Annotated in this window: 84 protein-coding genes (2 of these 84 only partly in view); 43 read left to right on the top strand and 41 right to left on the bottom strand. The window is 70.8% G+C overall.

Translation table 11 applies throughout. The annotated features are described in order from the left end of the window. The 3 genes in view from ACIO52_RS24185 to ACIO52_RS24175 are tightly spaced (at most 18 nt apart) and all read left to right on the top strand, a layout consistent with a single transcriptional unit that may run on beyond the window. Window positions 1-313: the end of an FdhF/YdeP family oxidoreductase gene (locus ACIO52_RS24185; RefSeq protein ID WP_255587981.1), read on the top strand. It extends 2,009 nt beyond the left edge of the window; the window shows 313 of its 2,322 coding nt (coding positions 2,010-2,322); its start codon lies beyond the left edge, outside the window; it ends in the stop codon at window positions 311-313. A gap of 18 nt (window positions 314-331) precedes the next feature. Beyond that, window positions 332-997, top strand: coding sequence for a hypothetical protein (locus tag ACIO52_RS24180; protein ID WP_402646965.1), 666 nt, complete (start codon window positions 332-334; stop codon window positions 995-997). Window positions 998-1,007: 10 nt separating this feature from the next. Further along, window positions 1,008-1,517, top strand: a complete 510-nt coding sequence (locus ACIO52_RS24175; protein ID WP_402646963.1) for an NADPH-dependent FMN reductase — start codon at window positions 1,008-1,010, stop codon at window positions 1,515-1,517. A 48-nt stretch (window positions 1,518-1,565) separates the two neighbouring features. Here ACIO52_RS24175 and ACIO52_RS24170 read toward each other — a convergent pair whose 3' ends face one another. From ACIO52_RS24170 to ACIO52_RS24160, 3 genes are all read right to left on the bottom strand, one after another. Next, the gene (locus ACIO52_RS24170) at window positions 1,566-5,066 is read right to left on the bottom strand and encodes a protein kinase (RefSeq protein ID WP_402646960.1); all 3,501 of its coding nucleotides are present in this window, start codon (window positions 5,064-5,066) and stop codon (window positions 1,566-1,568) included. A 100-nt stretch (window positions 5,067-5,166) separates the two neighbouring features. After that, window positions 5,167-5,856, bottom strand: coding sequence for a response regulator transcription factor (locus ACIO52_RS24165; RefSeq protein WP_316575647.1), 690 nt, complete (start codon window positions 5,854-5,856; stop codon window positions 5,167-5,169). Next, window positions 5,853-7,175 carry a histidine kinase gene (locus ACIO52_RS24160; protein WP_316575648.1) on the bottom strand — a complete coding sequence of 441 codons (1,323 nt, stop codon included), beginning with the start codon at window positions 7,173-7,175 and terminating at the stop codon, window positions 5,853-5,855. The genes ACIO52_RS24165 and ACIO52_RS24160 overlap by 4 nt, the downstream gene beginning before the upstream one ends. 156 nt (window positions 7,176-7,331) lie before the next feature. On the opposite strand from ACIO52_RS24160, the gene ACIO52_RS24155 reads away from it, so the two are divergent. Genes ACIO52_RS24155 through ACIO52_RS24145 form a run of 3 tightly spaced genes read left to right on the top strand, consistent with a single transcriptional unit; the run spans window position 7,332 to window position 10,903 of the window. Continuing rightward, the gene (locus ACIO52_RS24155) at window positions 7,332-7,655 is read left to right on the top strand and encodes a hypothetical protein (RefSeq protein ID WP_316575649.1); all 324 of its coding nucleotides are present in this window, start codon (window positions 7,332-7,334) and stop codon (window positions 7,653-7,655) included. Window positions 7,656-7,691: 36 nt separating this feature from the next. Then, a complete protein-coding gene (locus tag ACIO52_RS24150; RefSeq protein ID WP_255586542.1) occupies window positions 7,692-8,414 on the top strand; it encodes an ABC transporter ATP-binding protein in 723 nt (240 codons plus the stop codon). Next, complete coding sequence (locus ACIO52_RS24145; RefSeq protein WP_316575650.1) at window positions 8,411-10,903, top strand: FtsX-like permease family protein; 2,493 nt, start codon at window positions 8,411-8,413, stop codon at window positions 10,901-10,903. Before ACIO52_RS24150 ends, ACIO52_RS24145 begins: the two co-directional genes overlap by 4 nt. A gap of 426 nt (window positions 10,904-11,329) precedes the next feature. Here ACIO52_RS24145 and ACIO52_RS24140 read toward each other — a convergent pair whose 3' ends face one another. Further along, entirely contained in the window at window positions 11,330-14,722 is a 3,393-nt protein-coding gene (locus ACIO52_RS24140) for a protein kinase (RefSeq protein ID WP_402646955.1), read from the bottom strand. 196 nt (window positions 14,723-14,918) lie between these two features. Here ACIO52_RS24140 and ACIO52_RS24135 point away from each other — a divergent pair, with 196 nt between their 5' ends. Then, the gene (locus ACIO52_RS24135; RefSeq protein ID WP_218721906.1) at window positions 14,919-15,815 is read left to right on the top strand and encodes a hypothetical protein; all 897 of its coding nucleotides are present in this window, start codon (window positions 14,919-14,921) and stop codon (window positions 15,813-15,815) included. 10 nt (window positions 15,816-15,825) lie between these two features. Here ACIO52_RS24135 and ACIO52_RS24130 read toward each other — a convergent pair whose 3' ends face one another. Together ACIO52_RS24130 and ACIO52_RS24125 are read right to left on the bottom strand one after the other, a co-directional pair. Next, window positions 15,826-16,491, bottom strand: coding sequence for a response regulator transcription factor (locus ACIO52_RS24130; RefSeq protein WP_218721908.1), 666 nt, complete (start codon window positions 16,489-16,491; stop codon window positions 15,826-15,828). Between the two features lie 39 nt (window positions 16,492-16,530). Further along, a complete protein-coding gene (locus tag ACIO52_RS24125; protein ID WP_316575653.1) occupies window positions 16,531-17,694 on the bottom strand; it encodes a histidine kinase in 1,164 nt (387 codons plus the stop codon). Window positions 17,695-17,859: 165 nt separating this feature from the next. Here ACIO52_RS24125 and ACIO52_RS24120 point away from each other — a divergent pair, with 165 nt between their 5' ends. Both ACIO52_RS24120 and ACIO52_RS24115 read left to right on the top strand, forming a co-directional pair. Beyond that, window positions 17,860-18,627: a hypothetical protein gene (locus tag ACIO52_RS24120; RefSeq protein ID WP_218721910.1), complete on the top strand. Its 768-nt coding sequence runs from the start codon at window positions 17,860-17,862 to the stop codon at window positions 18,625-18,627. A gap of 40 nt (window positions 18,628-18,667) precedes the next feature. Next, entirely contained in the window at window positions 18,668-19,102 is a 435-nt protein-coding gene (locus ACIO52_RS24115) for an SRPBCC domain-containing protein (protein WP_218721911.1), read from the top strand. Window positions 19,103-19,156: 54 nt separating this feature from the next. On the opposite strand, the gene gatA is transcribed toward ACIO52_RS24115, so the two are convergent. Both gatA and gatC read right to left on the bottom strand, forming a co-directional pair. Next, window positions 19,157-20,644 (bottom strand): Asp-tRNA(Asn)/Glu-tRNA(Gln) amidotransferase subunit GatA, encoded by a 1,488-nt coding sequence (gatA, locus tag ACIO52_RS24110; RefSeq protein ID WP_218721912.1) that lies wholly within the window; start codon window positions 20,642-20,644, stop codon window positions 19,157-19,159. Further along, window positions 20,641-20,937, bottom strand: coding sequence for an Asp-tRNA(Asn)/Glu-tRNA(Gln) amidotransferase subunit GatC (gatC, locus tag ACIO52_RS24105; protein WP_067493225.1), 297 nt, complete (start codon window positions 20,935-20,937; stop codon window positions 20,641-20,643). Before gatC ends, gatA begins: the two co-directional genes overlap by 4 nt. Before the next feature lie 215 nt (window positions 20,938-21,152). Here gatC and ACIO52_RS24100 point away from each other — a divergent pair, with 215 nt between their 5' ends. Then, complete coding sequence (locus tag ACIO52_RS24100) at window positions 21,153-21,803, top strand: amino acid-binding protein (RefSeq protein WP_218721913.1); 651 nt, start codon at window positions 21,153-21,155, stop codon at window positions 21,801-21,803. On the opposite strand, the gene ACIO52_RS24095 is transcribed toward ACIO52_RS24100, so the two are convergent. The 3 genes from ACIO52_RS24095 to ACIO52_RS24085 form a co-directional block, all read right to left on the bottom strand. Next, window positions 21,796-22,317 (bottom strand): GNAT family N-acetyltransferase, encoded by a 522-nt coding sequence (locus ACIO52_RS24095; RefSeq protein WP_218721914.1) that lies wholly within the window; start codon window positions 22,315-22,317, stop codon window positions 21,796-21,798. The genes ACIO52_RS24100 and ACIO52_RS24095 overlap by 8 nt on opposite strands. A gap of 66 nt (window positions 22,318-22,383) precedes the next feature. Next, window positions 22,384-22,731: a hypothetical protein gene (locus ACIO52_RS24090; RefSeq protein WP_308248693.1), complete on the bottom strand. Its 348-nt coding sequence runs from the start codon at window positions 22,729-22,731 to the stop codon at window positions 22,384-22,386. Between the two features lie 28 nt (window positions 22,732-22,759). After that, the gene (locus ACIO52_RS24085) at window positions 22,760-23,944 is read right to left on the bottom strand and encodes an ATP-binding protein (protein WP_342801861.1); all 1,185 of its coding nucleotides are present in this window, start codon (window positions 23,942-23,944) and stop codon (window positions 22,760-22,762) included. Window positions 23,945-24,161: 217 nt separating this feature from the next. Here ACIO52_RS24085 and ACIO52_RS24080 point away from each other — a divergent pair, with 217 nt between their 5' ends. Further along, a complete protein-coding gene (locus ACIO52_RS24080; RefSeq protein ID WP_218721917.1) occupies window positions 24,162-24,512 on the top strand; it encodes a hypothetical protein in 351 nt (116 codons plus the stop codon). A gap of 51 nt (window positions 24,513-24,563) precedes the next feature. On the opposite strand, the gene ligA is transcribed toward ACIO52_RS24080, so the two are convergent. The 7 genes from ligA to ACIO52_RS24045 all read right to left on the bottom strand — a co-directional run bounded on the left by ligA (window position 24,564) and on the right by ACIO52_RS24045 (window position 35,282). Next, entirely contained in the window at window positions 24,564-26,660 is a 2,097-nt protein-coding gene (gene ligA, locus ACIO52_RS24075) for an NAD-dependent DNA ligase LigA (protein ID WP_402647003.1), read from the bottom strand. Between the two features lie 147 nt (window positions 26,661-26,807). After that, entirely contained in the window at window positions 26,808-27,824 is a 1,017-nt protein-coding gene (locus tag ACIO52_RS24070; RefSeq protein ID WP_316576343.1) for a methionine synthase, read from the bottom strand. 261 nt (window positions 27,825-28,085) lie between these two features. Then, entirely contained in the window at window positions 28,086-29,201 is a 1,116-nt protein-coding gene (gene mnmA, locus ACIO52_RS24065; RefSeq protein WP_218721919.1) for a tRNA 2-thiouridine(34) synthase MnmA, read from the bottom strand. Further along, complete coding sequence (locus tag ACIO52_RS24060) at window positions 29,201-30,427, bottom strand: cysteine desulfurase family protein (RefSeq protein WP_218721920.1); 1,227 nt, start codon at window positions 30,425-30,427, stop codon at window positions 29,201-29,203. The genes mnmA and ACIO52_RS24060 overlap by 1 nt, the downstream gene beginning before the upstream one ends. Before the next feature lie 210 nt (window positions 30,428-30,637). Further along, the gene (locus ACIO52_RS24055; RefSeq protein WP_218719336.1) at window positions 30,638-31,072 is read right to left on the bottom strand and encodes an ester cyclase; all 435 of its coding nucleotides are present in this window, start codon (window positions 31,070-31,072) and stop codon (window positions 30,638-30,640) included. Between the two features lie 289 nt (window positions 31,073-31,361). Beyond that, the gene (asnB, locus tag ACIO52_RS24050) at window positions 31,362-33,206 is read right to left on the bottom strand and encodes an asparagine synthase (glutamine-hydrolyzing) (protein ID WP_342800834.1); all 1,845 of its coding nucleotides are present in this window, start codon (window positions 33,204-33,206) and stop codon (window positions 31,362-31,364) included. A 420-nt stretch (window positions 33,207-33,626) separates the two neighbouring features. Then, window positions 33,627-35,282 carry an FAD-binding dehydrogenase gene (locus ACIO52_RS24045; RefSeq protein WP_402646944.1) on the bottom strand — a complete coding sequence of 552 codons (1,656 nt, stop codon included), beginning with the start codon at window positions 35,280-35,282 and terminating at the stop codon, window positions 33,627-33,629. 63 nt (window positions 35,283-35,345) lie between these two features. Here ACIO52_RS24045 and ACIO52_RS24040 point away from each other — a divergent pair, with 63 nt between their 5' ends. The 6 genes from ACIO52_RS24040 (at window position 35,346) to ACIO52_RS24015 (ending at window position 44,702) form a co-directional block, all read left to right on the top strand. Beyond that, window positions 35,346-35,831, top strand: coding sequence for an Lrp/AsnC family transcriptional regulator (locus ACIO52_RS24040; RefSeq protein ID WP_218719333.1), 486 nt, complete (start codon window positions 35,346-35,348; stop codon window positions 35,829-35,831). A gap of 155 nt (window positions 35,832-35,986) precedes the next feature. After that, window positions 35,987-37,276: a wax ester/triacylglycerol synthase domain-containing protein gene (locus tag ACIO52_RS24035; RefSeq protein ID WP_402646940.1), complete on the top strand. Its 1,290-nt coding sequence runs from the start codon at window positions 35,987-35,989 to the stop codon at window positions 37,274-37,276. 167 nt (window positions 37,277-37,443) lie between these two features. Further along, window positions 37,444-40,920 carry an indolepyruvate ferredoxin oxidoreductase family protein gene (locus tag ACIO52_RS24030; RefSeq protein WP_402646938.1) on the top strand — a complete coding sequence of 1,159 codons (3,477 nt, stop codon included), beginning with the start codon at window positions 37,444-37,446 and terminating at the stop codon, window positions 40,918-40,920. A gap of 191 nt (window positions 40,921-41,111) precedes the next feature. Beyond that, on the top strand, window positions 41,112-42,191 hold the full coding sequence (locus ACIO52_RS24025) for a Glu/Leu/Phe/Val dehydrogenase dimerization domain-containing protein (protein ID WP_218719331.1): 1,080 nt from the start codon (window positions 41,112-41,114) through the stop codon (window positions 42,189-42,191). Beyond that, a complete protein-coding gene (locus ACIO52_RS24020; protein WP_218719330.1) occupies window positions 42,191-43,684 on the top strand; it encodes an APC family permease in 1,494 nt (497 codons plus the stop codon). Before ACIO52_RS24025 ends, ACIO52_RS24020 begins: the two co-directional genes overlap by 1 nt. Before the next feature lie 166 nt (window positions 43,685-43,850). Further along, on the top strand, window positions 43,851-44,702 hold the full coding sequence (locus tag ACIO52_RS24015; RefSeq protein WP_218719329.1) for a 3-hydroxybutyryl-CoA dehydrogenase: 852 nt from the start codon (window positions 43,851-43,853) through the stop codon (window positions 44,700-44,702). A 47-nt stretch (window positions 44,703-44,749) separates the two neighbouring features. On the opposite strand, the gene ACIO52_RS24010 is transcribed toward ACIO52_RS24015, so the two are convergent. Next, a complete protein-coding gene (locus ACIO52_RS24010) occupies window positions 44,750-45,484 on the bottom strand; it encodes a helix-turn-helix domain-containing protein (RefSeq protein ID WP_316575677.1) in 735 nt (244 codons plus the stop codon). Beyond that, window positions 45,481-47,013, bottom strand: coding sequence for an APC family permease (locus ACIO52_RS24005; RefSeq protein ID WP_218719327.1), 1,533 nt, complete (start codon window positions 47,011-47,013; stop codon window positions 45,481-45,483). The genes ACIO52_RS24010 and ACIO52_RS24005 overlap by 4 nt, the downstream gene beginning before the upstream one ends. A 255-nt stretch (window positions 47,014-47,268) precedes the next feature. Between ACIO52_RS24005 and ACIO52_RS24000 the strand changes: the two genes are divergently transcribed. Next, window positions 47,269-48,834: an FAD-dependent oxidoreductase gene (locus ACIO52_RS24000; protein WP_218719382.1), complete on the top strand. Its 1,566-nt coding sequence runs from the start codon at window positions 47,269-47,271 to the stop codon at window positions 48,832-48,834. 28 nt (window positions 48,835-48,862) lie between these two features. Next, complete coding sequence (locus tag ACIO52_RS23995) at window positions 48,863-49,510, top strand: Rid family hydrolase (protein ID WP_402646932.1); 648 nt, start codon at window positions 48,863-48,865, stop codon at window positions 49,508-49,510. Here ACIO52_RS23995 and ACIO52_RS23990 read toward each other — a convergent pair. The 4 genes from ACIO52_RS23990 to ACIO52_RS23975 all read right to left on the bottom strand — a co-directional run bounded on the left by ACIO52_RS23990 (window position 49,507) and on the right by ACIO52_RS23975 (window position 59,229). Further along, a complete protein-coding gene (locus tag ACIO52_RS23990; RefSeq protein ID WP_402646929.1) occupies window positions 49,507-55,617 on the bottom strand; it encodes an amino acid adenylation domain-containing protein in 6,111 nt (2,036 codons plus the stop codon). The genes ACIO52_RS23995 and ACIO52_RS23990 overlap by 4 nt on opposite strands. 439 nt (window positions 55,618-56,056) lie before the next feature. Beyond that, window positions 56,057-57,007 (bottom strand): 1-acyl-sn-glycerol-3-phosphate acyltransferase, encoded by a 951-nt coding sequence (locus ACIO52_RS23985; RefSeq protein WP_218719324.1) that lies wholly within the window; start codon window positions 57,005-57,007, stop codon window positions 56,057-56,059. Window positions 57,008-57,012: 5 nt separating this feature from the next. Next, a complete protein-coding gene (locus ACIO52_RS23980) occupies window positions 57,013-57,831 on the bottom strand; it encodes a GNAT family N-acetyltransferase (RefSeq protein WP_218719323.1) in 819 nt (272 codons plus the stop codon). Between the two features lie 96 nt (window positions 57,832-57,927). Next, window positions 57,928-59,229, bottom strand: coding sequence for an amidohydrolase (locus ACIO52_RS23975; RefSeq protein WP_342800829.1), 1,302 nt, complete (start codon window positions 59,227-59,229; stop codon window positions 57,928-57,930). A gap of 99 nt (window positions 59,230-59,328) precedes the next feature. On the opposite strand from ACIO52_RS23975, the gene ACIO52_RS23970 reads away from it, so the two are divergent. The 5 genes from ACIO52_RS23970 (at window position 59,329) to ACIO52_RS23950 (ending at window position 65,674) form a co-directional block, all read left to right on the top strand. Continuing rightward, complete coding sequence (locus tag ACIO52_RS23970) at window positions 59,329-60,423, top strand: Lrp/AsnC family transcriptional regulator (protein WP_402646924.1); 1,095 nt, start codon at window positions 59,329-59,331, stop codon at window positions 60,421-60,423. 187 nt (window positions 60,424-60,610) lie between these two features. Then, window positions 60,611-62,146, top strand: a complete 1,536-nt coding sequence (locus ACIO52_RS23965; RefSeq protein WP_402646921.1) for an ABC transporter substrate-binding protein — start codon at window positions 60,611-60,613, stop codon at window positions 62,144-62,146. After that, entirely contained in the window at window positions 62,143-63,084 is a 942-nt protein-coding gene (locus ACIO52_RS23960; protein ID WP_402646918.1) for an ABC transporter permease, read from the top strand. Before ACIO52_RS23965 ends, ACIO52_RS23960 begins: the two co-directional genes overlap by 4 nt. Then, a complete protein-coding gene (locus ACIO52_RS23955) occupies window positions 63,081-64,907 on the top strand; it encodes a dipeptide/oligopeptide/nickel ABC transporter permease/ATP-binding protein (protein ID WP_402646915.1) in 1,827 nt (608 codons plus the stop codon). The genes ACIO52_RS23960 and ACIO52_RS23955 overlap by 4 nt, the downstream gene beginning before the upstream one ends. Continuing rightward, complete coding sequence (locus ACIO52_RS23950) at window positions 64,904-65,674, top strand: ATP-binding cassette domain-containing protein (protein ID WP_402646913.1); 771 nt, start codon at window positions 64,904-64,906, stop codon at window positions 65,672-65,674. Before ACIO52_RS23955 ends, ACIO52_RS23950 begins: the two co-directional genes overlap by 4 nt. A gap of 61 nt (window positions 65,675-65,735) precedes the next feature. Here the strand turns inward: ACIO52_RS23950 and ACIO52_RS23945 are convergent, their stop codons facing one another. Next, entirely contained in the window at window positions 65,736-67,028 is a 1,293-nt protein-coding gene (locus tag ACIO52_RS23945) for an NAD(P)/FAD-dependent oxidoreductase (protein ID WP_218719317.1), read from the bottom strand. A gap of 133 nt (window positions 67,029-67,161) precedes the next feature. Here ACIO52_RS23945 and ACIO52_RS23940 point away from each other — a divergent pair, with 133 nt between their 5' ends. Continuing rightward, window positions 67,162-68,016: a LysR family transcriptional regulator gene (locus ACIO52_RS23940; RefSeq protein ID WP_189027249.1), complete on the top strand. Its 855-nt coding sequence runs from the start codon at window positions 67,162-67,164 to the stop codon at window positions 68,014-68,016. 6 nt (window positions 68,017-68,022) lie between these two features. On the opposite strand, the gene ACIO52_RS23935 is transcribed toward ACIO52_RS23940, so the two are convergent. Continuing rightward, complete coding sequence (locus ACIO52_RS23935) at window positions 68,023-68,982, bottom strand: aminoglycoside phosphotransferase family protein (protein WP_402647000.1); 960 nt, start codon at window positions 68,980-68,982, stop codon at window positions 68,023-68,025. A gap of 114 nt (window positions 68,983-69,096) precedes the next feature. Between ACIO52_RS23935 and ACIO52_RS23930 the strand changes: the two genes are divergently transcribed. Beyond that, window positions 69,097-69,555: a GNAT family N-acetyltransferase gene (locus tag ACIO52_RS23930; protein WP_402646908.1), complete on the top strand. Its 459-nt coding sequence runs from the start codon at window positions 69,097-69,099 to the stop codon at window positions 69,553-69,555. Here ACIO52_RS23930 and ACIO52_RS23925 read toward each other — a convergent pair. The 3 genes from ACIO52_RS23925 to ACIO52_RS23915 form a co-directional block, all read right to left on the bottom strand. Continuing rightward, on the bottom strand, window positions 69,552-70,127 hold the full coding sequence (locus ACIO52_RS23925) for a hypothetical protein (RefSeq protein WP_402646905.1): 576 nt from the start codon (window positions 70,125-70,127) through the stop codon (window positions 69,552-69,554). The genes ACIO52_RS23930 and ACIO52_RS23925 overlap by 4 nt on opposite strands. A 774-nt stretch (window positions 70,128-70,901) precedes the next feature. Next, complete coding sequence (locus tag ACIO52_RS23920) at window positions 70,902-71,858, bottom strand: electron transfer flavoprotein subunit alpha/FixB family protein (protein ID WP_218719314.1); 957 nt, start codon at window positions 71,856-71,858, stop codon at window positions 70,902-70,904. A gap of 36 nt (window positions 71,859-71,894) precedes the next feature. Beyond that, entirely contained in the window at window positions 71,895-72,680 is a 786-nt protein-coding gene (locus ACIO52_RS23915) for an electron transfer flavoprotein subunit beta/FixA family protein (protein ID WP_218719313.1), read from the bottom strand. A gap of 191 nt (window positions 72,681-72,871) precedes the next feature. Here ACIO52_RS23915 and ACIO52_RS23910 point away from each other — a divergent pair, with 191 nt between their 5' ends. The 5 genes from ACIO52_RS23910 (at window position 72,872) to ACIO52_RS23890 (ending at window position 79,066) form a co-directional block, all read left to right on the top strand. After that, window positions 72,872-73,675 (top strand): methyltransferase domain-containing protein, encoded by an 804-nt coding sequence (locus tag ACIO52_RS23910; protein ID WP_218719312.1) that lies wholly within the window; start codon window positions 72,872-72,874, stop codon window positions 73,673-73,675. Beyond that, window positions 73,672-75,228, top strand: a complete 1,557-nt coding sequence (locus tag ACIO52_RS23905; protein WP_316575686.1) for a glycoside hydrolase family 57 protein — start codon at window positions 73,672-73,674, stop codon at window positions 75,226-75,228. The genes ACIO52_RS23910 and ACIO52_RS23905 overlap by 4 nt, the downstream gene beginning before the upstream one ends. Further along, entirely contained in the window at window positions 75,225-76,478 is a 1,254-nt protein-coding gene (locus ACIO52_RS23900) for a glycosyltransferase family 4 protein (RefSeq protein ID WP_218719310.1), read from the top strand. Before ACIO52_RS23905 ends, ACIO52_RS23900 begins: the two co-directional genes overlap by 4 nt. A gap of 91 nt (window positions 76,479-76,569) precedes the next feature. Then, window positions 76,570-76,932 (top strand): STAS/SEC14 domain-containing protein, encoded by a 363-nt coding sequence (locus tag ACIO52_RS23895; RefSeq protein ID WP_218719309.1) that lies wholly within the window; start codon window positions 76,570-76,572, stop codon window positions 76,930-76,932. Window positions 76,933-77,119: 187 nt separating this feature from the next. Then, window positions 77,120-79,066, top strand: coding sequence for a TerD family protein (locus tag ACIO52_RS23890; RefSeq protein ID WP_316575688.1), 1,947 nt, complete (start codon window positions 77,120-77,122; stop codon window positions 79,064-79,066). A gap of 40 nt (window positions 79,067-79,106) precedes the next feature. On the opposite strand, the gene ACIO52_RS23885 is transcribed toward ACIO52_RS23890, so the two are convergent. Beyond that, the gene (locus ACIO52_RS23885) at window positions 79,107-80,444 is read right to left on the bottom strand and encodes a putative glycoside hydrolase (RefSeq protein ID WP_255588010.1); all 1,338 of its coding nucleotides are present in this window, start codon (window positions 80,442-80,444) and stop codon (window positions 79,107-79,109) included. 116 nt (window positions 80,445-80,560) lie between these two features. On the opposite strand from ACIO52_RS23885, the gene ACIO52_RS23880 reads away from it, so the two are divergent. Then, complete coding sequence (locus ACIO52_RS23880) at window positions 80,561-81,565, top strand: polysaccharide deacetylase family protein (protein WP_402646898.1); 1,005 nt, start codon at window positions 80,561-80,563, stop codon at window positions 81,563-81,565. A gap of 7 nt (window positions 81,566-81,572) precedes the next feature. Here the strand turns inward: ACIO52_RS23880 and ACIO52_RS23875 are convergent, their stop codons facing one another. Next, window positions 81,573-82,865, bottom strand: a complete 1,293-nt coding sequence (locus ACIO52_RS23875) for a PQQ-binding-like beta-propeller repeat protein (RefSeq protein WP_402646896.1) — start codon at window positions 82,863-82,865, stop codon at window positions 81,573-81,575. Between the two features lie 134 nt (window positions 82,866-82,999). Between ACIO52_RS23875 and ACIO52_RS23870 the strand changes: the two genes are divergently transcribed. Beyond that, window positions 83,000-83,749, top strand: a complete 750-nt coding sequence (locus ACIO52_RS23870) for an acyltransferase (protein ID WP_218719306.1) — start codon at window positions 83,000-83,002, stop codon at window positions 83,747-83,749. Window positions 83,750-83,806: 57 nt separating this feature from the next. Beyond that, complete coding sequence (locus tag ACIO52_RS23865; RefSeq protein ID WP_218719305.1) at window positions 83,807-84,346, top strand: DUF1697 domain-containing protein; 540 nt, start codon at window positions 83,807-83,809, stop codon at window positions 84,344-84,346. On the opposite strand, the gene ACIO52_RS23860 is transcribed toward ACIO52_RS23865, so the two are convergent. The 10 genes from ACIO52_RS23860 to ctaD form a co-directional block, all read right to left on the bottom strand. Further along, the gene (locus ACIO52_RS23860) at window positions 84,343-85,605 is read right to left on the bottom strand and encodes a class I SAM-dependent methyltransferase (RefSeq protein ID WP_402646891.1); all 1,263 of its coding nucleotides are present in this window, start codon (window positions 85,603-85,605) and stop codon (window positions 84,343-84,345) included. The two genes, ACIO52_RS23865 and ACIO52_RS23860, sit on opposite strands and share 4 nt — an antisense overlap. Further along, window positions 85,606-86,583 carry a class I SAM-dependent methyltransferase gene (locus ACIO52_RS23855; RefSeq protein ID WP_218719303.1) on the bottom strand — a complete coding sequence of 326 codons (978 nt, stop codon included), beginning with the start codon at window positions 86,581-86,583 and terminating at the stop codon, window positions 85,606-85,608. 87 nt (window positions 86,584-86,670) lie between these two features. Beyond that, the gene (locus tag ACIO52_RS23850) at window positions 86,671-87,447 is read right to left on the bottom strand and encodes an enoyl-CoA hydratase-related protein (protein ID WP_402646888.1); all 777 of its coding nucleotides are present in this window, start codon (window positions 87,445-87,447) and stop codon (window positions 86,671-86,673) included. Window positions 87,448-87,456: 9 nt separating this feature from the next. Further along, entirely contained in the window at window positions 87,457-88,263 is an 807-nt protein-coding gene (locus ACIO52_RS23845) for an NUDIX domain-containing protein (RefSeq protein ID WP_218719301.1), read from the bottom strand. A gap of 190 nt (window positions 88,264-88,453) precedes the next feature. Beyond that, window positions 88,454-89,287 carry an ABC transporter ATP-binding protein gene (locus ACIO52_RS23840; RefSeq protein WP_402646885.1) on the bottom strand — a complete coding sequence of 278 codons (834 nt, stop codon included), beginning with the start codon at window positions 89,285-89,287 and terminating at the stop codon, window positions 88,454-88,456. A gap of 18 nt (window positions 89,288-89,305) precedes the next feature. Then, a complete protein-coding gene (locus ACIO52_RS23835; protein WP_218719299.1) occupies window positions 89,306-89,464 on the bottom strand; it encodes a hypothetical protein in 159 nt (52 codons plus the stop codon). Window positions 89,465-89,604: 140 nt separating this feature from the next. Continuing rightward, window positions 89,605-90,387 (bottom strand): peptidyl-tRNA hydrolase, encoded by a 783-nt coding sequence (locus ACIO52_RS23830; RefSeq protein WP_218719298.1) that lies wholly within the window; start codon window positions 90,385-90,387, stop codon window positions 89,605-89,607. A 74-nt stretch (window positions 90,388-90,461) separates the two neighbouring features. Next, a complete protein-coding gene (locus tag ACIO52_RS23825) occupies window positions 90,462-90,887 on the bottom strand; it encodes a protease inhibitor I42 family protein (protein ID WP_218719297.1) in 426 nt (141 codons plus the stop codon). 82 nt (window positions 90,888-90,969) lie between these two features. Further along, on the bottom strand, window positions 90,970-92,208 hold the full coding sequence (serB, locus tag ACIO52_RS23820) for a phosphoserine phosphatase SerB (RefSeq protein ID WP_394358737.1): 1,239 nt from the start codon (window positions 92,206-92,208) through the stop codon (window positions 90,970-90,972). A 105-nt stretch (window positions 92,209-92,313) separates the two neighbouring features. Next, window positions 92,314-94,056 (bottom strand): cytochrome c oxidase subunit I, encoded by a 1,743-nt coding sequence (gene ctaD / locus ACIO52_RS23815; RefSeq protein WP_218719296.1) that lies wholly within the window; start codon window positions 94,054-94,056, stop codon window positions 92,314-92,316. A 326-nt stretch (window positions 94,057-94,382) separates the two neighbouring features. Between ctaD and ACIO52_RS23810 the strand changes: the two genes are divergently transcribed. From ACIO52_RS23810 to ACIO52_RS23770, 9 genes are all read left to right on the top strand, one after another. Then, complete coding sequence (locus tag ACIO52_RS23810) at window positions 94,383-95,186, top strand: VOC family protein (protein ID WP_402646880.1); 804 nt, start codon at window positions 94,383-94,385, stop codon at window positions 95,184-95,186. 99 nt (window positions 95,187-95,285) lie between these two features. Continuing rightward, on the top strand, window positions 95,286-97,058 hold the full coding sequence (locus tag ACIO52_RS23805; RefSeq protein ID WP_402646877.1) for a PQQ-binding-like beta-propeller repeat protein: 1,773 nt from the start codon (window positions 95,286-95,288) through the stop codon (window positions 97,056-97,058). Window positions 97,059-97,208: 150 nt separating this feature from the next. Next, window positions 97,209-97,631, top strand: a complete 423-nt coding sequence (locus ACIO52_RS23800) for an AMP-binding protein (protein WP_316575698.1) — start codon at window positions 97,209-97,211, stop codon at window positions 97,629-97,631. A 144-nt stretch (window positions 97,632-97,775) separates the two neighbouring features. Then, a complete protein-coding gene (locus ACIO52_RS23795) occupies window positions 97,776-110,957 on the top strand; it encodes an amino acid adenylation domain-containing protein (protein WP_402646874.1) in 13,182 nt (4,393 codons plus the stop codon). Beyond that, window positions 110,954-111,958: an ATP-binding cassette domain-containing protein gene (locus ACIO52_RS23790; RefSeq protein WP_316575700.1), complete on the top strand. Its 1,005-nt coding sequence runs from the start codon at window positions 110,954-110,956 to the stop codon at window positions 111,956-111,958. The genes ACIO52_RS23795 and ACIO52_RS23790 overlap by 4 nt, the downstream gene beginning before the upstream one ends. Next, window positions 111,955-112,773: an ABC transporter permease gene (locus ACIO52_RS23785; RefSeq protein ID WP_316575701.1), complete on the top strand. Its 819-nt coding sequence runs from the start codon at window positions 111,955-111,957 to the stop codon at window positions 112,771-112,773. The genes ACIO52_RS23790 and ACIO52_RS23785 overlap by 4 nt, the downstream gene beginning before the upstream one ends. Next, a complete protein-coding gene (locus ACIO52_RS23780; RefSeq protein ID WP_316575702.1) occupies window positions 112,773-113,591 on the top strand; it encodes an ABC transporter permease in 819 nt (272 codons plus the stop codon). Before ACIO52_RS23785 ends, ACIO52_RS23780 begins: the two co-directional genes overlap by 1 nt. Before the next feature lie 56 nt (window positions 113,592-113,647). Then, complete coding sequence (locus ACIO52_RS23775; RefSeq protein ID WP_218715943.1) at window positions 113,648-114,742, top strand: ABC transporter substrate-binding protein; 1,095 nt, start codon at window positions 113,648-113,650, stop codon at window positions 114,740-114,742. 98 nt (window positions 114,743-114,840) lie between these two features. After that, window positions 114,841-115,343: the 5' portion of a dioxygenase gene (locus ACIO52_RS23770; RefSeq protein WP_402646869.1), read on the top strand. 409 nt of this gene lie beyond the right edge of the window; only the first 503 of its 912 coding nucleotides appear in the window; the start codon lies at window positions 114,841-114,843; its stop codon lies off the right edge, out of view.

The raw sequence follows: 115,343 nt of genomic DNA, 5'->3' as shown, positions 1-115,343 counted from the left end.
CACCAGTATCTACTCCGACAACGACCGCTATCGCGGCGTGAAGAACCTGCGCACGCTGATCTTCATGAACGAGCAGGACATGCGCGAGCGCGGGCTGACGGAGTTCGACGACGTCGACATCACCAGCACCGCCCGCGACGGGTCGACCCGCTCGCTGCACCGGTACAAGGTGGTCCCCTACGACATCCCGCCGGGCTGCGCGGCCGGGTACATGCCGGAGATGAACGTGCTGTGCGCGATCGGCGATTTCAGCACCGAGAGCGATCAACCCCTGATGAAGAGCGTGAAAGTCACTGTCACACCGTCGAGTTGACCGGCCGAGGAGAACACTGTGAACGCGCATACCCGCAAGACGCTGGCGGCGATCACCGGACATCCGGCGCCCCGCGACCTGGAATGGACCCGGTTCGTCTCGCTGTGGGAGGACCTCGCCGACGAGGTCGAGCAGGAATCCGGTGATCGGCTCGCGGTGCGGATGAACGGGCACCGCGAGGTCTTCCACCGGCCGCACGACGGCCGGGTCGCCATCGGCGACATCGAGCACGCGCGGCAGCTGCTGACCGACCATCCCGAAGTGAAGGGCACCGGGTCGCTGTTCGCCGTCGCGATGGACGCCGAGACCGCCCGGATCCTGCACTTCGACCTGGACACCACCGGCGTCAGCGACACCGAGCGCGACGTGCGCAACCACGACACCGTCGCCCGGCATCTGCGCACGGTCGAGCGGCACACCGGGCACGACGATCACCAGGTGTACCTGCGCTACTTCGACGATCTCGCCGTCGCGCTGCTCGCGGAGATCGGCACCGAGTCGTTCGTGCTGCTCGGGCACGGCACCGGGAAGTCCGATGTCGCCGAGGATTTCGCGCTGCGGCTGCAGGAGAAGAACCACGCGCTGGCCGACCGGATCACCGGGATCGGCGTCATCGATCTCAGCGCGGCCGACGACGCGGCGATCGAGGCCGCGGCGCAGCAGATCGCCCGGCAGGGCAGGTAGGGGGGCGACGGTGGCCTATCTGCTCGCGCTCGTCGCCGCACCCGGTGCGGATTCCCTCGCGGCGCAACTGGCGACCGAGGCCCAGCGGGTCGCGGTCCGCAACAATGTCGACGTGGTGACGCTGGCCGAACTCGACACCCTGCCCGGCTACACCCCCGACCTCGACACCGAGGACGCGCGGCCGCTGATCGCCAATCAGCTGCGGCGCTCGGCGCTGGAAGCCGACGGCGTGCTGCTGTTCGCCGACGAGGGCACGGAGGTGCCCGCGCAGGCCGAGAACGTGATCGCCTGGCTGGCGCACCCGGGTTCGAGCCCGGCGCCGGCGATCGAGGGCAAACCCGTCGCGGTGATCACGGCGGGCCCCGGTGAGGTGGTCAACCAGAACCTGGCGGATCGGTTGCGCCGGGCGGGCGCCGAGGTGGTCGCCGACGGTGTGTCGATCACCGGGTCGTGGAGTGATCCGGCCACGGTCACCCGGCTCGGGGACACCGTGGTGGCCGTCGCGTCGTCGGCGAGCTGACCCGGCGGAGGTCGCGGCCCGTGGTCCGGGCCGCGGCCGCGGCGTGGGTCAGTAGACGTAGACCACGGCGTTCTCGCCGCCGGTGCAGGTGACGAGCTTGCCCTCGGGCGTGCACGTCATCGTGTAGGTGCGGCCGGTCACCGGGCTGGCCGCCACCACCGGTCGCGGACCCGGTGCGGTGCCACCGCTGGCGTAGGCCGCCCGCACCGCTTCGGCGAAACCGCAACTGGTGACCGCGGTTCCGACTGCCGCCTTGCCGAACGCACCGCCGGCGCTATCGGATTCGCAGGGCTGGGCGCCCGCGGGCAAGGTCACCGGACCGGCCGAGGTGGTCGGCGCGGCGGTGGTCGCCCGCGGTGCGGTGGTCCCGGGAGCACCGCCGGTGCCGGCCGGCGCTGCCGAGCTCGGCGCCGCGCCGGTCGTCTCCGACGAGTCCGCCGACGACATCAGCCGCCAGCCGATCGCGCCGCCGATGGCGAGCACCACCACGGCGAGCACGCCGACGAGGATCGGCAGCAGCAGGGAGCGCCGGGGGCGCGAATCGCGCTGCTGCCAGGCCGGATCCGGCGCGTAGCCCGGGTCGGGGCCGTACGGATCGGCCGGGTCGCGGTAGGCGTGGTCGCCATAGGCGTCGTGCGGATCGTCGTACTGGGAGTAGGCGTCCGGCGCGGCCCCGGCATAGTGCTGGGTCGCGGCCGCGCGCGCCGGATCGTCGGGCGCCTGGTGCGCGGGGAACGGTGCCGCGCCACCCCGATATTGCCGGGTCGCCTGTGCGCGTTGCGGATCCGGCTCGTTCGCCGCACCGAATCCCTCGCCACCGCCCTGGTAGTGCTGGGTCGGCGCGGACCGCTGCGCGTCGATATCCGCGGGGTCGAACTGCTCGGTCGCGGGGAACCGGGCGTCGGGGGCGCCGCCGAAGTGCTGGGTCGCGGCGGATCGCTGCGGATCGTACTGCTCGGTGGCCGGGCCGAACCGGTCATCGGGGGCGCCACCGAAGTGCTGCGTCGCGGCCGACCGCAGCGGGTCGTACTGCTCGGTGGCCGGACCGAACGGATCCTCCGGCGCACCACCGAAAGGCCGGCCCGCGGGCGCCCGCTGCGGATCGTAGTGCTCGGTGGCCGGGCCGAAGTGATCGTCCGGGCCCGACGGGGCGGCAAGGGGTCGCAGGGGATCGTACTGCTCGGTGGCGGGACCGAACCGGTCGTCCGGAGCGCCGCCGAAGTGCTGCGTCGGCGCCGACCGCTGCGGGTCGGCGGGCTCGATCGGCGGTCCGAACCGGTCGTTCGGAGCACCACCGAAGGGCTGGTTCGCCGGGTCGTACTGCTCGGTCGGCGGGCCGAAACGGTCCGGGGCGCCGCCGAACTGTTCGGTCGGGGCAGCGAAGCGGGCGGGCGGATCGGTGTCGTCGGCCGGACCACCGAACCGGACGTCCGGGCCGAACTGATCGCCGTCGAACTTCTGCGTCGGCGCGGACCGAGGTGCCGAAGTGGGTCGCCTGTCGTCGAAAGGTCCTGCCGGAGCATCGAATCGAGCGTCCGGGCCGACGAAACCGGCGGGCGCGCGGCCGGGACCGGGCAGGGCGGGACCACCCGGTCGGGCACCGGGATTCGCGTGGCTGTCGTCGACAAGGTCTGCCGACCGGCCGAATCGATCGTCCGGGGCCGGGGCGAACCGGGAGTTCGGGTTCGACGGGCCGTGGTGTTCCGTCGCGGGGGCGTCGCCGACGAACCGCTGGGTCGGGGCGGCGCGTTGCGGGACCGGCCCCGAGGGCGCGTCGAGGCGAGGCGGCGGAGCCGGGCGGTCGGCGTCGGGCGGGACGAAACCGGTGGGTGCGGGGAACGGCGGGGCAGGCACCGGGCCGGAGGTACCGCCGGGCTGGGCATCGCCGTAGAGATGCGCGTCCGGGAACGGGCGCATCTTGGGCAGGCCCTGGTCCGGGGTGTAGGCGGGTGGGGGCTCGGGAGCGGCGGGCTCGTCCGCCGTCGGGAGCGGGGTGAAATGGGTGTCGGCCGGGCGGATCTCGGCGGGGCCGGTCGGCTGGATCACCGCGGGGATGGAGATCTCGCCGGAGCCCTCGACCGGGACGCGATGGAAGCCGGTGGTCTCGGGCTGCCCCGGCGCGGCCGCGGGCGGGCGGATGATCAGTGTCGGCTGCGCGCCGGTCGCGCTGGTCTGGCTGCGCGAAGTCTCGATGCCACCGGTCGCGGTCACCGCACCGACGACACGGAACTCACCGGTCGGCGTCGGTACGGGCTCCTGGGCGTCCTCCCCCGGTGCACCCGGGACCGCGCGTCCACCGGTCGTCGCGCCGGCGGGCACACTCCGGCTCCCGGTCGTGGCGCCGGCGGGCGTGCCTCCCGGTACCGGGTGCCCGCCCGTCGCGGCACCGGCCGGCGCACTTCGGCCACCGGCCGGCGTTGCACCGGGCACAACCCGTCCACCCGTGGTCGCAGGCGCACCGGGCACCGCGCGTCCACCAGGAGCCCCCGCGGGCGCACCGGGAAGAGCACGCCCGCCGGTCGTCGCGCCCGCGGGCGCACCGGGCACAGCGCGCGCACCGGTTGTCCCACCGGCGGGCGCGTTCTGGGCGGCCAGGCCACCGGGCACCTCGCGGCCGGGCAGCGCACCGGGCGGCACCGGACGGGCGCCGGTCGCGGCGGCCGCCGCACCGAAGGCCGCGCCCGCGGCACCGAAGGGCGCGGCGGGCCCGTGTCCACTGCCGACCGGACCGCGCGTGCCGGGCGCGCGCATCGGGGCACCGCCCTGGAGCATCGCGGCGGCGAGGGCATCCCGGGCCGCGACCGCGAGCGCGCCCGCGCTCGGGTAGCGATCGGCCGGGTCCTTGGCCATGCCGCGGGCGATGACCTCGTCGAGGGTGACGGGCAGGCCGGGCAGGATCTCGCTGGGGCGCGGCGGCGCCTCGGACAGGTGCGAGCGGATCAGCACGCTCATGCTCGCGGCGGGGAACGGCGAGGCGCCGGTGAGGCATTCGTGCAGCACACAGGCCAGCGAGTAGACGTCGGCGCGATGCGAGATCGGCCCGACGTCGAAGCGTTCCGGCGCCATATAGATGTAGGAGCCCATGGCCATCCCGGCCTGGGTCACCGCACTGTCGCCCTCGGTGTGGGCGATGCCGAAGTCGGCGAGGTAGGCGAAGTCGGCGGGGGTCACCAGGATGTTGGCCGGTTTCACATCGCGATGCACCAGGCCACCGGCGTGCGCGGCGTCGAGGGCGGCGGCGATCTGCTCGACCACCGCGACCGCGCGATCGGGACTCAGCGGCCCGCCCGTGTGCAGCACCGTCCGCAGATCGGTCCCGGGGACCAGGCGCATGTCGATGAACAGCACCCCGTCGATCACGCCCCAGTCGTGGATCGGGATGACGTGCGGTTCGGCCAGCTTGGCCGCCGCCTGGGACTCCCGGCGGAACCGGACCTGATAGGCGGGGTCCTGGGCGAGTTCCTCCGCCAGCAACTTCAGGGCGACTACCCGGTCCTTGCCGGTGTCGTAGGCCTCGTAGACCTCGCCCATCCCGCCTTTGCCCAGCATCGACCGCAACTCGTACGGACCGAACCTGCTCCCCGTCCGTGACCCAGGTGCCTGCACCAGCGTCCGCCTCCCACTTCTCGCATGCCCGAAGACCTGCTCGTCAGAAGGAGGATTCTCCCGGTGTCACCACGCCGTGGTCAAACGCGAACACGATCGCGGCGGCGCGATCACGCAGGTCGAGCTTGCCGAAAATGTGTCCGACGTGGCTTTTCACGGTGACTTCGGAGATGCCGAGCGCGGCGGCGATCTCGCTGTTGACCCGGCCTCGGCCGATCAGTTCGAACACTTCGTACTCGCGTGCGGTGAGTTCGCCGAGCCGGCGATCGGTGCGGGTCCCGGCCGGTTTGACGGTCCGGTAGGCGGTGAGCACCCGGCCGGTGACCGACGGATCGAGCCACGCGCCGCCCGCGGCCACCGTGCGCACCGCGCGGATCAGGTCCTCGGCGGGTGAGTCCTTGAGCAGGAACCCGGCCGCGCCCGCGCGCAGTGCGCCGGAGAGCAATTGGTCGTCGTCGAAGGTGGTGAGGACGAGGACCGGCGGCGCGTCCGGGCGGGCCCGCAGCAACCGTGTCGCATCGATGCCGCCGACCCGCTTCATCCGCAGGTCCATCAGCACCACGTCGGGACGGTCGGCGGCGACGGCGGCCACCACCTCGTCCCCGTCGGCGCACTCGCTGACGGTGAAGCCGTCGCGCCTGCGCAGGATCCGGCGCAACCCGCCGCGCACCAGTTCCTGGTCGTCGACGACCAGTACCGTCACCGGGTTGTCGATCGGCGCCGCGGCCGTCACATGTCCTCCTGGGGCTTGGGCTTGAGCAGACCGGGCAGCATGGCCGTGATCGTGGCGCACGCGCTGGATTTGAGCGGGAACCGCGCGCGCACCGTCCACCCGTCGTCGGCGGCGCCGGCGCTGATCGACCCGCCGAGCAGTTCGGTGCGCTTGCGCATGCCACGCAGACCCATGCCGACATCGCGACGCGGCGGCGGGCCGAGCGGCAACGCGTTGGTCACCACCAGGGTGGCCGCCTCGGCGGTGACGTCGAGGCACACCGTCGCCGGGGTGCCGGGCGCGTGTTTGGCGACATTGGCCAGCGATTCCTGCCCGATCCGGTACAGCGCGTGCCCGACGGCGCCCTCGATGACGGCCAGGTCGCCGCTGCGGTCGTAGTCGACGGCGAGCCCGGCGCGGCGGAAGTCGCCGACGAGTTCGTCGATGTCGGCGGCGCTGGGCTCGGGGGTGCGCAGCGCGGGGCCGGTGTCGAGCATGCCGACGGTGCGCCGGATGTCGGCCATGGCCTGTCGGCCGAGCCGTTCGGCGTCGACGAGGGCGTCCACCGCCTCGGTGACGTCGTCGTCGGTCTGCAGCGCGCGGCGGGCCGCGGTCAGGTGCAGCAGCGTGATCGAGAGCGAATGCGCGATCACGTCGTGCACCTCGCGCGCGATCCGGCGTCGCTCCTCGTCGGCGGCCTGACCGGCGCGGATCGCCTGGTTCTCACGTTCCTGATAGAGGAAGCGCCGCTGGTATTGCAGCAGTACCCCGACGAAGACACCGAGGATGACGCCGAGGACGTACATCGGCATCCCCTGTAACCGCTCCCCCGAGCCCCACTGCAGATTGCCCGCGAGGTCGAACGCGACCAGTTCGAGGATCGCGACCACGGTGAATCCGACGGTGATCCCGCGCGAGGCGACCGCGGCCACCTCTCCGGCGACGATCACCAGCACGAACGGCGCGAAATCGGCGTTGACCGGCTGCACCAGGAACAGCGCGGTCGACAGCAGCGCCGAGCCCTTCAGCAGCGCCGGGTGCGGCTTCACCCCGAAGATCGCGAACAGCGGGATCGGCAGGAAGGCGGTGGCCATCGCGATCAGGGGCAGCGGGCTCGGGAAGTAGGAGTGCCGCTGGATCACGGCCGCGCCGGTGACCACCAGCAGGGCCACATCGGCGCCGATGATCACGGCGGGCGGGTAGTCGTAGGGCAGCGACTCGATGCGTTCGCGCACCGTGTCGAGGAAGCGCCGCACCCCGTCCCGCGGCCGGTCCGCGAGCCGCCGCCAGCGGCTGCGCAGCCCCGCCGGGTTCGCGGGAAGGGCGTGACTCACCTCCATGGGGTAAGGCTAGCCGTCGCGTCCACGGCCCGTCATCGTCCCGTGAACGGGCCCGGTCTCCTACCGGGGTAGGAGAAGAAGTCGGGTCCCGGGCACGACGCTTCCGGGGCGGCGCGACCGTAGCGTTGGCGGTACCGCTCACGGAAGGTGAAGCCCATGACCTGGACCGATCAGCATCGACGCACCGAGATCGTGCACACCGTGCTCGCCAGGGCAGCGATCGACCCGAACGACCCCGCCCTGTTCACCGAGCTGCCCGAGGTGGATCGTCTCTTCGGCGGCACCGACGGACTCCTGCAGGCCCTGACCTACCGCTGGAACAATCACCTGCGCGCCAAGCTCGAACAGGCCGAGATCGAGGGACATTCCGCGGTCGAGGCCTATCTGGAACTGGCCGCCGAGCAACCCGCGCTCCGGGCAATTCTCGACGCGCACGCGGCGACCGTGCAGACTACCCGTACCCGCGCCTTCGCGCGCTGACTTTCCCGACAACCGAAAACCCCTGGGGGACACGACATGCCGGACAACGATTCGCCGCAACCGCCGATGCTGGAGCTGACGCGGGTGGTCAAGCAGTACCACGTCGGCGATCAGCGGGTGCGCGCGCTCGACGAGGTGAGCATGCGCATCGAGGCAGGCCAGTTCACCTCGATCATCGGGCCCTCCGGCTCGGGCAAGAGCACCCTGCTGCATCTGCTCGGGGCGCTCGATCGCCCCGACGAGGGCTCGATCCGCTTCCGCGGCACCGAGATCGGCGATCTCGACGAGGACGCGCAGGCCGCGTTCCGGCTGCAGCAGGTGGGTTTCGTCTTCCAGTTCTTCAACCTGCTGCCGACACTGTCGGCCTGGGAGAACGTGGCGGTACCGAAGCTGCTGGACGGCACCGGGTTACGCAAGGCCAAGCCGCGCGCACTGGAACTGCTCGAGCTCGTCGGTCTGGGTGATCGCGCCCAGCACCGGCCCGCGGAGCTGTCCGGCGGGCAGATGCAGCGGGTCGCGGTGGCGCGCGCGCTGATCATGGATCCGCCGCTGATCCTGGCCGACGAGCCCACCGGCAACCTGGACTCCAAGACCGGCGCGTCGATCCTGGATCTGCTGAGCGAGATCACCGCGCAGGGCAATTCGGTGGTGATGGTGACCCACGACATGGGCGCGGTCGCGCACTGCGACCGGGTGATCACCCTGCACGACGGCCGCATCGACGCCGACGACATCGTGCCCGCCCGGGTGGACGCATGATCGCCGCGTTCTGGGATCGCCTGCGGCTGTTCAACATCGGGGAGCTGGTCCGCCATCCCGGCCGCACCTTCATGTCGACGGCGGTGATGTCGGTGTCGGCGGCGCTGCTGGTCGCCGTGCTCAGCATCTCCGGCTCGGTCACCGGGTCGGTCGACAAGCTCACCCAGGGCCTGGCCGGCGACGGCGTCCTGGAGATCACCGGCATCACCGACGCCGGGTTCGAGCAGTCGCTGCTCACCCGGATCGCCGCGACGCCCGGCGTGACCACCGCGGTTCCGATGCTGCGCAGCACCCTCGGCGCCGGACCTGACCGGGCCCTGCTGATCGGTGCCGACGCCACTATCGCCGCCCTGGGCAGCGATCTGGCCGCACCGATGTCGAAGTACACGAACAAGCTGCTCACCACTCCCAAGGGCGTGCTGGTCGGCGCGGCGATGGGGCTGAAGGAAGGCGACAGCGTCCCGATCGGCTGGGGCAGCGCGACCGTCGCGGGCGTGCTCGACGACGAGGCGAGCAACCGGCTCAACGGCGGCCATCTGGTCGCCGCCCCGCTGCCGCTGGCCCAGCTGCTGCTCGATCGGGTCGACAAGCTGGACTCGGTGCAGATCATCGCCGCGCCCGGCACCGACATCGGGAAACTGCGCGCCGACCTCACCACGGTGGTCGACGGCCGCGCGGTGGTCGCCGAGCCGAGCCTGCGGACCGCGCAGGCGGGCGGCGCGATCCAGATCATGCGGTACTCCACGCTGATGTCCTCGGCGGCGGCGCTGATGGTCTCGGCGTTCCTGATCTACAACGCGATGAGCATGGCGGTGGCCCAGCGCAGGCCGACGCTGTCGCTGCTGCGCGCGATCGGCAGTCAGCGCGGGCCGATGGTGCGCGATCTGCTCGTCGAGGCGGCGCTGCTCGGACTCATCGGCGGGGCCATCGGCGCCGCGGTCGGTGCGGCGATGGGCCGGTTCGCGATCGGGCGTCTGCCCGCGGCGATCGTCCAGTCGGTGGAGGCCCGCACCGAGTTCATGGTGCCGAATTACGCGGTGCCCGTCGCCATCGCGGCCTGCGTCATCGCCACCGTGCTGGCGGCGGCGATCGCGGCGCGGCAGGTGTACAAGGTCGCGCCCGTCGAGGCGCTCGCCCCGGTGGAGGCCACCGTCGGCGCGTCGTCGAGCAAGCCGCTGCGCTGGGCGGCCCTGCTCGGCGGCCTCGGCTTCGCCGGCGCGGCGGTGACCCTGGCCGCGCTCGATCTCGGCCGGGTGTCGCTCGCCTCGATCTCGACCTCCTTCGCCGCGGCCGTGCTGCTGTGTTTCGCCGCGACCGGCCCGATCGTGCGCGCCGCGGCGGGCATCGCGCGCTGGTTCGGCGCGCCCGGCGCCCTCGGCGCGACCACCCTGGAGCGGGCCCCCCGCCGCGTCTGGGCGACCGCGATGACGGTGATGATCGGTGTCGCGGCCGTCGTCGCGCTCGGCGGCGCGTCGGGCAATATGGTCGACTCCGCCACCGACTCCTTCCAGAGCCTCGGCGACGCCGACCTCTATGTGAGTCCCACTCCGGTGGAACAGTTCCCGACCGGACCGGTGCTGCCGCCCGACATCGCCGAGCGCGTGGCCGCGGTACCGGGCGTCGAGCACGTGCGGCCCGCCCAGATGGCCTTCGCGACCGTCGGCAGCGGACGGGTCATGTTGCAGGGCTACCCGCCCAGCTACGACGATGCCCGCCTCGGCGCGGTCGACAAGGCGGTGATCGACCAGCTGGGTCGGGGCGAGGGCGTCGTCGTCACCCGTGACGTGGCCCGCTCGATGCAGCTGTCCGTCGGCGACCGGATCACCATGCCGACCCCCTCGGGCGAGCGCAACGTGCCGGTGCTGCAGGTGATTCCGTATTTCACCGCCGTGTCGGGCGTGGTGATGATGAACCTGGATCAGATGCGGGAGTGGTACCAGCGCCCCGGCGAGACGATCCTGGCGATCAAGTTCGCCCCCGGCGCCGACCCGGCCGCGGTGCGCGCCGGCGTCCGCGCGGCGGTGCCGCAGGAACTCCATGTCGAGAGCGGCGCGGACATGGTCGACGCCATCTCGTCGAGCGTGCAGCAGGGCGCGGCCATGAGCAACATGATCCTGTGGATCGTCGTCCTGGTGGCGACGGTGGCGCTGCTCAACACGCTGATGCTGTCGGTGCTGGAACGGCGCCGCGAACTCGGCGTCCTGCGCGCCATGGGCACCAACCGTAAATTCCTGTTGCGCTCGGTGCTGGCCGAGGCCGCGGGCATCGGTTTCATCGGCGCCGCTATCGGACTCGTCGTCGGCGCGGCCGTGCAGTACCTGGCGACCGTGGCGATCGGGCACGCGATGACGATCGACATCGTCTACCGGCCGAGCCCGCTGCTGGTGGTCTACGGCGCCGTCGCCCTCGGCCTGGCCCTGCTCGGGTCCATCCCGCCCGCCTTCCGGGCGGCCAGGATGCCGATCGTGGCGGCGCTGGCGGTCGACTGAGGTGTGCTGTCGCGGGGGGGGGGGGGGGGGGGGGCGGCGGCGCCGCCGCCCCCCCCCCCGGGGGGGGGGGGGCGGCCCCCCCGCGGAGCGGGGGGGGGGGGGGGGGGGGGTTGGGGGGGGGGTTGGGGGGGGGGGGGGGGGGGGGGGGGGGGGGGGGGGGGGGGGGGGGGGGGGGGGGGGGGGGGGGGGGGGGGGTGGGGGGGGGGGGGGGGGCGGGGGGCGCGGCCCCCCCCCCCCCCCCCCCCCCGACGCAGGGTCGTCCCTGGACGGCGATGCGTGCCCGGTTCGGGCGGGTCAGCTACGGATATCCGTCGGCCGTGACCACCCGCCGGTCAGCATTCCGGCTGCACTCGTGCCACCACGCTTCCGCCGCGCGGCACATCGAGTGACGCTGTGGCCGTGCGGCTTTCCCGCCGGCACTCGGCGTCACAGTGGCACTTCCTCCCACCAGGCGATCACCTCGTCCTGGGCGGTGGGGCGTGGGGCGCCCGCCACGCCGCTGCTGCCCCGGCGGCTCACCGCGATCAGGTAGTTCGCGCGGGTGGAGTCGTCGGGGAAACTCATGACCTGATGGGCGGTCTGGGTACGGACGCCGGCCTGGTCGGGCACCACCCACCGGCGCAACGAGAACGGCACCCCGTTTTTGGTGCCCGGATACCGCACCGCGGCGGGCATCGCCTCCACGACCGACCGCGCCTGGGCCGCCGTCGGATACTCCAGCACCAGGTAACTCACCGACCCGGCATTGTTGTCGGTCCGCTCGCACTGCCAGCCCGCGCTGATCGGATTCCATTGCAGCGCGGGTTCTTTCCATTCCAGCTCACTCACCGCGCGCACCGCGACACACCGCGCACCCCGATACCCCGGCCCCTCCGCCACCGACCCCTGCGGCACCAGTGTCGGAAACACCCGGCGGCTCGCCGCGAACGAATCCCCCACCGCCGCGACCGAACTCGACGGACCCTTCGCCGTCCCCCCGGCCGCGTCCGCCGCCTCGTCCCCGTCGGGCAACACCACCACAACCAGCGCCACCAACAACCCGACCAGCGCGAACACCAACGCCGCCAGCAACAACCACCCCAACCGGTGCACCCGCGACATCCGCCGCGGCACCGGCCGCCGCGGACCCACCCACGGCCCGCCCATTCCCGGCGCCCCCATCGCCGGCCCACCCGGCACCCCACCTTGCGGTGTTCCCGCCAGCGCACCCCCGGCCTGCGGCGAGCTCCCCGGCGGAGGCGAGTCCTGCGGCACACCACCGCCCTGCGCTCCGGCCTGTCCCGCGTGCGGGCCGATCACCGATCCCGGCTCGCCACCCGTGGCCAGGCCGTGCTGGGACGGCCCTCCCTGCACGAGGGCCGCCCCCACAGCCGCGTTCCGTTCGTCGGCGGCCGGGACCGGGTGGGCTGCCGGAGCCCGCGATGCGCTCTCGTCCGACGGCGCGCCTGGGCGGCGCGAATCCTGTTGCCCTGGTTCGGGTCCAGCCGTGGTTCCGAACCCGTCAGCAACGGACACCGAGCGTCCCGCCTCCGCCGACGGTGCGCCACCCGACGCAACGCCTTCGGCCGCCGAGGGCCCCCCGGCCGCTGCCGTCGCATCACTCGGCGCGACGCCTCGCTGCGGCGAATCGTCGCGCCCGGGGTTCGATCCGTATGCCGCACCTCGGTCACCGTCGGGCTCCGCCGGGACAGCGGCCGCGGCGTGCGGCGGCCCCTGCGCACCCTGAACCGGTTCAGCGGCCGCCACGCCTGAACCGACACCCCTTGCAGGGTGACCGGAATCGGCTGGAGCACCGGACGATTCCGCACTGCGGCCAGCCTCCTCCGCTGGTCGCGCAATCGGCGTCACCTCGGTCAGCGCACTCGCGTTGGCGGCATCCAGCTGATCCGTATCCGGCATCGGCACCACGTCGGTGACCACCGAATCGGCATCCGAACCACTCCCGCGGGACCCGGAACCCTCAGCCTTGCCGCCTTTTACGTCGGCCGAAGGCGCACCACCACCGGTTACCGAGCCTGCCACCGAATCGCCCGCCCACAGCCCTGCTGCCGGACCAGCGATGCCGCCGGGCACAGCGGAAACCGACGACCCGTCCGGGCCCTCCTCCCGCGGCCGAAGATCGCTCTCTGCGCCGGGCGTTATCCGAGCACCCTCGGATCCCACACCACCTGACGACCCTGCCGCCACAGGCGACTGCGCGCCGGTCGAGCCCCCCTGCGGGCGCGGGCCGGGCGCCGGTACGTCGGTCGGCGGGATCGCGGGTGCCTGCGGCACCGCAGGAATCGCCCCCGTCGGCGGCTGGGACGAGTGTGGCCGTTCGGCAACGGGATTCGCGATCGGAGCGGGCGAGCCCGGGGACCTCACCGCCTGCGGATCGACCGCCGGGAAGTCGGACCCAACGGCAGAACCGGGCTGCCCCACTGGCTCATGTGCGGCCTGCCGAACCTCCGGCACGGGGTAGGCCACAGGCGGCTCAGCAGCGGACGGCTGTGGCGCCACAGGCGGTTGCGGGGCCGGCTGAACCCCAGGCGCCGGGTACGCCACGGGCGGCTCGGCCGCAGGCGACCGCGCACCCTGCCGCACCACCGGTACCTGCGGTGCCACAGGCGACGGTGGCGCGCCAGGCGGCTGCGCACTCTGCTGTCGCGCCGGCGACTGCTGCGCCACCGGCGGTTGCGGTGCCGGCTGACCGCTGGGCACCGGGTACGCCACGGGCGGCTCGACAGCAGGCGGCTGGGCACCCTGCTGCGCCACCGGCGGCTGAGCGGCCGGGGCGGCGTATCCGGCGGGCGGTGGACCGGGGGCCCGGGGTGCGGCGGGGACCGGGGCCTGGTGGGGTGGGCGCCACGGGGACTGGGGCGCGGGAGGGATCGGCTGGGCCGGGTTGGGGCCGTAGCCGGGGGCGTGCGGGGGGTAGGGGCCCACGGGGGCGGGTGGGTAGAAGGCGGGCGTGTTGGCCGGGGGCCGGGGCAGGGCGGGCGGGGTGTTGGAGGTCAGGGCCTGGCGGGCGGCCTTGGCGAAGGCGGCGCACGAATCGAAGCGGGCCGCGGGGTGTTTGGCCATGGCGGCGGCGAGGACGGCGTCCAGGGCGGGTGGCAGGCCCTGGCGGCGCAGGGCCAGGGGCGGCGGGTTGAGGTAGAGGGTGCCGCGGATGATCTCGTTCGGGTCCGGCGAGTCGAACGGGGCGATGCCGGTGAACAGCCAGTAGAGGGCGCAGGCCAGGGAGTACTGGTCGGAGCGGTGGTCGAGTTCGGCGCCGGTCATCTGTTCGGGCGAGGCGTAGGCCAGGGTCGCGGTGAACATGCCCTGCTGGGTCAGGTGGGTGGAATCGGCGCGCAGGCGGGCGATACCGAAGTCGGTCAGGAACATCCGCTCGCCCTGACCGCCGCCGGAGCGGGCCAACAGGATGTTAGCCGGCTTCACGTCCCGGTGCAGCACTCCCCTGCTGTGCGCGTAATCCAGTGCGTCGGCAACCCCTTCGACGATCTGCACGGCCCGTTCCGGCGGCAGTGTCATGGGATCGACGGTCGCCGCGTCGATCCCGTCGACATACTGCATGCTGATCCACAGCTGCTCGCCCTCGGTGCCGCGGTCGAAGACGGTGACGATGCCGGGATGATCGAGCCCGGCCGCCAGATCCGCTTCCCGTTCGAAGCGGGCGCGCACCCGTTCGTCGGCGAACAGATCGCGGTTGAGCAGCTTGAGCGCGGTCAACCGGTCCAGCCGCGGATGCCGCGCCAGATACACCGTGCCCATGCCGCCCTGGCCGAGCATCCGCTCGATGGTGAACCCGGCGAACACCTCACCGATGTCGAGCACTGCGACCCCCTTCCGGCGCCTGTGGCGGACCAGCATGGCACCCGCGCAGCGGTGTGACCACGTTCATTCGAATTCTCGCCGAAAATCGGTGAAACTTGCTAACGGTCGTCCGGTATTGTCCGGGCGCGCTCGACGAGTAGTTTGCACCGCCGGAGCAGGGCGCCGACGCGCAGTGGGTGGTGGGGAGGATTCGGTGGTGAAGTCGACCGGAAAGGCGGCTGCCTGTCGCAGGCTGCTGCAGTGTGTGGTGCTGGCATCGGCCGCGCTGTCCGCCTCGTGTGCCCTGCCGGGTACCCCGACCGCCGTGAGCGCGCCCACGGTCACGGTGAACAGCGAAGACGCCTGGCACCCCGGCCTGTCCATCATGCTGCCCGATTCGCTGGCCGCGGAGTTCACCCAGCTGCAGGCGCAACTGCCGGGCCAGGTCGGCATGGCGCTGATGCCGGTCGGCGGCGGCCGGATGACGATCTACGGCGACTGGACCACCGGCATCGCCTGGTCGACGATCAAGGTCCCGTTGGCGGTGGCCGCGCTGCGCCACGATCAGGACCAGTCCATCTTCGAGATGGTGCAGGCCGCGATCACGGTGTCGGACAACGACGCCGCCGAGGGCCTGTGGCAATCCCTGGGCGACGGCGAGGAAGCCGCCGAGGCCGTGCAGGAGGTCCTCGACGAGGCGGGCGACATCTCCACCGGCAAGGAGAATCTGCGCACCGAACTCGACTACACGTCCTTCGGCGGCACCGAATGGTCGCTGGCCAATCAGGTCCGCTTCGCCTCGCGCCTGCCCTGCCTGCCGCACACCGAGCTGGTCCGGCAGCTGATGGGCGAGATCACCCCCGAGCAGGGCTGGGGGCTGGGTCAGCTCGACGGCACCGAGTTCAAGGGTGGCTGGGGCCCCGACGACGACACCGGCGTCTACACGGTGCGCCAGTTCGGGCTGGTGCCGGTCGGCAGCGGCCTGCTGGCGGTCGCTCTTGCCGCGCAAGCGGATTCGGGCACCTTCGACGACACCACCGCGCTGCTGGACCGGATGGCGCTGCTGCTGTCGCGGCACCTGCCGGAGCTGCGCGGCGGCGTCTGCCCGCGCTGAGCGCACCGGCTCAGCCGGGGACGACCAGGCCGGATTCATAGGCCAGCACCACCGCCTGCGCCCGGTCGCGCAGGCCGAGCTTCGAGAAGACCTTGGAGACATGGGTTTTCACGGTCTGCTCGGCGACGAACAGCGCCTCGGCGATCTCGGTGTTGGACAGGCCCTTGGCCACCAGCTCGAGCACTTCGCGTTCGCGCGGGGTCAGCGAGGTGAGCGCGGGGGCGGCGGGCGTGCGCACGGTGTTGCGCCTGCGGGTGACATCGGCGATCAGGCGACGGGTGATGGTCGGCGCGAGCAGCGCCTCACCGTCGGCGACGACGCGGACCGCGCGCACCAGTTCCTCGGCGGGCGCGTCCTTGAGCAGGAACCCGCTCGCGCCCAAGCTCAGCGCCTCGTAGACGTAGTCGTCGATGTCGAAGGTGGTCAGCATCAGCACCCGCACCGGCGGATCGAAGCCGGCGGCGAGGATGGCCCGGGCGGCGTCGAGACCGTTCATCTCCGGCATGCGCACATCCATGAGCACCACGTCGGGGCGCAACCGCTTGGCCTCGGCCACCGCGACCCGGCCATCCGGCGCGTCACCGATGACGCTGATGTCGGGCTGGGCGGCCAGCAGCGCGCCGAAACCCTGCCGCACCATCGCCTGGTCGTCGGCGATCAAAACGGTAATAGCCACTCGACCACCCTAATGGGCGCGCGGACGAGGCGAAGGGGCCTACGGTGTGGGCAGTTTCGCCGAGACCTCGAACCCGCCGTCCGGAGTGGGTCCGGCCGCCAGCTCGCCGCCGACCGCCTCGACCCTGGTCCGCATGCCGTCGATCCCGTGTCCGCCGCCCGCGCCGGGCCCGCCGACGGCCGCCGCGGCCGCGTTGCGCACGGTCACCATCACCATCCCGGGATCGACCGCGACGGCGACGTGCACCGGCGCGCCCGGCGCGTGCCTGGCCGAGTTCGCCATCGACTCCTGCACCACCCGGTAGACGGTCAGCCCGGTCGTCTCCGGCACCGCCGCCAGCTCACCGCGCACACTCCACTCGACCGGCAGACCCGCCCGCTGGGCCGAGGCGCACAGCTCGGGCACGTCGGCCGCACGCGGCTGCGGCGCGTGCTCGGGCAGCTGACCGTCGCTGCGCAGCACCCCGAGCAGCCCGCGGATCTCGTTGAGCGCGGTGCGCGCGGTGGCGCCGATGGACTCGAATTCCGCGCGCGCGGCCGCGTCGAGATCGTCGATCCGGTAGGGCGCGGTCTGCGCCTGCACCACCACCATGGACATGTGATGGGCGACCACGTCGTGCAGGTCACGGGCGATGCGCGCCTTCTCCTCGAGGATCGCCCTGCGCGCGCGTTCGAGCTCGGTGACCTCTTCCTGGCGCTCCAGCTTGCGGCGCGAGGCGACCACGGTGCGCAGCAGGTACCCGAACAGCGCGAGCGCGCCGAAGCCGACCACCCAGCCCCACAGCGGCCCGTCGGCGGATCCGGGCATGGTGGTGGCGAACAGCATCGACTGGGCCGCCCAGGCCACCACGATGATCGGTACCGCCGCCCGCAGCGCCACCGCGAACAGCAGCACGAACAGCACGATGACGTGCACGACCTGGAACGGCAGGTCGTTGTCGGGCAGCGGCGTCATGGCGATCGAGAACAGCAGCGCCGCGCCCGCCGAGATCGCCCAGCCCAGGGCCGGGTTGACCCGCACGAACAGGATCGGGAACACCGCCATCGCCGCCAGCAGCGGGGCCAGGCCCGCGGGCACGTCGTGGGTGACGAACAGGGTGGGCCAGGCCACGCTGTACAGGACCAGCGCGACCGCGACCGTCGCGAGGTCGAACCACGTGCGAGCGGTGATGCGGCGCGCGACGGGGCGCAGTTGTCCGGGCATGGCTCGAGCCTACGAACCGTCCGGTCAGCGGACCTCATACCCACGAACGATTTCGGACCCCCTACCCTGGTGTGACCCCGGCGCCGGGTCACCCGCCCGCGCGCCCCGAGAACCGGTCCACAGCGGGATGCCCGCCACCGGACCCGCTCCTTATCGTCGGAGGCCATGAACACCCCGCTTCGCCAGGTACCCGCCGCTCGCCGTGCCCGTACCGCCGTCTCCGCCGCCTCGTCGAACACCGGTACCCCGGCCGAAGCCGCGCATCGCCGCCGCAGCGGTGTCGCCCTGTGTACCGCGGGCCTGGCCATGGCCGCCGCCGTCGTCATGTCCGCGCCCGGCGCCATGGGCACCACGCCCGGTGGCGGCACCGAGAACGCGGCCGCGGCCGCGGTGGTGCGCGCGCTCACCGACGACGACCCCGACGCCACCGCGCTGATCCCGCGCGACTTCGGCTACAAGTTCGGCTACGACCCGGCCCAGCAGGACGGCCTGCTGGTCAACCCGAACGGTAGCTGCTCGTCCCCGGTGACGCTGCCCGCCGAGTTCGGCCCCGCCTGCAAGGCCCACGACCTGGGCTACGACATGCTGCGCTACGCCGAACGGGTCGACGAGCCGCTGGGCCCGTGGGCGCGGCGCGCGGTGGACGCGGCGCTGAACCGGCGCATCCACACGGCCTGCGAGTCGCGCGACGACGAGTTCTCCCGGGCCCGCTGCGGGGTGATGGCCGATATCGCCTTCACCGCGGTCGACGTGAACTCGCGCAGGCAGGAGTACGGCGCCCCGGTGGTGGAGAACGTCTTCGCCACGACCGACCCGGCCGACCGCCCGAACCTGTGGCCGCTGGCCCGGACCGTGCTCGGCCTGTTCGCGGTGACGGCGGCCTCGGCGGTGATCATCGACGCCCTGCGCAAGCGCAGGCGGCGGCTGGTCTGACCCGGTTGCCGAAAACTAGAACATGTCCTAGTTTTTCCGCATGGCCCTCACTATCGACGAAACGATCGAGATCGACGCCCCCGCCGAGACGGTGTGGCGGGTGCTCACCGATTTCGACCGCTACGGCGAATGGAACACCTTCTGCTACGAGGCGGCGACCACGCTGGAACCCGGCTCGCCCATCGACATGCGGGTGCAACTCGGCCCCAACCGGCGCCCACAGCGGGAGTGGATCCGCAGCCACACCCCGGGCACCGAGTTCAGCTACACGATGAAGCCGGTGCCGCTGGGCGCCCTGCACAGCCTGCGCTCGCACACCGTGGTCGCGCTCGGCCCCAACCGCACCCGCTACGAGTCGCGGTTCACCCTGGCCGGCTGGCTCAGCCCCGTCGTCGAACTCGCCCTCGGCAAGCATCTGCGCGCCGGTTTCGCCGCGATGACCGCCGGCGTCGGCAAGCGCGCGACCGAAATCTGAAAAACGGGGTGCGCCAGGCCGATTCGGCCCAGCGCACCCCGCTCGGTTCCGACGCTAGAGGCCCGCGGGCGCGGGCAGCGCGCCGCGCGCCGCCTCGTAGGCCGCGCCCACCCGGTACAGGCGATCGTCGGCCAGCGCGGGGGCCATGATCTGCAGGCCCACCGGCAGGTTGTCGTCGGCCGACAGGCCCGACGGCACCGACATGCCGCAGTGCCCGGCCAGGTTGGTCGGCAGCGTGCACAGGTCCGACAGGTACATGGCCAGCGGGTCGTCGACCTTCTCGCCCAGCTTCCACGGGGTGAACGGGCTGGTCGGCGAGACCAGCACGTCGACCTGCTCGTAGGCGGCGTCGAAGTCGCGCGCGATCATCGTGCGGACCTTGAGCGCCTGACCGTAGTAGGCGTCGTAGTAGCCGGCCGAGAGCGCGTAGGTGCCGATGATGATGCGGCGCTTCACCTCGGGACCGAAACCGGCCTCGCGGGTCAGCGACATCACCTGGTCGGCGCTGTGGCTGCCGTCGTCACCGACGCGCAGGCCGTAGCGCATGGCGTCGAAGCGCGCCAGGTTCGATGACACCTCCGACGGCATCACCAGGTAGTACGACGACAGCGCGTATTCGAAGTTCGGGCACGACACCTCGATCACCTCGGCGCCCAGTTCCTTCAGCACCGCGACCGCGGCGTCGAAGGAAGCGAGCACGCCGGGCTGGTAACTGTCGGAATGCAATTCGCGCACCACGCCGACGCGCACGCCGGTCAGGTCGCCGTTGGCGCCCTGCTCGGCCGCGGCGACCACCGGGGCCACCGGCACGTCACGGGAGGTGGAGTCACGCGGGTCGTAGCCAGCGATCACCTCGTGCAGCAGCGCGGTGTCGAGCACCGTGCGACCGCACGGACCGCCCTGGTCCAGCGACGACGCGCAGGCGACCAGGCCGTAGCGCGAGACGGTGCCGTAGGTGGGCTTCACGCCGACCGTCGCGGTGACCGCGGCGGGCTGACGGATGGAGCCGCCGGTGTCGGTGCCGATCGCCAGCGGCGCCTGGAACGAGGCCAGCGCCGCCGCCGAACCTCCGCCGGAACCACCCGGGATGCGGGTGGTGTCCCACGGGTTGCGGGTCGGGCCGTAGGCCGAGTTCTCGGTGGAGGAGCCCATCGCGAACTCGTCCATGTTGGTCTTGCCCAGGATCGGGATGCCCGCGGCGCGCAGCCGCGAGGTGACCGTCGCGTCGTAGGGCGACATCCACCCCTCCAGCACCTTCGAGGCGCAGGTGGTCGGCATGTCCGTGGTGGTGAAAACGTCCTTGAGCGCCAACGGAACTCCCGCCAGCGGCGAGGCGGGCGTCTCGCCGGCGGCCAGCGCGGCGTCGACCACGGCGGCCGCGGCCAGCGCCTCGTCCCCCGCGACGTGCAGGAACGCGTTGAGCTCACCGTCGACCGCGGCGATCCGATCCAGGTGCGCGCGGGTGACCTCGGTGGAGGACACCTCGCCGCCGTGGATCTTGGCCGCCAGCTCGGCGGCCGACAGCTGGGTCAACTCGCTCATTCGCCCTCTCCCAGGATCTGCGGGACCAGGAAACGCTGTTCTTCCACGGCGGGCGCCTGGTCCAGCGCCTGCTCGGGAGTCAGACCGGGCACGACCACATCGGGCCTGGTCACATTGGTCGTCGGGTTCGGCGACGCGGTGGCGGGGACGTCGGCGGCGACCTCGGAGATGGTCCGCACGTGGCTGAGGATCGAATCCAGCTGACCGGCGAACTGGTCGAGTTCGGCGTCGGTCAACGCCAGCCGGGACAGCCGGGCGAGGTGAGCGACCTCGTCACGGGAGATTGCGGGCACCGCGGGACCCCTTTCGGCTTAGGTATGGGAACTAGTTGCCCACAGCCTATCGAGGGCGGGTGACGGGGCCGGACGCACCCGCCTCGCGCGAAAGTTCGCGCATGTCGCGCCCAGGGGCGCATACTTCGACTCGATAGCCCGCGCTCGGGGGTGTAAGTATTGCGTCACCGGGTATTCGTGTCGAACAGCCCCGGCCGCCTAGGAAAGGAACGCACGTGTCATACCTGCTCCGCGTGCAACTTCCGGATCGACCGGGAAGCCTCGGCTCCCTGGCACTCGCCCTCGGCGGGGTCGGCGCGGACATCCTCTCGCTCGACGTCGTGGAGCGTGGCGCCGGTTTCGCCATCGACGATCTGGTGGTCGAGGTGCCCACCGGCGCGCTGCCCGACACCCTCATCACCGCCGCAGAGTCCGTGCACGACGTGAGCGTCGACTCGATCCGCCCCTACTCCGGCGTCCTGGACACCCATCGCGAGCTCGAGCTGATCGATCAGGTCGCCAGCGCGCGCGACGATCGCCTGCAGGTGCTCGTCGACGGCGTGCCGCGGGTCCTGCGGGTGGGCTGGTCCACGATCATCGGCATGAGCCCCGGCGGCGCCTACCGCGTGGTCGGCAGCCCGAGTGCCCCTGAGACGCAAGCGGGTTCGGCACCGTGGATGCCACTGGAGAAGCCGTCGTGGCTCGACGGCGAAGCCGACTGGGTACCGCAGATCTGGCGCGACATGGACACCAAGCTGGCCGCCGCCCCGCTGGGCAACACCGGCAAGTCGCTGCTGCTCGGTCGTCCGGGCGGCCCGGACTTCCGCCCGTCGGAAGTGGCGCGGCTGGGCTATCTGGCCGGCATCGTCGCGACCGTGCTCAGCTGAGCGCGAGCCGCATCACATACAGCTGCAGTCCGTCGTGGGTCGACCAATTGCGTTCCGGCACACCGACGAACCCCAACCGCTCGTAGATCCGGTGCGCGTCCACCATCGTGCCCATGGTGGTCAGCGCCACCGCCTCGTAGCCGCCGGCACGCGCCTGGTCGATCACGGTGCGCACCAACGCCGTGCCCACGCCGAGGCCACGCGCGTCCTTGGCCACCGCGAGCATCCGGAACTCCAGTTCGCCCGGTAACGCGATCTCCGCGTACGGCGTGCCCGGCTTCGCGACGGTGAGCGACCCGGCGACCTTGCCGTCGTACACGGCGACCAGCACCTCGGCCTCGGCGGCCCGGTGCGCGACGTCGCCCAGCTCCCGGACGTAGCCGTCGTCCTCGTCGACGTAGCCGTCGCCCACATACACCTGCACGGTCAGCGCGGAGATAGCGGCGAATTCCTCGGGGCGGGCGGTCCGGATCCGGAGGCCGCTCCCGGGGGTCTGATGGTCGTTACCCTGCATCCGGGCATGATCCCACCCGGCCCGCTGTGATCTGAAACTCACCCATGTCTCACCGGGATGGTGAGCTCAGGACCCCAGGTAGGACCGCAGACCGGGATGCTGGGCCACCCAGTTGTCGGGGTTGCGCGGCGAGTAGACGACCAGCAGCTGGTCGCCGATCGACGGCCACTGCGCGGCGTCCCAGGCGAAGCGCCGATACACCACCACGCCGGGCACCGACGGGCCGATGAGGGTGCCGGTGATGGTCACGTAGTGCTCGCCGGTCATCGCGGGCAGCGGGCTGACTCCGGTGATGTAGAGCGAGCCCTGTTCCTGGTTCGCGCCCCCGCCGCGGCCGATCCGGTGGGCGGCCACGGCGCCGATCGTCACGACCAGCATCGTCACCATGGCCGCGGCCATCACCACTTCGAGCATGCCGCCCATGGTAGGCCCCGCGGGAATGTCACAGCGGCGTGAGCTCGCTGAGGCCCTGTTCCCGGCGCAGCTGCCAGACCGCGGCCCTGGTGCGCTGCGAGCGGCCGTTGCCCCGGTCGATCAGCGCGCGCTGGGCGGTGGTGTAGATCAGTTGCGCGCCACGCGCGTTGGTCTCCGGGTTCTGGAACAGCTGCACGAGCCGGTCGGTCTCCTCCACCGGCAGGCCCGCGCCGAGATCGTCGACCGCGAGCACCTGGCCGGTGTCGAGCGCCTCGAGCATGGCGGGCAGCACCCGCAGCAGCGATCGGGTGGCGGTGGATTCGTCGGCGAGCTCGAACGGCACGTCGATGCCCTCGTGCACCAGGCTCAACCCGGCCCCGCGCCGGTCCACCATCCGCCGGTACAGCGCGTCGCGGGCGGCGCGCAGGGTGCTCAGTTCCCGTTCCAGCAGGATCGGCTCGGCGCCGCCGTGGTCGAGTCGGGCTGCCAGCGCGCCGATCTCGGCGTCGAGGTCGCGCAGATAGTCCGCGTACATCGGATCGTGTTCGGCGACGAGCAGATCCTCGATGCCCAGATCCGCCGTCCGCAACAGCATCAGCAGCCGCGCCGCGTTGTCGGGCGAGCGCGAGATGTGGCTGCCCAGATCGTGCGCGAGCTCCTCGACGCCCGCCTCGCCCTGCTGCACCCGCAGGTTCGCCGCGAACCAGCGATAGGCAGGCACCAGCGCCTCGGCGTACATCTGCCCCGCCAGGCTCAGCAGCAACGCGTTCGGCCGCACCAGCGGCACCAGCGCCGCCACGCCGTAGCGGGCCGCCTCGAACATCGGGCCGATCTTGACCTGGTCACCGTTGCGCTCGAACACGATCCGCTTGCGCGAGCGCGGATGCGTGTACAGCCACTCCGCGATCACATCGGCGTTGTCGAGCCGGAACCCGTAGGTATAGGGCACCCCCTCGGCCACGAACCCCGCCACGAATTCGGTGGGCCGGTCCGCGAATCCGAGATGCGGCCTGCGCACCGGCCCCGCGTAGGGGTCCCACCCGCTCACCGAATGCAACACCGCGTCCCGCATCTGTGCGAGCGCGTCGACCAGGCTCGTCTTTCCCGACGCCGCCACTCCGTACACCGCGGTCACCGGCACCGCGACCGGACTGCCGCCGCCTTTGCTCGACCGCAACTGCTGCGCCTCGGCCAGCGATCGGTGATTGGTCACCTGAAAACTACGCAGCAAGGGTCGTCCGCCTCTCCGAGATCCTTCGCAAGACTAGGCGACGGCGGACCCATGCACGCGGTAGGCGTCGACGACGGCGGTGTCGGGTCCGTGGGGGGATCGGCCGTGGCCGGGCGTGTCCCGCCTGGACGCATTAGCATGCTGGGCACCGCGGCCGCCCGGTCCGCGGGGCTGAGTCGGACGAGGATGGGTGCGCGGGATGGCTGTTCGGATGATGGTTCGCGGAGTTGTCGTCGCCGCGGTGACCGCGGGCGCCGTGGTGCCGGTGGTGCTGAGCGCGCCGAGCGCGGTGGCCGATCCGTGCCCGAACGGGACCGCGCGCGTGTTCCTCGGGAACGAGACGAATTCCTGTCAGGGCGCCGGGTCGGTGTCCTACACCGACGGCCCGGTGTCGAAGGTGTGCTCGATGTCGGGGACGCACGTGGCCGTCGACATCCAGACCAACATCAAGAAGCGGCCGACGCGCCATGTCGAGATCAGCAACGGGCAGTGCTCGAGCTTCGACATGAAGACCCAGATCGGCAACACCGTCACCGTCACGCCGCACTGAGCGCGGACACCGCGGTGATCCGCCGTACCGCGGCGGACCCCGAGCCGGCGGCTACTCGTCCTCGGTGAGCTCCGGCGCGGGGGTGACCGCGGCGGGTCCGAACTCGAGCAGGAGCCGGAAGCCGTCCTCGTCGAGGATGGGGACGCCGAGTTCCTCGGCCTTGGCCGCCTTCGAGCCGGGCGCCTCGCCGATCACCACGAACGCGGTCTTCTTCGAGACCGAGCCCGCCGCCTTACCGCCGCGCAGCAGGATCGCCTCCTTGGCGCCGTCGCGGGTGAAGGTTTGCAGTGAGCCGGTGACGACGATGGACAGGCCGTCGAGAGTGCGCTCGATGGAATCGTCGCGTTCGTCTTCCATCCGTACGCCGGCCGCACGCCACTTGTCGACGATGGCGCGGTGCCAGTCGACGGTGAACCATTCGACGACGGCGGCCGCGATGGTCGGGCCGACACCGTCGGTGGCCGCGAGTTCCTCCCCGGTCGCCGTTTCGATGCGGTCCAGGCTCCCGAATTCGGCGGCCAGCGCGCGGGCCGCGGTCGGGCCGACGTGCCGGATCGACAGTGCGACCAGTACTCGCCACAGCGGCGTGTCCTTGGCCCCGTTCAGATTCTCCAGCAGGCGCGCGCCGTTGGCGGACAGCGTCCCGTCCTGTTTGGTGAACAGCGGAACCCCGAGCAGGGCCTGCTCGTCGAGGGTGAACACATCGCCCTCGTCGGTGATGGCGCCCGAGGTGAGCAGCGCGTTGGCGGCCTCGTAGCCGAGGGCTTCGATGTCGAAGGCGCCGCGGCCGGCCAGGTGGAAGACGCGTTCGCGCAGCTGAGCCGGGCAGTGCCGCTGATTGGGGCAGCGGATGTCGGCGTCGCCCTCCTTGGCCGGAGCGAGTTCGGTGCCGCAGGCCGGGCAGTGGGTCGGCATCACGAACTCGCGTTCGTCGCCGGTGCGGGCGTCGACGACCGGGCCGAGGACCTCGGGGATCACATCGCCGGCCTTGCGGATGGTGACGGTGTCGCCGATCAGCACGCCCTTGCGCTTCACCTCGGAGGCGTTGTGCAGGGTGGCCATGGCGACGGTCGAGCCGGCGATGGAGACCGGGGCCATCACCGCGAACGGGGTGACCCGGCCGGTGCGCCCGACGTTGACCTCGATGTCGAGCAGCGTGGTCGTGGCCTCTTCGGGCGGGTACTTGTAGGCGATGGCCCAGCGCGGGGCGCGGGAGGTGGAGCCGAGGCGGCGCTGCAACGCCGTCTCGTCGATCTTGATCACCTGGCCGTCGATCTCGTGTTCGATGTCGTGGCGGTGCTCGCCCCAGTAGGCGACCCGCTCGATGACCGCGTCGATGCCCTCGACCAGGCGGGTGTGCTCGGAGACCGGCAGACCCCAGGCCGCCAGCGCCCGATAGGCCTCGTGCTGGGACGCGGGCCGGTAGCCCTCGATGCGGCCGAAGCCGTGACAGATCATCCGCAGCCTGCGCTGCGCGGTGATCGCCGGGTTCTTCTGGCGCAGTGAGCCGGCGGCGGTGTTGCGCGGGTTCGCGTACGGCGGTTTGCCTTCGGCGACGATCTGGGCGTTGAGGGTCTCGAAATCCGCGAGCCGGAAATAGACCTCGCCGCGCACCTCCAGCAGCTCCGGGATCGGGAAGTCCGCGCTGGGGGTGAGTTCGGCGGGGATGTCCTCGATGGTGCGCGCGTTGAGGGTGACGTCCTCGCCGGTGCGGCCGTCGCCGCGGGTCGCGCCGCGCACCAGTCTGCCGTTCTCGTACACCAGGTTCAGCGCGACGCCGTCGATCTTGACCTCGCACAGGTAGTGCAGGCCGGGCCCGGTCTCGGCTTCCACCCGGCTCGCCCAGGCGCGCAGTTCGTCGTAGTCGAAGACGTTGTCGAGCGAGAGCATCCGTTCGAGATGGTCGACCGCGGTGAACTCGGTGGCGAAACCGCCGCCCACGAGCTGGGTCGGCGAATCGGGCGTGCGCAGATCGGGATGCGCGTCCTCGAGTTCCTGCAACTGCCGCAGCAGGGTATCGAACTCACCGTCGGAGATGATCGGCGCGTCACGCACGTAGTAGCGGAACTGGTGCTCACGCACTTCGTCCGCCAGCCGCTGCCACTGCACCCGCTGCTCGGGGGTCGCGCCCACCGGCTCGGCGCCCACGGAAACCACGCTGTCGCTGTCACTCACCCGTCGAAGAGTAGTCGAGCCCACCGACACTTCCGGCCATCGTTCCCGCACGTCGCGGGCTCATTCCGGGGCGCTCACCGGCAGACGGACACGCGATCCCCGCGCGTGCCGGCCCGCGACTCAGTCGAGCGAGATCGACTCCGGTTCCTCGGCGAAGGCGCGGGCGACCTCACCGGTGAGGGTGAGGGCCGTGCGAGCCCAGGGCAGCGGTGCGCCGGCCAGGCCGCACGCGGGGGTGACCAGGATCTGCTCGGCCAGCACCCGCCGCGCGAAACCGAGCCGGTCGATCAAGCGGACGCCGGGTTCGGCGATAGTGCGCCAGGTGGGTGGCGCCGCCGGGGCCGTGGTCGGGGTCAGGCCCAGGGCGATCTTCTTGCCGGAGTCGAGGATCTCGCCGAGGGCGTCGAGATCGGTCGTGGTGATCGTGGCCGCGTCGAAGGAGATCGCGGCGGCGGCGGTGCGGCCCAGCGTGGTGAGAGCGGGCCGGGCGGCGCAGGTGTGCACCAGCACCGGCGCGGACTGCGCGGCGATCACCGTATCGAGGATGTGCAGCGCCTCGGGTTCGGGCAGGGCGCGGATGGTGTTGAGGATGCTGGGGCCCCGCAGGGAGCCGTCGAGCACCGTGGTGAGCCGGGGCTCGTCGAGCTGGACGACCACCTGGGCCCCGAGCCTGCGGGCGACCTCGGCGGCGTGCCGGGCCAGCCCTTCGGCAAGCGACTCCGATAGATCACGCACCGCACCGGAATCGGTGAGGATGCGGTGCCCGCCGGGCAGCTCGACCTCGGCGGCGAGGGTGAGCGGGCCCGCCGACTGGATCTTCACCACGCGGCCCGCGCCGACCAGACCCGCTGTCTCCCATGCCTCTTCGATGGCGTCGAGATCTTCGTGCAGCAGATCCCTGGCGCGGCGCGACACCGCGCCTGGACGGGCGGCCAGGCGATAGCCGCGGGTGGTGGAATCGAAGCGCAGGTCGACGAGCAGTGCCGAGACCCGGCCGATCATGTCGGCGCCGACCCCGCGATCGGGCAGCTCGACCAGGTGCGGGAGATCGGGGAGTTCGCCGATGATCGTCGCGGCCGCTTCGCGCGGATCGGTGCCGGGCCACGAGCCGATGGCTGTGGCGGTGCCGCCGGACAGCGGGACGACCGGCTCCGGTGCGGCGGTCTCCTGCGAGTTCTCGCTGCGCCACAATGTCACGCGCTCAACACCTTTCGATTCATCGAACGCCGTCGCCACCGAGCCGGTGCGAACATCACGCGCCACGGACCGCACCGCACCGATTCGTGCGACGCACGGACCGCCGGTCACCATCCTGCCCCGCGCCACCGCGACGACGGCTGTCGGCCCCGAGGACCCCTACTCACCGAGACGACCGCGTCCCGGCGCGGCACGCGGCGATCAGACCGAAGCGTCGGCCGCGTCCGCCGCGACACCGGCACGGTCGGTGCCGTTGATGGTGCCGCTGCCGACCACGGTGTCCCCGCCTTCGGCATCGGGCAGATACAGCACGATCGCCTGGCCCTTGGCGACACCGGTGAGCGGTTCACGCAGGCGGGCGACGAAACCGTCGCCCTCGGGGGTGACGACGGCGGGCGCGGTGCCACCGTGCGCACGCACCTGCACGACGCACTCGACCGGCGCGTCCGGCCGCACGCCGGAAGTCCAGACGGCGCGATCGGCGGTGACGACGTCCACCTGGAGGTCCGCCACCGACCCCACCCTGACCGTGCCGGAATCGGGATCGATGCCGGTGACGTAGCGGGGCTTGCCGTCGGCGGCGGTGTGGGTCAGGCCCAGGCCCTTGCGCTGGCCGACGGTGAAGCCGTGCACGCCTTCGTGCTCGCCCAGGACGGTGCCGTCGGAGTCGACGAGCGCGCCCGGCCGGATGCCGATCTTGGCGCCGAGGAAGGCGCGGGTGTCGCCGGAGGGGATGAAACAGATGTCGTGGCTGTCGGGCTTGTCGGCCACGGCCAGGCCGCGCTCGGCGGCTTCCTCGCGGATCCGCGGCTTCGGGGTGTCCCCGACCGGGAACATCGCGCGCGACAGCTGTTCGGCGGTGAGGACCGCGAGCACGTAGGACTGGTCCTTGTCGGCGTCGACCGCGCGGCGCAGCACGCCGTCGTCGAGCCGGGCGTAGTGCCCGGTGACCACGGCGTCGAAGCCCAGCGCCTGCGCGCGGTCGGCCAGGGCGGAGAACTTGATCTTCTCGTTGCAGCGCAGGCACGGGTTGGGGGTCTCGCCCGCGGCGTAGGCGGCGACGAAGTCGTCGATCACGTCCTCTTTGAAGCGGTCGGCGAAGTCCCAGACGTAGAACGGGATGCCGAGCACGTCGGCGGCGCGACGCGCGTCACCGGCGTCCTCCTTGGAGCAGCAACCGCGCGATCCGGTGCGCAGCGTGCCCGGCGTCGCGGACAACGCCAGGTGCACCCCGACCACCTCGTGGCCGGCGTCGACGGCCCGCGCCGCGGCCACCGCCGAATCGACGCCACCACTCATCGCGGCGAGTACTCGCATCAGGCACCTCCTCTAGCGCCGGCCAGGCCCGCGGCTCTGGCCCGTTCGATGACCTGCGGCAGAACGGTCAACAATGTCTCGATATCGGCCCCGGTCGAGGTGTGACCGAGCGAGAACCGCAGCGAACTGCGGGCCTGCCAGGGCTCGACGCCCATCGCGATCAGCACGTGACTGGGTGAGGCCACGCCCGCGTTGCAGGCCGACCCGGTGGAGCATTCGACGCCGGCGGCGTCGAGCAGCATGAGCAGCGAGTCGCCCTCGCAGCCGGGGAAGGTGAAGTGGGCGTTGCCGGGCAGGCGGCGCTCGCCGGCCGGTCCGTTGAGGACCGCCTCGGGCGCCACGTCCCGCACGCCCGCGATCAGCTGTTCGCGCAGCGCGCGCAGGTGCTCGGCGCGGGCGGGCAGCTCACCCACCGCGTCGCGCAGCGCCGCGGCCAAGCCGACCGCCGCGGCCACGTCGGAGGTGCCCGAGCGCAGGTCGCGTTCGTGGCCACCGCCGTGGACCAGTGGCACACAGGGCACCTGCCTGCCGAGCAGCAGCACGCCGATGCCGTGCGGGCCACCGACCTTGTGTCCGGCGACACTGAGCGCGGCCAGGCCGCTCGCGCCGAAATCGACGGGGATCTGGGCCACCGCCTGGATCGCGTCGCTGTGCATCGGGACGCCGAATTCCTCGGCGACAGCTGCCAATTCGGTGATCGGCTGGATCGTGCCGACCTCGTTGTTGGCCCACATGACGCTGACCAGCGCGACCTCGTCGGCGTACTCGGCGAGCACCTCGCGCAGCGCCTGCGGCGACACCACGCCCTCGGCGTCCACGGGCAGCCAGCTGACCCGCGCGCCCTCGTGCTTCTCCAGCCACTCGACCGCGTCGAGGACCGCGTGATGCTCGACGGAGCTGGTGACGATCCTGGTGCGCCGCGGATCGCCCGCCCTGCGCCCCCAGAAGATGCCCTTGAGGGCCAGATTGTCGCTCTCGGTCCCCCCGGAGGTGAAGATCACCTCGGACGGCCGGGCACCGAGCTCGGCCGCGATCGACTCGCGCGCCTCCTCCAGCGCCCGCCGCGCGGCCCGGCCCGATCCGTGCAGCGACGAGGCATTACCCACCGTCGTCAGCGCGGCCGTCATCGCCTCGACGGCGGCCGACAGCATCGGAGTGGTGGCCGCGTGGTCGAGGTAGACCGTCTTGGGCGCACCGTTGACCGGACCCGTGTAAGCCGACTTCATGACCGACAAAGCCTATACCACCGCTGACCTGGGCATCTTCGGGGTCCACCCCTGCTCTCTACGATTTTTCGACGATTTACCCAGGATCCTCAACGCGTGCGTCGCCTCTCGGTATTCCCGCATCGGCGACGAAGGGCCCGGTCAGCAGGGCTGCGAGTACGACGCGCGGAGGCAGTGGCGGCCTCCGCGCGAGCGGCGACGGTGGGGCGGTCAGGTTGTCGCGGAGTGGGCGGCCTGGACGACGCCGAGTTGCTGCAACATGCCGAGCGTGTCCCAGCAGGCCCAGCTCTCGATGATCTTGCCGTCCTGGAAGCGATTGACCGTGATGCCTTGCACGACCGCCGATTTCCCAGTGGCGTGCATGCCCATCATCTCGCCGTCGTTGGTTCCCGTCCCGGTCCATCGGGTGGTCACGAAGTCGCCCTCGGCGATCTGTTCGTTGACCAGGAAACGCTGATCCGAGAACGCGGCGAGATACATCTGCGCGAGTCGTTTCAGGCCGTCGGGTCCATGGAGTTCGGCGAAGGGGTTCTGTGGATCGTGGTTGATGCAGTCGGGCGCGATGACCTCGTCGAAAACGTCGAGGTCGCGCGAGTTCCACGCGTCGAAGATGCGCTTGGCGGCAGCCTTGTTCTGCTCTGACATGGCGTGTCCTATCCAGTAGTTACGCCGAACCGGCGAAGGCTCGCAGTCGCTACAGGCAGCGTTCGCCGCGCCCGGCGTTCAGTGGGGTGTGCGCGATGCCGACGGCGAAGCCAATCGTCACTACCCGATACGAAGACACTGCCGGCACGATGCCCGCCGGAGTCCAGCCCGGCAGAGATTCGGCTACCCGTCGGTCGCAACCTTGAAGCCGGTGTACGGAATCATTGTGCGCCCTTTTTCTCCGCGAGGTAAGGGGCGCCGGAGAGCGCGACTCCCCGGCGCACCGCCGTCAGGTCAGCGCACTCATATCGACGTCGTACTCCTTGATCCAGGCGTTGGCGCGCAGAATCGTCTCGGTCCGAAGGCGGGCCCACGAGCCGCTGCCCGCGGTGTCGGTGCCGTCGACGATCGCCGTGGCCGCGTCGACGTTCAGGAACTCCCGGATCGGCTCGTCGGCGCCGGTCAGCACCTCGTTCAGGCCCTTGCGCAGCATGTCGTCGTAGCCGGTGTCCAGGGTCGCCGGGAAGACCGACTTCGGGCGGTTGCGCACCGCGTCCGGCAGCAGATCACCGGCGGCGGCGCGCAGCAGCCATTTGCTCTCGCCCGGGCGCTGTTTCATCGACCACGGCACGTTGAACAGGTAGTCGATCAGGCGGTGGTCGCAGAACGGGACGCGGACCTCGAGCCCGACCGCCATGCTCATGCGGTCCTTGCGGTCGAGCAGCGGCCGCATGAATCGGGTGAGGTCGAGATAGTTGGCCGCCCGCATCCGCGCGTCCTGGGGTGATTCGCTGTCGAGGCGGGGCGCCTCGGCGATGCCCTGCGCGTACATCCCGCCGATGCGCTCGAACAGGCCGGTACGCGCCAGCACGCCGCCGTCGAACAGGCTGAACGTCGACGGGGTCCCCTGCAACAGCTGGAACGCCATCCACGGATAGATCGGCACGTCGAGGACCTTCTCGTCGTGCAGCCACGGGTACCCACCGAACACCTCGTCGGCGCCTTCCCCGGAGATCGCCACCGTGCAGCGCTCCCGCACCGCCTGGAACAGCAGGTACAGCGAGACGTCCATGTCGCCCAGGTGGTTGGGCAGATCCCAGGCCCGCAGCACCCGGCGCCGGACGTCGGGGTCACAGAGCGCGGCGGTCGCCACGTCGATGCCCTCGTGCTTGCAGCCGACGTAGTCGACCACCTCGCGGATGAAGGGCGCGTCCTCGGTCGCGCGCAGGATGTCGGCGGAGGTCTCGAAGAAGTCGGCGTGCCCGACGAAATCGATGGAGAACGACCGCACCACATCGGCCGCGGTGTTGGATCGAGTCGCCAGCGCGGTCAGCAGACTCGAGTCGATGCCGCCCGACAGCAGCGTGCCGATCGGCACGTCGGACACCAGCTGCCGCTCCACGATGTCGGCCAGCAACGCGCGCACCGTCTCCACGGTGGTGTCGAGATCGTCCTCGTGCGGGCGGGCCGTCAACCGGTAGTAGCGATGCCGCTCGATTCCCGCTCTGCCGACCCGCAGGTATTCGCCGGGCTGCAATTCCAGCAGACCGGCGAACGGCGTCTGGCCCGACATATTCGCCTGCAACACAAGGAAACTGGCGAAACCGTCGACATCGACCTTTCGCTCGGCCGCCGGGTTGGCCAGGATGGCCTTGGGCTCGGAGCCGAACAGGATCCCGTCGGGGGTCGGGTAGTAGTAGACGGGTTTGACGCCCACCCGGTCCCGCACGAGGAACAACTCCTGGCTGCGCTCGTCCCAGATCGCGAACCCGAACATGCCGTTGAAGCGCTCGACGCAGGCGATGCCCCACGCGAGATAGGCGCGCAGCACCACCTCGGTGTCGCTCTTGGTCGTGAACCGGTGACCCGCGCCTTCCAATTCTTGCCGCAATTCCCGGAAATTGTAGATCTCGCCGCTGTAGGTCAACACGACGTCATCGCGGACCATCGGCTGGACACCGCCCTCGATATCAATGACCGACAATCGACGATGCCCGAGTGCGGCGTGCCGGGAAATCCATTCCCCGCCGGCATCCGGTCCGCGCAGGAGCATCGTCTCCGTCATTCGCCGAACAATCGATCGTTGCGTCTCGAGATCTCTCGAGAAGTCGACCCATCCGACAATTCCACACATTTGTTTTCAACCTCCGAGAATATGACCGAGCGAATGCGGCGACGCGCGTGCGCAGGGGCGCCCGGCAGGTCACCGCCGGGACGAAACCGGTTGGCCACCAACCGGATCGCGCCCTCGACACGGGGCCGACATGGTTAGCTACGCCACCTATCGAATTCGCCGAGCCCGCCGCCACACACCCCCATCGAACGCACACGGGGCACGGCCGCGCAATGACCGGAACCCAAGAGAATGCCCGACTCAGCTCAGACGACGAGCGCGGACTCCAGTTTTCTTTCCCCCTCGCCTCAAAGCCCGCAGCCCAAAATATGCGCTCGACCTTCGTGCGTCAAGGCGCTCGACTCGACACCATTCAGGGAATCACCCGACGAGAGCGGAACTCTGGTGCGCGACACTATTGCGCCGATCCGCGGGGCCGCCTCAGACCCGGCCCGCGACCGCGCGGCCCGCCGCCCGTCCGGAGAAGAGACAGCCGCCCAGGAACGTGCCCTCCAGCGCGCGATACCCGTGCACCCCGCCACCGCCGAATCCCGCGACCTCACCCGCCGCGTACAGGCCCTCGACCGCCGTCCCGTCCGGTCGCTGGACCTGGGATGACAAGTCGGTTTCGATGCCGCCCAGCGTTTTCCGGGTGAGCAGATGCAGGCGGACGGCGATCAGCGGGCCCGCCTCGTGGTCGAGCAGCTTGTGCGGTGCGGCTACCCGGATGAGCTTGTCGGGACGGTAGGCGCGCGCCGCGCGGATCGCCGCGATCTGCAGATCCTTGCCGAAGGGATTGTCGAGCTCGCGGTCACGCGAGGTCACCTCACGCCGCACACTCGCCACGTCGAGCACATCGTCACCGGCAAGTTCGTTCATCCGGCGCACCAGATCGTCCAGTTCGTTCTCGACGATGAAGTCGGCGCCCTTGCGCTTGAACGCCTCGACCGGGCCCGGCGCGCCCTTCTTCACCCGCTCCAGCAGCAGCCGAATGTTGCGGCCGGTCAGGTCCGGGTTCTGTTCCTGCCCGGACAGCGCGAATTCCTTCTCGATGATCCGCTGATCCAGCACCAGCCAGGTGTAGTCGAAGCCGGTGCGGTTGATGTACCGCATCGAGCCGAGCGTGTCGAAGCCGGGGAACAGCGGAGGCGGCAGCCGCGTGCCGGTGGCGTCCAGCCAGAGCGAGGACGGACCGGGGGCGATGCGGATGCCGTGGTTGGGCCACACGGGGTCGTAGTCGATGACGCCCTCGGTGTAGTGCCACATCCGGTCGCGGTTGATCACGCTCGCACCGGCGCGCTCCGAGATCTCGAGCATCCGCCCGTCCACGTGCGCGGGCACCCCCGCCAGCATGTGCTCGGGCGCGCGACCCGCACTCGCCGGCCAATTCCGGCGGATCAGCTCCGGGTTGTGCCCGATGCCGCCGGAGCTGACGATCACCGCCTGCGCACCGAACTCGAACTCCCCCACCGGTTTCCGGGATGACGCGACACCACGCGCCGTGTCCGAGGGCTCGAGCACGGTGCCACGCACACCCGTCACCGCGCCGTCGGTGACGACCAGTTCGTCGACCTGATGGCGGAACGCGAAGGTCACCAGCCCCCGATCGACGCCGTCGCGAACCCGCGACGCGATGATCTCGACGATCCGCGGCCCGGTGCCCCAGGTGATGTGGAAACGCGGCACCGAGTTGCCCGGCCCGTAGGCGCCGTAGCCACCCCGCTCGGCCCAGGCGACGATCGGAAACGACTTCCAGCCGCGTTGGGACAGCCAGCCGCGCATTTCCCCGGCCGCGAATTCGACATAGGCCTGCGCCCACCTGCGCGGCCAGTGGTCCTCACGCGCACGATCGAATCCGGCATTGCCCAGCCAGTCCTGCCATGCCAGGTCATAGGAGTCCGTGATGCCGACCCGGCGCTGCTCCGGGCTGTTCACCAGGAACAGCCCGCCGAAGGACCAGAACGCCTGTCCGCCGACATTGCCGGCGTTCTCCTGCTCGACGATGAGCACCCGCTTGCCCGCGTCGACCAGCTCCGCCGCGGCGACCAATCCGGCGAGTCCGGCTCCGACGACGATGACGTCAGCAGATTCGGCCATCATCAACGGTAACTCCGCGTCCCGGCCCGGGGAAGAGACACTTCCGCCGTGCCAGAATGCGGCATGACCATCAAGTTCGACGCACTCGATGCCGCGTTGCTGGCCGAACTGGCCGCGGACCCACGGGCGCCGATCCTCGAGCTGGCCCAGCGGCTCGGAATCGCCCGCAATACGGTGCAGGCGCGGATGAAGCGGCTCGAATCCTCGGGCGCGGTGCGGGGCTATCCGCCGGACATCGACGTGCAGGCGATCGGCTTCGCCGTGCACGCGTTCCTCGGGGTCGAACTCGATCAGAACAAGATGGACCCGATCATCGAGACGTTGCGCGGTTTCCCGCACGTGCTCGAGGTGCACGCCACCACCGGACGGGCGGATCTGCTGGTTCGCATCGCGGCGCGGTCACAGCAGGACCTGCTGGAGATCATCCAGCGGGTACACGCCATCGACGGGGTCAACCACACCGAGACCATGCTCGCGCTGGCCACCCCGATCGGCTACCGGAGCCTGCCGCTGGTCGACCATCTGACCCACCGGCCGAATCAGCCGTAGCGGAGTCGGGTCGCCACTTCGACGACTGGCCGTCGCCGACCGGTGCCGCGACGGCGACGGAAGACCTCGGCCTGCGGGACCTGCGGCCCTGGCCGGGGCGATCGGCCGACGACGATGCTGGAGGTGACAGCACCAACCGACGACAGAAGGCACCCATGCGCGGGTCCCGACTCTCCGAGACCGATTTCCTCACGTGGCGGCTGCAGCAGAACCCGATCCTGCGGCCGACGATCGTCGCGGTGCTGATCCTCGATTCCGCACCCGGCTGGGATCGGCTGGTCGGCGCGGTCGAGCGCGCGACCCGGGCGGTGCCGGAATTCCGGAGCAAGCTGGTCGGCGAACGCCTCGGCCTGCGTCCGCCGCACTGGGTACCGGACCAGGCCTTCGACCTGTCGTGGCACCTGCGAGAGGTGCGAACTCACCGCCCGGTGGATGCCTCCGTGGCGCTCGAGTTCGCTCGCGCGGAGGCGATGGCGGTCTTCGATCGCGCCCGTCCGCTGTGGCGAGCGCAGCTGATACAGGGACCCGATGACGGCACCGCCGCACTGGTGCTGACGGTCCACCACACCCTCACCGACGGCGTCGGCGGTATGCGCATGCTGTCCGCGATGTGCGATGGCGAGGCAGCCGGGCACCGCTCGGACACCGGACCGGCGGCCGGCGCCACGCGTTCCGGCCCAGCCCACCGCGTGCGATCCGTGCGGGGCGCCGCCACGGCGGTGACCTCCCTCGCTCGCCTGGTCAAACCGGTCCTCTCGACCCTGTCACCGGTCATGACCGAACGCAGCACCGGACGCAGGCTCGCGGTGCTCGATCTTCCCGCCGAGCAGTTGCGGCGCAGCGCGCACACCGCTGGGTGCACGATCAACGACGCCTTCCTGACCGCGGTCCTCCTCGGCCTGCGCCGCTACCACGACCAGCACGGCGCGACCGTCGACCGGCTGCGGGTGACCATGCCGATCAGCCTGCGCGCCACGGACGATCCCCTCGGCGGCAATCGGATCAGCCTCGCCCGCTTCGTGGTCCCGGCGGACATCGCCGATGCCACCGACCTGATGCTCGCGGTGGACACAGCGGTTTCCGCCCAGCGGAACGAGCCGGGCGTCCACTACTCGGGCGCGGCCGCCGCTGTCCTCAACCGGGTCCCGATCCGGTTGATCTCGAGCATGCTGGAACACATCGACTTCGTCGCCTCGGATGTCCCGGGTTCCCCGGTGCCGCAGTTTCTCGCCGGGGCGCGCATCGATCGCCTGTACGCGTTCAGCCCGACGCTCGGCGCGTCGTTCAACATCACGCTCACCACGAATACCGGGATCTGCGGTGTCGGCATCAACGCCGACACCGCGGCCGTTCCCGATCTCCCGGCGCTGCGCGACTGCGTCGCGGCGGGATTCGACGCCGTACTGCGGGTGGGGCGCGACTCGGGCGAGACGGACCAGACGTGATGTGACCAAGGTCTCCCCGCTCGAGCAGATTGACACCCCCACCCCAGTGGCGTAGATCACTTTTGAGCAGACTGATCAACTTTTCGACTGACTGTTGACACCCATCACCCACCCACGGCAGATTTCGCGGCACCGATAGCAAGTTCCTTCGTTGCAGTGAGGCGTCCATGACCACCGTCGTCTGTCCGACCGCCCGGCCGCAGGCCGAGCCTGCCGCGCCCTACGACCTCGCCGATCGTTATCGCTCCGGAGCCGGGCCGGTGCTGCTCACCGGCGTCCAGGCCATCGCGCGGCTGCTCGTGGAACAGCATGTGCGCGATCTGCGCGCCGGGCGCCGGGTGGCGACCTTCGTCTCGGGCTATCAGGGCAGTCCGCTGGGCGGGGTGGACAAGATGCTGCTCGGGATGCCGGAGGTGCGTGCCGAGCACGACATCACCTTCGTCCCCGGGTTCAACGAGGAACTGGCCGCCACCGCGGTCTGGGGCAGTCAGGCCGAGCTGCCCGCCGGCACAGCGACCCATGACGGCGTGGTCGGCGTCTGGTACGGCAAGGGGCCCGGCGTCGACCGCGCCACCGACGCGATCCGCCACGCCAACATGTACGGGGTGAACGCGCGGGGTGGCGTACTGCTGCTGGTGGGCGACGATCCGGCGTCGAAGTCGTCGACCGTGCCCGCGGTGAGCGAACGCTCGCTGGCCGCGCTGGGCGTGCCGGTGCTGTTCCCGCGCAATGCCGAGGAGATCATCACTCTGGGGATGCGAGGCATCGCGCTGTCGCGGGCCTCGGGCTGCGTGGTGGCGTTGAAGATCGTCGCCGACGTGGCCGACGGCGCCTGGACCGTCGACGCGAGCGTGGCCGATCTCGCCGTCACCGTGCCCGAGGTGCAGTGGGAGGGCAAGCCGTTCGGCTACCGGCAGCGGCCGATGGCGGCGCCCGCCGACAGCGTGCTCGCCGAGGCGGACCTCTACGGTCCGCGCTGGGCGATGGTGCAGGCGTACTCGGCGGCCAACGCCCTCGACGTGGTCGAGGTGGATCCGGCCGGGGCGAAGCTGGGCATCGCGGCCACCGGGACCACCTTCGACGCGGTCCGCCAGGCGCTGCTCGACCTGGGCGTCGACGAGGCGGCCATGCATCGGGCCGGTATCCGGCTGCTGCGCATCGGCATGCCGTACCCCGTCGGCGCGGCCGCGGTGACCGAGTTCGCCCGCGGCCTCGACGAGCTCGTGGTGGTCGAGGACAAGACCGCGTTCATCGAGACCCAGATCCGCGACATCCTCTACGGCACCCAGGACGCACCCCGCGTCCTCGGCAAGCACGACGAGCGCGGCGCGCGCCTGATGCCGGTCGACGGCGAACTCACCGCCGGTCGGCTGCTCGCCCCGCTGCGCCGGGTCCTTCGCGGCCGGGTGGAGCTGAAAAGGGCAGCGCCCCCGGCACTTCCGCTGGAGGTCCTGTCCGCCAAGCGCACGCCATACTTCTGCAGCGGCTGCCCGCACAACCGGTCCACCGCGCTGCCGGAGGGCTCGATCGGCGGCGGCGGCATCGGCTGCCACACCCTGGTGACCATGTCCGGACGCGCCGACAGCGCGGTCACCGGGCTGACCCAGATGGGCGGGGAGGGCAGTCAGTGGATCGGCCAGGCGCCGTTCACCGATGTGCCGCACCTGTTCCAGAACATCGGCGACGGCACCTTCTTCCACTCCGGGCAGCTGGCCGTGCAGGCGTGTGTCGCGGCCGGGGTGAACATCACCTACAAGCTGCTCTGGAACGAGGTCGTCGCGATGACGGGCGCCCAGGACGTGGAGGGCGTGCTCACCGTCGCGCAGCTGACACACAAGCTCACCACCGAGGGCGTGCGGCAGATCATCATCTGCGCCGACGAACCTCGGCGGCACCGGAAGCGCTCGCTCGCCAAAGGCACGCTGCTGTGGCACCGCGACCGGCTCGACGAGGCCCAGCGGAGGCTGCGCGAGATCGAGGGCGTCACCGTGCTGATCTACGACCAGCACTGCGCCGCCGACGCGCGCAGGCAGCGCAAGCGCGGCGCGCTGCCGGTGCGCAACACCCGGGTGGTGATCAACGAGGCGGTCTGCGAAGGCTGCGGCGACTGCGGCACCAAGTCGAACTGTCTGTCCGTGCAGCCGGTCGAGACCGAGTTCGGCCGCAAGACCCGCATCGATCAGACCTCGTGCAACACCGACTACAGCTGCCTCGACGGCGACTGCCCGTCGTTCGTCACGGTGGAGACGGTGCCCGACAAGCCCCGAAAGGCCAAGCGCCGCAAGTCCACCGCACCGCCCACCGTCGCCGACCCCGGCCTCGGCACGCCACAACGCACCCAGAACGTGCTGATCGCCGGCATCGGCGGCACCGGCATCGTGACGGTGAATCAGGTCTTGGCCACCGCTGCCCTGCGCGCCGGCTACGAGGTGGAGAGCCTGGACCAGATCGGGATGAGCCAGAAGGCCGGTCCGGTGGTCTCACACCTGCGGTTCTCGGGTGCGGAGCTGGAGCCGGCCAACCGGCTGACCCCGGGCAGCGCGGACTGCCTGCTCGCCGTCGACCTGCTCACCGCCACCGAATCGCGGTATCTGCAGTACGGCGACGCGGCCCGGACCGTGGCCGTGGCCTCGACGAGCCAGACCCCCACCGGCGACATGGTCTACGACAAGTCGGTGGCCTACCCCGCCACCGAGACGCTGCTGGATCGGCTCGCGGCGGTATCGCGTTCGACGCACCATCTCGACGCCCTCGCGGCGGCGCAGACCCTGTTCGGCAACACCGCGGCGGCCAACTTCCTGATCGTCGGCGCGGCCGTGCAGTCCGGTGGGCTGCGGCTGCCGGTGGCGGCGATCGAGGAGTCCATCGGGATCAACGGGGTCGCGGTGGATGCCAATATCGCGGCGTTCCGATGGGGGCGGGTCGCCGTCGCCGATCCGGCCGCGTTCGCCGCGGCTGTCGATGAGGGGCAGCCGCGACACACTCCCCCGCGGGTGCCGGTGGAACTGCTGGCGCACACCGACTTCGACGGCGAGGTGCGGCGGCTCCTGGAGCTGCGGGCGGCGAACCTGATCGGCTACCAGAACGCCGAGGTGGCCCGACGCTACATCGAGACCGTCGACATCGCCTGGGCGGCGGAGCGGAAGGTCACCGACCGCACCGACTTCAGCGAGGCCGTGGCACGCGGGCTCTACAAGTTCACCGCCTACAAGGACGAGTACGAGGTGGCCCGGCTGCTGGTCGATCCGGCATTCCTCGACGAGGTAGGGGCCCAGGTCCCCGGCGGCGAGAAGCTCACCTACCGGCTGCATCCGCCGGTACTGCGGGCCCTGGGCAGGCGCAAGAAGATCGGGCTGGCGCCGAAATCGCATGTGGCGCTGAAGGTACTGGCCAAGGGCAAGTTCCTGCGCGGCACCAAGCTCGACCCCTTCGGCTATGCCCACGTCCGCAAGGTCGAGCGGGAACTGCTGGCCCACTACACCGACATGGTGCGGCGGCTGGCGGCCGAGCTGCGCCCGGAGAACTACGACACCGCCACCGCGGCCGCCGCGCTGCCCGACGTGGTGCGCGGCTACGAGGACATCAAGCTCGCCAATGTCGAGCTGTACCGCGACAGACTGCGCGAGCTCGGCATCGAGTACTGACGAAACACCCTGCGGCGCGCCCACTGCGGAGCTCCGCGACACCCGTCGCGCACCGGCGGTGACGATCCCACCGTCGTGCGCCACCGCACCACGACCCCCGTGGTGCGCCCCACCGCCGCACACCCGCGGCACCACAACACCGTCGCACCCCGGCACGACCCGTGGTGCGCGGCCACCGAAAGGAATCGACAGTGACCGTTGTGCACACCGAAGCGGGAGTCTTCGGCCGATCGCACGAGTTGAGCGCCCGCGCCCACGAGCAGGTGGTGTTCTGCGAGGACGACAGGTCCGGACTGAAGGCGATCATCGCCATCCACTCGACCGCGCTCGGCCCGGCCCTGGGCGGCACCCGCTTCTACCCGTACGCCGACGAGTCCGCGGCGCTGCAGGACGTGCTGCGGCTGTCGTGGGGCATGACCTACAAGGCCGCCGCGGCCGGGGTCGACCTCGGCGGCGGCAAGGCGGTGATCATCGGCGATCCGGCGACCGCCAAGAGCGAAGAACTGCTGGCGGCCTACGCCCGCTTCGTCGAGACCCTCGGCGGGCGCTACATCACCGCGGGCGATGTCGGCACCGACACCGATGACCTGGATGTCATCGGCAGGCACACCCGCTACGTCACCGGCCGCAGCGTCGCCGCGGGCGGCAGCGGCGACAGCGCCAGGCTGACCGCCCTCGGTGTCTTTCACGCGATGCGCGCCGGGGCCGAATCCGTGTGGGGCGCACCGACACTGGCCGGTCGCACGGTCGGCGTGGAAGGCGTCGGCAAGGTCGGCCGCGAGCTCACCGCTTTGCTGCTGGCCGACGGCGCCGAGGTCTGCGTCACGGATGTGAACGAGGCGGCCCTGCGGCGCATCGCCGACGAACAGCCCGCCGTGCGGCTGCTGTCCACGGTGGCCACCGCCCCGGTCGACGTCTACGCCCCGTGCGCGATGGGCGCCACGCTCACCGCGGCGAGCGCACCGACGATCGAGGCCAAGCTGATCTGCGGCGCGGCCAACAACCAGCTCGCGACCCCCGAGGTGGAGCAGGCGCTGAGCGACCGCGGCATCACCTGGGTGCCCGACTTCGTCGCCAACGGCGGCGGCCTCATCCAGGTCGCGGGTGAACTGCGCGGCGCCGCTCCGGCCGAGGTCGAGGCCGAGGTCGCCGACATCTACCCGCGCTGCCGCGAGATCATCGCCGCCGCGCTGTCGGCAGGGATCGGGACCGGCGCCGCCGCCAACCGGTTCGCCGAACGCCGGCTCGACGCCATCCCCCGGTCGCTCTGATGACCGGCACGAGCGGCTTGTTCCGCACCAAATCGGTCGAGCAGTCGATCCGGGACACCGACGATCCGGAGTCCAAGCTGCGCAAGGATCTCACGGCCAAGGACCTGACGATCTTCGGTGTCGCGGTGGTGATCGGCGCGGGCATCTTCACCCTCACCGCGCGCACCGCGGGCACGGTGGCGGGACCCGCGGTCTCGCTCGCCTTCGTCTTCGCGGCGGTCGCCTGCGGCCTGACGGCCCTGTGTTACGCCGAGTTCGCCTCGACCGTGCCGGTCGCCGGCAGCGCGTACACCTTCGCCTACGCGACCTTCGGTGAGGTCATCGCCTGGATCATCGGCTGGGATCTGATCCTGGAGTTCGCACTCGCGGTCGCGGTGGTCGCCAAGGGATGGTCGCAGTATCTGGGCAATGTGCTCGGGTCGTCGGCGCCGGTGGTGCAGATCGGCTCGCTGCACTTCGATTGGGGCGCGGTGCTGATCATCGCGGTGGTCGGCGTGCTGCTGGCCACCGGGACCAAGCTGTCCTCGCGGGTGTCGGCCATCGCCGTGGCGATCAAGCTGGGCGTGATCGCGCTGGTCCTGGTGGTCGGCGCGACCTACTTCACGCCGTCGAATCTGACCCCCTACATCCCGCCGTCGGCACCGTCGGAGAAGGCCGAGGGCCTGCGGCAGTCGCTGTTCGCCTTCCTCACCGGCTCCGGCGGCACCAGCTACGGCTGGTACGGCCTGCTCGCCGCGGCCAGCCTGGTGTTCTTCGCCTTCATCGGCTTCGACGTGGTCGCCACCACCGCCGAGGAGACCCGCAACCCGCAGCGCGACATCCCGCGCGGCATCCTGGGCTCACTGGCCATCGTGACCGTGCTCTACATCGCGGTCTCGCTGATCCTCACCGGCATGGTCCCCTACACCGCGCTGGCCGACGGCAACGCCACCCTCGCGACGGCCTTCGCCATCCACGGTGCCACCTGGGTGAAGAACATCATCGCGATCGGCGCGCTGGCCGGTCTGTCGACGGTGGTCATGGTGATGTTCCTGGGCCAGACCCGGGTGCTGTTCGCCATGGCCCGCGACGGGCTGCTGCCCCGCGGCCTGGCCCAGACCGGGAAGAAGGGCACGCCGGTCCGGTTGACCGTGATCGTGGGCGTGGTCTGCGCGCTGCTGGCCGGGTTCGTCGACTTCGGCACGCTCGAGGAAATGGTCAATATCGGCACCCTGGTGGCCTTCGTGCTGGTGTCGGTCGGTGTGCTGGTGCTGCGCCGGACCCGCCCCGATCTGCCGCGTGGCTTCCGCGTCCCGTTCGTTCCGGTGGTGCCCGTCCTCGGCGCGCTGGCGTGCGTGTGGTTGATGGTGAACCTCTCGATCGAGACCTGGCTGCGCTTCGTGATCTGGATGGCCCTCGGTGTCGTCGTCTACTTCGCCTACGGCCGTCGGCACTCGGTCCTCGGTCGCGGGCGACGGGAGCCGGCCGAGCCGGAGCTGACGCCCGTCCGATAGCCGAAACCCGCTGGGCCGCCACCGCTCGACCATCGAGGCGGTGGCGGCCCGGTGGGCGTCCGTGCCCCCGGTGGCCAGCGCTTTCGACAGCCTGTGGCACTCAGTGCCAGCTCGGGTGAAATAATCCCCGGGACAGCCAGGGCAATGCGATGTTGGGAGTTCTGCAGTGGAGTTGATCGGAGTGATCGGTGGCGGCACCATGGGTGCCGGCATCGCGGAGGTGTGTGCCAAGGCAGGCAGCTCGGTGCTCGTGCTCGAGACCAAGCCGGAGTTCGCCGAGGCGGCCGAGCAGCGGATCGCGAGCTCGATCAGCCGGGGCGTGTCCCGCGGCAAGATCACCCAGGAGGAGGCCGACGCGGCGATCGCGCGCGTGCGGGTCACCCTGGACATCGACGAGTTCGCCGACCGTGACCTGGTGATCGAGGCCGCGCCGGAGATCGAGTCGGTCAAGTACGAGATCTTCGGCAAGCTCGACAAGATCGTCAAGCCCGAGGGCATCCTCGCCACCAACACCTCCTCGATCCCGGTGATCAAGGTGGCCGGCGCCACCGAGCGTCCCGAGCGCGTGGTCGGCGTGCACTTCTTCAACCCGGTGCCGGTGATGCCGCTGGTCGAGATCATCTCGACCCTGGTGACCGCGCCGGAGGCGGCCGCGGCCGTCACCGACTACGCCAAGAACACCCTGGGCAAGATGACCGTGCAGGCCGGTGACCGCTCCGGCTTCATCGTCAACGCGCTGCTCATCCCCTACCTGTGCTCGGCGATCCGGATGCTCGAGTCCGGCTACGCCACCGCCGAGGACATCGACGCGGCCATGAAGGGCGGCTGCGGCTACCCGATGGGTCCGCTGACCCTGCTCGACACCGTCGGCCTCGACATCGCCCTGGCCGCCTCGGAGTCGCTCTACGCCGAGTTCGCCGAGCCGCACCTGGCTCCGCCCGCGCTGCTGCGCCGGATGGTCGACGCGGGCCGCCTCGGCCGCAAGTCCGGCCGCGGGTTCTACGACTACGCGAAGTGATCGCGTCCCGCGGGAGCCGGCTGCGCGGCTCCCGCGGGGTCTTCCCCTCAGAAACTCACCCGCAGGGCCGAGGCGGCCAGCAGGTCGATGAGATCGCGGTCGTGCACCGGTAGCCGGCCGGTCGTGCCGATGGCCGCCAGCGCGCCCGCGACGGTGCCGTCGGTCGCGCGCACCGGCACCGCGACGGCGCTGCGGCCGACGCGACATTCGTTCACCTCGGTGGCGACGGCGCGCGCGCTGACCCGCCGCAATTCGGCGGCGAGTTCGGCCGGGGAGGTGATCGTGAAGGTCGTCACCCGGCGCAGTGGGCCCTCGGCGAGCTCGGGGTGCTGTGCCATCAGCACCTTGCCGATGGCCGAGGCATGCGGATGGCGGACGAGAATCTTCTCCCCGCTCAGCTCGTGATCGGGATCCTTGTCGATCATCCGGATCCGGTGGCCGGTGAACGCGGCGAGATGGATGCCGAAGCGCACCTGGGCACGCACATCCTCGAGTACCTGACGGTGATCGGTCGCGGGTTCGGGTGCGGCACCGGCCAATTCGCGAGTGCGGCGGCCGAGCGCGAAGCCGGACAGGTCCTCGATGCGCACCAGGTAGCCGTCGGCGACGAGCAGATTCAGCAGCCGATAGGCCGTCGCCGGGGCGATCCCGGTCTGCGCGGCGATCTCCTTCGCGGTGGCGCCCGAGCCCAGCCGCGCCACCGCTTCCAGCAGGGCCAGGGCCTTCTGGACGGCGCGCGGCTCGTGTCCGGTCGGGCCGTCGCGGCGGGTCGTCGCGGTCATCGTTCGCCGGGGCCGAACCGCCGCCGCCCGGCCTGATTCCCCCCGCTTCGCCGCACCCCGACCAGGGCGATCGCGCCGCGGGCGTTGACGGCGAACACCCCGGCGCCCGGTAAGACGTCGGCCGACTCGGGGCTGTCGAAAACCCCGATGGCGCGGAGGCTTTCGGGATGCGCCCGCCGGAGATAGCGGTACCAGAGCGCGCCCGCGAGCAACACGGCGACGACCATCACGGGCGCGATCAGGACACCGTGCCGCGCGTCGGAAACCGTCAGATACCCGAGGACGACGGCGAGGACGGAGCTCGCGGTCCCGCCCGCGTAGCGATCCAGGTGGCTCAGCTCGTCGATGCGGGCGAGAAACCGCACCGCCGCCACCGCGACCAGGATGTAGGACAGCGCCAGCGCGGTCCGCACGACGGTCTTCACCGGCATGGGCACCCCGTCGAGCGCGACGAAGAGCAGACCGCCCGCCGCGACCGTGCCGGTGCTGACGATCAACGCGACGTGCGGGGTCCGCAGCCGCGCGCCCACCCGGCCGAACACCCGCGGCAGCACACCCTCCACGCTCATCGAATAGACCAGCCGCGAGGCGGCATTCGACGACGCCATCGACGAGCCGAGCCACGAACACGTGAGTCCCGCGTCCAGCAGGATCACCACGAGCAGGCCGGCTCCGCCCGCCGTGCCGTGCAGATACGCGTTGACCACCGTCCCCGCGCGCCCCGACCAGGCCGCCCAGGACGCGAAGATGAACAGGGCACCGCACAGGATCGGGGTCCACAGCACGGTGCGGGTCACCGTCACCAGCGGACGCCGCGTCTCCGGCGCGAAGAAGGTGGCACTCTCGAATCCCGCCAGGGCGAACAGCGCCGACAGCGCGATCGCCAGCACCGCGGGCACATTCGGCGCGACCGGGGTGATCGGCACCGCGGGCCCCGACACCAGCATCAGACCGATGATGAAGCTCAGCGAACACGCCTCGACCGCCAGGATCGCGATCGCGGCGAACCGGACACCCCGCACCAGCACGGCGCCGACGAGCACCGCGATGGCGAGGTAGACCGCGCCGATCCCCCAGCCGCGCACAGTGATTCCGAGCTGCGCGGCCAGCGCCAGCGCGGTCTGCGAGCCGTGATACATCGTCAGCGCGGCACTGCCGAGATACTTCACGAGCATGCCGACCCCGCAGGTCAGCGCCGCCCGCGGCCCGGCGCCGTGGCTGACGAAGGTGTAGAGCCCGCCCGCCGCGGACAGCCGCCGGGTGAACTGCGCCAGGCAGTGCGCGATCAGGGTGACGACCACCGTCGCGACGACGATCGTGACCAGCCCGGGCAGCAGCGCGTCGTGGGTCAGCATGGTCACCGGCAGCAGCACCATCGAGGCGGCGGGCGCGGTCGTGGCCACCGACTGACCGAGCAGCGCGACGCCCGAGAGCTGCCTGCGGCCCAGCGCGCGCAACGGCGACACCGCGGGCCGTTCGGGTTCGCCCGCCGCGAACGACCTCGCGACCGCGTCGGCCAGAGCAGTCACCACACACCTCCCACGCCGGCGACGCGTGCTCGCCGGTGCGGGCGACCCTAACCAGAGCGGGTTTCGGCGATATTGCGGTGGTGAGTCCGTCGGTGGACACCGAGCGAGAAAGTGCCGCCGCCCCTCTCACTCGCCACCCGGTGAACGTTTTCCCCGGCGTAGCGCCACCGCCGCAGCGCCCTTCGAGACTTTCACGGAACGGACATCGCGGATCAGCGGACGGAGCGCCCCATGGCAGTCACCAGAAGATCATTCATGCAGAGCCTCGGGGTCACCGGCGGCGCGGGGCTGGCCTACGGAGCGTTGTCGACGCTGGGTCTGGCGCCCGCCACGGCGCAGGTGCCGTTCCGGTCCCCCGCCAGGGGCGATCTTCTCGGCACGTCGGCCGCGGGCGCGTCGGTCGCGATCCTCGGTGGCGGGCCCGCCGGACTGTGCGCGGCCTACGAATTGCGCAAGGCGGGCTACGACGTGACCGTGCTCGAGGCCAGGAAGCGGCCGGGCGGGCGGGTGTGGTCGGTACGCAACGGCACGACCGAGACCGACCTCAACGGCGAAACCCAGACCTGCACGTTCGCCGAGGGGCACTACTTCAATCTGGGCGCCACGCGGATTCCGCAGGGCCACATCACCCTCGACTACTGCCGCGAACTGGGGGTCGAGGTCCAGCCCTTCGGCAATCAGAACGCCAACACCCTGGTCAACTACCAGAGCGCGACGCCGATCTCCGGGCAGTCGGTGCAGTATCGGGCGGCCAAGGCCGACATGTACGGCTACCTGTCGGAGCTGTTGCAGAAGGCAGCGTCGCGGGGCGCGCTCGACGATGTGCTCACCGGCGCCGACAAAGAGGCGCTGGCCTCGTTCCTGCGCGACTTCGGCGATCTGTCCAGCGACGGCCGCTATCTCGGTTCGCCCCGGCGCGGCTACGACTCCGAACCCGGTGCGGGACTGAACTTCGGCGACCAGCGCAAGCCGTTCGCCCTGTCCGACACCATCCGCAGCGGTCTCGGCCGCAACTTCAGCTTCGAGTTCGGCTACGACCAGGCCATGATGATGATGACCCCGGTCGGCGGCATGGACCGCATCTACACCGCCTTTCAGCGCGAGATCGGCACCGAGCGGATCCGCTTCGGCGCCGAGGTCTCGGCCATGCGGAACACCCCGGGTGGGGTGCGGGTCGAGTACACCCAGGACGGTGCGAAGCAGGCCATCGACGCCGACTACTGCATCTGCACGCTGCCCCCGAATCTCGTCGGGCGCCTGGCCACCAATCTGCCCGCCGGCGTGCTGACGGCGCTGAAAGCGGCGATCCCGGTGTCCTCCGGCAAGCTCGGCATCGAGTACTCGCGGCGCTGGTGGGAGCTGGAGGACCGGATCTACGGCGGCGCGACCAATACCGACAAGGACATCGCGCAGATCATGTTCCCGTACGACCACTACCACGGCGAACGCGGTGTGGTGGTCGGCTACTACAACACCGGCAAACGGCATCAGGCCTTCGAATCCCTCACCCACCGCCAGCGATTGGCGAAGGCGGTCGAAGAGGGCTCGGCCATCCACGGCGAGAAGTACGGGCGCGATATCGCCTCGTCGTTCTCCGGCAGTTGGCGGCGCACCAAGTATTCCGAGGGCGCGTGGGTCGGTTGGTCCGGCAGCGACGCGCACGGCGGGGTCGCCACGCCGGAATACACCACGCTGCTCGCGCCGGTCGAACGGGTGTATTTCGCCGGCGACCACCTGTCCAACGCGATCGCCTGGCAGCACGGCGCCTTCACCTCGGCCCGCGATGTGGTCACCGCGCTGCACGCCCGCGTCGCCGCCTGAACAACCCACTCGGACAAGGAGACCCACCATGAAGACCCTGATCGGTGTCGCCGCGACGACCCTCGTGACCCTCACCCTCACCGGCTGTTCCGCCGATTCCGACGCCGCCCAGACCCCGAAGCAGGCCCCGAGCTCGTCGATTCTGGAAGCGGGACAGGCCACTCCGATGATCGCGCAGGGCGTGGTGATCGCCGCCGACGCCGCCGTCTACAAGACCAGCGGCATCGGCCCCACCGCGCTCAACAAGACAGCCCCCACCGGCAGTCCCGAATCCTTCATCGACACCCAGCAATTCGCCGGCGGCACGCTGGGGCCCGGCGTGACGGTCACCGAGGCGCAGGGGATGTCGGTACTGGCCCGGATCAGGGAGAACCTGGAAGCTCAGGGACTGACCCTGGACGACGTGGTCACCATGCGGGTGTTCCTCGACAACGCTCCCGGCACCGACCGTGCCGACTACGCGGGCTGGAACCGCGCCTACCGCCAGTTCTTCGCCAACACCAACCTCGACACCGGCGACACCGAGCTCGTCCCGCTCGGCACCGCCGCCCCGGCCGCTCCCCTGGTCCGCAATGCCGCGCGGCCGACCAGGTTCGCGCTCGAGGTGGCGAGCCTGCCGGTCGCGGGCTGGCTGGTCGAGGTGGAGGTCGACGCGGTGTTCGCGGCGGACGCCTAGGCCGGCGCCAGGGTGCCCGCGTCCGGTGCGGGGAAGAACCCGGTCTCGATGTAGTGGTCGAAGTAGCGGCTGATGACGGTCGCGTCGACCGCGGGGAACTCGATCGGCAACCCCCGGTAGGGCTCGGCGGGGGCGGCGGATTCGACCGCGCTCAGGACCGTCGCGGGGGTCGCCGCGGCGGTGGCGGCGGAGTAGTTGCCGCTCAGGGCCGAGGCGCGGGCCAGGATCGGATCGGCGTCCGCGCGTTCGGCGGCGGAGGTCAGGGTCAGGCCGAATTCCATCGGGTCGATGAAATCGAACCGGTAGTGACGACGCAGGATCTCCTCGTAGACCACCTGCAGCGGCACCTGGGCGCCCGCCGCCCGGTAGATGTTGCCGATCGCGGCGGCGTCACGCGACTGGTGCACGATGCCCGCCGCGACGTGGTCGACCGGGGCCATCTCGACGCCGATCGCGCGCACGTCGACGGCGACACCGAGCACCAGCATGGCGCGCAGCATGGTCCACCAGGCGTCCTCGGCGGGCGCGACGCCGGTGCGCGAGTCGCCGGTGATCAGACCGGGCCGGTAGACGGCGACCGGGATACCGCGCTCGATCGCGGTGTGTACCAGCTGCTCGGCGACCCACTTGGTCATGGCGTAACCGGGCAGACCGCCGGGCACGCCGCTGTCCTGCGGGATACCGGCCAGCACCGACAACGTCGAGACGTAGTGCACCGGCTTGACCCGGGTGGTGGTCGCCAGGCGCAGCACCTCGGTGGTGCCGCCGACATTGGCGTCGCGCATCCGGGCGTACGGCTCGAGATGGTTGACCAGCGCGCCGTTGTGATAGATCGCGTCGACCCGCGCGGCCAGTTCGGCGAAGCGCAGCTGTTCGATGCCCAGCCTCGGCTGCGCCAGATCGCCCGGCACGCCGACGATCCGGTCCCGGTAGGGCGTCAGATCGATGCTGTACTTCGCGGCGGTCGCGACGATCCGGTCCACCGCGCTCGCGTCGTCGGTGGCCCGGACCAGGCAGTGGATCGTCGCCCGGGTCTGCTCGAGCAGTTCGCGCAGCAGGAAGCTGCCGAGGAACCCGGTGGCGCCGGTGAGCAGCAGCGTCGCGGGATCGCCGGGGCGCTGGGGCGCGCAGCCGGTGAGATCGATCGCGGGGTCCAGGACGGTGTCGACGGCCGGATCGGGGCCCGCCGCCGAGGCCGAGGATTCGTCGCGCACGGCCAGTGCCAGGTCGCTGACCAGCGGGTAGCTGAACAGCAGACGCAGGGGCACCTCGATGCCGAGGCGCTCGGCGAGCGCGGCGCGCACCCGGATCGCCGAGAGCGAGGTGCCGCCGAGGACGAAGAAGTCGTCGTCGCGGCCGACCCGCTCCAGGTCGAGGACCTGCGCGAACACCGCCGCCACGATCTCCTCGTCGGCGGTCGCAGGCGCCTGGTACTCGCGCTGTCGCATCGCGGGCGCGGGCAGCGCCTTGCGGTCGAGCTTGCCGGTGGCGCCGAGCGGGAACTCGGCCAGCTCCAGCAGCCGGTGCGGAATCATGTACGGCGGCAACAGTGTTCGGATCACGGCCTGCACATCGGCGAGGTCGACGGTCTGCCCGGCGGCCGGGACGACGTAGCCGACGAGCTGTTCATGGTGCACCGTCACCGCGGCGCCCGCGACGGCCGGGTGGGCGCGCAGCGCGGCCTCGATCTCGCCGGGCTCGATGCGCAGGCCGTGCAGTTTGAGCTGGACGTCGGTGCGGCCCAGGTAGGTCAGGTCACCCGAGGGGAGCCTGCGGACCAGGTCGCCGGTGCGGTACATGCGCTCACCGACGGGACCGTACGGATCGGCGACGAAGCGCTCGGTGGTCTTGTCCGGGCTGCCGAGGTAGCCCCGCGCCAGCTGCGCGCCGGCCAGGTAGAGCTCACCGGGCGTGCCGACCGGCACCGGCCGCAGCCGGGCGTCGAGGACGTAGGCGCGAGAGTTCCAGTGCGGCGTGCCGATCGGGACGATGCCGTCGCCGATATCGGTCACATCGGCGGCGGTGATGGACACCGTCGCCTCGGTGGGTCCGTACAGGTTGTGCAGCCTGCCCGCGGTGGCGGTGGTGAAGCGGGTGATGGTGGCGTTGGGCAGCGCCTCGCCACCGACCCAGACCGCGCGTACCGAGCGCAACGCGCCGGACGGCGCCGCCTCGAGCAGCATCTGCAACACCGACGGCACGATCGTGGTGCCCGTGACCCGATGTCGCGCGATGAGACCGGCGAGGTAGGCCGGGTCGGTCAGACCGGGCGCGGCGGCCACGATCATGTGCGCGCCCGCGCGCAGCGGGGTCGCGAAGCCGATCATCGAGGCGTCGAAGGTCCACGGAATCGATTGCAGGACGGTGTCGTCGGTGCCCACGGCGTACTCGCCGACCATGAAGGCCGCCTGGTTGACGATGGCCGAGTGCGGCACCCCGACACCCTTGGGCTTGCCGGTGGACCCGGAGGTGAAGATGACATAGGCCAGATCCAGCGCGCGCAGCGGGCGCAGGCGGTCGGCATCGGTCAGCGGACGGTCCGGGAAGGCCGACAGCGCACCGGAGTTCGCGACCAGATCGACCGAGACGACCGGCAGACCGTCCACCTCGACGGTGTCGGCCACCGTCGTCAGCACACAGACCGGGGCGGCGACCGACACGATGTCGGCGCGGCGCTCGGCCGGGGCGTCCGGGTCGATCGGCACGTAGGCGCCACCGGCGGTGAAGACCGCGTACATGGCGACGACCAGGTCGATCGACGGCCGGATCGCGACCGCCACGGTCGTGCCGGGGCCGACGCCGGTGGCGACGAGCAGCCGGGCCAGCCGGTTGACCCGGCTCGCGAATTCGCCGTAGGTCAGCGTCGATTCGGCGAAGGTGACGGCGGGCGCGTCCGGGCGCAGCAGCGCCTGCGTCGCGACGGCCTCGGCGAGGGTCGCCTCGGGGACCAGCCGCTCCTCGCCCGCGGGTTCGCCGCGTTCGGCCTCGGTCAGCAGCGGCAGGTCGCCGACGGGGCGGTCCGGCGCGGCGACGGCCGCGGCCAGCAGCCCGGCCAGGCGCTGACCCAGCGTCGCCATGGTCGACTCGTCGAACAGATCGGTGGCATAGCGCCAGGAGCAGCGCAGTCCGGCCGGGCCCGCCGCGTCCTCGTGCGGGACGACGGTCAGTTGCAGATCGACCGGCGCGACCTCGTCGCCCAGGTCGACGGCCGAGACCGCCAGGTCGGGCAGTTCCAGCCGGGCGCCGCCGAAGTTCTGGAACGACAGCGCCACCTGGTAGAGCGGGTGATGCGCCTGGGTACGCGGCGGATCCAGTTCGGCGACAAGACGTTCGAACGGCACGTCGGCGTGGGCGAACGCGGCCAGGTCGGTCTCGCGGACCCGATCCAGCAGGGCGGTGAAGGGTTCGGCGGCGTCGACGCGGGTGCGCAGCACGACGGTGTTGACGAACATGCCGACCAGGTCGTCGAGTTCGGGCTCACCACGACCGGCGACCGGCGCGCCCACGGTGACATCGTCGGTGCCCGCGATGCGCGCGAGCAGCACCGACAGCGCGGCCCGCACCACCATGAACAGCGACGCGTTGTGGTCGCGCGCCAGGGTGTCCAGCGCCCGGTGCAGCGACGCGTCAACCGCGAAGTGGTGCGCGGCGCCGCGACTGCCCGCGATCGGCGGACGCGGCCGGTCGGTGGGCAGCTCCAGCAGGGTCGGCGTGCCCGCGAGTTCCTCGCGCCAGTACCCGAGCTGCTGGGCCAGCAGCGAGCCGGAATCCTCGGCCGCGCCGAGCATCTCCTGCTGCCAGAGGGTGTAGTCGGCGTACTGCACCGGCAGCGGGGCCCAGTCCGGCGCCGCGCCGTGGGTGCGCGCGGCGTAGGCGGTCACCAGGTCACGGGTGAGCGGAGCGAGGGAGAAGCCGTCGGTGGCGATGTGGTGCACCACCACGGCCAGCACGTGTTCGGTCGCCGCGAGCTGGAACAGCGCGGCGCGCACGGGAACTCGCGCGCAGACATCGAAGCCGCCGAAGGTCAGCCGGGCCAGCTCCATCCGCAGGTCGGACTCGGCGATCGCGGTGACGGGCACGTCGAGCCCGGCCTCGGCCACCGACAGCACCCGCTGGTAGCCCTGACCGTCGTACTCGGGGTACACCGTGCGCAGGACCTCGTGGCGGTCGAGCACGTCGTCGAGAGCGGCGGTCAGGGCCGCGGTGTCGAGCGGGCCGGACAGCCGCAGCGCGACCGGGATGTTGTAGGCGCTGGAACCGGGGTCGAGGCGGGCCATGAACCACATGCGCTGCTGGGCGAGCGACAGCGGTACCCGCTCGCCGCGCGCACGCCGGGTCAGCGGGACCCGCACGGCCGCCTCGCCGACGAGTGCGTCGAGCGCGGCGGCCAGGTCGGCGACGGTGCCGTGTTCGAACACGGTACGGGCGGGCACGCGCACGCCGGTGCTCGCGCCGAGGCGGCCAGCGAGGCGGGTGGCCAGCAGCGAGTTGCCGCCGAGGGCGAAGAAGTCGTCGTCGCGGCCGATCGGGCCCGCGCCGAGCAGGTCGGCGAAGATCTCGGCGACCGACTCCTCGGTGCTGGTGCGCGGAGCCGCGAAGGCGCGGGCGGTCAGCTCCGGCTCGGGCAGCGCCCGGTAGTCGAGCTTGCCGACCGGGGTGAGCGGCAGCCGCTCGATGGGCACGATGGCGGCGGGGACGGCGTGCGCGGGCAGACGCCGCTCGGCCAGGCGGGTCAGCGCGGCCGAGTCGACGGTGGCGCCCGCCGCGGGCACGACGTAGGCAATGAGCGCGTCCACGCCGCTGGGCAGGGTGCGCACGAGGGTGGTCGCGAAGCGGACGGACGCGTCGGCGGTGAGCACCGCGTCGATCTCGCCCAGCTCGATGCGGAAGCCACGCAGCTTGACCTGGGCGTCGGTGCGGCCGAGGAAGGTCAGCTGCGGGTCGCCGTCGGCGGTGAACTCCCATTTCACGAGGTCGCCGGTGCGGTAGAGCCGGCCACCGGTGATCGGATCGGCGACGAAACGGGCCGCGGTCAGCCCGGCGCGCTCGTGATAGCCGCGGGCCAGACCGGGACCGGCCAGATACAGCTCGCCGGGGGTGCGGTCCGGGACCGGCCGCAGCCGGGCATCGAGGACCACCGCGGTCATGCCGGGGATGGGGCCGCCGATGGTGATCAGGTCACCGGGGGCCAGCGGATCACTGATCGAGGCCGCGACGGTGGTCTCGGTGGGGCCGTAGAGGTTGTAGAAGTTGCGTCCGGGCGACCAGCGCGCGATCAGCTCCGGCGGGCAGGCCTCGCCACCGACGACGATCGCGGCCAGGTCCGGCAGATCCGACCCGTCGACACCGGCGAGCGCGGCGGGGGTGATGAAGGCGTGGGTCACCCGTTCGGCGCGCAGCAGGTCGGTCAGCTCGTCGCCGCCGTAGATGTCGGGCGGCGCGATGACCATCGTCGAGCCGGCGCCGATGGCCAGCAGCAGCTCCAGGATGCTGGCGTCGAAGCTGGGCGAGGCGAAATGCAGCGTGCGGGACGCGCCGGTGATCCGGAAGCGGCGGATCTGCTCGGCGCACAGCCCGGCCAGGCCGGTGTGGGTGACGGCGACGCCCTTCGGCACGCCGGTCGAGCCGGAGGTGTAGATGATGTAGGCGATGTCCTCGCCGAACAGCCTGCGGGTGCGGTCGCCGGCGACCACGGGCGCGTCCGGGGCGCGCTCGAGCTCGTCGCGGCACTCGGCGGAGTCCAGGGCCAGCCAGCGCAGTCCGGCGTCGAGCCGGGCGGCGTCGGCGGCCAGGGCGACGCCGAATCCGGCGCCGGAGTCGGCGAGCATGTGCGCGACCCGCTCGGCCGGATAGCGCGGGTCGACGGGCACGAACGCGGCGCCGGTCTTGGCCACCGCCCACAGCGCCACCATCGACTCGATCGATCGGGTCAGTGCCAGCACCACCCGGTCACCGGGGCCGACACCGCGCTCGATCAGCACCCGGGCCAGCTGCGAGGACTGCTGGTCGAGTTCGGTGTAGGTGAGCACGCGTCCGGCCAGGCTCAGCGCCTGCGCCTCCGGTGCGCGCTCGACGGCGGCCATCAGCAGCCGGGGCAGGGTGGACACCGGCGATCGACGGCCGCGGCGCGCGGCGGGACGACGTACGCCAGAAGCTTGCTCGGTCACCGGTAATGCTTCCCTTCACCATCGATCACCCCTGCGATCGCACTGCTCGAACGTCGCCTGGACTCTCGGCTACACCGGGGTATCGGGAAAATCCTGCGTGACGGTACCGCAAATATCTCATCAATTTTGGCGCAGCGGCAATTTGGAGGTTTCAGTTCACAATGGTTGGGTATAGCCAACTGCCCGGCATGTAACCCACGTCATACGCAGGTCATATGCTGTGCGAACGACTTTGGGGCGGATGTGACTGTTTCACATTTCGCGCCGATTCCCCGCCGGGCTCGGACCTGCGAATCCTCCGCAATTCGGTCAGACGAACGCCTTTACCGGAGACCGCGAGCGCGGTCCCCGGTAAAGAACGAGAAGCACCGGCAATCGGTTACCAGGCAGTAGCCGATACCTTTTCCGGCGTCCGCTGATCGACCGACGGATCTTGCACGCGGGTGTTGCCCGCTTCGATCCATTCGGTGTCGCGCACGCCGTGGCGCGAGCGGTCCGTACCGCGCACGGCGGCCTCGCACCGCCGCGCGAGATCGCGGCGGTCCGACCCCGGGTGCTCCAGCGGCTCGAGCGAGATCTCGACGACCATGCCGCGACTGCGCAGTACCCGCTTCGCCGAGTCGGCGAAGCTGTCGTCGCCGACGAAACCGGGCACCGTGCACGGGACGCCGTGCCGGTCGAGGTAGCGCAGCCGAACCGGCTGCACCGGGGTGGTGGTGTCGATCGCGGCCTGGAACATGGCCGGGCGCATCGAGCCGTAGGCCCGCCCGCACCAGGTGGTGCCCTCCGGGAAGACCGCGATCCGGTTGCCCTCGGCCAGCCGCCGCCCGACCTGACCGACCACGCCCGGCAATTCGCGCAGGCGGGCCCGCTCGATCGGGATCACCCGGGTGAGCTGGGCCAGCTTGCCCAGCACCGGCCACTCGACCATGTCGGCGCGGGCGACGAAGCCGACCGGCTGCACCGCGGCCAGGGCGACCACGTCGGCCCAGCCGATGTGCCCGGTCACCACCATCACCGCGGTGCCCGGCTCGGCGAAGCCCGCCGTCGACGCGCCCTGCTCGGGGGTGCGGTTGTCGATGATGCGCAGTCGCATCCCCAGGCAACCGAGTGCGGCGCGGGCATACCGGCGCTGCACGTTCTCCCGGCGTGACCTCGGCGTCGCCGCGGTCAGCACGGGGAAGGTGAGCACCAGGCCGATCACCCCGGCCAGCCGGGCGATCGTCCTGGCGGTACCGACCTGGTCGATCGGTTCGATGCAGCGTGAACCACAGGGGCTCGACGGCATCCACGAGTGCGAGTGAGTGGCGGGCGGCGCGTCGAACACCATGGTGATTACTTCCCGTCGAAATTGGCGGCCGCGCTCTGCAGCCGCTCCAGATACCGGGTGTTGATGGTTTCCATGCCGAGCAGCGCGACGAAGTCGGCGACGGCGAAATCGGGATCGTGGGCCGGTTCGCCGCAGATCTCGGCGCCCAGGCGCAGGTATCCGCGCAGCAGCGGCGGGAGCTTGGGGCGGCTCGGCGGTGTCAGCTCGTCGAGGCAGAGCCCGTCGACGACGACCGGGCGGTGCGGGTGCACCCGGCGCTCGGGGTCGCAGGCGTGGCGGCCCAGCAGCAGGTCACGCACGCCGCGCACGTTCACCCCGGCCGGGTCCTGGGGGCCGTCCTGCATGGGCACCGAGACGCAGCCCATCACCCAGTCGTAGCCGGTGAGCTGGATGTAGTGCAGAATCCCCGCCCACATCAGGGTGAGCACCGAGCCGTTGCGGTGGTCGGGCACCACGCAGGCCCGGCCCATCTCGACGATCCGGTGACCGGTCGGGTCGAGCTGGGTGAGATCGAATTCGGTCGCCGTGTAGTACCCGCCCGCGGCGGTCACCTTGTCCGGCGGCAACATCCGGTAGCAGCCGACGAACTGCTCGGTGAACTCGTCACGGACCAGCAGGTGGTCGCAGTGCTCGTCGAACCGGTCGGCGTCCAGGCCGGTGCCGTTGTCGGGCATCCGGAACCCGGGTTCGGAGGCGAAGACCTGGAATCGGAGCCGCTGCGCGGCCTCCCTGTGCTCGGCATCGGACGCGACGACCAGACTGTACCGAGACTTCCCCACCCCGGAGTCCGGCGCCGGCGCGGTCAACACGGACGAAATTGTCATACCGCTGATGAAGCCAGTCCGAGCTGGCATCGGGGCGACACATCGGTGTCGTGTCGATGCCCGTTCGGTGAACGAGATGGGGGTCACACCGAGCGTTCATTTCACGGCCGCACAACATTCGCCGATACCCAGTTCCGCCCGTACGGCAGCGCCCATCGCGGCGATCGCGGCGGGCAGCGTCACCGCCGGATCGGGGGCGAAACGCGAGGAGTGATTGACCGGGAAATGCGGCGGTACCGTGCCTTCGGCCAGCATATACGCCGCGTCGTCGGGGCCGAAGCGATCGGGGCCGAAGCCACCGATGTTCCAGAACACCGACGGACAGCCTGCCGCCGTGCCGAGGAGACCGAAGTCCTCACTGCCGCTGAGCGGGTTCCTCAAGGGCAGCACAGCCAACCCGGTCGCGCCGAGTTCGGCCATCACCCGCTCGGTGGCGCCCACAGTGTTCACCGTCATCGGGAAGTGGTCGTAGAACTCGACCTCCGGCGCGATGGCGGTACCCGCCGCCGCGGCCTCGGCCGCGACGACCCGCCGGATCGCCTCCATCATCTGCGCGCGGGAACGCTCGGAGAACGTGCGCAGAGTGAGCAGGAGTTCGGCGTTCTCGGCAATGATGTTCGGCCGCGTGCCCACGTGCAACGAACCCGCGGTGAGCACCGGACTCGACCCTACGGCCGCCTGACGCGCGACCAGGCCGTCCAAGCGCAGGACGAGCGAGGCGGCCATGGTCAGCGGATTCACGGCCAGATGCGGACTCGACCCGTGTCCGCCGATGCCCGCCAGCCGCACCCGCACCGAATCCGATGCCGCCATCAGGGTGTCGCTGCGGGTGAGGACCAGTCCGGCCGGGGTCGGCCCGACGTGCTGCCCGAGACAGATATCCGGGCGTGGAAAGCGCTCCAGCAGACCGTCGTTCAACATGCCGGCCGCACCCGCGCCGGTTTCCTCCGCGGGCTGGAAGATCGCGACGACGGTACCGGTGACGGTATCGCCGGCGGCCAATTCGGCGCAGACACCGAGCAACGCGGCCACGTGTATGTCGTGTCCGCATGCGTGCATGACACCGGACACGGTCGAGGCGTAGTCCAGTCCGGTGTCCTCGTGCACCGGCAGAGCGTCCATATCGGCCCGCATCCACACGACCGGGCCCGGCCCGCCCCGCAGGACCCCGACCACGCCGGTGCCGCCGACCCGTTCGGTGACCTCCCAGCCCGGCAGCGCGCGCAGCTGTTCGGCTACCAGGCTCGCGGTGGCGAATTCCCTGCCCGACAGTTCCGGATGGGCGTGCAACTGCCGGTACACCCGCTGCCAGGGGTCCTCGGTGGTCGCCGGGACGATCGTTCGACCGAGCCCGGCGAGGGGGGACGGGGTCGATAGCGCGCTGAGTTCGTTCACCACGGTGGGCTCCTCGGATGGAAGGGCTGGGCCGCTTCACGGTGCCGATCGAGTCGCCGGACCGATACAATTTGCCGGATCTCGCCGTTGAAAGGCCCAACTATGCAGAATTCCGCCACGCTGGACGAGCTCGACTACGAATTGGTGGCGGCCCTACAGGTGGCGCCGCGGGCACAGTGGCAGCAGATCGGACGTGCCCTCGGCATCGACGGCTCCACCGCGGCACGCCGCTGGGCGCGGCTGCACAGCGAGGGCCTGGCCTGGCTCACCTGCTATCCGCTCAGCATCGACGGCGTGTCGCCGATCCTCGCCGTCATCGAAATCGACTGTGCTCCAGGACGTCTGCATGAAGTAGCGGCCGAACTCGCCCTCGATGTGAACCTGGTGACCGTCGAACTCACCACGGGTGCGCGCGACCTGATGATCACCGCGGCCTTCTTCGACCACGCGTCCCTGGCCCGCTATGTCACCTTCCGGCTCGGCGCCCTCGCCGGTGTGGTCACCACCCGCTCGCAGGTGGTGACCACCTCGTTCACCGAGGGCAGCCGCTGGCGGCTCGATCGGACCCGGATGGCCCACACCGCGTTGTCGGCGCAGACCCAGCGCCGCACGCCCGGTTACGGCTCCATCCACGCCGCCGACATCCCGCTGGTGACCGAACTCAGTCGCGACTGCAGGCAGTCGGTCACCACCTTGGCCGAGCGCACCGGGATGAGCCCGACCACCGTGCGCAGGCGACTGGCGCGACTCGACCACGACAACGCCATCGCCTATCGCTGCGAAGTGGCGCGGTTCGCGTCGGGCTGGCCGCTCAGCGTCACCTTCTGGGCCGCAACGCCGCTGGCGCGGGCCGCCGAGATCGGCCACGCGATCGCGGCGATGCGCGAGACCCGCATGTGCTACTCGATGACCGGGCCGCGCAATCTGATCTTCAACGTCTGGCTGCGCACAATGGCCGATATGCCCGCCTTCGAGGCGCGGCTCACCGAAGCCATGCCGGACCTCGCCATCGCCGATCGGTCGATGGCGCTGTGGCCGCTGAAGATCGGCGCTACCCTGCTCGACCCCCACGGGCGCTACCTGCGCCACATTCCGATCGGTCGCTGGGCGGACAGCACGGCTTCCGGAGCCGAGGACGCGCTCGTCGATGCCCTGCGCACGCGCGCCACGGCGGCCGACTCACCCACCGATCGATAGAACCCGGCGGCCCGCCGCCGGCGCGCAGCGCGAGCCGGGCCCCGCCGGTGGCGATTATCCTCGGCAAAACAACCTTCTCCGCCCGTATTCGGCACCAGCGCGCCCGCAATGGCCGACATTTGCGATAGTCCGGCGTTCGGCAGCGACGCTGCTTCCTTGATGTCACCTCACGCATCAAGGAGTTCGCATGAAACGCCCCCTCTTCGCAGCGTGTGTCGCGGCGGTCGCGACACTCGCCGCGTGCACGACATCGCAGACCGCCGATCGGGGCGGCGCGTCCGGCGGGACGGTGCGCCTGGCGCTGACCTCCGACGTCGGTAGCTTCGATCCCGCACGGGCGGCCGGATCCTCCGAGTACGCCGTCGACCGGCTGCTCTACTCGACGCTGGTCGGCCTCGACGACGACAACGTCGTCGTCCCGCGCCTGGCCGCGTCGTGGGATGTCACCGCGACGCAGGCCACCTTCACTTTGCAGCAGGGCCTGACCTGCTCGGACGGGGCCCCGCTCACCGCGCGCCAGGTCGCCGCATCGCTGGAGTACTTCCGCAAGACGGCTCCGGGCGCGGCGTACACGTTCGGCCCGGCCAATGGCGGCGACAAGACCACCATCACCGGCGACGACGCGGCCGGCACGGTCTCGGTACGTATGGCCACGCCCTGGACGGAGTTGCTCCCCTCGCTGGGCTTGGTCAACTCGGGCATCATCTGTCAGCCCGGTCTGGACGACCCCACCGGCCTGGCCACCGGTTCGGTGGTCGGCGCAGGCACCGGCCCCTACGTTCTGACAGCGAGTGAACGCGGCTCCCGCTACATCGCCTCCCTGCGCGAGCGTTTCGACGCGTTTCCCGCTTTCGCCGCCGACCGGGCGGGCCGCTCCCCCGCCACGCTCGAGCTCAGCATCGTCAAGAGCGAATCCGCCGCGGCCAATCTCCTGCAGACCGGTCAGCTCGACTTCGCCGGCTTCACCGGTCCCGACGGGACCCGATTGGCACAGGGCTTCGACACCGAGACCGCGCCGATGGTCCGCAACTTCCTGTTCTTCAACCAGCGCGCGGGCAAGCCGGGCGCCGACGCGGAGTTCCGCAAGGCCGTGGGACAGGCCATGGACGCTCCGGCCTACAACAAGGTCCTCGGCGGCTCGGGAACCCTGCTGAAGAGCTATGTCGACGACACCGCCAATGTCTGCGCCAACACCGACGATGCCCTGCTGACCCGGCACGACCTCGCGGCGGCCACCCGAGTTCTGGCAGGCAAGAAGATCACGGTGACCGGCACCAACGCGATCGCCGACGGCGCGGGCAACACCTATGTCGCCGAGGCACTGCGCGCGGCCGGAGCCGAGGTGAAGCTGGTCAATGTCGACAACAACACCTGGGCCTCGTCGGTGCTACCCGGCGGGGACTGGGACATCAACGTGATGGCGTCGCTGTCGACCACGCTGCTCACCGCGTCCAACCTGCTCACCGGTGCCGAACCGCCGGCGGGTCGCAACTACGGCGCGACCCACAACGACGCCTTCGACGAGGGTCTGCGCGCGGCGGTCGTCACCACCGACCAGACGGCCAAATGCGCAGCCTGGCAACGGGGTCAGGCGGGGCTGCTCAGCGCCGTCGACATCGTGCCGTTGTCGACGCTGAACGTGCGCTACGTTTTCGCCGACGGTGTGCGCGCACACATCCCCAACGGCCAGATCGACCTCAGCACCCTGCGGATCGGCGCGTGACAGGGTGGATCGGCTTCGCGGTGCGCCGCGCGGCCGGACTCCTCGCCGTGGCCGTGGTGCTCGTCGTAGTCACCTTCGCCATGATCCAGCTCATTCCCGGTGACCCCGCCGAATCGCTGGCCGGGCAGAACGCGACCCAGGCCGACATCGCCCGGATCCGGGCCGAACTGGGCCTGGACCGCCCGCTGCTCACCCGCTTCACCGACTACGTGTCGGGGCTGGCCCAGGGTGATCTCGGCAGGTCGTTCCAGACCAGGGAGGCGGTCTCGGACGTGATCGCGACGCGGCTGCCGTTCACCGCCGAGCTGGCGGTGTTCTCGCTGATCCTGGTGCTCGCGGTCGCGCTGCCACTCGGCATCGCGGTCGCGGCACGACACAGCAGGCGGGCCGACGGGGCGTTCACCCTGACCACCGGATTGCTCGGTGCCGTCCCGGAATACGTGGTCGGTACGGCGCTGGTGGTGATCTTCGCGATCATGCTCGGGGTGTTGCCCGCGGGTGGCGCGCAGACCGCGCAGTCGCTGATCCTGCCGGTGCTGGCGATCAGCCTGCCCAGCCTGTGTGTGATGGCACGGGTGGTGCGACGCGAAGCCGGAAACGTCTTGTCCCAGGACTACATCCGTACCGCGCGCGGTAGACGGCTGCCCCTGCTACGGCTGTATCTGCGGCACGTACTGCCCAACCTGCTCACTGCCGTCATGACCCTGAGCGGTCTGGTCATGGCCTCGATGCTGGGCGGCACGGTGATCGTGGAGACCGTGTTCGCCTGGCCAGGCATCGGCCAGCGGGTGGTCGACGCGTTGCTGGTGCGCGACTACCCGGTGATCCAGGGCTGCGTCCTGGTTCTCGGACTGCTGGCCGCCGTGCTGAACCTACTGGTCGACATCGCGCTGGCGATTCTCGACCCGCGCTCCTCGCTCGCCGGAGGCAACCGATGAAGACTCGTCCCCATCCCTCCCTGGTGGCCGGCGCGGTCGGCTTCGCCGTCGTCGTCCTGGTCGCCCTCCTCGCCCCGCCCCTGCTGCACGACACCGCCACCGCCATGTCCGACACGGTGCGCGGCGGGAGCAGCGCCGAGCACTGGCTCGGGACGGACTCACTCGGGCGCGATGTGTTGGCGCGGGTCCTGGTCGCGACCCGGCTCACGGTGGTGTTGACCACCGTGGCGACCGTGCTCGCCGCTGCCGTCGGTATCGCGATCGGTACCGCGGTGTGGGTGTCCGGGCCCCGGATCCGTGAAGTCGGGCTCCGGATCATCGACATCATGGTCACCGCCCCGACGCTGATCATGGCGCTGGTGATCGCCACCATTCTCGGCGCGGGTCCGACCGCCTCGGTGATCGCCATCGTGCTCGGCGGCTCGCCGTCGTTCGCACGGCTCACCGCCAACCTCGCCGGCTCGGTCGCCGGGCGCGACTTCGTCTCCACCGCCAGACTTCTCGGAGTCTCACCGGCGCGGGTGATGAGCAGGCATTTGCTGCCCAACATCGCCGGACCGCTGACAGTGCTGTTCTCCTCCGCGTACGCGCAGGTGCTGGTCGCGCTGTCGGGTCTGTCGTTCCTCGGGCTCGGTGTGCAGAACCCCCAATTCGACTGGGGCTCACTGCTCAACGGCGGACTGCGCTCGCTCTACACCACACCGGCGGAAGCTCTGGGTCCCGCTGTCGCGATCACGGTCACCGGGGTGTTCGCCTCGCTGATCGGTGACGGCCTCGCCGCCACTATCGATCCGCGCGAGCGCACCGCCCCGCGGCGAGCACCGGCGGTCACCGCACCGGTCACCCCGAAAGCTCCCGAGCCCGGCGCACTGCTGACGGTCACCGACCTCAGCGTCGAGTTGGACAGTGGTGTCCGCCTGGTCGATTCGGTCTCACTGCGGGTGGCGCCGGGCGAGATCGTCGGCCTCGTCGGTGAATCGGGCTCGGGTAAGTCGTTGACGGCGATGGCGGTGGCCCGGTTGTTGCCCGACGAACTCACCATCAGGGCGGCCTGCCTCGATCTGGACGGGCTCGACCTGACGAGCACCGACAGCGACCCGGCGCGATTGGCGACCGCGCTCGGCATCGTCTACCAGGACCCGTCCGCTTCCTTCAATCCCGCGCTGCGCATCGGTACCCAGCTGACCGAAGTGCTACGCGTGCACGGCAAGACGACACGACGCGAGGCTATGGCACGGGCCACCGAGGCCCTGCGCCGGGTACATGTGCGGCAGCCGGAGACAGTGCTCGGCCAGTATCCCCACCAGCTCTCGGGCGGAATGCGGCAGCGGGCGATGATCGCCGCTGCGGTGCTGCCCGATCCCCGGTTGATCATCGCCGACGAGGCGACGACCGCACTCGATGTGACCGTGCAGGCGGAGGTCCTGGACCTGCTGCGGGAGATCAATGACCGCGGTACCGGAATGTTGTTCATCTCCCACGACATCGGTGTGGTCGGCACGCTCTGCCATCGCGTGGTGGTGATGTACTCCGGGCGGGTGGTCGAGGAGCTGACCGCTGCGGAACTGCGCGCCGGACGCGCTCGGCACCCGTACACGCGCGCCCTGCTCGCGGCCAGCCCGACCCTCGACGGCAGCGCGCCCGGAGGCAGGCTGGCGACCATCCCCGGCCGCCCGCCCGCACCCGCCGACCGGCCGATCGGGTGCGCCTTCGCGCCACGGTGTCCGCTCGCGGTGCCACGTTGCGCGGCCGAGCCGCCACCGCGAATCGGCGGCGTTGCCTGCCATGTCGTCGAGGCCGCACAGGAGGTTCCCACGCGATGACCACAGGACTCGAGATCACCGGGCTCAGCATCGCCTACGGCTCGGGCCGACACGCCACGACCGTGGTCGACGAGGTCACCCTGCGGGTGCCGACCGGCCGAACCCTCGGCCTGGTCGGCGAATCCGGCTCGGGCAAGTCGACGATCGCCAAGGCAGTGGTCGGGCTCGTGGCGCCCACCGCCGGGCGGATCACCCTCGACGGTCAGTCACTCACCGGAAAGTCACCGCGCCGGTTGCGGCGCCGCGTGCAACTGGTGTCCCAAGATCCCTACGCCTCGTTGAACCCGCGCATGACCATCGGGCGGGCCATCGCCGAAGCCATCGACCCGACCCGCGCCGATCCGCGCGTACACGCCGAGGCGATCGGGCGACGGCTGGCGACGGTATCGCTGGATCCCAGCGCAGCAGGGCGTTATCCCCACGAGTTCTCCGGCGGCCAGCGTCAGCGGATCGCGATCGCCCGGGCGCTGGCGGTGGAACCGGAGGTGATCATCGCCGATGAGATCACCTCCGCGCTGGACTGCTCGGTGCAGGCAGAAGTTCTCAATCTGCTGCTCGATCTGCGCGAACGCCTCGCGTTGACCATGCTGTTCATCTCGCACGACCTGGCGGTGGTGCGCCATGTCAGTGACGCGGTGGCGGTGCTGCGGCACGGCAAGCTCGTCGAATCCGGGCCCTGCGCCCAGATCTACGAGGCTCCGGCCGCGGCCTATACGCGCACGTTGCTGGCCAGCGTGCCCACCTTCGCGGCCACCTCGCATCGCTGATCGCCGCTGACCGACAGCGACAGCGCCCCGTCATCGTGATGACGGGGCGCTGTCGTCTCGGTCAGACCGCGATGTGCTCTCGCGTGTCGGGCTGGTGCTCGGCCTGTCGGGCGTCGACCTTCGTCTCGGCCGCGTCGGCGAAGCCGGGGCGGGCGGTGCCGATGAAGGCCACCAGCCACGAGGCGACCGCGGCGAAGCGGTTGCGGAAGCCGACCAGATACATCAGGTGCACGGCCAGCCACATCGCCCAGGCGATGGTGCCCTTGAACGTGATGCGGTCGTTGAGCTTGACCACCGCGCTGAAGCGGCTGATCACCGCCATGCTGCCCTTGTCCCAGTAGACGAACGGCGTGCCCGCGTCCTTCTTGCGCCGGATGATGTCGGCGGCGTGGCGACCCTCCTGCATGGCGACCGGGGACTGGCCGGGGTAGCCGTTGAGCGAGGTCATGTCGCCGATGGCGAAGATGTCGGCGTGGCCGCCGACGGTCAGGTCGGGGTTGATCAGCAGCCGGCCCGCGCGGTCGGTCTCGGCGCCGGTGGCCTCGGCCAGCAGTGCCGCGAATCCGCCCGCCTGCACGCCGGCCGACCACACCACGGTCTCGGCGGCGATGCCGCGCTCGATGCCCTCGGCGTCCTTGACCGTCACCTTGCCCTCGTCGATATCGGTGACGAAGGTCCCGAGCAGCACCTCGACGCCGCTGTCGGTCAGCGAGCGCTTCGCGTATTCCGAGAGCCCGCCGCCGAACGGGGGCAGCACCGCGCCGGCGCCCTCGACCAGGGTCACCGAGACCTCCTGGTGGAAGTGCCGCTTGGCCAGTTCCTTGATCTGGCCCGCCACCTCGACGCCGGTCGCGCCCGCGCCGACGACGACGAAGCTGAGCAGCCTGCGCCGGGTCGCCTCGTCGGCGTTCTCGGCCGCGGCGAACACCGAGGCGATCTGGTCGCGCAGGCGCTGGGCGTCGTCGATGGTCTTGAGCGAGAAGGTCTTGTCGGCGAAGTCGTCGCGGCCGAAGTAGCTCTGGCTGGCGCCGGTGGCCGCGATCAGCGAGCCGTAGCCGATCTGGCGGGTACCCTCGGCGGTCTCGTAGGTGAGCACGGCGGCCTCGGCGTCGATCGCGGTCACCTTGCCGAGCCGGACGTCGGCCTCGGGGTGACGGCGCAGTACGTTCTTGATCGGCGGTGCGATCTCCTCGGGCGCGAGCACGCCGGTGGCCACCTGGTAGAGCAGGGGCTGGAACAGGTGCTCGGGCGTGCTCGAGATCAGGACGTAGTTGATTCGTGACTTGCTCAGTTGCTTGGCAGCGGCGAGTCCGCCGAAGCCCGAACCGACGATGACGACATCCGTGTGTTCCATGATCGCGCGCTCCAAGATCGGTAATGAGTCCTTTCATATGAGTAAACGCGATGCGGAACGCAGATGTTTCCAGTGTTTGGGCGCATACTGAAGATGACTCTTATCTGTATAACTAATCAATAGGAGGGACCTGGTGGAACTTCGCCAGCTGGCGTACTTCGTCGCGGTCTGTGAGGAGCTCAGTTTCAGCCGCGCGGCGAGCCGCTGCTTCATCTCCCAATCCGCGATCAGCCACCAGATCGCGAGACTCGAACGTGACCTCGGCGCCCAGCTGTTCGAGCGCACGACCCGCGCCGTCGTCCCCACCGACGCCACCCTGCGCCTGCTGCCGCTGGCCAAGCAGATGCTGAGTCTGGAGTCCGCGATCCGCGCCGCCGTGCGCACCACCGGCCCGCGCATCCGGCTCGCCGCCAACATGTCGTTCGCGGCCCGGTCGCTGTCCGCGATCGCCGCCGCCCGCGCCGCCCACCCCGACGCCGAGATCGAATACGTCATCAAGCCGTTCCGTCAGCGGATCACGGCCGTGGCCGACGGTGACTGCGATCTGGCGCTGATCCGCGGCAGTGTGGATCAGCCGGGGCTGGCGGTGGAGCAGTTGTGGGTCGAGGATCTGGTGATCGCGATCTCGAGCAGTCACCCGCTGGCGGGCAAGGGGGTCGTCACGCTCGCCGACCTCAGTCCCTATCCGCTGTTGCTCCCGCCCGAGCAGGAACAGGTCCTGCTGCACACCCTGATCCGCTCGGCCTTCGCCGATCTTCCGGTCGGCCCCACCTTCGGTCCACCGATTCCCCCCGACCACACCGCCACGATGGAACTGCTCAACCGGCCCGAGTCCTGGACGGTCCTCTACGAGGGCCCGACCAAGGGGCTGCTCACCCTGGACCTCACCGACCACCGCCTGCGTATCCCGGTGTCGGCGGTGCTGCGTGAGGACGCACGCCAGAATCCGATCGTGAACACCCTGCTGGACGCGTTGCACCGGCGGTAGGAGCGGCTAGCCGATGGGCGAGCTCGCCAGGGCGTGTGCGACGGCCAAGTGGAGCGGCAGCGTCTCGGCATCGTCGTCCTCGACCGACCAGATGATCTCCTCGATCGCGCGCAGGAAGGCCCAGCCGTGGGCGCGGTCGGCGGGGATGTCGAGGTCACGTGCCGTCGCGGCGACGACGGCACGGGCGTGCTCGGGGGTCGGGGAGGACTGCACCTGGATCATGATCACAAAGCCCGCGTCGAAGGCGGCTTCGCCGAGGTAGGGCTTCGGATCGATGAGCAGCCACGGTTCGCGTTCGGCGGCAACGATATTGCCGAGGTGGGTGTCGCGATTGACGACGAGCAGCGGGCCCACCGGAACCGCGAGGCGCGCGCACCACGCCAGTGCCCGCTCGCGCAGAGCGTCCGGAAGGACCTCGGCGAGTTCGGGTTCCGGCTGCTGGAGCCGCGCGGTCCACTGCGCGACCACGTCGGTCGCGATCGGTAGTGCCGGATAGTCCTCGGGAACGTCGACCGGCTCCCGCCGCAACCGGCGTAGCAGCCCGCAGGCCAGGCGGACCCGCTCGGTGTTCTCCGGCCTGCCCTCCAGACTCGGGAACCCCGGCTGCTCCAGCAGCGGCTCCCCCGGCCGCGCCCACTCCATCAGCATCGCGCCACTGTCGACGTCGAACCGGTACAGCGTCGCCGCCCCGTCCCCGCCGTAGCAATACAACCCGGTCGCCTCCGCCGCGTTCTCTTCGTCGACCACCGGCACCTTGAGCACTGCCACCGACCCGTCCCCGCGGCGCACCGGCGCGACGAACGCGTGCGTCCCACCCTCGAACGCCGGGCCGATCAGCATCAGCTCCCAAGCCCCACAGAGCTTTTTCACCAGCGCGGGCAGGTCGTCCAGCCACCGCTCCCCCGCGGCCCCGAACACCGCCCGTACCGTCTCCTCGACCTCCGGCGGCACTTCGATCGGCAACATCGTCACCCACCCCACCCTGCCATGCCGATCCGCGTGCCGAGAGAGCCCCACCGGGCATCCGGGTGACCCGAAACCCGCTCGACAGCGCGGTATCCGGCCTGCGATTCTGCCCAGATGACCGACACCCCACTACCCGAGATCCCCGACGGTTACGAGGTCTCCACCGAGACCGCCCGCATCGACGCCGCCCGCGTGCACACCTGGCTGTCCACCGACTCGTACTGGGCCATGGGCAGAACCCGCGAGCTGCAGGACCGCGCCATCGCGGAATCACTCAATTTCGGAGTGTACGACCGTGTTTCGGGCGAGCAGGTCGCCTACGCGCGCGTGATCACCGACCGGACGACCTTCGCGTGGCTGTGCGATGTGTACGTGGATCGCGCGGTACGCGGCAAGGGGGTCGGCGTCGCGCTGGTCGCCGCGATCCGCGACCACCTCGCCCCCGACAACCTGCGCCGCGTCGTGCTCGCCACCCACGACGCCCACGGCCTCTACGAGAAGTTCGGCTTCGAAACCCTCACCGACCCGGACAAGTGGATGGTGCTCGGCCGCCCGGTGAACGCTCCCGGCTAGACGAACCCTTCCTCGACGAGGTCGAACCCGTCCGGCCGAACCCGATGCCGTTGGCCCGAACCACCGGCCACCCGGCACCAGCTGGATACCTCGAGTTCGTCCGCATCGGCGACCAGCTCGATCGCGAAGCCGCCGTACATGCCCGGAATCGCCGCCCACAGCGTCGCGCCCGGGTACTCGAGCAGCGGTGTCAGCGGCGGCGGTCGGAAGCCGCACTTCCGGCACAGGTCCAGCACTCGCCCCAGAATCACGGCGTGCAGCTGGCATTCGAGCTGAGCCGGCACCGTCGCGTCGACCTCGCGCACCAACCGGGGCGCGAGCAGAGCCGCCAGCTGATCCTTACCGCGCGCGGCCGCGATGTCCGCGGCGGTATCGCCGTCGGCGGTCCGCAGGGTCCGCCATGCCCCGAGCCCGAGCAGTCGTTCGACGACCGACTCCGGCGCACCGTGCCACGCGGCTTGATGCAGCGGCGCGAAACCCGAACTGCCGGCGTCGGCCAACCGGTCACGCGCGGCTATCTCCTTGTCATCGAAGAAGTTTCGCCGATACCAGCCCCACCACACCATCTCCACGAGCACAACATAGCCACCGGCTCGACCACCGTTCCAGCAGTGGTCGCACGGCCTCCACAAGGCGGCCCTCCACTCGAAACGCCGCGGCAATCCCCGGTCACCGGAGAAACCTTCGACGCATCGGAGACACGAAACATCAGAAGGCCAGCGCGGACCAGGGGACCTCGATCGGGAAAGGTTGAGGGAATGACACCGTGCCGTCGGCATCGTTGATCCACTCGTCGACGAGTCGATAGTCGACAGTCGACAGTCGACAGGGTGCAGTGGACCACCTAGACAACGGTGTATCAAGAAGTCCGGGGTGACAAAGTCCGACTTTCCGGTCGAACCGAGGAACACGGTCGTCTCGAGATTGGCGACCCAGCAACGGTCAGGGTGCCCCGCCATGTCGTCTCCCGCGGACCGCTCCAGCGCATTGGTCAGCCGACGCATGAAGATCTGATGCTCGCCGGGGCCACGCCGCAGCCAGACGACCCGACCCTCCCAGAGCTCGATCTGGCCGGCGATCTCATCCGGAAGTTGCCCCAACTGCTCCCACGTCATGAATTCGGGCAGGTCAGGACGGTCGATACCGGACAGGGACATGCATTAGGTGAATCGACCGCCTCGATCAGCGGCAACGACGACCGGCCACACCACGGTGCGCAGCCCACCCGGACAGAAGTCGCCGAAGCGGTGTCAGCAGAGCGCGGGCTACGACATCTCTCGCGAGACGCAAGCGGCCCCGCCCGGGATACCCGGACGGGGCCGCAGTGCGCTCAGCGCCTCAGCGATTTATCCCTTGTGGGACTTCACGGCCTCGGTCAGCTGCGGGGCGACGTTGAACAGGTCGCCCACGATGCCGTAGTCCGCGATCTCGAAGATCGGGGCCTCTTCGTCCTTGTTGACCGCGACGATGGTCTTCGAGGTCTGCATGCCGGCGCGGTGCTGGATGGCGCCGGAGATGCCCAGGGCGATGTAGAGCTGCGGGGAGACCGTCTTACCGGTCTGACCGACCTGGAACTGGCCCGGGTAGTAGCCCGAGTCGACGGCGGCACGCGAGGCGCCGACAGCGGCACCGAGCGAGTCGGCCAGCGCCTCGACGACCGCGAAGTTGTCGGCGGAACCGACACCACGGCCACCGGAGACGACGATGCTCGCCTCGGTCAGCTCCGGACGGTCGCCGCCCACGATCGGCTCACGCGAGACGACCTTGACGACGCCGTCTTCCTGGGCCGGAACCTCGACGACGACCTGCTCGCCCGCACCGGCCTGCGCGACCGTCTCGATGGCGCCCGGACGGATCGAGATCACCGGCACGTCGCCGGTGGCCTTGGCGTCGACGGTGAACGCGCCACCGAAGATGGAGTGCACGGCCGAGCCGTCGGCGTTGACGCCGATGACGTCGACGAGCAGGCCGGAGCCGATGCGCGCGGCGAGGCGGCCCGACACCTCCTTGCCCTCGGCGGTGGCGGCGACCAGCACGGCGGCGGGCGAGGCGGACTCGACCAGGCCGGCCAGCACGTCGACCTTCGGGGTGACCAGGAAGCCGTCGACGTCGTCGGACTCGGCGACGTAGATCTTCTCGGCACCGGCGGCGGCCAGCGCGGAGGCCAGCTTGTCGGCGGTACCGGCCGGGCCGGTCACGACGGCGGCGGGCTCGCCCAGGGTACGGGCGGCGGTGAGCAGTTCGGTGCTGACCTTCTTCACGGCACCGTCGGCGTGCTCGATGAGCACAAGTACTTCAGCCATTGTTCTTTCTCCTTCGAAGTCTCGGACCGGGCCGGATCAGATGATCTTCTGACCGATGAGGTAGGTGGCGATCTGGTTGCCGCCCTCACCCTCGTCCGCGATCTTCTCGCCCGCGGTGCGGGCAGGCTTCGGGGTGGAGCCGGTGACCTGGGTGCCGGCGTTGGCCACGCCCACGGTCGACGGGTCGATGCCCAGATCGGCCAGGGTGAAGACCTGAACTTCCTTCTTCTTCGCGGCCATGATGCCCTTGAAGGACGGGAAGCGCGGCTCGTTGATCTTCTCGGTGACCGAGACGATGGCGGGCAGGGACGCCTCGAGCTTGAAGACGCCCTCGTCGGTCTCGCGCTCGCCGGTGATCTTGTCGCCGTCGACGGCCAGCTTGCGCAGGTGCGTCAGCTGCGGGATGCCCAGGTACTCGGCGATGATCGCCGGCACGGCACCCGCGCGACCGTCGGTGGCCTCGTTGCCGGCGATGACCAGCTCGACGCCCTCGACCTGGCCCAGCGCGCCGGCCAGCACCCACGCGGTCTGCACGGCGTCGGAGCCGTGGATCGCCGGGTCGTTGATGTGGATGGCCTTGTCGGCACCCATGGACAGCGCCTTGCGGATGGCCTCGGTGGCGCGATCCGGACCGGCGGCCAGCACGGTGACCTCGCCGCCCTGCGCCTCCTTGATCAGCAGCGCTTCCTCGACGGCGCGCTCGTTGATCTCGTCGAGGACGGCGTCGGCGGCCTCGCGGTCGAGGGTGTAGTCACCATCGGTCAGCTTGCGCTCGGACCAGGTGTCGGGAACCTGCTTGATGAGTACGACGATGTTCGGCATCGGTCTTCGTCGACCTCCTTCTGGGTACACGTGTGTGGTGGCCGCACGAGCTGGGCCGTACGTCCGTGTGAGTAGCTCAGAGCGGAACACTACCCTACGCTAAGTTACTCGTGGGTAACCTACATGCACAAGGGGTTCGGAACCGATCCCTGAGTCCTGGGGGAACCGGCGGTACCAGTAACGTCGGAGAAATGAGCGAGGCTGTGATCCCTGCCGCACCTGTGGCCGCCACACATGAACCACTGCCGCTGACCGGTGAGCGGACCGTGCCCGGCATCGCCGAGGAGAACTACTGGTTCCGTCGGCACGAGATCGCCTATGCCCGCCTGCTCGACCGGTGCACCGGCAAGACCGTGCTCGAGGCGGGTTCGGGCGAGGGCTACGGCGCCGACATGATCGCCGGCGTGGCCGCGCGTGTCGTCGGCGTGGACTACGACGACGGCGCCGTCGCGCACGTGCGCGCGCGCTACCCGCGGGTCGAGATGATCCAGGGCAATCTCGCCGAGCTGCCGCTCGACGACGAATCCGTCGATGTCGTGGTGAATTTCCAGGTCATCGAGCACCTCTGGGACCAGGCGCAGTTCCTGCGCGAGTGCCTGCGGGTGCTGCGCCCGGGCGGGCAGCTGCTGATCAGCACCCCGAACCGGATCACCTTCTCTCCCGGTCGCGACACCCCGCTCAACCCGTTCCACACCCGCGAACTCAACGCCGCCGAGCTGACCGAACTGCTGGTCGAGGCCGGTTTCACGGTCACCGAGATGCTCGGCGTGCACCACGGCGCGAGCCTGAAAGCGTTGGACGCCAAGCACGGCGGGTCCTTCATCGACGCCCAGATCGAGCGCGCGCTGGCCGGTGAGCCGTGGCCCGCCGACCTGACCGCCGACGTCGCCGCCGTCACCATCGACGATTTCGACCTGCGCGCGGGTGAGATCGACGCGAGCCTGGACCTGGTCGCGATCGCCGAGAAGGCAAGCGCCGCAAAGGCAAGGCCTTGACCGATTCGCGCTCCGCCCGGTCCGGCTCCGTGCCGGGCCAGTTCACGCTCGTCCTGCATTCCCACCTGCCCTGGCTGGCCCATCACGGGCGCTGGCCGGTCGGCGAGGAATGGCTCTACCAGTCCTGGGCCGCGTCCTACCTGCCCGTGGTCCGGGTCCTGAAAAACCTTGCGGCCGAAGGCCGTACACACCTGCTGAGCCTGGGCATCACCCCCGTGCTGGCCGCCCAGCTCGACGATCCGCACTGCCTGGCGGGCATGCACCACTGGCTGGGCAACTGGCAGTTGCGCGCCGACGAGGCGTCCATGTCCGGCAACGTGGCGCTGGGCAGGCACGAACATCGGCTCGCCGCAACGGCGTTGGCCGAGTTCGAGCGGGACTGGCGGCACGGCAGCGCGCCGGTGTGGCGCTCGCTCATCGACGCCGACGCGATCGAGCTGCTCGGCGGCCCGCTGGCGCATCCGTTCCAGCCGCTGCTCGACGAGCGACTTCGGCAGTTCCAGCTCACCGAGGGCCTGGCCGACGCGCGCCTGCGCTGGGGCACCACCCCCACCGGCATCTGGGCACCCGAGTGCGGCTACACCCCCGGCATGGAGCGGAACTACGACGCCGCGGGTGTGACGCATTTCATGGTCGACGGCCCGTCGCTGCGCGGTGACACCACCCTCGGCAGACCCGTTCGCGACGCCGACGTGCTCGCGTTCGGCCGCGATCTCCAGGTGAGCTACCGGGTCTGGTCGCCGAAACAGGGCTATCCGGGCCAGAGCGCCTACCGCGATTTCCACCACTACGACCACGCGACCGGTCTCAAACCGTCCCGGGTGACCGGCAAGACCGTCGCCGGTCCTGACAAGGCCCCTTACGATCCGGAGCTCGCCGCCACCGCCATCACCCGCGACGTCGCCGACTTCGTCGAGACCGTGCGCGCCCGGCTGATCGAGGAGTCCGCGCGGATCGGCAGGCCCGCCCTCGTGGTGGCCGCCTTCGACACCGAGCTGTTCGGTCACTGGTGGCACGAGGGTCCCGCCTGGCTCGAACAGGTGCTGCGCGCGCTGCCCGAAGCGGGCGTCACCGTCGGCACCCTCGCCGACGCCCGCGACAACGGCTTCGTGGGCGAACCCGTGCAGCTCAACGACTCGTCGTGGGGTTCCGGCAAGGACTGGCGGGTGTGGGCGGGCGACCAGGTCGCCGACCTCGTCGAGCTCAACGCCGACGTCGTCCGGCTGGCGCTGGACACCCTCGACAAGGTCGGCCGGGACGGTTCGCTGCGCGATCCGGTCGCCGATCAATTGCTGCGCGAGGCGATTCTCACCGTCTCCAGCGACTGGGCCTTCATGGTCTCCAAGGACTCCGCCGCCGGGTACGCCCGGGATCGGGCACACGAGCACGCGCACGCGGTCCGCGAACTCGCCGAGGCCATCGGGGCCGGCCAGTTCGCCAAAGCGGCCCGTCTCGCGGCAGGATGGAACCTGGCCGACGGATTCTTCCCTGGTCTGGACGCGCGGCGGTTGCCGAGCGCTGTCCCGTCGGCCGCCGCTGAAGGATTCGCATGAAGATTTTGATGGTGTCGTGGGAGTACCCGCCGGTCGTGGTCGGCGGGCTCGGTCGACATGTCCATCACCTGGCGGTGGAGCTGGCCGCCGCCGGTCACGAGGTCGTGGTGCTGGCGCGCAGGCCCACGGGCACCGACTCGATCACCCACCCCACGCACTCCTACATCGCCGACGGCGTACTCGTCGTCGCGGTGGCCGAGGACCCGCCCTGCTTCGACTTCGGCGAGGACATGCTCGCCTGGACGCTGGCGATGGGGCACGCGATGGTCCGCGCCGGTGTCGCCCTGGGCAAGCCGGGCGTCGGCGAGGGCTGGACGCCCGATGTGGTGCACGCGCACGACTGGCTCGTCGCGCACCCCGCCATCGCGCTGGCCGAGTACTACGACGTGCCACTGGTGGCGACCATCCACGCCACCGAAGCCGGTCGCCACAGCGGCTGGGTGTCCGGCCGGGTCAACAAGCAGGTCCACTCGGTCGAGTGGTGGCTGACCAACGAGGCCGATCAGCTGATCACCTGCTCGAGCTCGATGCAGGACGAGGTGGAACGGCTCTACGGGCCCGAGCTCGCGCCGATCACGGTGATCCGCAACGGCATCGACGTGGGCGCGTGGACTTTCCGGCCGCGCGCACCGCGCTCCGGGCCGCCGAAGCTGCTCTACGTCGGCAGGCTCGAATACGAGAAGGGCGTGCAGGACGCCATCGCGGCGCTGCCCCGCATCCGGCGCGCCCACCCCGGGACCACCCTGACCGTGGCCGGTGTCGGCACCCAGTTCGACTGGCTGCGGGAACGGGCGCGGGTGCATCGCGTGGCCAGGGCGGTGCAGTTCGTCGGCAGTCTCGGGCACTCGGAGCTGCTGGGCTGGCTGCACGGCGCGGACGCCATCGTGCTGCCGAGCCGGTACGAGCCGTTCGGCATCGTCGCCCTGGAAGCGGCCGCGGCGGGTGTTCCGCTGATCGCCTCCACCGCGGGCGGGCTCGGTGAGGCCGTCATCGACGGGGTCACCGGCGCCTCCTTCGAACCGGCCGACGTGGACGGCATCGTCGACGCCACCCGTGCCGTCCTCGACGACCCCGCGACCGCCCAGGACCGCGCCTACAACGCCCGCGAACGGCTCACCGCCGACTTCGCCTGGGACGTGGTCGCCGCGGAGACCGCGCAGGTCTACTCGGCCGCCAAACGCCGGGTGCGCACCTCGCTGGGCCGTCCCGACATCGTGGAACGTCCGCTGCCCGAGCGCGACCCGAAGTAGGCAGCTCCAGTTCACCCACAACGCATGACGCCGGGGTCCTCCCCCGGCTCTACCGTCGCTGGTGCCGACCACCACGACGAAGGAGCCGACCATGCCCCTGGAACCGATTCCGCACCTGCCCGCCGCCACCATCGGCCTGCGCGCGACCGGCACCGTCACCGCCGAGGACTACACCACCGTCCTCGACCCGGCGATCGACGCGGCCCTCCAGCACGAACAGCCGATCAACCTCGTCTACGTCCTCGGCCCCGACTTCGACCGCTACTCCCTCGACGCCATGTGGCAGGACCTGAAACTCGTCCGCGTCCCCCGCAGCGCCTGGGGCCGCATCGCCCTGGTCACCGACCACAAGGCCCTCGGCGAAGCCGTCCACCTCTTCGGCTTCCTCATCCCCGCCGAAGTCCGAGTCTTCCCCGTCACCGCCGAACCCGACGCCATCGCCTGGGCGGGATGACAATCGTCGTCGCTGGTCACGATAGTTCCGCTCATCTAAACGTGAGTTGTGTAACACCTGCGGCCTCAGCACCGACATTCCTCGGCATCGCCGCTGAATCGTGGTGTGCGGTAAGGGGGTCAGCGGGTGGGTCGGCTGCATCGCCTTGCGGGTGAGTGTCGTGCCGAGCCTCGAAGGGTGAGCTGCTGTGTCGTCTTCACTGTTGTCCAAGGGCCAGAACATCGCACTGCCGGAGGATGTCGACCGTATCGACATCCTGATCGGCTGGCCGGAGCCGGCGGTCGAAGTCGACGCTTCGGCACTGCTACTCGGCACCGACCGCAGGGTCGGCTCGGACGCGGACTTCGTGTTCTACAACCAGCCCGAATCCCCCGACGGGTCGGTGCGATTTCTCGGGACGAGCGTGACCGAGGAGGGTATGCAAGCCAGGGTCTCGATCGACCTCGCCACCGTTCCGGATCGGGTGCACACCATCGCCCTGGCGGGCAGTGTCGGCGCGGGAACATTCGGTGATCTCGGCAAGCTCGCTCTCCATGTCATCGATCCGGCCGGGGGATCGCTGGCCGAGTATCTGACCGCCGACGCCGACACCGAATCGGCGTTCGTGTTCGGGGAGGTCTACCGCAGGGACGGCGGGTGGAAGGTCCGCGCGGTCGGCCAGGGCTGGGATTCGGGACTGAGTGGGCTGGCAACAGATTTCGGTGTGTCGATCGATGACGCCGAACCGTCACCGGCCGAAGCGCCGGTCGAACCGGCACAACCCGCGCCTGCACCGAAACCCGCTCGGGTCGGCGGTGTCCGTACCGCCAAGCGTCCGGTCCGCAAGGTCAAGCCGATCGAATTCCGGCAGGCCGAGGCCGAGGGATGGCAACCCGCGCGGCTGTTCTCGGTGATCGGCGTCGGCGCGGGCGAAGAGCAGGAACGGCGCACCACCTCGGCGTTGATCGCGACCATGCAGGCGGTGCGACCGTTCGCCCGCGCCGTCTGCGCCAGGATGGGCGCCCCCGCAGGCGCATTCGAGGGCTACATCGAAGTCCAGTACGAGGCAGGCGACTCGAAGGTCGTCCCGGATGCCGTGCTGAAAGTGAGCCGGGGAAGCAGACAGTGGACCGGGCTGCTCGAGGTGAAAACCGGCAGCGGCAAGCTCAGGAAGGACCAGCTCGAGAGCTATCTCGACATCGCACGGCGGAAGAAGTACGACGTCGTCGTGAGTTTGTCCAATGACATTCCCGCGAGCCCGGGCGAGCTCCCGGTGCAGGTCGACCGCCGCAAACTGACGAAAGTCGCCCTGCGCCATCTGTCCTGGGCCGAGATCGCCCACGAGGCCAGGATGCTGCTCTCACACGGTGATATCGACGACCCGCTGCAGTCCTGGATACTGGCCGAGTTCCTGCGCTTCCTCGACCATCCACGGTCGGGCGCTGCGGAATTCGTCGACATGGGCAGGCATTGGGTGACCGTCCGCGATGCCGTGACCGCGGGCACCTTGCGCGCAGGTGATCAGAAAGCGCTGGCGGTAGCCGATACGTGGGTATCGCTGAGCAGGCACCTGGCCCTGCGACTCACCGCGGAGCTCGGCGTCGAGGTCAAACACGTGCTCGCCCGCAAGTATCGGGCCGATCCCGCGGCTCGCGCGGCAGCTGTCGCCGAACGGTTGGCCACCGACGGCTCCTTCGAGGCCGTGCTGCGAATCCCCGACACCGCGGGCGAACTGACCATCGTCGCCGATGTCCGCACCAACAAGGTGCGCTGCCGCACCACTATCGCCGCACCGGACGAAGGAACGGCTGCCCGGCGGGTCTCGTGGCTGACCAAGCAACTCACCGACGCCCCGGGCCGCCTCCAGATCGAAGCCGTGTTCGCCGAACGTGGCAACGAGACCTGTGAACTGCTCGACACGGTCCGCGCGAACCCGAGGTCCCTCACCGAAGGACGCACCGCCCCGATCGTCTCGTTCACCCTCGAACACACCTTCCCGATGGGTAGCAAACGCTCCGGCACCGCCGCCAGCTTCATCACCAGCGTCACCTCGGCCACCGATGCCTTCTACGGCACGGTGGTGCAGCCGCTCCGCGAATGGGTGCCTGCCGCCCCGATCCAGGCCGACATCGCCCCTGCCGAACCGGCCGAATAGGCATTCGCTGGGACCGCCCCAGCCCGAGTCGGCGACGAACTCAGGCTGGGGGAATGCCGCCACTGTGGTAGCGGGTGGCGGCGTTCCAGAGGAAGAAGCTGTCGATGCCGGTGTCTCGGGTGGCGTCGATCTGGGCGCGGAGTTCGGCGTCGCCGTAGGGGACGCCGAGGCTGAAGTCCTGGAGCCAGGGGATGACCTTCGCGCCGGTGCCCGCGGTGCTGGTCCGGAAGTCGTGCAGGGAGCGGGCGATGATGTCGTAGGGCTGGGCGTTGGGGTCGGGGACGCCGTATTCGCCGGAGTTCCAGTGGGAGGGGTAGAGCATGGGGGCGACGAAGTCGACGTTGCGGGCCATCCGGGGGATGTCCTGGGCGATCTGCTCGGGGCGGGTGGCGGCGATGCCGTAGACCGCGGCGCTCAGGTGCGCACCGGCGAGGTGGACGGGGTAGCGGCTCTCGGCGAGGAAGCCGGCGACCGCGTCGGTGGGGGTGCCGGCGAGGCCGGGGAAATGCATGCTGGTCAGGCTGCCGTCGGGGCGCCGGACGTAGTCGTACATGACGCCGTCGAAGCCGAGCCGGGCGGCTTCGACCGCCAGATCGATGGTGTAGCGACGGATGTCGGGATGCGCGACATTGGTGAAGGCGATCGGGCCGTAATGGCTGGAATAGGGCTGTCCGGACGGGTTCTGGACCACCCAGTCGGGCCGGCCGTTGTGCCAGGCCCACGCGGCGACGGTCGGATCGCGGAAGGCGACGATGCGCCCGACCACCTGCAGGCCCAGCTCGTGTAGCTGCCGCAGGGCCGACGGCGCGTCGTAGATATCGGCGACGGCACCGGACTCGCGGGCCAGCGGGACCTGGGAGTCGTAACCGACGACGCCGTCCTCGTCCTTGATATCGAGCTGCACGGTGTCGATGCGGCCCTCGCGCGCGAGATCGAGCACGGCCTCGCGCAGCCCCTCGTGCGACCAGGCGTGCGCGGTGACGTGCACCGCCCGCATCCGCGGCAGCGCGACCGCCGAGACCGCGATCGCGCTGCTCCGGTTACCGGCCGCGTCCACCGCGACGACCTCGACGGCGGGCGCCCACGGCACCGAGATCTCGAAGGTGCCGTCCGCGGCGGGTGTCACCGCGTCGGTGCCGATCGACACGCGGACCGCGTCGACAGCCTTGCCGCGCACCACGATCGGTGCGCGATAGGACCGCGCGAGCTCCGCTGGTGCGACCTCGAGCACCGGCGGCACGGTATCGGCCGACGGCTCGGAAGCCGTTCTGCTCAGCGCGAATCCCGCCACCATCGCCACGATGACCATCGCGAGGACAGCACCCGAGGCGATCGTCGCCCACCGCCGCCGCTCGCCCGACCGGATCCGCAATCCCAACGCCCGCACCAACTTCCACTACCGTTCGCCAGGCCACTATGGCGCAGTCGCGCGGACTGTCCGCGGGTTATCGCAAGATCGGGGGAAAACCTCCGCCGCCGCGTAATATCGCCGCGATGACCGGCGGTTCGAACGTTGCCCTGCGACTCGTGCCCGCGCTGGTGCTGATCACCGCGCTCACCGCCTGCGCGACACCGCAGGCAGCGGCCCCGGCCGCACCACCACCGGCGACGACGGCGAAACCCGTACCGCCGGATCCGGCCGAGATCGCCGCCAACGAGCTGGGATTCGTCCCGGTGCTGATGTATCACCAGATCACCCCGCACCCGGCCGGTGAATACGACCAGACCCCGGCCGAGTTCCGGGACGAGCTGGAACGGCTCTATCGCGAGGGCTACCGTCCGGTGACCGCCGCGAGTTACCTCGCCGGCGATCTCGACCTGCCCGCGGGCACGCACCCGGTCGTGCTCACCTTCGACGATTCCACCGGCAGCCAGCTCTCGTTCACCGACAGCGGTGCCGTGTCCCCCGACAGCGCCGCGGGGATCCTGGCCGAATTCGGCGCTCGCTACCCAGATTTCCGACCGGTCGCCACCTTCTACGTCAACAACGACCCGTTCGGCGGCGACCCGCGAGCGCTGCCCTGGCTGGCGGCCCACGGCCACGAGATCGGCGCGCACACCGCCGATCACGCGAATCTCGCGATCCTGGACGCCGACGGCGTGCAACGCGAACTGGCGCACAACGTCCGCGCGATCACCACGGCCGCGCCGGGAGTCGCCGTGCGCACCATGGCCTTACCGCTGGGCATCTACCCGCGCGAGCGCGCGCTGGCCGCAGAGGGCAGCTGGGACGGGACCGGCTACCGCTTCGAGGCCGTCATGCTGGTCGGCGCCGGCCCGGCCCCGGCACCGTACGGCGCGATCGACCCGCTCGCCGTGCCGCGCATCCGATCCGGCCGGGGCGCGGTCCCGTTCGACTCGGGCTACTGGCTGGACCGGCTGGCCGCGCACCCGGAGCAGCGCTACACCGCCGACGGCGACCCGGCCCGCGTCTCGTTCCCCCGCCACCTCACGGCGGAGATCGGCGCGCGCTGGGCGGACCGGAGCAACCCGTACTGACGGTCGATCAGGCGTCGGGGGTGAAGGTGAAGATCTCGCCGACGCGGGTGGCGACGACGACCTCGCCCTTCGGCCCGACGGAGGTGCCGGTGGTGGTGCCGGTGGCGCCCGGCAGCACATCGGAGTCGACGGTGTTGCCGGTGGCGGTGTCGAAGGTGATCAGGCTCAGGCCCGCGCCGATGGCGGCGACGGTGTAGCCGATACCGCCCGCGGTCTGGGCGGGGGTGCCGCGCAGGGTCAGGTCCTTGCGCTCCCAGGCGGGCTCGGCGCGGTCACCACGGTCGTGCACGGCCATCAGGTGACCGTCGTCGCCGGCGGGAATGATCAGGTCGTCGACCACGGAGATGCCGCCGCTGGGCGTCCAGCCGAGCGCGTGGGTCCAGCGGGTGCTGCCGTCCTCGGCGTTCACCGCGATCAGGCGGCCGCTGTTGTCGCCGATGTAGACGGTGTCGCCGTCACCGGAGAGGGTGGGGCTGGTGGCGCTGCCACCGGTGAGCATGTCGGCGCTCCACTCCTGGACGACCTTGCCGTCGGCGTAGCGCATCGACCGCAGCGAGGCGGCCGCCTTGCCCGGCTCCCACACGGTGACGAAGAACCGACCCGACTCGGCGTCGACGGCGGTGGTGTTGGCGACCGCGCAGCGCGGGCCGCCGGTCCGGCAGTCGCCCAGGCCGTCGCCGGAGGCCGGGCGGGTCAGGCCCGGCAGCTGCAGGAAGTCGGGCTCGCCGAGCAGTTGCAGGGTCGGCACCTCGCGGCCGCCGGTCTGGCGGCTCAGGATGTCGACCTGACCGGACTGGGTCACCGTCAGCACGCGGCCGTCACCGGTGAACTGGATCGCCACCGGGACACCGGCCACCGGCGTGCGCCAGCGGGGCTGGCCGAGGTAGTTGAAGGAGTTCACCGCGCCGTCGTCGCCGACGTAGACGTTGCTGACGCCGTCGACCACGGTCGGCGCCTCGATCGTCGACGGGCCGAGCGGGTTGCAGAAGCGCTTGCGGCCGGTGCGCATCTGGAAGGAGAAGATCGCGCAGTTGCCGGTGCTCGAGGTAACGAACATCTGCCCCTCGGAGCCGATCGTCAGCGGCTGGGCGATCGGGCCGCCCACCGGACGTGACCAGCTCAGCGTCATCGCGTCCGCGCCGGCCACCGGGCTCGCCCCGCCGTTGCGGCCGTCGTGATGGGCTGCGGGCCAGCCTTTTCCGCCGCCGACGGTGATGTCGTCCACATCGGTGCCGCATCCTGCCAACGCCACCACACCGGCGGCAGCGAGCGAGGCCGCGACGCGAGTCCGAGTTCGCACCTGCTGATCTCCCTGGGTAATCGAGCCGATGATCGGGGTATCGCACGGTAGGCGTGCGCTCCGAAAGTACTCTGTGTAACCGACGACCGAATCCCCGGGGCTGGCCCGGTGCGATCACGACGGGAGAGTACTTCGTGACGAGCATGTGGGGCGCGCCGCTGAGCGCGCGCTGGCGTGGTTCCCGCCGCCGCGATCCGCAGCAGGCGCGGTTCCTGACCAAGGACTCGCTGCGCTGGGTGCTCGCCAACCGCGCGTACACCCCCTGGTACCTGGTGCGGTACTACCGGCTGGCCAAGTTCCGCCTGGCCAACCCGCACATCGTGCTGCGCGGGATGGTGTTCCTCGGCCGCAATGTGGAGATCCACGCGACGCCGGAATTCGCCCGCATGGAGATCGGCCGCTGGGTGCACATCGGGGACGGCAACGCCATCCGCTGCCACGAGGGTTCCCTGCGCATCGGCGACAAGGTGGTCTTCGGCAAGGACAACGTCGTCAACACCTACCTCGACATCGAGATCGGCGAGTCCACGCTGGTCGCCGACTGGTGCTACATCTGCGACTTCGACCACAAGATGGACGACATCACCCTGCCCATCAAGGACCAGGGCATCGTCAAGAGCCCGGTCCGGATCGGCCCCGACACCTGGATCGCGGCCAAGGTGACCGTGCTGCGCGACACCCGTGTCGGCCGTGGCTGTGTGCTCGGCGCGCACGCCGTGGTCCGCGGTGACGTCCCGGACTACAGCATCGCCGTCGGCGCCCCGGCCAAGGTCGTCAAGAACCGCAAGGTCGCCTGGGACGCGAGCGCCGAGGAGCGCGAGGCCTACCTGGCCGCGCTGGCCGATATCGAGCGCAAGAAGAACGCCGCCGCCGCGCAGGCCTGACGTCGTCGCGGCGCGCTGCGATGGTGCGTGTCGGTGGCGGTCGGTACGGTCGGCTCCGTGGAGAGCTATGCGGCGCTGCTGCGGGGGATCATGCCGACCAACCCGAACATGCGCAACGAGAAGTTGCGCGGGGTGCTGGAAGGGCTCGGGTTCGACAAGGTGGCCTCGGTGCTCACGAGCGGCAATCTGGTGTTCCGCACCGATGACGATCCCGCCGACCTCGAGGACCGCATCCAGGAGGCGCTGGCGGCCGAGCTCGGCATTCCCGGCGGCACCATCATCCGCAGCCATCGTGTGCTGCGCGCGCTGCTCGATCGCGACCCGTTCGAGGGGCTCCCGCACGAGCGCGGCTCGTATCTGACGGTCACCTTCTTCAAGCACGAGATGCGCGAGGCGGACCTGTCCTCGTTCGACGACGATCCGCTGACCCGCGTCATCGGCTACGACCGCGACGCCCGCGCGTTCCTGACCGTCATCGACAACAGCACCGGCGCGACGCCGGACTTCATGGCCCGCCTGGAGAAGACCTACGGCAAGGACATCACCACCCGCACCTGGCTCACGGTGCAGCGAGTGGTGAAGAAGATCGAGGGCTAGGCCGCCGCGGCGACCGCGGTGCACACGAACACGACGCCCGCCCGGCCGATCCGGGTGACGACCAGGGTGTACGGAACCGAGCCGCGCGGCTTGAGCTTCTTGCGCAGCGCGTCGGGGTCGAGATCGATACCGCGGACCAGGATCTCGAGCGAGCCGCAGTCGCGCCGGGACAGCTCCTGCCGCAGGGTCTTCTCGCGCAGTTCGAACCGGTCCTCGATGCGGAAGCCGCGCAGGCCCGCCGGGACCGTGTCGCCGGTGAGGTAGGCGATCTGCGGATCGAGCTGCCAGAGACCGTGTTTCGCGGCGTAATGGCGGACCAGGCCCGCGCGCACGATCGCGCCGTCGGGGTCGACGATCCACTCACCGGGGGCGCGTTCGGGGATGCCGTCGGGGTCGGCGTCGGTGAGCGTGGTCGCGCCGCCCCGGGAATCGAGCACGGTGGCGCGCCGGGTGATGCCGGGTTCGGTCAGCCCGGGCGACCACAGGCAGGCCTCGCGGACCGCGCCGTCGAGGGAGACGATCTCGATCTCGCCGTCCCAGCCGAGGCGGTCGAAGTCCAGACCGGGCGCGGACTTCACCGCGATGTCGCGACCCGCGTACGCGGCCAGCAGGTCGGGCAGCGGGGGCTGGAGTTTCGCGGGGTCGTAGGTGCGCCTGCCGTCGGCTCGACGCGCCGGGTCGGCGATGATCACGGTGTCGCGGGTGGTCGGGGTGAGGGCGTCGGCTTTCGCCAACACGATGTTGCGCCGCCGTGTCGACGAGGTCTCGGGGGCGCCCGGCGCGGCGTCGGGGGCGGCGGGTGGTTCGGCGTCGACCGCGGTCGCGCGGAGCGACACGGCGCCGAGATTGTGGGCCGCCATCGCCAGCCGCACGTCGTCGAGATCGCTGCCGATCACCGCCGGGCACACGGCCGACAGCTCGGCCAGCTCGGCGCCGATCGAACAGGTGACGTCGTGCACGGCCCTACCGGCCAGCCGGGCCGCCCGGTGCCGGGCGACCAGCGCGGGTGTCGCCTGCTGCAACGCGTCGTCGGTGAACAGCCAGTCGGTGGCCGCGGGCAGCTTCACCGCGGCCTTGCGCCGCAACCGCACCGTCTCGATCAGCGCGGCGGCCTGCTCCGGAGACGAGCGACGCACCTGCTCGATATCGCGCAGGTGCGTCGCCGGAGTCAGCTCCAGCCGGTCGACCTCGGCGAGCGCGGCGGATCCCGCCGCGCTGCCCAGGAAGGCGACATCGTCGCGGCCGAAGCGGTACCCCACTTACTTCTTGGCCGCGCCCGGCTTCACGCCGGTGATCATCGCGTTGTAGAAGAACTCGCGCGGGACGACCTTGCGCAGCACGTTCTCGTCGAGCCAGCTCAGGCCCAGCCAGGCGCGGTACTGCGCCATGCGGTAGCCGACCGTCAGCTTCTCGTCGGGCACGGCGGCCTCGAAGGTGCGCACCGGCCAGCCCCAGAGGGCGGCGGCGAACTCCTCGGTGGTGGCCTTCACGTCGACGGCACCGGCCGATTTCGCCATCTTCTCGAGATCGCTCGGGTCGAAGGTGTGCAGGTCGACGACGGCCTCGAGCGCGGCGGCGCGCGAGGACTCGTCCAGCTCGGTCTGCGGACGGCGCCAGCCGGACAGGAACGGCAGCTTGGTGACCTCGGTGGTCACCTTCCAGGTGGCCTGGCCGAGCTTGCGGGCGTAGAGGTTGCCGATAGTGGTCGGCTCACCCGCGAAGACGAAACGGCCGCCCGGCTTGAGCACGCGCAGGCACTCCTTGAGCGCCAGCTCCACGTCCGGGATGTGGTGCAGCACGGCATGGCCGCAGACCAGGTCGAAGGTGTCGTCGTCGTACGGGATGGTCTCGGCGTCGGCGACGCGGCCGTCGACGTCCAGGCCCAGGTGCTCGGCGTTGCGCAGCGCGACCTTCACCATGCCGGGCGAGAGGTCGGTGACCGAACCCTTCTTCGCGATCCCGCCCTGCATCAGGTTCAGCAGGAAGAACCCCGTGCCGCAGCCGAGCTCGAGCGCCCGTTCGTAGGGCAGCGGGGCGGGGCCGACCGCGAGGTCGAACCGGCCGCGGGCATACGCGATACAGCGTTCGTCATAGGAGATCGACCACTTGTCGTCGTACGTCTCCGCTTCCCAGTCGTGATACAGGACCTGGGCGAGCTTGGTGTCCTTCAGCGCTGCTTCGACCTCGGCCTCGGTGGCGTGCGGGTTCGGCGCCGGGTCATCGGGGTGGACCGTCATAACCGCCAAGAGTAATAGGAGACCCTCAGCACGCAATGGGCGGTCTTGTTTCCGGCGGTTCCAACTGGTCGCATGACCGGTCTCAGCTCACCGTCCGGTGAAAACGGCGCTGTTCGGACCGTCCGCGGCGAAGGTCCGGGTGCCCGTGCGCGCGTCGTCGGTGTCGAACAACGCCGACCACTCGGTGACGGCGGTGGAGTGCCCGTGCGGGCCCGCTTCGAAGACCGCCTTGGCGGCGGCCAGGGCCCGCGGCGCGGCCGTGACGAACTGCTCGGCCCAGCGGCGCGCGGCCTCGAGGACATGGTCGGGCGCGACGACCTCGTCGACCAGACCGAGCGTTGCGGCCTCCTCGGCGTCGACGAAACGGCCGGTGTAGACGAGGTCCTTGGCGCGGCTCGCGCCGATCAGCAGCGACAGCTTGCGGATGCCGGCGAGCGGGATCAACCCGGCCTTGATCTGCGGCAGGCCGAGCTTGACGTTGTCGCCGATGATCCGGTGGTCGGCGCCCAGCGCGAGCTCGAGGCCCGCGCCGAGGCAGTAGCCGGTGATCGCGGCGACGGTCGGCTGCGGCACCCGGGTGAGACAGCCCAGCGCCGCCTGCAGATCGGCCGCCATCGCGGCGGCCTGCCCGGCGTCGAGCTCGGCGAGCTCGGTCATCTCGTCGCCCGCGCTGAAGACCCGCTCGTCGCCGTAGACGATGAGTGCGGCCACGCCGGGGTGCCGGGCCACCGTCTCGGCCGCCGCGGCGACCTCACGGGCCAGCTGGGCGTCGACCAGGTTCAGCGGCGGACGATCGATGCGCAGCAGCGCGACGCCGCGCGCGGACGGGTCGGCGGGCAGCTCGAGGGTGACGAATTCGGCCATGCGGCCAACCTACCGGCCGCCCAGTGCGCCCAACTGCGGCAGCTCCGCGAAATACCGGCCGTTGTCGGGGAAGTCGGTCAGCGGCGGGCCGTCGGCGGTGGGCGTGTAGTGCGGCATGATCGGCGTGATCGCCCGTTCGGCGGCCAGCACGGCCGCGGTATCGGCGAATTCGCGCAGACCGTCGAGCTGTGACCACGTGGGCGGCAGCAGGACGTGTTCGCCCGCCCGCCAGCTCGCCAGCGCATCCTGCGGGGTCGCCCAGACGACCTGGGCAGCCTCGGAGGTGGCGCCGTCGGCGATCTGGCCCTGCGGCAGCACGGCGACGAAGAACCGGGTGTCGTAGCGGCGGGGTTCGGCTTCGGGGGTGATCCAGTTCGACCACGGGCGCAGCAGATCCGCGCGCAGCACCAAGCCCTCGGCGGCGAGGAAGTCCGCGAGCGAGAGCTCCCGGCGCTCGAGCTTGCCGCGCGCCTCGCGATAGACCGCGGAGTCGTCGACGACGGTGTCGGCGGTCGGCCCGGCCAGCAGCACGCCGCATTCCTCGAAGGTCTCCCGGACCGCGGCCGCGACCAGCGCCTGCGCGGCCTGCTCGGTCGTCGCGAACCGCTCGGCCCACCACGCGGGCGCGGGTCCGGCCCAGGCGATGTCGGCGGTGCCGTCGGCGGCGTCGACCCCACCGCCGGGGAATACCGTCATGCCGCCCGCGAAGGCCATCCCGCTGACGCGGCGCTGCAGGAACACCTCGATGCCCGCCGCGCCGTCGCGCACCAGCATCACCGTCGACGCGTCGCGTGCGGCTACCCCGGACTCACTCATACCGTTCCTCTCCACCACGTGGCCGACGGTCCGACGGCCGCGGTGGATCGGACGGCTCACCGGAGCCGACGCCGTTCCACCGCGGCCGTCGCATCGGCCTGTCTGCACCCTAACGCCCGCTTGGTTCGCTGGGGAAACAGTTCAGCCCGGACGACCGCGGTGCGACGCGACGGTTCCCACTGAGTGGGCCTCAGGCGCGGCGGTGCTGACCCGAGCGCCGGGCCCGGCGGGCGAACCAGCGCCCGTCGACCCGGTCCAGCGCGATGGACTGGCTGAACGCGGCGCTGAGGTTGGCGGCGGTGAGCACGTCCTCGAGCAGTCCCTGCCCGACCACCTCGCCCTCCTTGAGCAGCAGGGCGTGGGTGAAGCCCGGCGGGATCTCCTCCACGTGGTGGGTCACCAGGACCATCGCGGGCGCGTCGGGATCGGCGGCCAGATTGCCCAGCCGCTCCACGAGTTCCTCGCGCCCACCCAGGTCCAGGCCCGCGGCCGGTTCGTCGAGCAGCAACAGTTCCGGGTCGGTCATCAGGGCACGCGCGATCAGCACCCGCTTGCGCTCGCCCTCGGACAGGGTGCCGTAGGTGCGGTCGGAAAGATGTTCGGCGCCCAGGGTTTCCAGCATGTCGACGGCACGTTCGGTATCGATGTCGTCGTAGCGTTCGCGCCACCGGCCCAGTACCGCGTACCCGGCCGACACCACCAGGTCGCTGACCTTCTCGTCGACGGGGATGCGGCTGGCCACCGCCGCCGAGGACAACCCGATGCGCGGCCGCAACTCGGTGACGTCGACGCGACCGAGGGTCTCCCCCAACAGGTTCGCGTCACCGGAGGTCGGATGGACCTCGGCGGCGGCCATTCTCAATAGCGAGGTCTTGCCGGCCCCGTTCGGGCCGAGCACCACCCAGCGTTCGTCGAGCTCGACCTGCCAGGTGACCGGACCTACGAGCGTTCGGCCCGAGCGGCGGATGGTCACGTCGGAGAAGTCGATGAGCAGATCGGGATCGGGTTGCGACACGCGCTCCATCTTGGCCCACGCGGCCCCTCAGCGGAACGACCGGCCCGTGTGGGATTCGTTGTTCCTGGTCGACGCGGAACCGCGGCGCCCGTCCGGCTCGTCACGCAGCATCCGGGCGGCGAGGAAGGACACCGGCACCGACAGCACCACCCACACGATCAGGATCACCACAATCGTCGTCACCATCGCGGAACCTCCCTACGCCCTCGATCCCCCAGCCGTCGGTTACGTATACCCCCGGGGTCCGCCGGATACACCGAGCCCGGGCGGCGGGTCGCGAAATCCGTCATCCGATCGACGAATTCGGTTCGCGCGTGTCGCGCCGATCAGGAGCGGGCGGGCACCGCGATCACGGTCATCGAGCCGGGAGCCACCTCGGTGAAACCGGCGTCGCGGACCGCCACGGCGCGGCCGGCGGCGACCTCGGCCACCAGCGTCGCCCACAGTCGCTCGTCGGCGTCGCGGACCGCGCACCGGAAGTCGCGCTGCGCCCAGGCCGCCGCGGCGCCCACCGGGAGTGCGCCGGCCAGCAGCATGCTCGCGTGGCCGACCTGGGCGGCGGCCTTGCCGACCGACATCTCCAGCGCCGCGTCGACCCACAGCACGGGCAGGTCGGGGTCCGGTGGGCCGGGCTCGTCGTGGTCGAGGTCGGTCCCGCCGATCTGGAGCTTGCGGATCCGCTGGTCGATCGCGCCCACCGGGCCGGGGACGAACGCGCGCGCCTGCGCGCCGTCGACCTCCACGGTCACCCCGTCGACCTCGCCCGCCGCGACCCACTGCGCGCCGCGCGCCCGCCGCGCCACCTTCCTGATCCTGGAGCGCTTCCACGCCAGATAGCGCGGCTCCCACTCCCCGCCCGGCCCGGAGCGCGGGTCCAGGCACACGGCCACCGCCGCGGCCGCCGCGGCTTCCAGCAGCGCGCTGCGCGCGGGTGGGTCGGCCTTGGGGATGTGCAGGACCATTTGCATGGCCTGGACCATGGCCGGGTCGTCGGGATCGCCGTTGCCGCCGTATCCCCGCGCCAATTCGGCGTGCCGGAGGGCGAATGCGGCCGCGTCGTCGCGGGCCTCCGCCTCGATCTCCACGCTGCTCAGTTCCCCGCTGCCCATGCCACAACACCCGATCCGATCGACGCCACTGCGGGTCAAGCCTAACGAGGCGGCCACCACGCCGTCCGTGGACGCTAGGCGACCCGCACGGTCAGGATGAACTCCGGCCCCGGCCCGATCGGCGGCTGACTGGCCGGACCGTAGACGAACTGAATGGTCGAGGTCCCCGGGCCGACCCCGCGGAACGGCCACACCGTGCTGGTGCCCTCCGACAGCGGCGGCTCCGGCGCCAGCACCCCGCGCTCGATGTTCACCGGCGTCCAGGACTCGGTGTCGTTCGGGTTCTGCGGCAGCCGGACCAGCAGCTGCTGACCCAGCCCGAGCGCGACCGTGCTCCCGCTGAACATCTGGTCGACCTCCACCGGTCCGGCCGCGGACTGCGCGGCCGTGGTCGGCAGGTCGATCGTCGTCGAGGACAGATCCCCGGTGTCGTCGCCGTCGTCACCGCACCCGGTGACCAGCATCGCCACCGCGCAGGCCGCGAACAGGATTTTCCGCATGGAACTCTCCCAACGCCGAAAGGACACCCTGCGCTGGAGGCTAACGCCGCGACCGGGTCGCACCGGTCGCGACGCGCCAGGGCTACCGGCCGAGCAGCGGAACCCGGCGCACGCCGCCGTCGCGGGCGTCGGCCGCCTCGACCTCGTCGCGGGTGACGCCGAGGATGAACAGCACCGCGTCCAGGTACGGATGCGACAGCGCCGTATCGGCCACCTCGCGCAGCGCGGGCTTGGCGTTGAACGCCACGCCCAGACCGGCCGCGTTGAGCATGTCGATGTCGTTGGCACCGTCACCGACGGCGACGGTCTGCTCCATCGGCACGCCCGCCTCGGCCGCGAACTTGCGCAGCGCGGTCGCCTTGAACGCCCGGTCGACGATCTCGCCGATCACCCGGCCGGTGAGCTTGCCGTCGACGATCTCGAGGGTGTTGGCCTGCACGAAATCCAGTTCCAGCTCGTGCGCCAGCGGCTCGATGACCTGCCGGAAACCACCGGAGACCACACCGCAGCGGAAACCGAGCCTGCGCAGCGTGCGAATGGTGGTGCGCGCGCCCGGGGTGAGCTCGATCCGGTCGGCGACCTCCTCGATCACCGATTCGTCGAGACCTTCGAGGGTGGCCACTCGCTGGCGCAGCGATTCGGCGAAGTCGAGTTCGCCGCGCATCGCGGCCTCGGTGACCTCGCGGACCTGCTCCTCGACGCCGGCGTGCGCGGCCAGCATCTCGATGACCTCGCCCTGGATCAGCGTGGAGTCCACGTCGAAGACGATGAGCCGCTTGGCGCGGCGCGCGAGCCCGGCTCGTTCCACCGCGATGTCGACCTGTTCGGCGACGGCGATGTCGGCCAGCGCGGTGCGCAGCCGCGAATCGGTGTCGGCACCGGAATCGATCGCCGAGACCATCAGTTCCATGCCGGTCACCGGGTAGTCGGCGATGCCGCGGATGGTGTCGATATTGGCGCCCAGGCCGGCCAGCAGCCGCGAGATCGCGCTGAAGGCGTGCGCGGTGACGGGCGCGCCGAGCACGACGACGGCGTGCGTCGACATCGGCGGCTTGCCGATCTGCGCGTCGACCGACACGTCGACCTGCATGCCGACGGTGTTCATGGCCTCTTCGAGCTCGTCCTGCAGTGCCTCGGGGTCGTTGGGGCACGAGACCAGCACACCGAGGGTGAGCCTGCCCCTGATGACCACCTGTTCCACGTCCAGCAGGCTCACCTGGTGGCGGGAGAGCGTCGCCAGCAGCACGGATGTGACGCCGGGTCGGTCGGGGCCGGTGACGGTCACGAGAACTGTGGTGTCGGCCAAGTCGATCTGCTCCATATCTGGGCCTTTCCTGGGAGAGCCGTCCTGGACAACTTCGTCAGGAAAAAGCGCATGCACCTGCTGGTCACCCAGCAGGTGCACACCCTGGTCTTCCGGTCTTTCCTACTTCTTGGCGAGCGCGCCTTCGCTGACGTGCGTCGCGTGCTTACCCGAGCCCCAGCCGACGTGCGCTTCGGCCTTCATGCGCTCGACCATGTGCGGGTAGTGCAGCTCGAACGCCGGACGCTCCGAACGGATGCGCGGCAGCTCGTAGAAGTTGTGCCGCGGCGGCGGGCAGGTGGTGGCCCACTCGAGCGAGTTGCCGTAGCCCCACGGGTCGTCCACCGTGACGACCTCGCCGTAGCGGTAGCTCTTGAAGGTGTTCCACACGAACGGCAGCATCGACGAGCCCAGGATGAAGGCACCGATGGTGGAGATCGTGTTCAGCGTGGTGAAGCCGTCGCTGGGCAGGTAGTCGGCGTAGCGACGCGGCATGCCCTCGGCGCCCAGCCAGTGCTGCACCAGGAAGGTGGTGTGGAAGCCGACGAAGGTGGTCCAGAAGTGCCACTTCGCCAGGCGCTCGTCCATCATGCGGCCGGTGATCTTCGGGAACCAGAAGTAGATACCGGCGAAGGTGGCGAACACGATGGTGCCGAAGAGCACGTAGTGGAAGTGCGCGACGACGAAGTACGAGTCGGTGACGTGGAAGTCCAGCGGCGGCGAGGCCAGGATGACACCCGACAGACCACCGAAGAGGAAGGTCACCAGGAAGCCGATCGACCACAGCATCGGTGATTCGAACGTCAGCTGACCGCGCCACATGGTGCCGATCCAGTTGAAGAACTTCACACCGGTCGGGACCGCGATGAGGAAGGTCATGAAGGAGAAGTACGGCAGCAGCACGGCGCCGGTGGCGTACATGTGGTGCGCCCACACCGCGATCGACAGCGCCGCGATACCCAGCGTCGCGTAGACCAGCGTGGTGTAACCGAAGATCGGCTTACGGCTGAAGACCGGGAAGATCTCGGAGACGATGCCGAAGAACGGCAGCGCGATGATGTAGACCTCGGGGTGGCCGAAGAACCAGAACAGGTGCTGGTAGAGCAGGATGCCGCCGGTGGCCGGGTCGTAGATGTGGCCGCCCAGGTGGCGGTCGTAGGCCAGACCGAACAGCGCCGCGGTCAGCAGCGGGAAGGCCAGCAGCACCAGGACCGAGGTCACCGCGATGTTCCAGGTGAAGATCGGCATGCGGAACATGGTCATGCCGGGCGCGCGCAGGCAGACCACGGTGGTGAGCATGTTGACGCCACCGAGGATGGTGCCCAGACCGGAGACGGCCAGGCCCAGGATCCACAGGTCGGTGCCGACACCGGGCGAGTGCAGGATGTCGGTCAGCGGCACGTACGCCGTCCAGCCGAAGTCCGCCGCGCCGCCGGGGGTCACGAAGCCCGCGGTCGCCATGGTGCCGCCGAACAGGTACAGCCAGTAGCTGAACGCGTTCAGTCGCGGGAAGGCGACGTCGGGGGCGCCGATCTGCAGCGGCAGGATGATGTTGGCGAAGCCGAACACGATCGCCGTCGCGTAGAACAGCAGCATGATCGTGCCGTGCATGGTGAACAGCTGGTTGAACTGCTCGGGCGACAGGAACTGCAGACCCGGGCGCGCCAGCTCGGCGCGCATGAGCAGCGCCATGAGACCGCCGACCAGGAAGAAGCTGATCGCCGTCACCAGGTACATGGTGCCGAGCACCTTGGGGTCGGTGGTGGTGACCGCCTTGTACAGGAACGAGCCCTTGGGCCCGGTCCGAGCAGGATACGGTCGAGTCGCTTCCAACTGAGGGACTGGCCTGGGCTCTACCGCAGTCACTGATCCTCCTGAAGATGCCTGTACGTCACTCGCAGGCCCTCCGTCCTCCGGTCAGAGGCAGACGACGGTCAGCATGCGTTGGTGTGAATCGTAAACCGTGCTGCCGCAGCATTCCGCGCGGGTCCTACTCTGTGTCGTATTCAGCGCGCCGTAGATGGCCGACCACGTGTCGGCCCGGCGCCGTTCTCGATCTTCCTCCGCAGGTCGGGCGGGTGCAACGGTTGTCGGCGATGACTTTTCGGAGGTCGCGGCGTCATGATCGATGACGGTGGGCGCGTCCTGCCACCGTCTCTGTCGAGCCAGTCCCCCGCAGCCGAGGAGTCGTCATGTCCAGTGCCCAGCAACCCGGTGATCCCACCTGGGTCGATCTCTACACCGCCGATCTCGACCGTGCCATCGCCTTCTACGGCGAGCTGTTCGGCTGGACCGCCGAACGCGGCGGCGAGGAATTCGGCGGCTACACCACCCTGCGCAAGGACGGCAAGGCCGTCGCGGGCGCTATGCCCCGGATCCCCGACGCCGGTGACCCCTACCCCGATCGCTGGACGGTCTACCTGGCCTCCGCCGACGCCGCGGCGACCACGGCGAAGGCGAGCGCCGCGGGCGGCAACATCTTCGTCGAGCCGATGGCGGTCGGCGACCTCGGCACGATGGCGGTGCTGGCCGATGTCGGCGGTGTCGGCGTCGGCGTCTGGCAGGCCGACGAGTTCCCCGGCTTCGAGGTGATCGGCGATGTCGCCGACGGTGTCTGGCGCAACCACGACGGCGTCCCGTCCTGGTTCGAGCTGATGACCCGCGCCTACGAGCAGTCGCTGACCTTCTACCGCGAGGTCTTCGGTTGGCGCGACACCTTCGCCGTGGCCGACACCCCCGAGTTCCGGTACACGACCATCCACGCGACCTCACCGATGCGCGGCGGCGTCATGGACGCCACCGGCCACCTCCCCGAGGGCATCCCCGGCGCGTGGACGGCCTACTTCGGCGCCGACGACGTCGACAAGACCGTCGAACTCGCCAAGACCCTCGGCGGCGGCGTCGTCTTCGAGCCGATGGACACCCCCTACGGCCGCCTGGCCGGTCTCACCGACCCCACCGGCGCCCACTTCAGCATCGGCGGCAACGCGCGCTGAGCGGTGTGGCGGCGCGTTTTCCGCGTCGCCACCACCGGCGCTAGTCTCGACTCGACACCCGGTGGGGCGGTGTCGATCGAGTCCTTATCCGGGGGGAACATGTCCGACGATCAGTCGACCGAGCGCGCACGTTCGTCGTGGCCGGTCCACGCGGGTGTGATCGGTGCCGTGCTGGTCGCCGGGGGTGTCGCGCTGGCGCTGTACAGCTGGTTCGTCGCCGCACCGATTCCGGTGCCGTTCGACAGCTACGCCGAGACCGGCGAGTTCCCCCGCCATCTCGTCCGGGCGACCCTGATCTTCGCGGGTGCGGTCGTGCTGATCGCGACGGTGGTGCTGATCCGTGGGCGCCGCGGTGACGAGCGGGCCGCGGGTGTCACGGCCGGTGGCGTGCTCGCCCTGCTGGCGGTGCTCATCGGAAGCATCGTGTTCGCGGTGACCGCGCACATCCCGTCGACCTATCAGCGGCTGACCGCGGAGTTCGTCGTCACGCCGCGGGTACCGGGTGCGATCGCGGCGCTGGCCCTCGTCGTCCTCGGTGCGGCGCTGATCTTCGTGCTCGTGGCGACGCCGACCGCCCCGATGCCCCGGCGGTCGGCGCTCGTCGTGGCCCTCGTCGTCGGCGTCGCGCCGGTGCTCGGCGCCGCCGGGGTCGCGGGCCGGCTGGGCGACGACAGTGCCTCGGTCGACCACGTCACCGCCGACCCCGGCCCGGAGACCGCGGTGCCCGCCGTGCTCGGGCCGGAGAGATTCCGATTCCGGCCCCCGGTCGGCGGCTCGAACGCGGACACTCGAATCGCCTTCACCGGAACGGGGTTCATCGTCTCGACCAGGGGCGGCATCACGGCCTACGATGGTGCGACGGGTTCCGAACGCTGGCACTACCGGCGCCTCGGTGTCGGCTCCGACAGCGTGGGGAACGTGCCGCCGAAGACCGTCGCGCTGCGCGGCGAGGACGTCGTGCTGACCTACTGGGAGCAGCGCGGCTGGCTGGCCTTCGACACCGACACCGGTGAACTCCGCTGGTCCGACGCGGACTTCACCCGAGACGGGGCCGTCAACCGCGCCGGCGATTTCACCCGCGACCGGGACGCCATCGTTCCCGGGCACCTGCTGGCCACCACCTCCGCCCGCGGGACGGTGACCCGGTACGACGCGAGGACCGGCCGCCACCTGTGGACCACTCCGGCCGAACCGGCCGGGTGCACCTCGACCGGGGAGCGCGTCGTCGCCACGATGACCGCGATCTACCGAATCGCGACCTGCGGCGACGGCGACACGGCGACGGTGGCCGTCACCGTGTTCGATCCGCGGTCCGGGCAGGTGCGCGACCGGCGCGACTTTTCCGCGCCGCGCCAGGAGTCGCCCGGCTATGTCGAGGTCCGGGTGCTCGACAGCGGCTTCGTCTGGATCAGCTACGTCCGGGACGGCGCCGACACCGCGCTCCTCCTGCCGCCGAACGCCCCGCTGACGTCGGCGATCGCCGCATCGAGCCGCACAAACGTCGACGTGCGCGCCGCGGACGACCACGCCCTGGTCAGCTCCGACCACCCGGACGGATATCGGCTGCCCAGGCGATGGGAAATCCTGTCGGCGGCCGACGGCGCATCCACCGAGCTCGACACGACCTCCGACGAGCGAGCGCAGTACGCCGAGGCGGCGGTGCTGCTCGCCGACCAGGTCGTCACGCTGACCTCCGACAACGGCTACCACCTACGCACCTGGGACCGGTCGACCGGTCGCGCGGGACCGGTACTGCCGATCACCGTGGCGCCGGGGACCAGATCCCTGCGATTCACCACGGTCGCCGGTTCCCTGCTGCTGATCACGACCGATGCGAAGTACCGCGATATCGAGGTCATCGGCTTCGGCTGACGACCACCGGGTTCAACCACCTTGGGGTGGGAAACGCGCCCCCTGGGAGGCCACCCCCCAACGCTGGGGTCGCTGTCGGAGACCCCGCCCGGCGACGACAGTAGAGGTGTACCGAAAAGCACCTCCTACCAGCGCCAAGGGGACACCACGATGAGCACGACGACCACCTCGATCGCCGACAACGTCATCCAGCTGCCGCGCAAGCAGGCCGGCCCGATCGCCACCGATGGACAGCTCGCCGACGCGGATCTGGATCGCTGGGCCAACCGGCTGGCGCGACTGCTGCTGGGCCGCGGCGTCACTGCGGGCGCCCGGATCGCGCTGGCGGTCGACGCCACGATCGAGGCGATCGTCGCCGAGGCGGCCGTGCGCAAGATCGGCGCGATCCCCGTCGCGGTCACTGACGACGAGTTCGTCTTCGGCGCCTACGCCGGCATCACCACCCGGGCCCGCAGGCCCGAACTGACCGACGTCGTCGATTGGCTGGTCCTCGACGATCGCTCGACCCTGCAGCGTTATCTGGTCAGCTCCGACGCGCCGCTGTCGACGGCCGATCTGCGCGCTGTCTCCTGAACCCATTCCGGTCTGGTCCTCGCAGGTCCAGAATGGATCGAGAGCGCAGTACGCAGCGGCGGGTACTACCTACCAGGTAATCGCCCGCCGGTCGGGGACACATGGTGAATACCGAGCTCCAGACATGAGAACGCAGGTCCGCTCATGACCCAGCCTTCCGAGGGCGCCTTCCCGCTGTCCGCGGCCCAACGTGGTATCTGGTTCGCCCAGCACATCGCGGGCGACACCCCCATTTCCATCGCCCAATACGTCGAATTGAGTGGTCCGGTCGACCACGAACTGCTGCTGCGGGTCGTGCGCCGGACCGGCCGCGAGTTCGGCACCGGCTATCTGCGCCTGATCGACATCGACGGCCAACCCCACCAGTACGTCGACTTCTCCCTCGACGACGAGATGGCCGAGCTGGATCTACGCGCCGAGCCCGACCCCGTCGCGGCGGCGCACGCGTGGATGCGCGCCGAGTACACCGCTCCCCTGGACGTGATGCGCGACCGATTGGTCCGGTTGGCCATGCTCCGCGTCGCCGACGACCGCTGGTTCTGGTATTCGCGGATGCATCACATCGCGCTGGACGGCATGGGGGCGCTGGCCCTGGTGCAGCGCACCGGCGAGCTCTACAACGCCGCCGTCGAGGGCAGAGAGGCCCCGGCGTCCAAGGCCGAGCCGTTGCAGAAGATCGTGGCGGCCGACCTGGCCTACCGCACCTCCGACCGTTTCACCGCCGACCGGGAGTACTGGCGTGAGCACCTGGCGGGGATGGCCGATCCGGTGAATCTGGCCGGGCGCGACGCCGAGGTCGACGGCCACCCGAACCGGGTCTCGGGCGCGCTGCCCGCCGAGACCGCGGCGCTGCTGGATTCCGTTGCCGCCGAAGTGAACTCGGGTGTCGCGCCGACGGTGGTCGCCGCGTTCGGCGCCTACCTGGCCGCGATGACGGGTGCGCGAGAAGTGGTATTGAGCCTGCCGGTGTCGGCGCGCACCTCCGCGACGCTGCGCCGGTCCGGCGGCATGCTCGCCAATGTCGTCCCGCTGCGGGTCGGTCTGGACCCGACCACGACCGTCGGCGCGGCGATCCTCGCCGTACAGAGCGAGCTGACCGGCGCGCTGCGCCGCCAGCGCTACCGCCAGGAGGACATCGTCCGCGACCTCGGCTGGGCGATGGACGAGGCCACCTCGTTCGGCCCGGCCGTGAATCTGATGATGGTCGACACCAGGATCGCGCTCGGCCCGGTCGTCGGGCGTTTGCATGTGCTCACCTCCGGCCTGATCGACGACCTGTTCGTCAACCTGTATCCGGGCGTCGGCGGCGAGAGCACCCACATCGATTTGCAGGGCAACGGCAATCTGTACAGCGAGGCCGACCTGGCGGCGCATCACGCGCGCTTCCTGCGGTTCCTGCACCGATTCCTGGTCGCCGGACCCGAGGCGCCGCTGTCGGCGGTGCCGGTCCTGTCCCCCGCCGAGGAGGCCCTCGCGGTCCCCGCGCGCGGTCCGGCCGGGGTCGACATCCGCACGCTGCCCGAGATCCTCGCGGCGGGCGCCGCGCTCGACCCGGACGCGGTGGCGCTGCGCTGGGGCGCGCACGAGACACTGACCTACCGCGCCGTCGACGACTACACCAACCGGCTCGCCCGGGTGCTGATCGCCGCCGGCGCCGGCCCCGAACACGGTGTCGCCCTGTCCATCCCGCGCTCGGCCGAGTCGGTGCTGGCGACCATCGCGGTCGCCAAGACCGGCGCGCCGTTCGTCCCGATCGATCCCACCTATCCGGCCGACCGCATCGAGCACATGGTCGACGACAGCGGGGTGATCACGGGTCTGACCATCGCGCAGGCGCGCAAATCGCTGCCGGACGGGGTCGACTGGCTCACCCTCGACGACGAGGCGACCCTCGCGCAGATCGCCGCCCAGGATGCCGGGCCGATCGCCGACGCCGACCGCCGCGCTCCGGTGCGGCCGGATCAGGTCGCCTACATCATCTACACCTCCGGCTCGACGGGTCTGCCCAAGGGCGTGCTCGTCTCGCATCGCGGCCTGGCCAACCTCGTCGCGAGTTCGGGAGCCGGGTTCGGTGTCGACGCGGGCTCCGTTGTCGCCCATGCCGTCTCGCCGAGTTTCGACATCTCCGTCGAGGAGATCCTGGTGACGCTGGCGGCGGGCGCGAGCCTGGCGGTGGTGCCGCCCTCGGCGTACGCGGGCGAGGACATGGCGCAGGTGCTGCGCGCGCACCGGGTCACCCATCTCAATGTCACCCCGGCCGTCGTGGGTTCGCTCGATCCCGCGACGCTGCCCGAGCTGCGCACGGTCGTCGTCGGCGGCGACGCGTGCCCGCCGGAACTGGTGGCCAAGTGGGCCGGTCGCACCCTGCTCAACGGCTACGGCCCCACCGAGACCACCGTGACCACCACCCTCACCGACGCCTTGGTGCCCGATGCGCCGGTGACGATCGGCAGTCTCGTGCGCGGGGTGACCGGTCTGGTGCTGGATCCCTGGCTGCGCCCGGTCCCGGCGGGCACCGTCGGCGAGCTGTACCTCGCCGGCCCCGGCGTGGCCCGCGGCTATCACCGGCGCACCGGTCTGACGGCGAGCCGGTTCGTCGCGAATCCGCACGCACCCGGTGAGCGGATGTACCGCACCGGCGATCTGGTGCGGTGGCGCGACGACGACGGCCGGTTCGTCCTGGAATACCAGGGCCGCAGCGACTTCCAGGTGAAGGTGCGCGGCTTCCGGATCGAGCTCGGGGAGATCGATGCCGCCCTGCAGCGGCTGCCCGAGATCGATTTCGCGCTCACCCTCGGCGTCGAGACGGCCGCGGGCGCGACCGCGCTGGTGTCGTATGTGACGACCGAGCCCGGCGCCGACGTCCACCCCGAGGCCGTGAAAGCGGCGGTCGGCGAGAGCCTTCCGGCCTACATGGTGCCCGCGGTGGTCATGGTGCTCGACCGGGTTCCGCTGACGCCGCTGGGCAAGGTGGACCGCAAGGCGCTGCCCGCACCGGATTTCAGCGCGCGCACCGTCACCAGCCGCGCGCCGTCCACCCCGCGCGAGGAGACGCTCGCCGCGCTGTTCGCCGACGTGCTCGGCCTGGAGTCGGTCGGCGTCGACGACAGCTTCTTCGCCCTCGGTGGCGACAGCATCGTCTCCATCCAGCTGGTCTCGCGGGCGAAGGCCGCCGGGATCGCGTTCAGCGCCCGGGACGTGTTCGAACGCAAGACCGTCGCCGCGCTGGCGGCGGTCGCGGCCGACACCGAGGTCCACGTGGTGCACGAATTGCCCGGTGGCGGTGTCGGTCCGGTGCCGCTCACGCCGATCGTGCACGCGCTGGTCGAGCACGGTGACACCTGGGGCCGGTACGGGCAGGCCGTGCTGATCGGCCTGCCCGCGGGCATCGACCGTGCGGCGCTGGCGACCGCGATCCAGGTCCTGCTCGATCACCACGACCTGCTCCGCTCGTCGCTGCGCGAGACCCCGCGGGGCTGGGAATGGGTGGTCGCCGAACCCGATTCGGTCGCCGCCGACCCGCTGCTCGACGTCGTCTCGGCCGACACCGACGACGCCGTCGAGCGTGCCTTGCAGGACGCCGCGGATCAGCTCGATCCCACGGTCGGCGCCGTCGCCCGGTTCGTGCTGCTCGACCGTGCCGAGGCCGCGCCGCTGTGCTGGCTGGTCCTGCACCACCTCGTCACCGACGGCGTCTCGTGGCGAATCCTGCTGCCGGACTTCGCGACCGCCGCCTTCGGCGGCGCCCTCGACCCGGTCGGCACCTCCTTCCGCCGCTGGGCGCACGGACTGGCCGACGATGCCGACACCCGGCTCGGCGAACTGCCGATCTGGCAACACGTCCTGGCGACACCGGACCCCTCGTTCGCCGCCGACCGGACCGCCTTCGACCCCGTCGTCGACGTCGTCGCCACCATGAAACAGCGGCTGAGCACGGTACCGCCGGAGCTCGCGCACACCGTCCTGACCACCCTGCCCGAGCAATTCCATTGCGGCGCCGACGATGTGCTGCTCGCGGCACTGACCATGGCCGTGTGCCGCTGGCGCGACCGCACCGGGGCCCTGCTGACCCTGGAGGGCCACGGCCGCGACGAATCCCTGCTGCCCGGCGCCGATGTCGCGCGCACGGTCGGCTGGTTCACCAGCGTGTACCCGGTCGCGGTCGACCTCGCCGACATCGACCTGAGCGACGCCTTCGCCGGCGGCCCGGCGGCGGGGTCCGCCCTCAAGGCCACCAAGGAGCAGTTGCGATCGCTGCCCGACCGCGGGGTCGGCTACGGCCTGCTGCGGTACCTGAACAGCGACACCGCCGCCGCGCTGGCCGATGCCCCCACGCCCCAGCTGAGCTTCAACTATCTCGGCCGCGCGGTCACCGGCGAGGATCCCTGGATGCCCCGGCGCTTCGCCGCGACCAACGACGAGCGGGCGCCGCTGGCCGCCGTCGTCGACATCAATGCCGTGCTGACCGACGCCGGCCTGGAAGTCACCTGGGCCTACGCGAGCAGGCTGCTCGACGAGCACGCGGTCGACGAGCTGGCCGACCTGTGGACCGCCGCGCTGCGCGCGCTCGCCGACCACGCGCGTTCCGGAGAGGCCGGTGGGCGCACGCCGTCGGATTTCCCGCTCGTCGCCCTCGACCAGCCGCAGATCGATCGCTGGGAACAGAGCTATCCGAATCTCGTCGACGTGTGGCCGCTCTCGCCGCTGCAGTACGGCCTGCTCTTCCACGCGCTCTACGACTCCGACACCGCCGACGGCTACACCGTGCAGTCGATGCTCACCCTGGCGGGCACCGTCGACACCACCCGGCTGCGGATCGCGGCCCAGGCGCTCGTCGACCGGCACGAGAACCTGCGGGTGGCGTTCGTGGAGACCGACGACGGTCCACGCCAGCTGGTCCTGGCCGACGCCGAGATCCGCTGGACCGACATCGATCTGACCGACCTCACCGACGACGCCGAGCGCACCCGCGAACTCGACCGGATCATCGCCCTGGACGCGCTGACCCGCTTCGACCTCACCCGTCCCCCGCTGATCCGCTTCACCCTGGTCACCACCGCGCCCGGCCGGTTCCGGCTGATCATGACCAACCATCACCTGGTGCTCGACGGCTGGTCGACGCCGCTGCTGGTCCGGGAACTGCTCGCGCTCTACGTCACCGCGGGCGACGCGTCGGTGCTGCCGCCCGCCCGCTCCTACCGCGACTTCCTGGCCTGGCTCGCCGCCCAGGACGCCGACGCCTCGCTCGCCGCCTGGCAGCAGTCCCTGGCCGGGATCGACACCCCGACGCGCGCGGTCCCCACCCTGGCCGGGATCGCCTCACCGGAGACCGCGATGGTCACCCGCGAGCTGTCCGCCGCCACGGTCGCCGAGCTCGAGGGCGCGGCCCGCGAGGCGGGCGCCACGGTGAACACCCTGGTCCAGACGAGCTGGGCGCTGCTGCTGGCCATGCTGACCGGCCGCACCGACGTGGTGTTCGGCAGCACGGTGTCGGGCAGGCCGCCGGAGCTGCCGGGCGTCGAGGAGATGGTCGGCCTGTTCATCAACACCGTCCCGGTGCGGGTGACGCTGGACCCCGCCGAGAAGGTCTCCGATCTGCTGGCCCGGGTGCAGGCCGAGCAGGCCCGGCTGATGGATCATCAGCACGTCGGGCTGGCCGCGATCCACCGTGCGGTCGGGCTGGCCGAATTGTTCGACACCCTCACCGTGTTCGAGTCCTATCCGATCGATCGCGAGGCGCTCTCGCAGGCGCTCGACATCGCGGGTATGCGGGTGCTCGACGTCGAGGGCACCGACGCGACGCCGTATCCGCTCAATCTCATGGTGATCCCGCTGCGCGGCGAGGCGGGGGCGGGCGACGCGCTGCGGATCACGGTGAAGTTCATGGCCGATCAGCTCGACGCCACCGCCGCGCAGTCGCTGCTGGACCGGTTCGTCGGGCTGCTCGGCCGGCTCGCCGCGCAGCCGCACGACCTGGTCTCGCAGGTGCGCTACTGCGACGACACCGAACTGGCGCGGCTGGCGCCGGTCCGCGGGCTGCCCTCGGTGCCGATGCGGACGATGCCCGACATCCTGACCGCGGGCGCGAGCATCGATCCCGACGCGATCGCGGTCAGCGCGGGTGAGCTGCGAATGAGCTACCGCGACCTGGATTCCTGGTCGAACCGGTTCGCCCGGGTCCTGCTGGGCCGCGGCGTCGGCCCCGAGGTGTTCGTGGTGCTCGCCCTCACCCGGTCGCTGGAATCGGTGGTGGCCGTGTGGGCGCTGGCCAAGACCGGCGCGGCATTCGTCCCGCTGGACCCGAGCTATCCGGTGGAGCGCATCGAGCACATGCTCGCCGATTCGAAGGCGCCGATCGGCGTCACCGTCACCACGACCGGGGAGACGCTGCCCGGCACCATCGACTGGCTGCTGCTCGACGACCTGAACACGCTGCGCCGGGTGATGCTGGTCTCCGATGCGCCGATCACCGACGCCGAACGCGGCGGGCCCATCGACATCGACCACACCGCCTACCTGATCTACACCTCCGGTTCCACCGGCAAGCCGAAGGCGGTGCTGCTCAGCCATCGCGGCATCGCCAATCTCACCACCGCGCAACGGGAGACGCTGGCCCTCGACCCGTCGGCGAGCGCGCTGCAGGTCGCCTCGCCCAGCTTCGACGCCTCGGTCTTCGAGATGCTCACCGCGCATTCGGCGGGCGGGCGGCTCGTGATCTCGCCGCCGGAGGTCTACGGCGGCAGCGAACTCGAAGGGCTGCTGCGCGCCGAACGGGTCACCCACGCGGTGATCACCCCGTCGGCGCTGGCCACCATGGAACCGACCGAACTCACCGATCTGCGGGTGCTGTCGGTCGCCGGTGAGGCCGCCACCCCCGAGCTGATCGAGAAGTGGTCGGCCGGTCGCCGGATGGTGAACTTGTACGGCCCCACCGAATTCAGCATCTGGGCCACCGGTCCCGCCGAGCTGGTGGCGGGCGAACCGATCACCATCGGCGGACCGATCCGGGGGTCGGCGGTGGTGGTGCTGGACACCTGGTTGCGGCCGGTGCCGGTCGGCATCGCGGGCGAGCTGTATCTGGCCGGGCCCGCGCTGGCCCGCGGCTATTTCAACCGGTTCGAGATGACCGCGAGCCGGTTCGTCGCCGATCCCTACGGCGAGCCCGGTGACCGCATGTATCGCACCGGCGACATGGTCCGCTGGGTCGTCGAGGACGGCGACCTCGCGCTGGAGTACCTGGGCCGCAGCGACTTCCAGGTGAAGATCCGCGGCCTGCGGATCGAGCTCGGCGAGATCGACGCGGTGCTCTCGCGCGACGAGGAGATCGACTACGCGGTGACCATCGGGCGCGCGGGCCCGGCGGGGGCGACCGTGCTGGTGTCCTATGTCCTGCCCACGCCCGGTGTCGCACTGGAGACCGAGCGGGTGCGCGCGGCCGTCGCGGCGGAGCTGCCCGGCTACATGGTGCCCGCCTATGTCGTCGTGCTCGACGAGATTCCCCTCACCCCCGTGGGCAAGCTGGATCGCAAGGCGTTGCCGGTGCCGGACTTCTCGGCGGCGCAGCGCCCCTACCTCGCGCCCCGGACCGACACCGAGGCCGCGGTGGCCGCGGTGTTCGCGGAGGTCATCGGGGCCGAGCAGGTCAGCGTCGACCAATCGTTCTTCGAACTCGGCGGCAACTCGCTGAGCGCGACCAAGGTCGTCGCCCGGGTGAATTCGGCGCTCGGCTCGACCATCGCCCTGCGCGATCTGTTCGACGCGCCGACCGTGGCGCAGCTGGCGGCCCGGGTCGTGCCCGCCGCCGAGGGCGGGCCCGGCCGCCCGGCGCTGGCCGCGCGCGTGCGCCCCGACCGGATCCCGCTCTCGCCCGCCCAGCAGCGCATGTGGGTGCTCAACCAGCTCGATCCGAGCTCGGCCGCCTACAACATCGCCATCGCCCTGCGCCTGACCGGCGCTCTGGATGTCGAGGCCATGCGCCTGGCGCTGACCGACGTGATCGCGCGGCAGGAAAGCCTGCGCACCCGCTATCCGGCCGATACCGAAGGGCCACGTCAGGTCGTCGTCGGCCTCGACGCGGCCACGCCCGCCATGCCGGTCCTCGACACCGAAGACGGTGCGCCGCTGCGGGATCGGATCACCGAGCTGGCGGGCACCGGATTCGATCTCACCAGGCAGGCGCCGCTGCGGGTCGGGCTGTTCCGGCTCGTCGACGCCGGGTCCGACGGTCTCCCCGTGCATGTGGTCGTGCTGGTGGTGCACCACATCAGCGCCGACGGCGCGTCGATGGCGCCGCTGGCGGGCGACCTGGTGGCCGCCTACTCGGCGCGCGTGGCGGGCGAGGCGCCCACCCGGGCCCCGCTCACCGTGCAGTACGCCGACTTCGCGCTGTGGCACCGCGACCTCCTCGGCAGCGCGACCGACCCGGAATCGGTGGCCGCCCAGCAGATCCGGTACTGGACCGACGCCCTCGCCGGCGCACCGGACGCGCTGGAACTGCCCACCGACCGCCCGCGCCCCGCGGTGCAGACGATGCGCAGCGACGACCTCGACTTCGCGATCGACGAGCAGCTGCACCGCACGCTCATCGACGTCGCGGCCGCGAGCAATGTCAGCGTCTTCATGCTCGTGCACGCCGCGCTCGCGGTCCTGCTGGCCCGGTTGAGCGGCACCGGTGACGTCGTCATCGGCACTCCCGTCGCCGGGCGCGGCGAGGCCGCCCTGGACGACCTCGTCGGCATGTTCGTCAACACCCTGGCCCTGCGCACGCCGATCGACCCCGGCGCGAGTTTCCGGCAGGTGCTGGCCGAGGTCCGCACCACCGATCTCGACGCGTTCGCCCATGCCGACGTGCCCTTCGAACAGCTCGTCCAGGCGCTCGACCCGACCCGCTCGACCGCGCACCACCCGATCTTCCAGGTGTCGCTGTCGCTGCAGAACTTCGTCGAGCCGGTGCTGGACCTGGCCGGACTGCGGTTCGAGGTCGAGGACTTCGACCGCGACGCCTCGGCCTTCGACCTCACCCTCGACCTGCGCGAACGATTCACCGACGCCGGCCCCGCCGGGCTCGACGGCGTGCTGACCTACGCGACCGACCTGTTCGACGCGGCCACGGTGGCCGCGTTCGTGACCCGCTGGCAGCGCGTCCTGTCGGCCGTCCTCGCCGACCTCGACCTGCGGGTCGCCGATATCGACCTGCTCGACGCGGGTGAACGCGCGGAACTGATTCCGGTCCGCGGCCCGGTCACGGCGGGCACGATCACCCTGCCCCGGCTGCTCGCCGACACCGCCGCGACCTACCCCGACCATCCGGCGCTGGTCGCCGGGACCACGACGACCTACCGCGCGCTCGACGCCCGCTCGAACCAGCTGGCCCGCCTGCTGATCGACGCGGGTGCGGGCACCGAAACCGTTGTCGCCCTGGGGCTGCCCCGCTGCGCCGAGCTGCACACGGGGATCTGGGCCGCCGCGAAGGCCGGTGCCGCGTTCCTGCCGGTCGACCCGAAGCATCCGGTGGACCGCATCGATCACATGCTCACCGACTCCGGCGCCCGGGTCGGTCTCACCCTGACCGCGTACCGGGCGAGCCTGCCCGACACCACCCGCTGGCTGGTCCTCGACGACCCCGACATCGTCGCCCGGCTGCGCGCCGCCGCCGACACCCCGCTCACCGCCGACGACCTGCCCACGCCGATCCGCCTGGCGAATCCCGCCTGGATGATCTACACCTCCGGGTCGACCGGAACTCCCAAGGGCGTCACCGTCACCCATCGCGGCCTGGCCGACCTCGTGGCGGCGCAGCGCGCCGATCTCGGACTCGATGACCGGTCGCGGGTGCTCCAGGTCGCCTCGCCGAGTTTCGACGCGTCGATCTTCGAGGCGCTGATGGCGTTCGGCAGCGGTGGCGCCTGTGTGATCGCGCCGCCCGAGGTCTTCGGTGGCGCGCCGCTGGCCGAGCTGATCGCCGCCGAGGCGGTCACGCACATGGTGATCACTCCGTCGGCGCTGGCCACGATCGATCCCGCCGAGGTGTCGAGCGTGCGGGTACTCGCGGTGGCGGGCGAGGCGGTCGGCCCCGATCTGGTCGGGCGCTGGTGCGGCGGGGCCGCGGAGCGGCGGATGGTCAATCTGTACGGGCCGACCGAATACACCATCTGGGCAACGGGTTCCGCGCCGTTGTCCACGACGGAGCCGGTCACCATCGGCACCCCGATCCGGGGCGCGGCCGTGCTCGTCCTCGACGATCGGTTGCGGCCGGTACCGGTCGGCGTCGCCGGTGAGCTGTATCTGACCGGCACCGCCACCGCCCGGTGCTACCACGCCCGGCCCGGGCTGACCGCCGCGCGCTTCGTCGCCGATCCCTACGGCGCGCCCGGCGAGGTGCTCTATCGCACCGGCGATCTGGTGCGCTGGATCCGCCCGCCCGAGCTCGGGTTGACGCTGGAATACCTCGGCCGCACCGACTTCCAGGTGAAGGTGCGCGGTCAGCGCATCGAGCTCGGCGAGATCGACGCGGTGCTCGGCGGCATCGACGGCGTCGATCTCGCGGTGACACTGGGTGTGCCCGGTCCCACCGGCGCGACCGCGCTGGCGGCCTATCTGGTGCGGATGCCCGGCGCCGACCTCGATCTCGCGCGGGTGCGGGCCGTCGCCGCCGACAGTCTGCCCGCCTACATGGTGCCCGCGGCCTTCGTCGTCCTGGACGCCATCCCGGTCAACGCTGTCGGCAAACTCGATCGCAAGGCCCTGCCGGAACCGGTGTTCATCGCCGAGGAGGCGCCGTATCTGGCGCCGCGGACACCCACCGAACACGTCCTGGCCGAGGTGTACGCCGAGTTGCTCGGGCGCGACCAGGTCGGCGTCGACGATTCGTTCTTCGCCCTCGGCGGCGACAGCATCCTGGCGATCCAGCTGGTCACCCAGGCGAAACTGCGTGGGGTGCACTGCACACCGTTGCAGGTCTTCGAGCATCGCACCGTCGCGGCGCTGGCCGCCGCCGTCGACGCCGCCGGGACAGTCGAGGCGCTCGCGGAGCTGCCCGGCGGCGGGGTCGGCGACCTGCCGCTGACCCCGATCGTCCGGTACATGATCGAGCGCGGCGGCGATTTCGACCGCTTCGCCCAGACCGCGGTGCTGGAACTGCCCGTCGGCATCGAGCGCACGGACCTGGTGGCCACGCTCACCGCCGTCATCGACCGGCACGACATGCTGCGGGCCCGGCTGTGGTCCGACGAGGACGGCTGGCAGCTGCGGGTGGCGGAACCGGGCACGATCGAGGTGGACGCCCTGGTGCACCGCACCGAGATCGACGCCGCGGCCGAACCCACCGAACTGCGCGAGGACGTCCGCAGCGAACTCGACTCCGCGCTGAACCGGCTCGATCCGGCCGACGGCGTCGTGCTGCAGTTCGTCTGGCTCGATCCGGTCGGTGCCGCGGGCTCGCGCACCCGGCCCGGACGGCTGATCGTGGTGGCCCACCACCTCGCCATCGACAGTGTGTCGTGGCGAATCCTGGTGCAGGACTTGATCGGAGCCTGGGCCCAGGTGTCGGCGGGCGCCACCCCGGTGCTGGCCGAGACCGGGACCTCGATGCGGCGCTGGTCCTACGCGCTGACCGAAGCCGCGCACTCCGACCAGCGGCTGGCCGAACTCGGCTACTGGCGCGACCTCGTCGGCGGCCCCGACCCGCTGCTCGGCGGCAGGCACCTCGATCCCGCCATCGATCAGGCCCACACCGTGCGCCGGGTCGACATCGAGGTCGACGCGGACGTCACCACCGCCCTGCTCACCACGCTGCCCGGGCTGTTCCACGGCGGTGTCACCGACGCGCTGTTCGCCACGCTCGCCCTGGCGCTGGTGCGCTGGCGGGCCCGGCGCGGCGTGGACGAGAAGTCCGCGCTGCTGCGGCTCGAAGGCCATGGCAGGCAGGAGGAAGTCGTCCCCGGCGCCGACCTGTCCCGCACGATCGGCTGGTTCACCAACCTGTACCCGGTGCGGCTCGACCTGTCCGGCATCGACATCGACGACGCGTTCGCCGGCGGCCCGGCGATGGGCGCGGCCATCCGCGCGGTCAAACACGATCTGCTGTCGGTGCCGGACAAGGGCATCGGGTTCGGCCTGCTGCGCTACCTGAATCCCGAGACCGCGGCACAGCTGCCGGAGCGGCTGCCCGGCCAGATCTGCGTCAACTATCTCGGCAGGCACACCGCCGCCGAGATCCCGGCCGGGCTGGAAGGTCTCGGCTGGCTGCCCACCGACGAATTCGGCGACCTGGATGTCGGCGAACACGCCACGGTCCCGGTGATGGCGGCGATCGACATCAACGCGTTGGTGCTCGGCGACCGCCTGCGCGCCGACTTCGGTTATCCGGCAGAACTACTCGACCGCGACGACGTCGCCGAGCTGGCCCAGCTGTGGACCCGGGCCCTGGGCGCGGCGGCGCGCTTCGCCGACTCCCCGGCGGCCGAACGCGCCTCCGCCGAGGAAGCCGCCGCCATGGTCGCCGCCGCGGCCGAACCCGCGGGCGCCGGCTCGAGCGGTCTCGGACTCGACGTGCTGCTGCCGATCCGGCTCGGCGGCGACAAACCCGCCCTGTTCTGTGTCCATTCCTCCTCCGGAATGTCGTGGAGCTACCTGGGATTCGCCGAGCGACTGCGGCCGGGCAGACCGATCTACGGCCTCCAGGCGCCCGACCTCAGCGGCCGCGAGCCCTCGGCCCGGTCCATCGAGGAGTTCGCGCGGCGGTATGTGCGCGAGATCCGCGCGGTCCAGCCGCACGGCCCGTATCACCTGCTCGGCTGGTCCTTCGGCGGACTGATCGCCCATGCCATGGCGGTGCAGTTGGCCGAGGCGGGCGAGCGGGTCGGCGTGGTGGCGATGCTGGACACCGACACCGCCGATATCGACGGCGACAGCATCGAGCGCCTGTCGCCCGGCGCGTTCATCAACACCTTCGGCGCGATCTTCGGCATCGACAACGTCCCCGCCGAAGCCACCGCGCAGGAGGCGGCCGAGCTGATCGCCGCCGAACTCGGCGGGGTCGAACTCGTCGACGCGGCCACGATCGAACGGATGGCGGGCTCCTACAACGCCTCCGCCAGGACCAGAACCGGCTACCAGCGCCCGGTCTACCACGGTGACGTCCTCTATTTCACCGCCGCGGTCGACCCCGGCGAATGGATGGGTCCCGACGGCTGGCGCCCCTACGTGACCGGCGCGATCGTCGCCCACGACGTCGAGACAACCCACGACGAGCTGACCAATCCCCTCGCACTGTCGGTGATCTCGCCGGTGCTGGATGACCACATGGAAGCAGGAGACCGGACATGAGCGTCGCACCGAGCCCCACCCTCACCTCCACCGGCGGCGTGGTCGTCGAAGGGATCGAGAAGTCCTTCGGCGACGTCCACGCCCTGCGCGGCGTCGACTTCGTGGCCGCGCCCGGCGAGGTACTCGGCATCCTCGGGCCCAACGGCGCGGGCAAGACCACGATGGTGAACGTCTTGTCCACGCTCATCACCCCCGATCGGGGCCGGGCCGTGGTCGCCGGGCACGATGTCGTCACCGACCCCGCGGCGGTCCGCAAATCCATCATGCTGACCGGCCAGTACGCCGCGCTCGACGACATGCTCAGCGGCTACGAGAACCTCGTCCTGTTCGGCAGGTTGATGGGCCTGCGTAAACCGGCGGCCCGGGCCAGGGCCAAAGAACTGATCGCCGAATTCGATCTGGAGCGGGCCGCGAACCGGCGGGTCGGCACGTACTCCGGCGGCATGCGGCGGCGCATCGACATCGCCTGCGGGCTGGTGGTCCGGCCCGATGTGGTCTTCCTCGACGAGCCGACCACCGGCCTGGATCCCCGCAGCCGTCAAGGTGTCTGGGACCTGGTGCGCAGCTTCAAGAACGCGGGCATCACCACCCTGCTCACCACCCAGTACCTCGAGGAAGCCGACGCGCTCAGCGACCAGATCATCGTCATCGACCACGGCGTGGTGATCGCCTCCGGCACCGCCGACGAGCTGAAACACCGCACCGGCGGCAGCTACTGCGAGGTGGTGCCGCTCGATCTGGAGGAGATGCCCGCCATCGTCGCCGCGCTCGGCTCGCTGCTGCCCGCCGAGAATCTGGCGGCGCTGACACCGGAATCCGACCGGATCACCATCCCGGCCCCCGACGGCGCCAAGACCCTCGCCGAAGCACTGCGCCGCCTCGACGACGCGTCGGTCGAACTCGTCGACATCGCGCTGCGCCGTCCCTCGCTCGACGACGTGTTCCTCCAGCTCACCGGCCATCTGCCGACAACCGAGACGGCACCGGAGGTCGTGTCGTGACCGCCACTACCTGGCACACCCACGTCCGCGCCGCCCCGGACACCGTGCAGCAGTGGTGGGTGCTGACCACCCGGCTGATCGTGCCCTCGGTCAAGACCGGCGAGGTGCTGTCCTCGATAGTCGCGCCCGCCGCGTTCACGGCCAGCTTCTACATCCCGCTCAAGACCGTGATGATGTTCTCCGGCAACGGTTTCAGCAGCTACGCCCAGTACATGATGCCGCTGGTGATCCTGCAGGCCGCCGCCTTCACCGCCATCTCGGCGGCGTTCCGCTCGGCCACCGATTCCGTGGCCGGGCTCAACCGCCGGTTCGGCGCGATGCCGCTGCGCCCGCTGGTGCCGGTGGCGGCGCGGATGTCGGCCAACATCTTCCGGCTGCTGATCTCCTTGGCCGCGGCGATCGTGTCCGGGTACGTGATCGGTTTCCGGTTCCGGCTCGACGCCGCGCACACCCTCGGGTTCTTGGCGTTCTCGTTGCTCATCGGGATCGCGTTCACCCTCGGTGCCGATGTCATCGGCACCGTGTCCAAGAGTCCGGAGGCCACCACGCAGGCCTTGGTGTTGCCGCCGTTGATCTTCGGCATGCTCTCGACCGGTCTCGCGCCGGCGAGCCAGTTCCCGAGCTGGATCCAATGGTTCGTCCGAAATCAGCCGGTTTCCCAGTTCGCCATCGTGTTGCGGGCGCTGGCCGGTGACACCGCCGGGAACGCTGGCACGATCAGCTGGTCGCTGGTGACCCCGTCGCTGCTGTGGCTCGCGGCGATCCTGCTGATCAGCCTCCCCGTGGCCATCCGGCTGAGTTCGAGGAGGGCGTGATGACACTGCTTGCCGCTCGTACCGAGCAGACCACCACGGGTTCGGAGACCACGCCGGGCGCGCTGGTCCGGCACACCCTCATCCAGACCCAGCGCCTGCTGCTGCGCTGGGCCCGCAATCCGGTCACCCTGCTGGAGACCCTGCTCATCCCGTGCCTGCTGCTGATCATGCTCGACATCGTCGTCGGCGGGCAGATCCAGAAGTTCACCGGCGACGACGCCCTCTACGGCTCGGTCCCGATGGTCGCCATCGTCGGCGCGCTCTCCGGCGCCGTGGCCAGCGGGGTCCTGCTCGGGCGCGAACGCGACGCCGGTCTGCTGGCCCGGTTCTGGGTGCTGCCGGTGCACCGGGCCTCCGGGATCGCCTCGCGCGTGCTCGCCGAGGGCTGCCGGATCGTGCTCGGCACCATCGCCGTGGTGCTCGTCGGCGCGCTGCTGGGCTTCCGGTTTCATCAGGGTCCGCTGGCGGCGCTCGTGTTCCTGGCGGTGCCGGTGCTCTTCGGACTCGCCTTCGCCACCATCGTCACCGCGATCGCCGTCTTCACCGCGAAAGCCTCACTGGTCGAAGGCGTCACCATCCTCACCTCGCTGATGATGTTCTTCAGCACCGGCTTCGTCCCGCTGATCGCCTTCCCGACGTGGATCCAGCCGATCGTGCGCAATCAGCCGATGTCGGTCGCCGTGGACGCCATGCGCGGTCTCGCCGACGAGGGGCCGATCGCGCGGCCGCTGACCCTGACCCTGGTGTGGTGTCTGGGCGCGATCGTGCTGTTCGCGGTCCCCGCCGCGATCGGGTTCCGGCGCGCCAGCCGACGCTGAGTGGCCCCGCGAACCCGCGGCGCCGGGCCGCCCTGCCACGCAGTACCCTCGTGCGCATGCCGGTGAGCGCCCGAGTACGCACCCGATTCCGTCGCACCGCCGAGCAGGGCGTCCGCGTCCGCTCGCGTGGCGTCCTCGCCGTCGCCGCGCTGCTGTGCGTCGCCGTGGTCACCGCGGGCTGCGCGGACAAGCACGACGACGCGAGCACGATCATCCGCACCACCACCAATATCGCCGGGGCCGGTGTGGTCGGCGTGGCCAGGGACACCGCCACGGCGTGCCCGCTGCCGAGCGCCCCCGATCCCGCCGCGGGCGCGACCCGCACCGTCACCCATGCCGCCGGGACCACACAGGTCCCCGCCGACCCGCAGCGCATCGTGGTGCTCACCAGCTCGGCGCTCGACGCCGCCTGTGCGGTGGGCCTGTGGGAGCGGGTCGCCGGCGCGGTCACCCTCGACGGTGAACGTCCGCAGCCGATGTACCTCGGCTACGGCGTGCTGAAGGTGCCGAGCATCGGCTCGATCGGGCAGCCCGATCCGGCGCGCATCGCCGCGCTGAAGCCCGACCTGATCCTCGGCGACGTCGCCCCGGCCGCCGGCGGCTACGAGGCGCTGAGCGCGATCGCCCCGACCGTCCTCATCGGCTCCGGCGGCAGCTGGCAGTCCGACTTCGCGGCCTACGCCTCCGGAATGGGCCGCGGCGCCGCCGCCGACGCCGCTCTGCGCGCCTACCTCACCGAGGCGCACGATCTCGGCCCGGCGCTCAACGCGAGCCAGTCGCAAGCCTCGGTGCTGCGTTTCACCGCCGACACCACCCAGGTCCAGGGCAGCGAGACCTTCGCGGCCCAGGTCCTGTCCGATGTCGGCGTGCAGCGCCCGACCGCGCAGCGCGGCACCTCCTACGACATCACCACCGCGGACCTGGCCACCAAGGCCGAGGGCGACATCATCTACGTGATGTTCGCGGGCAAGGCGGGCGAGGACCACGGCAAGCGGGTCCTGCGCTCGGACGAGTTCACCGAGCTCGGCGCCGCGACCGATCGTCGCGTCTTCGCCGTCGACGACAGCGTCTGGCACACCACCGGCCTGACCGCCGCCCGCGCGATCCTCACCGACCTGCGCGACAGCCTCAACGGGTACGTCACCGACTGACCGCGGGGGCTCCCAGCGAACACCCAGCGTGTTCCCAGCTCCGGCGCAGTACCCGCGCCTACCGTCGTCGGCGACACGGTACGAGCGAAGGAGCAGCGATGGACGACCACGATCTCGGACTCGGGCACGACCTGCGGGTCATGTCGCGACGGCGGATCCTCGGCATGATCGGTGCCGCGAGCCTGGCGACCGCGGCGGCGGCCTGCGCCTCGGCGACCGACTCGGGCGTCACCGACACCGCGACGACCACGCCCGACACGGCGACTCCCGCCGCCGCGCCGCAGGAGACGGCGGGCCCGTACCCGGGTGACGGGTCCAACGGACCCAATGTGCTGATCGAATCGGGCGTCGTCCGCTCCGACATCACCACCAGCTTCGGCGCGTACTCCGGTGTGGCCCAGGGTGTTCCGATGACTCTCACGCTGAACCTGCGCGATCTCGCCAAGGGCGCCGCGGGCGCGGGAATGGCCGTCTACGTCTGGCACTGCGATCGCGAGGGCCGGTACTCGCTCTACAGCGAGGGCGTCACCGAGCAGAACTACCTGCGCGGCGTCCAGGTCGCCGACGACACCGGCACCGTCCGCTTCACCTCGATCTTCCC

It is taken from the genome of Nocardia sp. NPDC087230, assembly GCF_044744725.1.
Classification (GTDB): Bacteria; Actinomycetota; Actinomycetes; order Mycobacteriales; family Mycobacteriaceae; genus Nocardia; species Nocardia canadensis.
Note: the sequence above shows the minus strand (reverse complement) of the source record. Positions and strands in the feature narration are given on the sequence as shown.

Coding starts and splice junctions, on each gene's coding strand:
- ACIO52_RS24170 (WP_402646960.1), bottom strand. CDS start 5,066: ATGCTGGGCAAAGGCGGGATGGGCGAGGTCTACGAGGCCTACGACACC.
- ACIO52_RS24160 (WP_316575648.1), bottom strand. CDS start 7,175: ATGGAGGTGAGTCACGCCCTTCCCGCGAACCCGGCGGGGCTGCGCAGC.
- ACIO52_RS24155 (WP_316575649.1), top strand. CDS start 7,332: ATGACCTGGACCGATCAGCATCGACGCACCGAGATCGTGCACACCGTG.
- ACIO52_RS24150 (WP_255586542.1), top strand. CDS start 7,692: ATGCCGGACAACGATTCGCCGCAACCGCCGATGCTGGAGCTGACGCGG.
- ACIO52_RS24145 (WP_316575650.1), top strand. CDS start 8,411: ATGATCGCCGCGTTCTGGGATCGCCTGCGGCTGTTCAACATCGGGGAG.
- ACIO52_RS24125 (WP_316575653.1), bottom strand. CDS start 17,694: ATGCCCGGACAACTGCGCCCCGTCGCGCGCCGCATCACCGCTCGCACG.
- ACIO52_RS24120 (WP_218721910.1), top strand. CDS start 17,860: ATGAACACCCCGCTTCGCCAGGTACCCGCCGCTCGCCGTGCCCGTACC.
- ACIO52_RS24115 (WP_218721911.1), top strand. CDS start 18,668: ATGGCCCTCACTATCGACGAAACGATCGAGATCGACGCCCCCGCCGAG.
- gatA (WP_218721912.1), bottom strand. CDS start 20,644: ATGAGCGAGTTGACCCAGCTGTCGGCCGCCGAGCTGGCGGCCAAGATC.
- ACIO52_RS24095 (WP_218721914.1), bottom strand. CDS start 22,317: ATGCAGGGTAACGACCATCAGACCCCCGGGAGCGGCCTCCGGATCCGG.
- ACIO52_RS24090 (WP_308248693.1), bottom strand. CDS start 22,731: ATGCTCGAAGTGGTGATGGCCGCGGCCATGGTGACGATGCTGGTCGTG.
- ACIO52_RS24080 (WP_218721917.1), top strand. CDS start 24,162: ATGGCTGTTCGGATGATGGTTCGCGGAGTTGTCGTCGCCGCGGTGACC.
- mnmA (WP_218721919.1), bottom strand. CDS start 29,201: ATGCGAGTACTCGCCGCGATGAGTGGTGGCGTCGATTCGGCGGTGGCC.
- ACIO52_RS24060 (WP_218721920.1), bottom strand. CDS start 30,427: ATGAAGTCGGCTTACACGGGTCCGGTCAACGGTGCGCCCAAGACGGTC.
- ACIO52_RS24055 (WP_218719336.1), bottom strand. CDS start 31,072: ATGTCAGAGCAGAACAAGGCTGCCGCCAAGCGCATCTTCGACGCGTGG.
- asnB (WP_342800834.1), bottom strand. CDS start 33,206: ATGTGTGGAATTGTCGGATGGGTCGACTTCTCGAGAGATCTCGAGACG.
- ACIO52_RS24045 (WP_402646944.1), bottom strand. CDS start 35,282: ATGGCCGAATCTGCTGACGTCATCGTCGTCGGAGCCGGACTCGCCGGA.
- ACIO52_RS24040 (WP_218719333.1), top strand. CDS start 35,346: ATGACCATCAAGTTCGACGCACTCGATGCCGCGTTGCTGGCCGAACTG.
- ACIO52_RS24035 (WP_402646940.1), top strand. CDS start 35,987: ATGCGCGGGTCCCGACTCTCCGAGACCGATTTCCTCACGTGGCGGCTG.
- ACIO52_RS24030 (WP_402646938.1), top strand. CDS start 37,444: ATGACCACCGTCGTCTGTCCGACCGCCCGGCCGCAGGCCGAGCCTGCC.
- ACIO52_RS24020 (WP_218719330.1), top strand. CDS start 42,191: ATGACCGGCACGAGCGGCTTGTTCCGCACCAAATCGGTCGAGCAGTCG.
- ACIO52_RS24010 (WP_316575677.1), bottom strand. CDS start 45,484: ATGACCGCGACGACCCGCCGCGACGGCCCGACCGGACACGAGCCGCGC.
- ACIO52_RS24000 (WP_218719382.1), top strand. CDS start 47,269: ATGCAGAGCCTCGGGGTCACCGGCGGCGCGGGGCTGGCCTACGGAGCG.
- ACIO52_RS23995 (WP_402646932.1), top strand. CDS start 48,863: ATGAAGACCCTGATCGGTGTCGCCGCGACGACCCTCGTGACCCTCACC.
- ACIO52_RS23985 (WP_218719324.1), bottom strand. CDS start 57,007: ATGGTGTTCGACGCGCCGCCCGCCACTCACTCGCACTCGTGGATGCCG.
- ACIO52_RS23980 (WP_218719323.1), bottom strand. CDS start 57,831: ATGACAATTTCGTCCGTGTTGACCGCGCCGGCGCCGGACTCCGGGGTG.
- ACIO52_RS23970 (WP_402646924.1), top strand. CDS start 59,329: ATGCAGAATTCCGCCACGCTGGACGAGCTCGACTACGAATTGGTGGCG.
- ACIO52_RS23965 (WP_402646921.1), top strand. CDS start 60,611: ATGAAACGCCCCCTCTTCGCAGCGTGTGTCGCGGCGGTCGCGACACTC.
- ACIO52_RS23955 (WP_402646915.1), top strand. CDS start 63,081: ATGAAGACTCGTCCCCATCCCTCCCTGGTGGCCGGCGCGGTCGGCTTC.
- ACIO52_RS23950 (WP_402646913.1), top strand. CDS start 64,904: ATGACCACAGGACTCGAGATCACCGGGCTCAGCATCGCCTACGGCTCG.
- ACIO52_RS23945 (WP_218719317.1), bottom strand. CDS start 67,028: ATGGAACACACGGATGTCGTCATCGTCGGTTCGGGCTTCGGCGGACTC.
- ACIO52_RS23935 (WP_402647000.1), bottom strand. CDS start 68,982: ATGTTGCCGATCGAAGTGCCGCCGGAGGTCGAGGAGACGGTACGGGCG.
- ACIO52_RS23930 (WP_402646908.1), top strand. CDS start 69,097: ATGACCGACACCCCACTACCCGAGATCCCCGACGGTTACGAGGTCTCC.
- ACIO52_RS23920 (WP_218719314.1), bottom strand. CDS start 71,858: ATGGCTGAAGTACTTGTGCTCATCGAGCACGCCGACGGTGCCGTGAAG.
- ACIO52_RS23915 (WP_218719313.1), bottom strand. CDS start 72,680: ATGCCGAACATCGTCGTACTCATCAAGCAGGTTCCCGACACCTGGTCC.
- ACIO52_RS23910 (WP_218719312.1), top strand. CDS start 72,872: ATGAGCGAGGCTGTGATCCCTGCCGCACCTGTGGCCGCCACACATGAA.
- ACIO52_RS23900 (WP_218719310.1), top strand. CDS start 75,225: ATGAAGATTTTGATGGTGTCGTGGGAGTACCCGCCGGTCGTGGTCGGC.
- ACIO52_RS23895 (WP_218719309.1), top strand. CDS start 76,570: ATGCCCCTGGAACCGATTCCGCACCTGCCCGCCGCCACCATCGGCCTG.
- ACIO52_RS23880 (WP_402646898.1), top strand. CDS start 80,561: ATGACCGGCGGTTCGAACGTTGCCCTGCGACTCGTGCCCGCGCTGGTG.
- ACIO52_RS23855 (WP_218719303.1), bottom strand. CDS start 86,583: ATGACGGTCCACCCCGATGACCCGGCGCCGAACCCGCACGCCACCGAG.
- ACIO52_RS23850 (WP_402646888.1), bottom strand. CDS start 87,447: ATGGCCGAATTCGTCACCCTCGAGCTGCCCGCCGACCCGTCCGCGCGC.
- ACIO52_RS23845 (WP_218719301.1), bottom strand. CDS start 88,263: ATGAGTGAGTCCGGGGTAGCCGCACGCGACGCGTCGACGGTGATGCTG.
- ACIO52_RS23840 (WP_402646885.1), bottom strand. CDS start 89,287: ATGGAGCGCGTGTCGCAACCCGATCCCGATCTGCTCATCGACTTCTCC.
- ACIO52_RS23835 (WP_218719299.1), bottom strand. CDS start 89,464: ATGGTGACGACGATTGTGGTGATCCTGATCGTGTGGGTGGTGCTGTCG.
- ACIO52_RS23830 (WP_218719298.1), bottom strand. CDS start 90,387: ATGGGCAGCGGGGAACTGAGCAGCGTGGAGATCGAGGCGGAGGCCCGC.
- ACIO52_RS23825 (WP_218719297.1), bottom strand. CDS start 90,887: ATGCGGAAAATCCTGTTCGCGGCCTGCGCGGTGGCGATGCTGGTCACC.
- serB (WP_394358737.1), bottom strand. CDS start 92,208: ATGGAGCAGATCGACTTGGCCGACACCACAGTTCTCGTGACCGTCACC.
- ACIO52_RS23810 (WP_402646880.1), top strand. CDS start 94,383: ATGTCCAGTGCCCAGCAACCCGGTGATCCCACCTGGGTCGATCTCTAC.
- ACIO52_RS23805 (WP_402646877.1), top strand. CDS start 95,286: ATGTCCGACGATCAGTCGACCGAGCGCGCACGTTCGTCGTGGCCGGTC.
- ACIO52_RS23800 (WP_316575698.1), top strand. CDS start 97,209: ATGAGCACGACGACCACCTCGATCGCCGACAACGTCATCCAGCTGCCG.
- ACIO52_RS23795 (WP_402646874.1), top strand. CDS start 97,776: ATGACCCAGCCTTCCGAGGGCGCCTTCCCGCTGTCCGCGGCCCAACGT.
- ACIO52_RS23790 (WP_316575700.1), top strand. CDS start 110,954: ATGAGCGTCGCACCGAGCCCCACCCTCACCTCCACCGGCGGCGTGGTC.
- ACIO52_RS23780 (WP_316575702.1), top strand. CDS start 112,773: ATGACACTGCTTGCCGCTCGTACCGAGCAGACCACCACGGGTTCGGAG.
- ACIO52_RS23775 (WP_218715943.1), top strand. CDS start 113,648: ATGCCGGTGAGCGCCCGAGTACGCACCCGATTCCGTCGCACCGCCGAG.